The 115,343-nt window shown below is 42.3% G+C and carries 117 protein-coding genes and 1 riboswitch (2 of these 118 cut by a window edge); of the genes, 115 read left to right on the top strand and 2 right to left on the bottom strand.

Going from position 1 to position 115,343, the window contains the following annotated elements; all coding sequences use genetic code 11:
• The 13 genes from carB to BK049_RS00765 all read left to right on the top strand — a co-directional run.
• A protein-coding gene (carB, locus tag BK049_RS00820) for a carbamoyl-phosphate synthase (glutamine-hydrolyzing) large subunit (protein WP_071167650.1) crosses the window boundary here: on the top strand, positions 1-2,407 show its 3' portion. Its footprint begins 809 nt before the window's first position; 2,407 of the gene's 3,216 nt are visible here — the last part of the coding sequence; the start codon falls outside the window, past its left edge; the stop codon is at positions 2,405-2,407.
• Positions 2,404-3,180 carry a dihydroorotate dehydrogenase electron transfer subunit gene (locus BK049_RS00815; protein WP_071167649.1) on the top strand — a complete coding sequence of 259 codons (777 nt, stop codon included), beginning with the start codon at positions 2,404-2,406 and terminating at the stop codon, positions 3,178-3,180. The genes carB and BK049_RS00815 overlap by 4 nt, the downstream gene beginning before the upstream one ends.
• Positions 3,174-4,106: a dihydroorotate dehydrogenase gene (locus BK049_RS00810; RefSeq protein ID WP_071167648.1), complete on the top strand. Its 933-nt coding sequence runs from the start codon at positions 3,174-3,176 to the stop codon at positions 4,104-4,106. Before BK049_RS00815 ends, BK049_RS00810 begins: the two co-directional genes overlap by 7 nt.
• Positions 4,078-4,782, top strand: a complete 705-nt coding sequence (gene pyrF / locus BK049_RS00805; protein WP_008354605.1) for an orotidine-5'-phosphate decarboxylase — start codon at positions 4,078-4,080, stop codon at positions 4,780-4,782. Before BK049_RS00810 ends, pyrF begins: the two co-directional genes overlap by 29 nt.
• Positions 4,783-4,789: 7 nt before the next feature.
• Positions 4,790-5,428, top strand: coding sequence for an orotate phosphoribosyltransferase (pyrE, locus tag BK049_RS00800; RefSeq protein WP_008354603.1), 639 nt, complete (start codon positions 4,790-4,792; stop codon positions 5,426-5,428).
• A gap of 137 nt (positions 5,429-5,565) precedes the next feature.
• Positions 5,566-5,668, top strand: a riboswitch (SAM riboswitch).
• Between the two features lie 74 nt (positions 5,669-5,742).
• A complete protein-coding gene (locus BK049_RS18640) occupies positions 5,743-5,889 on the top strand; it encodes a YezD family protein (RefSeq protein WP_008354601.1) in 147 nt (48 codons plus the stop codon).
• Positions 5,890-5,934: 45 nt separating this feature from the next.
• Complete coding sequence (locus tag BK049_RS00795) at positions 5,935-6,636, top strand: phosphoadenylyl-sulfate reductase (RefSeq protein ID WP_008354599.1); 702 nt, start codon at positions 5,935-5,937, stop codon at positions 6,634-6,636.
• 13 nt (positions 6,637-6,649) lie between these two features.
• Positions 6,650-7,714 (top strand): sulfate permease, encoded by a 1,065-nt coding sequence (locus tag BK049_RS00790; protein WP_008354597.1) that lies wholly within the window; start codon positions 6,650-6,652, stop codon positions 7,712-7,714.
• 57 nt (positions 7,715-7,771) lie between these two features.
• Complete coding sequence (gene sat, locus BK049_RS00785; RefSeq protein WP_071167647.1) at positions 7,772-8,908, top strand: sulfate adenylyltransferase; 1,137 nt, start codon at positions 7,772-7,774, stop codon at positions 8,906-8,908.
• Positions 8,909-8,921: 13 nt separating this feature from the next.
• Positions 8,922-9,515 (top strand): adenylyl-sulfate kinase, encoded by a 594-nt coding sequence (cysC, locus tag BK049_RS00780; RefSeq protein WP_071167646.1) that lies wholly within the window; start codon positions 8,922-8,924, stop codon positions 9,513-9,515.
• 29 nt (positions 9,516-9,544) lie between these two features.
• On the top strand, positions 9,545-10,300 hold the full coding sequence (cobA, locus tag BK049_RS00775; protein WP_008354590.1) for a uroporphyrinogen-III C-methyltransferase: 756 nt from the start codon (positions 9,545-9,547) through the stop codon (positions 10,298-10,300).
• 75 nt (positions 10,301-10,375) lie between these two features.
• A complete protein-coding gene (locus tag BK049_RS00770) occupies positions 10,376-11,161 on the top strand; it encodes a sirohydrochlorin chelatase (protein WP_071167645.1) in 786 nt (261 codons plus the stop codon).
• Positions 11,142-11,645, top strand: coding sequence for a precorrin-2 dehydrogenase/sirohydrochlorin ferrochelatase family protein (locus tag BK049_RS00765; RefSeq protein ID WP_071167644.1), 504 nt, complete (start codon positions 11,142-11,144; stop codon positions 11,643-11,645). Before BK049_RS00770 ends, BK049_RS00765 begins: the two co-directional genes overlap by 20 nt.
• Positions 11,646-11,675: 30 nt before the next feature.
• Here the strand turns inward: BK049_RS00765 and BK049_RS00760 are convergent, their stop codons facing one another.
• Positions 11,676-13,385: an Rqc2 family fibronectin-binding protein gene (locus tag BK049_RS00760; RefSeq protein ID WP_071167643.1), complete on the bottom strand. Its 1,710-nt coding sequence runs from the start codon at positions 13,383-13,385 to the stop codon at positions 11,676-11,678.
• A gap of 165 nt (positions 13,386-13,550) precedes the next feature.
• Between BK049_RS00760 and BK049_RS00755 the strand changes: the two genes are divergently transcribed.
• From BK049_RS00755 to spoVM, 17 genes are all read left to right on the top strand, one after another.
• On the top strand, positions 13,551-16,226 hold the full coding sequence (locus tag BK049_RS00755; RefSeq protein WP_071167642.1) for a calcium-translocating P-type ATPase, SERCA-type: 2,676 nt from the start codon (positions 13,551-13,553) through the stop codon (positions 16,224-16,226).
• A gap of 83 nt (positions 16,227-16,309) precedes the next feature.
• A complete protein-coding gene (locus BK049_RS00750) occupies positions 16,310-17,185 on the top strand; it encodes a YicC/YloC family endoribonuclease (RefSeq protein WP_008354579.1) in 876 nt (291 codons plus the stop codon).
• Positions 17,186-17,261: 76 nt separating this feature from the next.
• The gene (gene remA / locus BK049_RS00745; RefSeq protein ID WP_008344898.1) at positions 17,262-17,531 is read left to right on the top strand and encodes an extracellular matrix/biofilm regulator RemA; all 270 of its coding nucleotides are present in this window, start codon (positions 17,262-17,264) and stop codon (positions 17,529-17,531) included.
• Positions 17,532-17,540: 9 nt separating this feature from the next.
• The gene (gene gmk, locus BK049_RS00740; protein WP_071167641.1) at positions 17,541-18,155 is read left to right on the top strand and encodes a guanylate kinase; all 615 of its coding nucleotides are present in this window, start codon (positions 17,541-17,543) and stop codon (positions 18,153-18,155) included.
• A 3-nt stretch (positions 18,156-18,158) separates the two neighbouring features.
• Entirely contained in the window at positions 18,159-18,362 is a 204-nt protein-coding gene (rpoZ, locus tag BK049_RS00735) for a DNA-directed RNA polymerase subunit omega (RefSeq protein WP_008354574.1), read from the top strand.
• A gap of 117 nt (positions 18,363-18,479) precedes the next feature.
• On the top strand, positions 18,480-19,697 hold the full coding sequence (coaBC, locus tag BK049_RS00730) for a bifunctional phosphopantothenoylcysteine decarboxylase/phosphopantothenate--cysteine ligase CoaBC (RefSeq protein WP_071167640.1): 1,218 nt from the start codon (positions 18,480-18,482) through the stop codon (positions 19,695-19,697).
• Positions 19,694-22,102 (top strand): primosomal protein N', encoded by a 2,409-nt coding sequence (gene priA / locus BK049_RS00725; RefSeq protein ID WP_008354568.1) that lies wholly within the window; start codon positions 19,694-19,696, stop codon positions 22,100-22,102. The genes coaBC and priA overlap by 4 nt, the downstream gene beginning before the upstream one ends.
• A gap of 15 nt (positions 22,103-22,117) precedes the next feature.
• The gene (def, locus tag BK049_RS00720; RefSeq protein WP_008354566.1) at positions 22,118-22,600 is read left to right on the top strand and encodes a peptide deformylase; all 483 of its coding nucleotides are present in this window, start codon (positions 22,118-22,120) and stop codon (positions 22,598-22,600) included.
• A 5-nt stretch (positions 22,601-22,605) separates the two neighbouring features.
• A complete protein-coding gene (gene fmt / locus BK049_RS00715; protein WP_071167639.1) occupies positions 22,606-23,559 on the top strand; it encodes a methionyl-tRNA formyltransferase in 954 nt (317 codons plus the stop codon).
• The gene (gene rsmB / locus BK049_RS00710) at positions 23,546-24,889 is read left to right on the top strand and encodes a 16S rRNA (cytosine(967)-C(5))-methyltransferase RsmB (protein WP_071167638.1); all 1,344 of its coding nucleotides are present in this window, start codon (positions 23,546-23,548) and stop codon (positions 24,887-24,889) included. The genes fmt and rsmB overlap by 14 nt, the downstream gene beginning before the upstream one ends.
• A 3-nt stretch (positions 24,890-24,892) precedes the next feature.
• Positions 24,893-25,981 (top strand): dual-specificity RNA methyltransferase RlmN, encoded by a 1,089-nt coding sequence (gene rlmN, locus BK049_RS00705; protein ID WP_008354560.1) that lies wholly within the window; start codon positions 24,893-24,895, stop codon positions 25,979-25,981.
• Between the two features lie 3 nt (positions 25,982-25,984).
• Positions 25,985-26,755, top strand: a complete 771-nt coding sequence (locus BK049_RS00700; protein ID WP_071167637.1) for a Stp1/IreP family PP2C-type Ser/Thr phosphatase — start codon at positions 25,985-25,987, stop codon at positions 26,753-26,755.
• Positions 26,749-28,704 carry a Stk1 family PASTA domain-containing Ser/Thr kinase gene (gene pknB, locus BK049_RS00695; protein ID WP_071167636.1) on the top strand — a complete coding sequence of 652 codons (1,956 nt, stop codon included), beginning with the start codon at positions 26,749-26,751 and terminating at the stop codon, positions 28,702-28,704. The genes BK049_RS00700 and pknB overlap by 7 nt, the downstream gene beginning before the upstream one ends.
• A 12-nt stretch (positions 28,705-28,716) precedes the next feature.
• Positions 28,717-29,613, top strand: a complete 897-nt coding sequence (gene rsgA, locus BK049_RS00690; protein ID WP_008354556.1) for a ribosome small subunit-dependent GTPase A — start codon at positions 28,717-28,719, stop codon at positions 29,611-29,613.
• Positions 29,614-29,616: 3 nt separating this feature from the next.
• On the top strand, positions 29,617-30,267 hold the full coding sequence (rpe, locus tag BK049_RS00685; protein WP_008354554.1) for a ribulose-phosphate 3-epimerase: 651 nt from the start codon (positions 29,617-29,619) through the stop codon (positions 30,265-30,267).
• A 60-nt stretch (positions 30,268-30,327) separates the two neighbouring features.
• Entirely contained in the window at positions 30,328-30,972 is a 645-nt protein-coding gene (locus tag BK049_RS00680) for a thiamine diphosphokinase (RefSeq protein ID WP_008354552.1), read from the top strand.
• A gap of 71 nt (positions 30,973-31,043) precedes the next feature.
• Positions 31,044-31,124, top strand: a complete 81-nt coding sequence (gene spoVM, locus BK049_RS00675; RefSeq protein ID WP_008354550.1) for a stage V sporulation protein SpoVM — start codon at positions 31,044-31,046, stop codon at positions 31,122-31,124.
• 69 nt (positions 31,125-31,193) lie between these two features.
• Here spoVM and rpmB read toward each other — a convergent pair whose 3' ends face one another.
• Positions 31,194-31,382, bottom strand: coding sequence for a 50S ribosomal protein L28 (gene rpmB, locus BK049_RS00670; RefSeq protein WP_003212514.1), 189 nt, complete (start codon positions 31,380-31,382; stop codon positions 31,194-31,196).
• Positions 31,383-31,653: 271 nt separating this feature from the next.
• Here rpmB and BK049_RS00665 point away from each other — a divergent pair, with 271 nt between their 5' ends.
• The 85 genes from BK049_RS00665 to infB form a co-directional block, all read left to right on the top strand.
• Positions 31,654-32,016: an Asp23/Gls24 family envelope stress response protein gene (locus BK049_RS00665; RefSeq protein ID WP_008344871.1), complete on the top strand. Its 363-nt coding sequence runs from the start codon at positions 31,654-31,656 to the stop codon at positions 32,014-32,016.
• 15 nt (positions 32,017-32,031) lie between these two features.
• Positions 32,032-33,705, top strand: coding sequence for a DAK2 domain-containing protein (locus BK049_RS00660; RefSeq protein ID WP_071167635.1), 1,674 nt, complete (start codon positions 32,032-32,034; stop codon positions 33,703-33,705).
• A gap of 149 nt (positions 33,706-33,854) precedes the next feature.
• A complete protein-coding gene (sdaAB, locus tag BK049_RS00655) occupies positions 33,855-34,517 on the top strand; it encodes an L-serine ammonia-lyase, iron-sulfur-dependent subunit beta (RefSeq protein WP_008354546.1) in 663 nt (220 codons plus the stop codon).
• Positions 34,518-34,537: 20 nt separating this feature from the next.
• The gene (gene sdaAA / locus BK049_RS00650) at positions 34,538-35,440 is read left to right on the top strand and encodes an L-serine ammonia-lyase, iron-sulfur-dependent, subunit alpha (RefSeq protein WP_008354543.1); all 903 of its coding nucleotides are present in this window, start codon (positions 34,538-34,540) and stop codon (positions 35,438-35,440) included.
• On the top strand, positions 35,418-37,466 hold the full coding sequence (gene recG, locus BK049_RS00645) for an ATP-dependent DNA helicase RecG (protein ID WP_071167634.1): 2,049 nt from the start codon (positions 35,418-35,420) through the stop codon (positions 37,464-37,466). The genes sdaAA and recG overlap by 23 nt, the downstream gene beginning before the upstream one ends.
• Positions 37,467-37,578: 112 nt before the next feature.
• Positions 37,579-38,145: a transcription factor FapR gene (gene fapR, locus BK049_RS00640; RefSeq protein WP_071167633.1), complete on the top strand. Its 567-nt coding sequence runs from the start codon at positions 37,579-37,581 to the stop codon at positions 38,143-38,145.
• 15 nt (positions 38,146-38,160) lie between these two features.
• The gene (plsX, locus tag BK049_RS00635) at positions 38,161-39,159 is read left to right on the top strand and encodes a phosphate acyltransferase PlsX (protein ID WP_071167632.1); all 999 of its coding nucleotides are present in this window, start codon (positions 38,161-38,163) and stop codon (positions 39,157-39,159) included.
• Positions 39,160-39,173: 14 nt separating this feature from the next.
• Positions 39,174-40,118 carry an ACP S-malonyltransferase gene (gene fabD / locus BK049_RS00630; RefSeq protein ID WP_071167631.1) on the top strand — a complete coding sequence of 315 codons (945 nt, stop codon included), beginning with the start codon at positions 39,174-39,176 and terminating at the stop codon, positions 40,116-40,118.
• Entirely contained in the window at positions 40,118-40,861 is a 744-nt protein-coding gene (gene fabG / locus BK049_RS00625) for a 3-oxoacyl-[acyl-carrier-protein] reductase (RefSeq protein ID WP_071167630.1), read from the top strand. The genes fabD and fabG overlap by 1 nt, the downstream gene beginning before the upstream one ends.
• A gap of 81 nt (positions 40,862-40,942) precedes the next feature.
• Positions 40,943-41,176 carry an acyl carrier protein gene (gene acpP / locus BK049_RS00620; RefSeq protein WP_003212028.1) on the top strand — a complete coding sequence of 78 codons (234 nt, stop codon included), beginning with the start codon at positions 40,943-40,945 and terminating at the stop codon, positions 41,174-41,176.
• 186 nt (positions 41,177-41,362) lie between these two features.
• Positions 41,363-42,106, top strand: coding sequence for a ribonuclease III (gene rnc, locus BK049_RS00615; protein WP_008354529.1), 744 nt, complete (start codon positions 41,363-41,365; stop codon positions 42,104-42,106).
• A gap of 105 nt (positions 42,107-42,211) precedes the next feature.
• Complete coding sequence (smc, locus tag BK049_RS00610; protein WP_071167629.1) at positions 42,212-45,772, top strand: chromosome segregation protein SMC; 3,561 nt, start codon at positions 42,212-42,214, stop codon at positions 45,770-45,772.
• A 21-nt stretch (positions 45,773-45,793) separates the two neighbouring features.
• The gene (ftsY, locus tag BK049_RS00605) at positions 45,794-46,780 is read left to right on the top strand and encodes a signal recognition particle-docking protein FtsY (protein WP_008354525.1); all 987 of its coding nucleotides are present in this window, start codon (positions 45,794-45,796) and stop codon (positions 46,778-46,780) included.
• Between the two features lie 142 nt (positions 46,781-46,922).
• Positions 46,923-47,255, top strand: a complete 333-nt coding sequence (locus BK049_RS00600) for a putative DNA-binding protein (protein WP_008354523.1) — start codon at positions 46,923-46,925, stop codon at positions 47,253-47,255.
• 13 nt (positions 47,256-47,268) lie between these two features.
• On the top strand, positions 47,269-48,609 hold the full coding sequence (gene ffh / locus BK049_RS00595) for a signal recognition particle protein (RefSeq protein WP_008354521.1): 1,341 nt from the start codon (positions 47,269-47,271) through the stop codon (positions 48,607-48,609).
• Between the two features lie 105 nt (positions 48,610-48,714).
• A complete protein-coding gene (gene rpsP / locus BK049_RS00590; protein ID WP_008354520.1) occupies positions 48,715-48,987 on the top strand; it encodes a 30S ribosomal protein S16 in 273 nt (90 codons plus the stop codon).
• On the top strand, positions 48,987-49,232 hold the full coding sequence (locus tag BK049_RS00585; RefSeq protein ID WP_071167628.1) for a KH domain-containing protein: 246 nt from the start codon (positions 48,987-48,989) through the stop codon (positions 49,230-49,232). Before rpsP ends, BK049_RS00585 begins: the two co-directional genes overlap by 1 nt.
• Before the next feature lie 103 nt (positions 49,233-49,335).
• Entirely contained in the window at positions 49,336-49,722 is a 387-nt protein-coding gene (locus tag BK049_RS00580; protein WP_008354515.1) for a YlqD family protein, read from the top strand.
• 8 nt (positions 49,723-49,730) lie between these two features.
• A complete protein-coding gene (rimM, locus tag BK049_RS00575; RefSeq protein WP_071167627.1) occupies positions 49,731-50,255 on the top strand; it encodes a ribosome maturation factor RimM in 525 nt (174 codons plus the stop codon).
• Positions 50,252-50,986 carry a tRNA (guanosine(37)-N1)-methyltransferase TrmD gene (gene trmD / locus BK049_RS00570; RefSeq protein WP_008354511.1) on the top strand — a complete coding sequence of 245 codons (735 nt, stop codon included), beginning with the start codon at positions 50,252-50,254 and terminating at the stop codon, positions 50,984-50,986. Before rimM ends, trmD begins: the two co-directional genes overlap by 4 nt.
• Before the next feature lie 137 nt (positions 50,987-51,123).
• Positions 51,124-51,471, top strand: a complete 348-nt coding sequence (gene rplS / locus BK049_RS00565; RefSeq protein WP_008354510.1) for a 50S ribosomal protein L19 — start codon at positions 51,124-51,126, stop codon at positions 51,469-51,471.
• Between the two features lie 90 nt (positions 51,472-51,561).
• Positions 51,562-52,410 (top strand): ribosome biogenesis GTPase YlqF, encoded by an 849-nt coding sequence (gene ylqF, locus BK049_RS00560; protein ID WP_071167626.1) that lies wholly within the window; start codon positions 51,562-51,564, stop codon positions 52,408-52,410.
• A 76-nt stretch (positions 52,411-52,486) separates the two neighbouring features.
• A complete protein-coding gene (locus BK049_RS00555; RefSeq protein ID WP_071167625.1) occupies positions 52,487-53,251 on the top strand; it encodes a ribonuclease HII in 765 nt (254 codons plus the stop codon).
• Positions 53,252-53,278: 27 nt separating this feature from the next.
• Positions 53,279-55,009 (top strand): hypothetical protein, encoded by a 1,731-nt coding sequence (locus BK049_RS00550; RefSeq protein ID WP_008354507.1) that lies wholly within the window; start codon positions 53,279-53,281, stop codon positions 55,007-55,009.
• The gene (locus tag BK049_RS00545) at positions 55,006-55,281 is read left to right on the top strand and encodes a FlhB-like flagellar biosynthesis protein (RefSeq protein WP_008354506.1); all 276 of its coding nucleotides are present in this window, start codon (positions 55,006-55,008) and stop codon (positions 55,279-55,281) included. Before BK049_RS00550 ends, BK049_RS00545 begins: the two co-directional genes overlap by 4 nt.
• Before the next feature lie 176 nt (positions 55,282-55,457).
• Positions 55,458-56,618 (top strand): ADP-forming succinate--CoA ligase subunit beta, encoded by a 1,161-nt coding sequence (sucC, locus tag BK049_RS00540; RefSeq protein ID WP_008354505.1) that lies wholly within the window; start codon positions 55,458-55,460, stop codon positions 56,616-56,618.
• 22 nt (positions 56,619-56,640) lie between these two features.
• Positions 56,641-57,543: a succinate--CoA ligase subunit alpha gene (gene sucD / locus BK049_RS00535; RefSeq protein ID WP_071167624.1), complete on the top strand. Its 903-nt coding sequence runs from the start codon at positions 56,641-56,643 to the stop codon at positions 57,541-57,543.
• Positions 57,544-57,610: 67 nt separating this feature from the next.
• Positions 57,611-58,513: a DNA-processing protein DprA gene (gene dprA, locus BK049_RS00530; RefSeq protein WP_008354503.1), complete on the top strand. Its 903-nt coding sequence runs from the start codon at positions 57,611-57,613 to the stop codon at positions 58,511-58,513.
• Positions 58,514-58,707: 194 nt separating this feature from the next.
• Positions 58,708-60,783, top strand: a complete 2,076-nt coding sequence (gene topA / locus BK049_RS00525; protein WP_008354502.1) for a type I DNA topoisomerase — start codon at positions 58,708-58,710, stop codon at positions 60,781-60,783.
• Positions 60,784-60,853: 70 nt separating this feature from the next.
• Complete coding sequence (gene trmFO / locus BK049_RS00520) at positions 60,854-62,158, top strand: FADH(2)-oxidizing methylenetetrahydrofolate--tRNA-(uracil(54)-C(5))-methyltransferase TrmFO (protein WP_008354501.1); 1,305 nt, start codon at positions 60,854-60,856, stop codon at positions 62,156-62,158.
• Positions 62,159-62,220: 62 nt separating this feature from the next.
• Positions 62,221-63,138, top strand: coding sequence for a tyrosine recombinase XerC (gene xerC / locus BK049_RS00515; RefSeq protein ID WP_071167623.1), 918 nt, complete (start codon positions 62,221-62,223; stop codon positions 63,136-63,138).
• Positions 63,139-63,152: 14 nt separating this feature from the next.
• The gene (gene hslV / locus BK049_RS00510; RefSeq protein WP_008354499.1) at positions 63,153-63,698 is read left to right on the top strand and encodes an ATP-dependent protease subunit HslV; all 546 of its coding nucleotides are present in this window, start codon (positions 63,153-63,155) and stop codon (positions 63,696-63,698) included.
• Positions 63,699-63,714: 16 nt separating this feature from the next.
• Entirely contained in the window at positions 63,715-65,115 is a 1,401-nt protein-coding gene (gene hslU, locus BK049_RS00505; RefSeq protein ID WP_008354498.1) for an ATP-dependent protease ATPase subunit HslU, read from the top strand.
• A 34-nt stretch (positions 65,116-65,149) separates the two neighbouring features.
• Positions 65,150-65,929: a GTP-sensing pleiotropic transcriptional regulator CodY gene (gene codY / locus BK049_RS00500; protein WP_008354497.1), complete on the top strand. Its 780-nt coding sequence runs from the start codon at positions 65,150-65,152 to the stop codon at positions 65,927-65,929.
• Between the two features lie 287 nt (positions 65,930-66,216).
• The gene (flgB, locus tag BK049_RS00495) at positions 66,217-66,606 is read left to right on the top strand and encodes a flagellar basal body rod protein FlgB (RefSeq protein WP_008354496.1); all 390 of its coding nucleotides are present in this window, start codon (positions 66,217-66,219) and stop codon (positions 66,604-66,606) included.
• On the top strand, positions 66,606-67,058 hold the full coding sequence (gene flgC, locus BK049_RS00490) for a flagellar basal body rod protein FlgC (protein WP_008354495.1): 453 nt from the start codon (positions 66,606-66,608) through the stop codon (positions 67,056-67,058). Before flgB ends, flgC begins: the two co-directional genes overlap by 1 nt.
• 11 nt (positions 67,059-67,069) lie before the next feature.
• Complete coding sequence (fliE, locus tag BK049_RS00485; protein WP_008354494.1) at positions 67,070-67,387, top strand: flagellar hook-basal body complex protein FliE; 318 nt, start codon at positions 67,070-67,072, stop codon at positions 67,385-67,387.
• Positions 67,388-67,437: 50 nt separating this feature from the next.
• Positions 67,438-69,030: a flagellar basal-body MS-ring/collar protein FliF gene (fliF, locus tag BK049_RS00480; RefSeq protein ID WP_008354493.1), complete on the top strand. Its 1,593-nt coding sequence runs from the start codon at positions 67,438-67,440 to the stop codon at positions 69,028-69,030.
• A gap of 11 nt (positions 69,031-69,041) precedes the next feature.
• A complete protein-coding gene (gene fliG, locus BK049_RS00475; RefSeq protein WP_008354492.1) occupies positions 69,042-70,058 on the top strand; it encodes a flagellar motor switch protein FliG in 1,017 nt (338 codons plus the stop codon).
• Complete coding sequence (gene fliH, locus BK049_RS00470; RefSeq protein WP_071167622.1) at positions 70,051-70,815, top strand: flagellar assembly protein FliH; 765 nt, start codon at positions 70,051-70,053, stop codon at positions 70,813-70,815. The genes fliG and fliH overlap by 8 nt, the downstream gene beginning before the upstream one ends.
• A complete protein-coding gene (gene fliI, locus BK049_RS00465; RefSeq protein ID WP_008354490.1) occupies positions 70,812-72,128 on the top strand; it encodes a flagellar protein export ATPase FliI in 1,317 nt (438 codons plus the stop codon). The genes fliH and fliI overlap by 4 nt, the downstream gene beginning before the upstream one ends.
• A gap of 8 nt (positions 72,129-72,136) precedes the next feature.
• A complete protein-coding gene (fliJ, locus tag BK049_RS00460; protein ID WP_034738132.1) occupies positions 72,137-72,580 on the top strand; it encodes a flagellar export protein FliJ in 444 nt (147 codons plus the stop codon).
• Between the two features lie 12 nt (positions 72,581-72,592).
• Positions 72,593-73,282: a MotE family protein gene (locus BK049_RS00455; RefSeq protein WP_008354488.1), complete on the top strand. Its 690-nt coding sequence runs from the start codon at positions 72,593-72,595 to the stop codon at positions 73,280-73,282.
• On the top strand, positions 73,283-74,605 hold the full coding sequence (locus BK049_RS00450; RefSeq protein ID WP_071167621.1) for a flagellar hook-length control protein FliK: 1,323 nt from the start codon (positions 73,283-73,285) through the stop codon (positions 74,603-74,605).
• Positions 74,605-75,048: a flagellar hook assembly protein FlgD gene (flgD, locus tag BK049_RS00445; protein WP_008354486.1), complete on the top strand. Its 444-nt coding sequence runs from the start codon at positions 74,605-74,607 to the stop codon at positions 75,046-75,048. Before BK049_RS00450 ends, flgD begins: the two co-directional genes overlap by 1 nt.
• Before the next feature lie 21 nt (positions 75,049-75,069).
• On the top strand, positions 75,070-75,861 hold the full coding sequence (flgG, locus tag BK049_RS00440; RefSeq protein WP_008354485.1) for a flagellar basal body rod protein FlgG: 792 nt from the start codon (positions 75,070-75,072) through the stop codon (positions 75,859-75,861).
• Between the two features lie 37 nt (positions 75,862-75,898).
• Complete coding sequence (gene swrD / locus BK049_RS00435) at positions 75,899-76,114, top strand: swarming motility protein SwrD (protein ID WP_008344794.1); 216 nt, start codon at positions 75,899-75,901, stop codon at positions 76,112-76,114.
• A complete protein-coding gene (gene fliL, locus BK049_RS00430; RefSeq protein ID WP_071167620.1) occupies positions 76,111-76,539 on the top strand; it encodes a flagellar basal body-associated protein FliL in 429 nt (142 codons plus the stop codon). The genes swrD and fliL overlap by 4 nt, the downstream gene beginning before the upstream one ends.
• 32 nt (positions 76,540-76,571) lie before the next feature.
• Positions 76,572-77,570 carry a flagellar motor switch protein FliM gene (fliM, locus tag BK049_RS00425; RefSeq protein ID WP_008354483.1) on the top strand — a complete coding sequence of 333 codons (999 nt, stop codon included), beginning with the start codon at positions 76,572-76,574 and terminating at the stop codon, positions 77,568-77,570.
• Complete coding sequence (gene fliY / locus BK049_RS00420) at positions 77,560-78,681, top strand: flagellar motor switch phosphatase FliY (RefSeq protein ID WP_008354482.1); 1,122 nt, start codon at positions 77,560-77,562, stop codon at positions 78,679-78,681. Before fliM ends, fliY begins: the two co-directional genes overlap by 11 nt.
• Before the next feature lie 27 nt (positions 78,682-78,708).
• Positions 78,709-79,071, top strand: coding sequence for a chemotaxis protein CheY (locus tag BK049_RS00415; protein ID WP_008354481.1), 363 nt, complete (start codon positions 78,709-78,711; stop codon positions 79,069-79,071).
• A gap of 18 nt (positions 79,072-79,089) precedes the next feature.
• Positions 79,090-79,749, top strand: coding sequence for a flagella biosynthesis regulatory protein FliZ (gene fliZ / locus BK049_RS00410; protein WP_071167619.1), 660 nt, complete (start codon positions 79,090-79,092; stop codon positions 79,747-79,749).
• Positions 79,742-80,407: a flagellar type III secretion system pore protein FliP gene (gene fliP, locus BK049_RS00405; RefSeq protein ID WP_008354479.1), complete on the top strand. Its 666-nt coding sequence runs from the start codon at positions 79,742-79,744 to the stop codon at positions 80,405-80,407. Before fliZ ends, fliP begins: the two co-directional genes overlap by 8 nt.
• 16 nt (positions 80,408-80,423) lie before the next feature.
• Complete coding sequence (gene fliQ / locus BK049_RS00400; RefSeq protein ID WP_003211206.1) at positions 80,424-80,693, top strand: flagellar biosynthesis protein FliQ; 270 nt, start codon at positions 80,424-80,426, stop codon at positions 80,691-80,693.
• A gap of 6 nt (positions 80,694-80,699) precedes the next feature.
• Positions 80,700-81,479, top strand: a complete 780-nt coding sequence (gene fliR / locus BK049_RS00395; protein WP_008354478.1) for a flagellar biosynthetic protein FliR — start codon at positions 80,700-80,702, stop codon at positions 81,477-81,479.
• Positions 81,476-82,564 (top strand): flagellar biosynthesis protein FlhB, encoded by a 1,089-nt coding sequence (flhB, locus tag BK049_RS00390; RefSeq protein ID WP_071167618.1) that lies wholly within the window; start codon positions 81,476-81,478, stop codon positions 82,562-82,564. The genes fliR and flhB overlap by 4 nt, the downstream gene beginning before the upstream one ends.
• A gap of 29 nt (positions 82,565-82,593) precedes the next feature.
• Positions 82,594-84,627 carry a flagellar biosynthesis protein FlhA gene (flhA, locus tag BK049_RS00385; RefSeq protein ID WP_008354476.1) on the top strand — a complete coding sequence of 678 codons (2,034 nt, stop codon included), beginning with the start codon at positions 82,594-82,596 and terminating at the stop codon, positions 84,625-84,627.
• Positions 84,627-85,733 carry a flagellar biosynthesis GTPase FlhF gene (gene flhF / locus BK049_RS00380; protein ID WP_071167617.1) on the top strand — a complete coding sequence of 369 codons (1,107 nt, stop codon included), beginning with the start codon at positions 84,627-84,629 and terminating at the stop codon, positions 85,731-85,733. Before flhA ends, flhF begins: the two co-directional genes overlap by 1 nt.
• A complete protein-coding gene (locus BK049_RS00375) occupies positions 85,730-86,635 on the top strand; it encodes a MinD/ParA family protein (RefSeq protein WP_071167616.1) in 906 nt (301 codons plus the stop codon). Before flhF ends, BK049_RS00375 begins: the two co-directional genes overlap by 4 nt.
• Complete coding sequence (locus BK049_RS00370; protein WP_008354473.1) at positions 86,632-87,705, top strand: protein-glutamate methylesterase/protein-glutamine glutaminase; 1,074 nt, start codon at positions 86,632-86,634, stop codon at positions 87,703-87,705. Before BK049_RS00375 ends, BK049_RS00370 begins: the two co-directional genes overlap by 4 nt.
• Positions 87,706-87,710: 5 nt before the next feature.
• The gene (locus BK049_RS00365; RefSeq protein WP_071167615.1) at positions 87,711-89,738 is read left to right on the top strand and encodes a chemotaxis protein CheA; all 2,028 of its coding nucleotides are present in this window, start codon (positions 87,711-87,713) and stop codon (positions 89,736-89,738) included.
• Between the two features lie 24 nt (positions 89,739-89,762).
• Positions 89,763-90,224 carry a chemotaxis protein CheW gene (locus BK049_RS00360; RefSeq protein ID WP_008354471.1) on the top strand — a complete coding sequence of 154 codons (462 nt, stop codon included), beginning with the start codon at positions 89,763-89,765 and terminating at the stop codon, positions 90,222-90,224.
• Positions 90,225-90,236: 12 nt separating this feature from the next.
• Positions 90,237-90,863, top strand: a complete 627-nt coding sequence (locus BK049_RS00355; protein ID WP_008354470.1) for a chemotaxis protein CheC — start codon at positions 90,237-90,239, stop codon at positions 90,861-90,863.
• Complete coding sequence (locus BK049_RS00350) at positions 90,863-91,363, top strand: chemotaxis protein CheD (RefSeq protein ID WP_008354469.1); 501 nt, start codon at positions 90,863-90,865, stop codon at positions 91,361-91,363. Before BK049_RS00355 ends, BK049_RS00350 begins: the two co-directional genes overlap by 1 nt.
• 24 nt (positions 91,364-91,387) lie before the next feature.
• Positions 91,388-92,155, top strand: a complete 768-nt coding sequence (locus tag BK049_RS00345) for a FliA/WhiG family RNA polymerase sigma factor (protein WP_008354468.1) — start codon at positions 91,388-91,390, stop codon at positions 92,153-92,155.
• Positions 92,156-92,176: 21 nt separating this feature from the next.
• Entirely contained in the window at positions 92,177-92,716 is a 540-nt protein-coding gene (locus tag BK049_RS00340; RefSeq protein ID WP_008354467.1) for a hypothetical protein, read from the top strand.
• Positions 92,717-92,871: 155 nt separating this feature from the next.
• Positions 92,872-93,606, top strand: coding sequence for a 30S ribosomal protein S2 (rpsB, locus tag BK049_RS00335; protein WP_008354466.1), 735 nt, complete (start codon positions 92,872-92,874; stop codon positions 93,604-93,606).
• Between the two features lie 91 nt (positions 93,607-93,697).
• The gene (gene tsf, locus BK049_RS00330) at positions 93,698-94,579 is read left to right on the top strand and encodes a translation elongation factor Ts (RefSeq protein WP_008354465.1); all 882 of its coding nucleotides are present in this window, start codon (positions 93,698-93,700) and stop codon (positions 94,577-94,579) included.
• Positions 94,580-94,713: 134 nt separating this feature from the next.
• Positions 94,714-95,436, top strand: coding sequence for a UMP kinase (gene pyrH / locus BK049_RS00325; protein ID WP_008354464.1), 723 nt, complete (start codon positions 94,714-94,716; stop codon positions 95,434-95,436).
• Between the two features lies 1 nt (position 95,437).
• Positions 95,438-95,995, top strand: a complete 558-nt coding sequence (gene frr / locus BK049_RS00320) for a ribosome recycling factor (protein ID WP_008354463.1) — start codon at positions 95,438-95,440, stop codon at positions 95,993-95,995.
• Positions 95,996-96,124: 129 nt separating this feature from the next.
• A complete protein-coding gene (locus BK049_RS00315; RefSeq protein WP_008354462.1) occupies positions 96,125-96,907 on the top strand; it encodes an undecaprenyl pyrophosphate synthase in 783 nt (260 codons plus the stop codon).
• 12 nt (positions 96,908-96,919) lie between these two features.
• A complete protein-coding gene (locus BK049_RS00310) occupies positions 96,920-97,714 on the top strand; it encodes a phosphatidate cytidylyltransferase (RefSeq protein ID WP_071167614.1) in 795 nt (264 codons plus the stop codon).
• A 39-nt stretch (positions 97,715-97,753) separates the two neighbouring features.
• The gene (gene dxr, locus BK049_RS00305) at positions 97,754-98,905 is read left to right on the top strand and encodes a 1-deoxy-D-xylulose-5-phosphate reductoisomerase (RefSeq protein WP_071167613.1); all 1,152 of its coding nucleotides are present in this window, start codon (positions 97,754-97,756) and stop codon (positions 98,903-98,905) included.
• A 6-nt stretch (positions 98,906-98,911) separates the two neighbouring features.
• Positions 98,912-100,177: an RIP metalloprotease RseP gene (rseP, locus tag BK049_RS00300; RefSeq protein WP_145939381.1), complete on the top strand. Its 1,266-nt coding sequence runs from the start codon at positions 98,912-98,914 to the stop codon at positions 100,175-100,177.
• 80 nt (positions 100,178-100,257) lie between these two features.
• Complete coding sequence (locus BK049_RS00295; RefSeq protein ID WP_008354458.1) at positions 100,258-101,955, top strand: proline--tRNA ligase; 1,698 nt, start codon at positions 100,258-100,260, stop codon at positions 101,953-101,955.
• A gap of 74 nt (positions 101,956-102,029) precedes the next feature.
• Positions 102,030-106,343, top strand: a complete 4,314-nt coding sequence (locus tag BK049_RS00290; RefSeq protein WP_008354457.1) for a PolC-type DNA polymerase III — start codon at positions 102,030-102,032, stop codon at positions 106,341-106,343.
• Positions 106,344-106,768: 425 nt separating this feature from the next.
• On the top strand, positions 106,769-108,619 hold the full coding sequence (locus tag BK049_RS00285; RefSeq protein ID WP_008354456.1) for a glycoside hydrolase family 9 protein: 1,851 nt from the start codon (positions 106,769-106,771) through the stop codon (positions 108,617-108,619).
• Positions 108,620-108,654: 35 nt separating this feature from the next.
• On the top strand, positions 108,655-110,760 hold the full coding sequence (locus BK049_RS00280; protein ID WP_071167612.1) for a glycoside hydrolase family 48 protein: 2,106 nt from the start codon (positions 108,655-108,657) through the stop codon (positions 110,758-110,760).
• A gap of 29 nt (positions 110,761-110,789) precedes the next feature.
• Positions 110,790-111,041: a hypothetical protein gene (locus BK049_RS00275; RefSeq protein ID WP_071167611.1), complete on the top strand. Its 252-nt coding sequence runs from the start codon at positions 110,790-110,792 to the stop codon at positions 111,039-111,041.
• A gap of 20 nt (positions 111,042-111,061) precedes the next feature.
• Positions 111,062-112,192, top strand: a complete 1,131-nt coding sequence (locus tag BK049_RS00270; RefSeq protein ID WP_071167610.1) for a glycoside hydrolase 5 family protein — start codon at positions 111,062-111,064, stop codon at positions 112,190-112,192.
• Between the two features lie 240 nt (positions 112,193-112,432).
• Entirely contained in the window at positions 112,433-112,906 is a 474-nt protein-coding gene (rimP, locus tag BK049_RS00265; RefSeq protein WP_008354452.1) for a ribosome maturation factor RimP, read from the top strand.
• 32 nt (positions 112,907-112,938) lie between these two features.
• On the top strand, positions 112,939-114,054 hold the full coding sequence (gene nusA, locus BK049_RS00260) for a transcription termination factor NusA (protein ID WP_008354451.1): 1,116 nt from the start codon (positions 112,939-112,941) through the stop codon (positions 114,052-114,054).
• Between the two features lie 15 nt (positions 114,055-114,069).
• Positions 114,070-114,354, top strand: coding sequence for an RNase P modulator RnpM (gene rnpM, locus BK049_RS00255; RefSeq protein WP_008354450.1), 285 nt, complete (start codon positions 114,070-114,072; stop codon positions 114,352-114,354).
• The gene (locus BK049_RS00250) at positions 114,347-114,649 is read left to right on the top strand and encodes a YlxQ family RNA-binding protein (RefSeq protein ID WP_007499528.1); all 303 of its coding nucleotides are present in this window, start codon (positions 114,347-114,349) and stop codon (positions 114,647-114,649) included. The genes rnpM and BK049_RS00250 overlap by 8 nt, the downstream gene beginning before the upstream one ends.
• Before the next feature lie 19 nt (positions 114,650-114,668).
• Positions 114,669-115,343: the start of a translation initiation factor IF-2 gene (infB, locus tag BK049_RS00245; RefSeq protein ID WP_008354447.1), read on the top strand. 1,446 nt of this gene lie beyond the right edge of the window; only the first 675 of its 2,121 coding nucleotides appear in the window; it begins with the start codon at positions 114,669-114,671; its stop codon lies off the right edge, out of view.

The raw sequence follows: 115,343 nt of genomic DNA, 5'->3' as shown, positions 1-115,343 counted from the left end.
GCTGATCCGCGCACTTGGCATTGAAGGCGGCTGTAACGTTCAGCTGGCCATTGACCCAGACAGCTTTCAATACTATATCATCGAAGTAAACCCGCGTGTGAGCCGTTCTTCTGCGCTTGCATCTAAAGCGACAGGATATCCAATTGCCAAACTTGCAGCGAAAATTGCTGTCGGCCTAACGCTTGATGAAATGATGAACCCTGTCACAGGTAAAACATATGCAGCCTTTGAACCAGCACTAGACTATATCGTTTCAAAGATCCCGCGCTGGCCGTTCGATAAATTTGAATCTGCCAACAGACGTCTTGGGACGCAAATGAAAGCAACGGGTGAAGTGATGGCAATCGGCCGTACATTAGAAGAGTCTCTTTTAAAGGCTGTTCGTTCACTTGAAGCAGATGTGCATCACATTGAATTAAAAGATGAAGCGGACATAACAAATGAAGTGCTTGAAAAACGGATTATCAAAGCGGGAGATGAGCGTCTGTTTTATATCGCTGAGGCGCTTAGAAGAGGCTATACTGTTGAGCAAATTCATGCATTCTCAAAAATTGATTACTTCTTCCTTCATAAGCTGGAGGGCATCATCGCATTTGAAAAGACGCTAAAAGAAAACAAAGGTAATGTAGACGTGTTAAAAGAAGCAAAACACAAAGGTTTCTCAGATATCTATATTAGCCGAGAGTGGGACATGAACGAAGCGGATGTCTACAACCTAAGACAAGAAGCAGGCATCGTTCCTGTTTATAAAATGGTGGACACATGTGCGGCGGAGTTTGAATCAGAAACACCGTATTTCTACAGCACGTATGAAGATGAAAATGAATCAGAACGAATAGACAAAAAAAGCGTAATCGTCCTAGGCTCAGGTCCCATTCGAATTGGACAAGGGGTTGAATTTGATTATGCGACCGTTCATTCAGTGTGGGCGATCAAACAAGCAGGATATGAAGCCATTATTATTAACAACAACCCTGAAACGGTCTCAACGGACTTTAGTATTTCAGATAAGCTTTACTTTGAACCACTTACTGTAGAAGATGTGATGCATATCATCGACCTTGAACAACCAGAAGGTGTCGTCGTTCAGTTCGGCGGACAAACAGCGATTAACTTAGCAGATGAACTATCAAATAGAGGGGTTAAAATTCTTGGCACTTCTCTTGAAGACCTTGACCGCGCGGAAAACCGTGACAAATTTGAACAAACATTAGAAACGCTCGGCGTACCTCAGCCAAAAGGAAAAACGGCTACGTCTGTGCCGGAAGCAGTAGCCATTGCGAATCTAATCGGCTACCCAGTCCTTGTCCGTCCTTCCTATGTATTAGGCGGTCGTGCGATGGAAATTGTGTATCAAGAAGCCGAGCTTCTTCACTATATGGAGAATGCGGTGAAAGTCAATCCGCAGCATCCAGTGCTCATTGACAAGTATTTGACAGGAAAAGAAATTGAAGTAGATGCAGTATCTGACGGAGAAACGGTTGTGATCCCGGGCATCATGGAACACATTGAAAGAGCCGGTGTTCACTCTGGTGACTCAATTGCGGTCTATCCGCCGCAAACATTGTCTGAGGACATTAAAGCGAAAATCGCAGAATACACGATTAAACTCGCAAAAGGACTCAACATTATTGGGCTGCTTAACATTCAGTTTGTCCTATCAAAAGGAGAAGTGTATGTACTTGAAGTGAACCCGCGTTCAAGCCGGACTGTCCCATTTTTAAGTAAAATTACGGGCATTCCAATGGCAAACTTAGCAACAAAGGTCATTTTAGGGGAGAAGCTCAAAAACTATGGCTACCAAGAAGGCCTTCATGTGGAGCAAGAAGGCGTATACGTCAAAGTTCCCGTCTTCTCTTTTGCAAAACTAAGAAGAGTAGACATTACACTTGGACCTGAAATGAAATCAACAGGTGAAGTCATGGGGAAAGATGTCACAATCGAAAAAGCCCTCTACAAAGGATTGATTGCATCAGGCATTCAAATCCCAAAAGACGGAACAGTTCTCCTCACAGTGGCTGATAAAGATAAAGAAGAAGGGCTTGAGATTGCAAGAAGATTCCATTCCATCGGCTATCATATTTTAGCTACAGAAGGAACGGCGAATTACTTAAAACAAGCCTCCATTCCATCAAGTGTTGTCGGCAAAATAGGAGAAGAAGGAAAGAACCTGCTCGATGTCATTCGAAATGGTGAAGCCCAATTTGTCATCAACACCTTAACAAAAGGAAAACAGCCGGCAAGAGACGGCTTTAGAATCAGACGTGAATCTGTTGAAAATGGTGTCGCTTGCTTAACGTCATTAGATACAGCGGAAGCGATTTTAAGAGTGCTAGAGAGCATGACATTTAGAGCAGACGAAATGCCAGAAGTGAAAACGAATGCTGAGGTGACAGTAACGATATGAAAAAAGCATACTTGATGGTCGTCTCGAATCGAGAGATCGCTGATCATATTTACGAAATGACATTAAAGGGTGACCTTGTCGAATCCTTTCAAACAGCTGGACAATTTCTTCATATAAAGGTCAGCGAATCCATGACACCGCTTTTGAGAAGACCGATCAGTATTGCCAACATTCATGCCGGCAAGCAAGAAGCAACCATCATTTACCGCGCAGAGGGCGAGGGCACAAAGCTCCTTTCCCAAAAGCGGACGGGAGAATCAGTCGATGTGTTAGGACCGCTTGGGAACGGGTATGACCCCTCAGTCGTAAAGCCTGGGCAGACGGCATTACTAGTGGGCGGAGGAATAGGTGTGCCGCCGCTGTATGAACTGTCTAAGCGGTTAACGAAAAAAGGCGTCATCGTAAAACATGTTCTCGGTTTTCAATCGAAAAAGGATGTATTTTATGAGGAGAAATTTCAAGCACTTGGAGATACGTTTATCGCAACCGTTGATGGAACATATGGCTCGAAAGGGTTTGTGACAAATGTCATTGAAGAGAATGAGTTGAACTTTGATGTCTTGCTTTCCTGCGGCCCGACACCTATGTTAAAAGCATTAAAAGACTCTTATCCCGATAAGCCTGTCTATATTTCAATGGAAGAACGAATGGGCTGCGGAATCGGTGCATGCTTTGCTTGTGTCTGTCATACCGATCAGCACGAGAAACCGTACGTTAAAGTTTGTCTGGATGGACCTGTTTTTAAAGCGGAGGAGGTGGCGCTATCATGCTAAACATCGAATTACCCGGCTTATCTTTAAAAAATCCAATCATTCCTGCATCAGGCTGTTTTGGATTTGGAAAAGAATTCGCATCATTATATGACCTTTCCTTGCTGGGCGGCATCATGATTAAAGCCACGACCCTTGAACCGAGATTTGGCAACCCAACACCGAGGGTGGCCGAAACTGGAGCCGGTATGCTGAATGCGATTGGCTTACAAAATCCAGGTCTAAAAGGCGTGCTTGAACATGAATTACCTTGGCTTGAGCAGTTTGATACACCCATTATTGCGAATGTTGCAGGTTCACAGGTTGATGATTATGTCGAAGTGGCCAAACACATCAGTCAAGCAAGGAATGTCCATGCCCTCGAACTGAATATCTCCTGTCCAAATGTCAAAACAGGAGGGATCGCTTTTGGTACGGACCCAAAGATGGCCGCGTCATTGACAAAGGCAGTCAAGGAAGTCTCTTCTGTTCCTGTCTATGTGAAACTGTCACCTAATGTGGCCAATATCACTGAGATTGCTAAAGCGATTGAATCGGCTGGAGCAGATGGGCTCACCATGATTAATACCTTGATTGGTATGCGTCTAGATTTAAAAACAGGCAAACCCATTCTTGCCAATCAAACAGGTGGATTGTCAGGCCCTGCAATAAAGCCTGTCGCCGTTCGAATGGTGCATGAGGTCAGTCAGGCAGTCTCTATTCCCATTATTGGGATGGGCGGGGTGCAAAGCGCTGAAGATGTACTTGAGTTTCTATTAGCAGGAGCAAGTGCAGTCGCTGTTGGGACAGCCAATTTTGTGAACCCATTTATTTGCCCGGAAATCATTGAGGAGCTGCCGAATGTGCTGACGGCATATGGGTATTCATCTGTAGAGGAATGTATCGGAAGGAGCTGGAAACATGAAGCACTTGCCCATCATCGCACTTGATTTTCCATCAGGGCAGGAGGCGCACGCCTTTTTAGATCTGTTTGAAGGGACACCTTTATTCGTCAAGGTCGGTATGGAGCTATTTTACCAAGAAGGTCCTGCCATCCTTGACGCACTGAAAGAAAAAAATTGCCGTATTTTCCTTGATCTGAAGCTTCATGACATTCCAACAACCGTACAAAAAGCAATGAACCGGCTTGCTGCACTTGGTGTAGATTTGGTCAATGTGCATGCAGCTGGCGGGAAAAGAATGATGCAGGCTGCGATAGAGGGGCTTGAAAGCGGAACCCCTGCCGGGCAAAATCGTCCAAGCATTATTGCTGTGACTCAGCTTACAAGTACGTCAGAAGAAATGATGAAAAAAGAATTACTGATTGATCGTCCATTACAAGAAGCTGTGCTTCATTACGGACAATTGGCATATGAAAGTGGACTTGACGGTGTTGTATGTTCTGTTCATGAATCAAAAGTAATTCATGAGCAAATCTCACCTTCCTTTCTCACTGTGACACCAGGAATTCGTTTACCAAATGATCAAACCGATGACCAAAAGCGTGTGGCGACACCTGCCTTTGCAAAAGAGCAAGGTGTTTCACAAATCGTTGTTGGGAGATCCATCACGAAAGCCGTAAACCCAGTGGACGCCTATCAACAAATTTTGAAAGAGTGGGAGTGACTGCCGTATGAAAATGAAAATCGCTAAACATCTATTACAAATCAAAGCTGTCTCTTTAAAACCAGACGAACCATTTACATGGGCGAGCGGCATCAAATCGCCAATTTACTGCGACAACCGTCTGACCTTGTCGTATCCAGAAGTCAGAAATGACATTGCGGAAGGTTTAAAAGATTTGATTCTCTCTCATTTCGAGGGTGCTGAAGTCATCGCAGGTACTGCAACAGCAGGTATTCCGCATGCGGCATTAGCGGCAGACCGTTTGAATGTGCCGATGTGTTATGTGAGAAGTAAGCCAAAAGCGCACGGAAAAGGAAATCAAATTGAAGGAGCCGTATCGCCTGGTCAAAAGGTGGTCGTTGTAGAAGACCTCATCTCAACCGGGGGCAGCGTTCTTGACGTGGTTGCCGCTCTAGAAGAAGAAGGCTGTGACGTACTTGGGGTTGTGGCTATCTTCACATACGGCCTGCCAAAAGCAGCAGCAGCTTTTCAAGAGAAAAACATTCCATATGTCACACTCACAGACTATGACACACTGACTGAAGCGGCACTTGAGCTAAAAGCGATTGATCCTTCTTCTATGAATAAACTAAAACGATGGAGAGAAGATCCTTCGTCTGAATCTTGGATGGAAGAAACGGTCTAAAAGCTGTGCAGCAAAGCACAGCTTTTCTTTTGGTTAAAAATAGTAAAATAGACTCAAATTTAAATAAAAACTAATCCTATCAATAAAGTCGGGTTGACTTTTGTTTGAATTGTGTTAATATTTAATACAAATTAAAATTCTTATCCAGAGAGGTGGAGGGACTGGCCCGATGAAGCCCAGCAACCTGCGATTCGCAAGGTGCTACTTCCTGCAAAATGATTCTATTTTGAAAGATAAGGAAATCGCGAACTTCCTCATCTTTCTTTCGGACTGAAAGAAAGTTTTTTTATTTTAACGGTGAGGAGGAAGAGGAGATGGAATTGAAACAAAATCAGGATGAGGACTTAGTGAAGCACATGAAAGAACTGATTGGGGATATGAAATTTGGTTCGATTACGTTGATTGTTCAGGACGGTCAAGTGATTCAAGTGGAAAAAAATGAAAAAATCAGATTGAAGTAATGCGGAGAACAGTAATAGGAGCAGTACTCCGAAAGGGGAGAAATAATGTTAACTTATGAAAATTGGCAAGAGCCGTCCATTACATTTCAAGAGGACGATTTGTATAAAGGAGCCCTATCTGTGCTGAAATGGGCGTACGGCCACTATGGTGATCAGCTCGTTTATGCATGTAGTTTTGGCATTGAGGGTATTGTCCTAATTGATCTGATTGCAAAAGTAAAAAAGGATGCGAGAATTGTCTTTTTAGATACAGGTCTGCATTTCAAAGAAACATACGACACCATTGATGCAGTCAAGGAAAGATATCCTGGTTTAGACATCGTGCTGAAAACCCCTGAGCTGACAGTGGAACAGCAAAACGAGCAGCATGGTGATAAATTATGGGAAACGAATCCTCAAAGCTGCTGCCATATGCGGAAGGTCATTCCTTTGCAAGAGGCACTATCTGGCTATCCGGCATGGCTTTCTGGCTTAAGAAGAGAGCAATCACCAAAACGAGCAGGGACGAACTTCTTAAATAAAGATGAGAAATTTAAATCAGTAAAAGTATGTCCGCTCATCCACTGGACGTGGAAGGACATTTGGAGATATACGTCTAGAGAAGAACTTACTTATAATCCGCTGCACGACCAGGGATATCCGAGCATCGGATGTGCTCCGTGTACACAGCCAGCATTTACAGCAGATGACCTGCGTTCTGGTAGATGGTCAGGGACAGCAAAGACCGAGTGCGGATTACATGAGTAAGGGAGCATAATGTATGGAAATCGCCGCAATTTTATTTAGTTTATTCTTTGCTTTAAACATTGGCGCAAGCGGAGCAGCCGCTTCGATGGGTATCGCATATGGATCAGGTGCCATTAAAAAGCCAATTTATGCACTCAGCGTTTGTGCAGTAGGGATATTAGCAGGCTCAGTGATTGGCGGCGGAGAGGTCGTCAAAACGATCAGCTCTGGGATTATGCCGGAATCTGTCATCACACTTGAAATTGTGTGTATCATTATTGGCTCTGCCGCATTATCACTTTTCATCGCGAATCTCATGGCCATTCCATTATCAACAAGTGAAGTCACAGTAGGTGCTGTGGTCGGTGTGGCCGTCGCGTATAAAGTGCTGTATGTGAAATCTATTTTAGTGATTGTCGCCTTTTGGATTATCATCCCGCTTGTCGCCTTTGTTTTTACCTTTGTCGTTGTCAAAATCATCAGATTGTTCCCTAAACGGACATTATCAAAAAAGGGAACATTGATTTTATCTGTGCTTCTCATTATCAGCGGATTTCTAGAGGCGTTTTCAGCAGGGATGAACAATGTCGCTAATGCCGTCGGTCCCCTTGTCGCCTCAGGTGTTTTGACAGTTGGGCAAGGAACCCTTTACGGAGGAATCTTTGTTGCATTTGGTGCGCTTTTGCTAGGCAGAAGGGTCCTTGAAACAAACGGCAAGAAAATTACCCGCTATCAAACGGGAGAAGGAATTCTATTATCGAGTACCGGCGCAGGACTTGTGATCGTCAGCTCTATTTTTGGGCTACCCGTTCCACTTACCCAAATCACCTCCTCGTCTATTATCGGGCTTGGTATGGCAAAGGGCGGACCGAACATTTTTCATAAACATGTCGTGAAAAAAATGCTGAAAGTCTGGGTTGTGTCACCTTTCTTATCACTCAGTCTCTCGTATTTGCTCGTGAGCCTTTTCTTAAAAGGAGACTATTACTCTATCTTTATCATGATGAGTGTACTGCTTGCCTCACTTGGTGCACTGAGTCTAATGAAAGCAGTCAAAAATGAGAGCAGCTCGATTCATGAACAGGGCGGCGGGATTTAAACACAAATCCGACTATTATGATCTACTAAATATGAACATTGAGAGGAAGATGAACAAATGAGTTTAACACCACATGGTGGCGTATTAATTAATCGAGTAAATGAAGAATTTGATCTAAGCACAGCTGCGAAGGAAATTGAACTGGATGCTATCTCTTTTGCAGACCTTGAACTCATTGCAATTGGCGGGTATAGTCCAATTGAAGGGTTTTTAACAAGAACTGATTATGAAGCGGTTGTCAGCAGTATGCGGCTAGCAAGTGGTGTCGTTTGGTCTCTTCCGATTACGCTGCCAGTCACTAAGGAAAAGGCAGCGGAGATTCGTCAAGGTGATATTGTACGTCTATCGTACAATGGAACGGTATACGGGGTCATTGAAGTGGAAGACAAATACACACCGGATAAGGAAAAAGAAGCAGTGAATGTGTATAAAACAGATGACCTTCATCACCCGGGTGTGAAAAAATTATTTGAACGCGGTGACACGTATATTGGTGGTAAAATTACACTGACGAAACGCAGTGAAAAACCATTCCCGCAATTTACGTATGAGCCAGAAGAAACAAGAAGACATTTTAAAGAAAACGGCTGGAAAACCATTGTTGGCTTCCAAACGAGAAACCCGGTCCATCGCGCCCATGAATATATTCAAAAGACAGCACTGGAAACAGTGGATGGTTTATTTTTAAATCCGCTTGTTGGTGAAACAAAATCGGATGATATCCCAGCAGATGTAAGAATGAAAAGCTATCAAGTGTTACTCAACGGTTATTATCCAAAAGACCGCGTCTTTTTAGGTGTTTTCCCTGCTGCAATGCGTTATGCTGGACCAAAGGAAGCGATTTTTCATGCGCTTGTGCGTAAAAATTATGGCTGCACACATTTTATTGTCGGCAGAGATCATGCGGGTGTTGGTGATTATTACGGCACATATGAGGCGCAGGAACTATTTGAGCAATTCACAAGCGAAGAGATTGGTATTACACCATTAAAATTTGAACACAGCTTCTACTGCAATACATGTGAAGCAATGGCCACACCAAAAACGTGCCCGCACGATAAAAGCGAGCATGTCATCCTTTCAGGTACAAAGGTTCGAACAATGCTGAGAAACGGTGAATTACCACCGAGCACGTTCAGCCGAAAAGAAGTCATTGAAACATTAATCGAAGGATTAAAAACGACGGTATCTTAAAGGAGGGTATGACATGAGTAACGAACATATTGTATGGCATGATTCATCTATTACAAAAAAAGAATATCAACAGAAAAACAATCATAAAAGCGGCATTATCTGGCTCACCGGCCTAAGTGGTTCAGGCAAATCGACGATCGCTAATGCAGCGGCTAGAGAGTTGTTTGAACAAGGCTACCAAGTCACCGTTCTTGATGGTGATAATGTACGACATGGACTCAATAAAGATTTAGGCTTTTCCGATGACGACAGAAAAGAGAACATTCGGCGCATCGGTGAAGTGGCGAAATTATTTGTTGAGCAAGGGACGATTGTGATCACTGCTTTTATTTCACCCTTTCAAGAAGATCGCCAAATTGTTAGACAGTTAGTCGAAGATGGAGAATTCCACGAAGTGTTTGTGAAATGTGATCTAAACGTGTGTGAAGAGCGTGATCCAAAGGGGTTATATAAAAAAGCAAGAAACGGTGAAATTCCATTTTTCACTGGAATTGATTCACCGTACGAAGAGCCGGCTGCACCTGAGCTTGTCCTAGATACAGGTGAATTGTCACGCGAGGAGTCCAAACAGCGACTGGTTGATTATGTAAAGAGAACGACGAAATAATCGCCTGATGGCAGGGGGAGAAAAGCACGATGGGGAAAGTATACATTGTAGGTGCCGGACCGGGTGACCCAGATTTAATTACATTAAAGGCCCATAAGGCAATACAGCAGGCAGATGTCATTTTATATGATCGTCTTGTCAATCAAGAGATTCTTGCCCATGCCAAACCGGAGGCGGAATTGATCTATTGCGGCAAGCTGCCAAATCATCATACGATGAGGCAGGAAGCCATCAATGAAGCGCTTGTTGCTCATGCAAAGGAAGGGAACGTTGTCGTTCGTCTGAAAGGCGGCGATCCCTTTGTATTTGGCCGCGGCGGTGAAGAAATCGAGTGTTTAGCTGAGCATGGTATTCTGTATGAAGTCGTCCCAGGGATTACCTCTGGTATTGCAGCAGCAGCTTATGCAGGCATTCCTGTGACGCACCGAGAATTCAGCTCAAATGTAGCCTTTGTGACAGGTCATTATCAAAAGGATGAACACTTTGAAGAAAAGTGGGAAGCACTGGCAACGGGGATTGATACCCTTGTGATATACATGGGCGTCAAAAACGTGGCAAAAGTGCAGCGGCTTCTACTAAAAAATGGACGAGATCCTGAAACACCAGCTGCGTTCATTCACTGGGGAACAACGACAAGGCAAAAGACGACTTGCTGCACAGTGGCGACCCTGTCTGAAACGGTTGAAAAAGAAGGAATCGAGCATCCAAGTTTAATCGTGGTAGGAGATGTCGTTCATTTTCATCAAAAGCTAAACTGGTTTGAACCCGCACTGATCGAGAAATAAATGAAACAGGGAAAAGACACGCTGATGCATCGTGTCTTTTCGTCTGATGAAAGCAGGATGAGAAGGAGGAGCTAAATGAAACAAGCTGTACTTTATGTGGGACATGGAAGCAGAGTCAAAGAAGCACAAGATAAAGCCATCTCTTTTATGAAAAGCTGCATGCCATTAGTGAAAGCAGATATTCAAGAAATATGTTTTTTAGAGTTAACAGACCCGTCTATAGAAGAAGGATTTGAGAGCTGTGTGCAAAAAGGAGCAACTCACATTGCAATTGTCCCGCTTCTCCTTTTAACCGCCATGCATGCCAAATCAGATATCCCAGAAGAGATTGAGAAAGTGCAAAAACGTTTCCCGCAAGTGAAGGTGACATACGGAAGACCTATTGGGGTAAACAAAGAAGTAACAAAAGCCGTTGTTGCAAGGATTGAAGAAGCAGGGTATGAAGGCGAGAAAGCTCGAATCGTTTTGATTGGCCGCGGAAGCTCGGACCCAGATGTAAAACGAGATGTATTTGGCATTGCGGACGATGTCCGGACGCTGCTGCCCCGTGCAGAGGTTCTCCCATGTTTTATTACGGCATGTGGACCAAATTATCGTGACGTCTTAGCGCAGTTATCAGAAGATGACAATACGCCAGTTTATATCGTTCCTTATCTATTATTCACTGGAATTTTAATGAAAGAGATTGAAAGTGAAGCAGATCAGGCGAGAGAGCGGCTTCGTGATGTTCGTGTCTGCCGGTATATTGGATTTCATCCGCATGTGAAATCAGCTTATATTGAACGTGTGCAAGAAACCATCTTAAACAAAGAGGGTGCGTTTCGTTTTCAAGGAGAAAGCCATGCTTCCCATTCATCTTGATCTAACCAATAAACAAGTGGTTATCGCCGGCGGCGGGCTGGTAGCGGCAAGAAGGGCGAGTGCGTTATGCATGGAGCCTTGCCGCATAACCATTGTGAGTCCTGACATTTGTGATGAAATGGCCAAACTCATTGAAACAAATGGGCTGAATTGGGAGAAAAAGAAAGTGGGCGCGGAAGATCTAAAGGATGCATTTCTCATTGTCGCTGCCACAAACGATCCTTTAGTGAACGAATGGATAACGCAAACAGCAACGCCTCATCAGCTTGTCAACTGCGTGAGCCAGTCAGAGTTTGGCAATGTGATCGTGCCGAAGGTTGTGAGGGCGGGAAAAGTGACGATTTCAGTATCTACGAGCGGTGCAAGCCCGTCTCGAACAAAGGAGCTGGCTGCGGCGATTGAGACTTTGCTCGAACAAGAAGACATAGACGCACTTGATGCCCTCTATATAGAAAGAAAAAAACAACAAAGAAATAGCCGATAAAATCTCATCCAAAGATTTTATCGGCTATTTTTATTTTCGCAGCTTTAAGACAACATCTTCATCAGGTGTGACAAATAAGGTTTGCTGATGATCATACGTGACAAAGCCTGGTTTTGCTCCGTTTGGTTTTTTCACATGCCGAATTTTCGTATAGTCGACAGGGACGGAGCTTGATTCTTTTGCTTTAGAGAAGTAGGCAGCAATTTGTGCCGCTTCTAGCAAGGTTTGTTCATCAGGCGCTTGGTGGCGGATGACGACATGTGATCCAGGGATATCCTTTGTGTGCAGCCAAATGTCATCACGAGCTGCCGCCTTTGTGGTCAAATACTCGTTTTGTTTGTTGTTTTTTCCAACTAAAATTGAAATGCCTTGAGAAGATTCATACGTTTCCAGCTGAATGGCTGACGGTTTTTTCTTTTTGGCATGACGCTTTTGTTTGGCACGCAAATATTTTCCTTCAACAAGCTCTTCTCTTATTTCCTCTAAATCTTTTGGTGAGGCAGAGGTCAGCTGCTGGATCAGCTCTTCAAAATAAGCAATTTCTTCATATGTCCGCTCAATTTGTTCTTTTACAGCCTCTACGGCATTTTTTGCCTTTTGATATTTTGTAAAATACGCCTGTGCATTTTCAGAAGGGGTCTTATTTGTTTTGAGCGGAATCGTCATCTCTGCGCCTTCTTCATCGTAATAATTGATGACTGTCGCTTCTTTATCCCCTTTTTTTATCGCATATAAATTGGCCGTAAGCAATTCGCCATAGAGCTGGTACTTATGCGCGTTTTGAGATTCTTCTAGGGTTCTTTTTAGTTTTTTTAGCTTGTTTTCATTTTTCTTCTTTTCATTCACAACAAACCGTTCAAGGTCAGATGCCTGCTGTTTGACTCTGTCTCTTTCAGCTTTTCCGAAATAAAAACGGTCAAGCAGCTGGCTGAGAGAATCAAACGTCTTCATGTCACCATTGACATGCTGAAGTTCTAATAAATAAAAATACTCTTTCCCATCTTTTCTTGTCAGCTGCGGGGTAAAGGAATGCGACTGAATGAGCTGAAACATCTCGAGCAATGTACTTGGAATCGTTTCCTGATTGGCAAGACCGGCTCTATGGACAGCTTCCTTTGCAAACAGGGGAGAAACCCCAGAGAACGTATCGACAATTTGATTGGCGATTTTCCCTTCTTGAAAACGTAAATGCTTTAAAATATCTTCCTTTGTCACGTCAAAAGGATTCAGCTTTTGCTGAGCAGGGGGCAGAAGATATTCATGTCCTGGCAGTACCGTTCGATAGCTGTTCACAGATGGAGAAAGGTGTTTCAGTCCGTCAATGATCTGCTCCGTTCCGTCTTCCACGAGAATCAAGTTGCTGTGCCGGCCCATAATTTCAATATAAAGCTTACGGGTCTGTTCATCGCCAATTTCATTTCGGCTTCGCACGTGCAGCACGATGACGCGATCTAATCCAATTTGTTCAAACCGTTCAATGAATCCTCCTTCAAGATGCTTCCTGAGGAGCATACAAAACATTGGAGGTTCGCTTGGATTATCATCATGATGCTCTGTGAGCTGCACTCTTGCATAGCTCGGATGAGCGGATAAAAGAAGCTTATGATTCTTCCCGTTTGCCCGGATATGAAAAATCAGCTCGTGTTTATATGGCTGATGTATTTTCGAAATTCTTCCGCCAGTTAATGTTTCTTGCAATTCATTTGTCATACCGTATGTAAAAATGCCGTCAAATGACATGTTGGATACACCCTCTTCTTTCACACAAATCTACTGAAAGAACCTTACGTATTCTCGTTCTTTAGGCAGTCTTATTATTATAGCATGATTTAGGACGAGTCTGAATAAACTGGCTTATAGAACACGGCATATGAGAGAGAACAAAAGAGGAGTGGACGAGGTCAAATGAATTGGCATGAACTGAACCAAACCGATTTATTAAAAACAATGAATACATCGATAGGTGACGGACTGTCAGAAAAAGATGTGCAAAAGCGGCTTGAAAAGCACGGACCAAATGAATTGCAGGAAGGGAAAAAGGCGTCGGCTTTCGTCCTCTTTTTAGCGCAATTTAAAGACTTTATGGTGTTAATCTTACTTGCGGCAACGATCATTTCTGCCTTTTTAGGTGAATACGTTGATGCATGCGCGATTGTGGCGATTGTCTTTATTAACGGTGTGCTCGGCTTTTATCAGGAACGGCGGGCGGAAAAATCCCTTCAAGCGCTAAAGGAATTATCAACTCCGCATGTGTATGCAAGGAGAAACAATGAGTGGGTCAAGATTCCGTCAAAACACCTCGTACCAGGAGATATTTTGAAGTTTTCAAGCGGGGACCGAATTGGGGCAGATATCAGATTGCTCGAAACAAAGAGTTTAGAGATCGAAGAATCTGCCCTCACAGGAGAGTCCATCCCAGCGGTCAAACATGCGAGTCCACTTTCACGAGATCATGTCTCGCTTGGAGATTTGACGAACATGGCCTTTATGGGGACGCTTGTCACGAGAGGAAGCGGTGTAGGTGTTGTCATCGGTACAGGAATGAATACGGCTATGGGACAAATTGCTGGTATGCTGGATTCAGCAGGCAATATGGAAACACCGCTGCAAAGACGTCTTGAACAGCTTGGGAAAATTCTGATTGTTGCTGCTTTATTTTTAACTGTGCTTGTTGTTGTGCTTGGTGTGGTGCAAGGTCATGATTTGTATCATATGTTCCTAGCGGGTGTATCTCTCGCTGTTGCTGCGATTCCAGAAGGACTGCCGGCGATTGTAACCGTCGCACTTTCCCTCGGCGTGCAGCGGATGATGAAACAGAAATCAATTGTCAGAAAGCTCCCGGCTGTGGAAACACTCGGCTGCGCCTCCATTATTTGCTCTGACAAGACAGGAACAATGACACAAAATAAAATGACCGTGACACATGTGTGGACAGAGGGGAAAACATGGCATATTTCTGGCACAGGGTACGAGCCGTCAGGTGATTTCACCTTAAACGGAGAGCTTGTCCATGTGGATAAACATCCGGCCCTGCAAAAGGTGTTATTATACGGAGCACTTTGTAATACATCGACTATCGTTGAAAAAGATGGAGAGATGAGGCTTGACGGCGATCCAACAGAAGGAGCTCTTCTCACCGCAGCGCGTAAAGCGGGTTTTACGGAGCAATTCATAGAAGCGGGATTTCATGTAGTGGAGGAGTTTCCTTTTGACTCTGAAAGAAAAATGATGTCAGTCGTTGTAGAAACGAATCAGAAAGAGCGGTATGTGATTGCCAAGGGTGCACCAGATGTGCTGATGAACCGTTCAAGTCATATGATGCACGGCGGACGCACCGCCTCATTTTCAAAGGCCCATCGACAAGAAACGGAAGCTGCGATTAAAGGGTTAGCAAGACAAGCGCTTAGAACCATTGCGATTGCATATAAAAAAGTAAGTCTCACAGAAAAAATCACATCTGTTCAGCAGGCAGAAACCGGTCTGACATTTATCGGCCTAGAGGGCATGATTGATCCACCTCGTCCTGAAGTCAGACGAGCAATTAAAGAGTGCCGAGATGCTGGCATTAAAACGGTGATGATTACAGGCGATCACGTAGAAACAGCTAAAGCGATCGCTAAGGATTTAAGCCTTTTACCAAAGCAAGGAAAGGTACTTGATGGGAAAGCATTGGACCAGCTTAGCGACAAAGAGCTTGAGCAAACGGCTGAAAATGTGTATGTGTTTGCACGGGTATCTCCAGAGCATAAGCTAAGAATTGTAAAGGCTTATCAAAAAAATGGTCATATTGTGGCGATGACAGGTGATGGGGTCAATGATGCGCCAGCAATTAAACAAGCAGATATCGGCATATCAATGGGGATTACCGGGACAGATGTAGCCAAAGAAGCTTCTTCTCTTATTTTACTTGATGACAACTTTGCGACCATCAAATCCGCCATTAAAGAGGGCCGGAATATTTATGAAAACATTCGCAAATTTGTCCGCTATTTGCTGGCATCAAATGTTGGAGAAATTTTGGTCATGCTGTTTGCAATGCTCTTAGCGCTTCCACTGCCTCTTGTTCCCATTCAAATATTATGGGTAAACCTTGTAACAGACGGTCTCCCGGCTATGGCTCTTGGAATGGATAAGCCTGAAGGCGATGTGATGAAGAGAAAGCCGCGGAACATGAAAGAGGGCATTTTTGCAAGAGGGCTTGGCTGGAAGGTCATATCAAGAGGATTTCTTATCGGGCTTGCCACCTTGTTAGCCTTTATGTTTGTGTATCACCGCGATCTGAACAATCTTCAATATGCGCAAACGGTTGCTTTCAGCACACTCGTTTTGGCGCAACTTATTCATGTGTTTGACTGCCGCAGTGAACGATCAATTTTCGAACGTAACCCATTTGGGAATGTATACTTGATCGGTGCTGTTTTGTCCTCACTGCTGCTGATGCTTGTCGTCATTTATTACCCGCCGCTTCAGCCAATTTTCAAAACGGTGGCGATTGCACCAATTGATTGGCTGCTGATCATCGGCATGTCCGCACTGCCAACTTTTTTACTGGCAGGATCACTTTTGACAAGAAAAAAATAATTCGTTATGGTATAATTTTGAGGTAATAGTGTCTGCTATTACCTTTTTCATTTTATTAATATGAAAGAATTGGGTGTTTTAACATGATACGCAGTATGACGGGATTCGGCCAAGCGAGTAAAACGGATGGAGAACTGACAGTGTCAGTCGAGCTAAAATCGGTCAATCACCGTTTTAAAGAGGTTCATGCCCGTTTGCCGAGGCCGCTATTATATTTCGAAGATACATTGAAAAAAATCATTCTTCGTCACGTGCAGCGCGGTAGAATTGAGCTGTTTGTCACGATTGAAGGCGGTAAACTAGCAAGCCGGTCTTTGCAGATCGACTGGCCGCTCGTGGATGAATATATGAAAGCCGCAAAAGACCTTGAGGACCGCTATCACATTTCAGGCATTGAGCATGCACATGACTTACTTAAGCTGGAGCATGCTGTTCAAGTAGAAGAGTCGGTCAGCCGAAATGAGCAGCTCGAGCAATTGCTGATAGACACTTGTGAAGAAGCTGTCAAGGAGCTTTGCTTTATGAGAGAGCAAGAGGGGACATCACTTCAAAAAGACTGTGAACTCAGGCTGTCTGAGCTAGAGGCTTTTACAGAAGAAATAAACGTCTTCGCGCCAGAGGTTGTGAGTCAGTACAAAGAACGATTGAATCAAAGATTGAAGGAATGGATCGGCGAGGCTCTTGAAGAAAGCAGACTGACCACAGAGGCGGCCATCTTTGCAGATCGCTGTGACATTACAGAAGAGATCACACGGTTAAAAAGTCATTTTCAGCAATTCCAGCAAATTTTGACGCAAGGCGGAGCTGCCGGCCGAAAGCTTGACTTTCTAGTACAGGAGCTCAACCGTGAAGTGAACACGATTGGATCTAAAGCAAACCATCATCATTTAACAAAGCTGGTGGTTGAAATGAAAAGTACTATTGAAAAAATAAAAGAACAAGTGCAAAATATAGAATAGTCATTGTGTATGCTGTTTACAGTGCGTCTCTTTCGGCGAGACTAGAGACGTTTATATTACAGGGGGACGAAAGAAGATGACCATAAAGTTGATCAATATCGGATTTGGAAACATCATTTCAGCGAATCGGATGATTTCAATTGTCAGTCCGGAATCAGCACCGATTAAACGAATGATACAAGACGCAAGAGATCGAGGCATGCTCATAGATGCTACATACGGAAGAAGAACCCGTGCTGTTGTCATTATGGACAGTGACCATGTCATCTTATCTGCCGTTCAGCCTGAGACTGTCGCGCAAAGACTTTCTGTAAAAGAAGAAATCATAGATGAAGGGCAGGGGTAATACGCCATTATGAAAGAAAGAGGACTTTTAATCGTTCTCTCTGGACCTTCGGGAGTTGGAAAAGGAACGGTCAGACAAGCCATTTTCTCCCAGGAAGATACGAAATTTGAATACTCTATTTCTGTGACAACGCGCAAACCACGTGAAGGTGAAAGAAATGGTGTTGATTATTTCTTTAAAACCAGGGAAGAATTTGAAGATATGATTGAAAACAAAAAGCTGCTAGAATGGGCAGAATATGTCGGGAATTACTACGGCACGCCTGTTGACTATGTTGAACAAACATTGAGCGAAGGAAAAGATGTTTTCCTTGAAATCGAAGTGCAAGGTGCACTTCAAGTAAGAGAAGCATTCCCGGAAGGTCTCTTTATTTTCCTTGCACCGCCTAGTCTTTCAGAGCTTCAAAACCGCATTGTGACGCGCGGTACAGAATCTGAGGATCTTATTCGAAACCGAATGGCTGCTGCAAAAGAAGAGATTGAAATGATGGATGCTTACGACTATGTTGTTGAAAACGATGATGTCGAACTTGCTTGTGAAAGAATTAAAGCGATCGTCCTTGCAGAGCATCTGCGCAGAGACAGAGTCGCACCAAGATATAAAAAAATGCTGGGGGTAGAATAAACCATGTTAGATCCTTCAATTGACTCATTGATGAACAAACTTGACTCAAAATATACGCTTGTCACAGTGGCTGCACGCCGTGCACGTGAAATGCAGATCCATCAAGATCAACAAATCGAAAATACAAAGTCCTACAAATTTGTAGGGAAAGCACTTGAAGAAATCGATGCTGGTCTTTTGACATTCGAAAAAGAAGAGCAAGAATAACACATCGCTTCTGCAATGCAGATACGATACGTTCAAAAAAGTCAAAACTATGATTGGTTTTGACTTTTTTGAATTGTAGACGAATTTGTGAAAAAGGCCGTTAAGGGGGACAAACAAATGTTACAGTCAAAAAATATTTTACTCGGCGTCAGCGGAGGAATCGCCGTATACAAAGCAGCTGCACTCACTAGTAAACTCGTACAGGCAGGCGCAAACGTAAGAGTGATTATGACGGAATCTGCCCGTGAGTTTGTGTCTCCGCTCACCTTTCAAGCCCTATCTCGACATGAGGTGTATGTGGATACATTTAAAGAAAACAATCCAAAAGTCATTGCGCATATTGATGTAGCTGACTGGGCCGATCTCATTCTTGTTGCCCCTGCAACAGCGCATACAATTGGTAAAATGGCCGCAGGACTTGCTGATGATATGCTCACAACGACCTTGCTTGCTTCAACAGCTCCTGTATGGATCGCACCGGCCATGAACGTGCACATGTATGACCACCCAGCTGTCAAGCGGAACATTCGCACATTATATGAAGACGGCTACCGGTTTATTGAGCCAAGTGAAGGCTATTTAGCGTGCGGGTACATTGGGAAAGGGCGTCTAGAAGAGCCAGAGAAAATTGTTGAACACATTCGTGCGTTTTTTGAAGAGCCAAAAAGGCTGCCGCTTTCAGGTAAAAAAGTCGTGGTGACAGCAGGTCCTACACGAGAAGTAATCGATCCTGTTCGTTTCTTTACAAATCGATCGACCGGGAAAATGGGCTATGCCATTGCAGAAGCTGCCCAGCAAATGGGGGCTGATGTCACGCTCATTTCAGGGCCTGTTTCTTTATCTGCGCCTGATGGTGTGAACGTGGTGCACGTTGAATCAGCTGCGGATATGTATCAGGCAGCTTTAGATGTGTACGAGGATGCAGACCTTGTGATTAAATCAGCAGCAGTTGCCGATTATACGCCTGTTACGACCTATTCTCATAAAATGAAAAAACAGGATGGCGCAATGGAGATTGAATTCACGCGGACAAAAGATATTTTAAAAGAGCTGGGGAAAAGAAAAGAGCACCAAGTGCTTGTCGGGTTTGCAGCTGAAACGCAAGATGTAGAATATTATGCGAAAAAGAAAATCGAATCCAAGCATTTAGATATGATTGTCGCTAACAATGTCACAGCAGAGGGCGCAGGCTTTGGCACAGATACAAATGTCGCAGCGATTATCAAAGCAGACGGAACAAAAAAAGAGCTGCCAATGATGAGTAAAAAAGACCTTGCTTTTGAAATTTTAAAAGAGGCAAAACAACTGTTGCCAAAAGAGCGTGATCAAGCATGATTGCTGAAGTCATTGTGGATGTCACAACAAAAGCCATCGATCGGCCATTTGACTATCGTGTGCCAGACCGTTTCAAAGACCTTGTCAAGGCTGGTATGCGGGTGGTTGTTCCCTTTGGTCCGAGGAAGATTCAAGGGTTTGTGACAAAAATCAAAGACGAAACAGACGTAAAAACAGGCAGCATAAAGGACATTGTGGATTTATTTGATGTATCTCCTGTTCTGACAGATGAGCTATTGGAGCTTTCCCACTGGCTGACGGAAAAAACATTATCCTATCATATCACCGCTCTTCAATCCATGCTGCCGGCAGCGATGAAGGCCAAGTATGAAAAAGAAATTCAGGTGCTGTCAGATGAGGAACTTCCGCAGTCATTGAAAGAGCTTTTCGGTCAGCAAGAGAGCATCCTTTACGCTGACATCCCGCCTGAACAGCTGAAGCACATTCAAAAGCATGTCCAAAAAGGTCATCTAGAGGTCAGATACCATGTCTCTCAAAAATCTGGAAAGAAAAAGGTACGTATGCTTCAGGTTGCCGTTTCGAAAGAAAAACTCGAAGAAAAGCAGGAGCGGCTAAAGAAAAATGCGGTGAAACAGAAGGCATTGCTATCCTTTTTGGTTCGAGCAAATAAGGCGACGTTTTTAGCAAAAGACCTGCAGCAGCAAACAGGCGCTAGTTCTCAAACGTTAAAAGCTTTGATTCAGGAAGGTTTGTTAACAGAAAGCTACGAAGAAATCTATCGAGATCCTTATCGTGACCGGGAATTTACACCCTCTACTCCTCTTGATCTCACGACAGAACAAGCTGAAGCGGCCAAACCCATTCACCAAGCAGTGAGTGATGATCAACATGAAACGTTTTTGCTGCACGGGGTGACAGGAAGCGGGAAAACGGAGATTTATTTGCAGACAATTGATCATGTCCTCCAAAAAGGAAAAGAAGCGATCGTACTAGTTCCTGAAATCTCCTTAACCCCTCAAATGGTCCAGCGGTTTAAAGAACGCTTTGGCTCCAATGTGGCTGTTCTTCATAGCGGATTGTCGACTGGGGAAAAATATGATGAGTGGCGGAAAATCCACCGCAAGGAAGTCAAGCTTGTCGTCGGTGCAAGATCTGCTGTTTTTGCTCCATTTGAGAATTTAGGAATGATTATTATAGATGAAGAGCATGAATCGTCCTATAAACAAGAAGAAATGCCTCGGTATCATGCAAAGGATGTTGCCATTGAACGGGCTAGACGGCACCAATGTCCTGTTGTATTAGGCAGTGCAACGCCTTCGCTTGAGTCATATGCACGTGCGAAAAAAGGTGTCTATACATTGCTGACGCTAAAACGACGAGTGAACCAGCAGCAGCTCCCGCACGTCTCGTTAATTGATATGAGAGAAGAATTAAGGAACGGCAACCGGTCCATGTTCTCAGAAGAATTAATGCTCAGGTTAAAAGAAGTGCTGGAAAGGAAAGAACAAGCCGTTTTATTTCTCAATAAAAGAGGCTATTCATCCTTTGTGATGTGCCGTGATTGCGGATATGTGGAGCAATGTCCTCATTGCGAGATTTCTCTTACGTATCATCGCGATCAAAAACGGCTGAAGTGTCATTATTGCGGTCATGAAGCTCCGGTACCTGCTGAATGTCCGGAATGTAGCAGTGAGCATATTCGCTATTTTGGTACAGGTACGCAGCGTGTCGAAGAAGAGCTTACGAAGGTATTGCCTGAAGCGAGGGTGATCCGAATGGATGTGGATACAACCTCTCGAAAAGGGGCACATGAAAAGCTTCTCACGTCATTTGGCAACAAAGAAGCCGATATTCTGCTTGGTACGCAGATGATTGCAAAAGGCTTAGATTTTCCAGATGTTACACTTGTCGGTGTACTGAGTGCTGATACGTCCCTTCATATCCCTGATTTTCGTTCAAGTGAAAAAACATTTCAGCTTCTCACCCAAGTAAGCGGCCGGGCGGGCCGTCATGAAAAAGCGGGCTCAGTCATTATTCAATCGTATACACCTTCGCACTATAGTATTGAATTAACCAAGCAGCATGATTATGAAGCCTTCTATGAGCAGGAGATGCTGCATCGCCGTCATCAGTCCTATCCGCCGTTTTACTTTTTGGCCATGGTGACTGTGTCACATGAAGAAGTGACAAAGGCAGCACATGTAACGGACAAAATTGTTCAGTTCCTGAAAATGAACTGTGCACCGAATACAAGAATTCTCGGTCCGGCTGCTTCTCCAATCGCTAAGATCAAAGATAGATATCGCTATCAATGCGTGATAAAATACAAAAGGGAAAATGAACTGGCAAGTTTATTACGGAAAATACAAGATCATTATCAAAAAGAAATGGAACAAAAACAGTTGATGATTTCAATCGATATGAATCCATATATGATGATGTAAAACGGAGGGCTTTTAGTGGCAATCAAACCGATCGTCTTACATCCGGCAGACGTTCTTGAACAACAAACAGAGCTTGTTGATACATTCGATAAAAAACTCAAAAAAATGCTGGATGATATGTATGATACAATGCTTGAGCTAGATGGAGTCGGCCTAGCCGCACCGCAAATCGGCATCTCAAAAAGAATCGCTGTGGTTGACATAGGAGAAGATTCTGGAAGGATTGACTTAGTCAATCCAGAGATTCTTGAAGTGGAAGGGAGTCAGACAGACATTGAAGGCTGCCTGAGCTTTCCATCTTTGTACGGAACGGTCGAAAGACCAAATTATGTGAAGGTGAAAGCCTTTGATAAGAAAGGCAAACCATTTACAATAGAAGCAGAAGGATTTTTAGCAAGAGCTTTATTGCATGAAATTGATCATTTAGACGGCGTATTATTCACGTCGAAGATCATTCAAACCTATACAGAAAAAGAACTTGCGGAAATGGAAGGGTGAAGAAAATGGCACGTATTGTATTTATGGGAACCCCTGATTTCTCAGTACCTGTGCTGCAAACGCTCATAACAGAAGGATATGAAGTCGTAGGGGTCGTCACACAGCCAGATCGCCCGAAAGGCAGAAAACGAGTGCTCACGCCGCCTCCTGTGAAAGTAGAAGCCCTAAAACATGGCATTCCAGTTTTACAGCCTGAAAAGGTGCGTCTTGATGAAGAAATCGATAAAGTGCTTGCGCTAAAGCCTGATTTAATCGTAACGGCAGCATTCGGACAAATTTTGCCAAAAAGATTACTGGATGAGCCTGAATTTGGCTGTATCAACGTTCATGCCTCTCTTTTGCCAGAGCTAAGAGGCGGTGCACCGATCCATTATGCGATCCTGCAAGGCAAAAAGAAAACAGGCGTCACGATCATGTATATGGTTGAAAAGCTTGATGCAGGTGACATGATTAGCAAAGTAGAAGTAGAAATTGATGAATTAGACAATGTGGGAACACTGCATGATAAATTAAGTGTCGCTGGTGCGGCCTTATTAAAAGACACGATTCCAAATATATTAAGCCGGTCCATCTCGCCAATCCCGCAAAATGAAGAGGCAGCAACCTATGCACCAAATATTAAGCGGGAGCAGGAAAGACTAGACTGGACAAAACCAGGAGAAGTGCTTTACAACCAAGTTCGCGGCTTAAATCCATGGCCAGTTGCCTATACTGAATGGAACGGCGCCAATTTAAAGGTGTGGGAAGCGAAAAAAGTTCCGCTCCAAACTAAGGAAGAACCTGGAAAGGTGATTGAGCTGCAAAAAGAAGGGCCAGTCATTGGAACGGGGAATGAGCAAGGCCTTTTATTAACGAGTGTACAGCCCGCTGGAAAGAAAAAAATGAGCGGTGAAGACTTCTTAAGAGGCGCAAATATCGAAATTGGACAGAAATTAGGGTTATTAAATGAAGAAAAGTAATGTGAGAGAAGTAGCGCTGGACGCTTTAATTAAACTTGAACAAAATCAAGCCTACAGTAACTTGCTTTTGCAGTCAGTGATGAAAGAGCAAGAACTTTCGGATCAGGACAAACCGCTGTTAACAGAGCTTGTATACGGTACACTGCAAAATAAGCTGGCACTTGATTACATGCTCACGCCTTTTGTGAAAAAACCGCAAAAAGTGGCTCCGTGGGTGATGCAGCTTTTGCGTATGTCTCTGTATCAAATGGTTTACCTTGAAAAAATTCCAGATCGTGCGGCCATCCATGAAGCAGTCGAGCTCACGAAAAAGCGCGGACATAAAGGCATTTCGTCACTTGTCAACGGTGTTCTTCGTTCTGTACAAAGAGAGGGAGTCCCATCATTTGATGCCATCAAAGATCCGGTCAAGCGGCTATCGGTGGAGACAAGCCACCCATTATGGCTCATTCAGGAATGGGTTGAAGCGTACGGATTTGAAGCAGCAGAAAGCATGTGCCGCATTCATTTAGTACCGCCAAAGCAAACCCTTCGTGTCAATCGAATGAAGACGGACCGCGCGGCATTACAGCAAGAACTAATGGATGCAGGAATTGAAACAGAGCTTGGCGACTTATCTGAGGATGCACTTAAGCTCATGAAAGGCTCTATCGTAGCCACTCCTTTCTTTCAAGAGGGCTTTGTGACGATTCAAGATGAAAGCTCCATGCTTGTTGCAAGAGCGCTTGACCCGCAGCCGGGAGAAATGGTGCTCGATGCCTGTGCGGCTCCTGGCGGAAAATCAACACATATCGCAGAGCGAATGAACGATGAGGGGAAAATTGTGTCGCTTGATTTACATGAACACAAAGTAAAACTAATCAAACAAGCAGCAAAGCGCCTGAACTTAACTAAAATTGAGGCAAAAGCGCTCGATGCAAGAAAAGCATCAGATGCTTATAGTGAAGCTTCGTTTGACCGCATTCTCATTGATGCACCGTGTTCAGGATTTGGCGTCATCAGACGAAAACCAGATATGAAATATACAAAGTCTCCAGAAGACGCAGCAAGACTTGCAGCGATTCAGCAAGCCATCCTGCATGAAACAGCTCCGCTTTTAAAGCCGGGCGGAACCCTTGTATACAGTACATGTACAATGGATCCAATAGAAAATCAACAAGTGATTCATGCGTTTTTACAAGAACACCAAGACTTCGAACCCGATCTATCTCTTAATGAACGGCTGCCTGAGCAGGTTGCTCCGTTTGTTCAAAATGGAAGTGTGCAAATCCTTCCTCATTATTTCGGAACAGATGGTTTCTTTATTTGCAGCATGAGAAAGAAGGGATAAAAAATGACAGAACAAAAACGAAAAGTAAGAAAAGAACTGAAAACAGACATGCCGTCGATCTATTCATTTGAGCTTCACGAAATCAAAGAATGGTTAAAAGAACAAGGCGAAAAGCCTTTCCGTGCAACGCAAATTTTTGAGTGGCTTTATGAAAAACGTGTCACATCCTTTGACGAAATGTCTAACCTCTCAAAGGAGTTAAGAGAAAAACTAAAGGAACAATTTGCGATCACAACATTAAAAACAGTGATTAAACAAACATCTCAAGATGGAACGATCAAGTTTTTATTTGAATTACATGATGGCTATACAATCGAAACAGTGCTGATGCGTCACGAGTACGGCAACTCTGTCTGCGTGACAACACAGGTTGGCTGTAGAATTGGCTGTACATTCTGTGCATCTACACTTGGCGGTTTGAAACGAAACCTTGAGGCAGGAGAAATCGTTGCCCAAGTACTGAAAGTGCAGCAGGCGCTTGATGAAACAGATGAACGCGTCAGCTCTGTTGTGATCATGGGAATTGGTGAACCATTTGATAACTTTGAAGAAATGCTTGCCTTCCTTAAAATCATTAACCATGACAATGGCTTAAATATTGGCGCACGTCATATTACGGTTTCAACGAGCGGGATCATTCCAAAGATTTATCAATTTGCTGATGAGCAAATGCAGATTAACTTTGCTGTCTCTCTGCACGCACCAAATACAGAGATTAGAAGTCGCCTCATGCCAATCAATAAGGCATATAAGCTACCAAAATTAATGGAAGCCATTGAATACTACATTCAAAAAACAGGCAGACGTGTGAGTTTTGAATACGGCCTGTTTGGCGGAGTCAATGATCAAGTTCATCACGCAGAAGAACTGGCTGATTTATTAAAAGGAATCAAATGCCACGTAAACCTCATCCCGGTGAACTATGTACCGGAGAGAGATTATGTAAGAACACCGAGAGAACAAATCTTCCTATTTGAAAAAACGCTGAAAGAACGAGGCGTAAACGTAACGATTAGACGAGAGCAAGGCCATGACATTGATGCTGCTTGCGGTCAGCTAAGAGCGAAGGAGCGTCAGGAAGAGACGAGGTGACGAATGTTGATAAGGGCAGCCTTTCAAACCGATACAGGAAAAGTCCGTCAGCATAATGAAGATGATGCAGGTATTTTTGAAGCAAAAGAAGACGCAATTCTAGCTGTTGTAGCAGATGGAATGGGAGGTCATCTTGCTGGTGATGTAGCCAGCAAGATGGCAGTTTCTTCTTTAAAAGAATACTGGGAGGAAACATCTTCAATTCCAAGTAATCCAGCCGATCAAGAAAGCTGGTTAATCTCAAAAGTGAGCGACATTAATGACCAAATATATGAACATGCAAGAAACAATAAGGAATGCCAAGGAATGGGGACGACCATTGTTTGTGCGCTCGTTCATTTGCAAACGGTCACAATCGTCCATATTGGTGACAGCCGCTGTTACTTACTAAGAGATGGAGCACTGACCCAATTAACGGATGATCACTCACTTGTCAATGAGCTTGTGAAAACAGGCGAGATCTCAAAAGCGGATGCAGAATATCACCCAAGAAAAAATGTGCTCACCAAAGCTTTAGGAACGGATAAACACGTTCAAATCGATGCACGAACTTTTGAAATTGATCCAGGAGATCAAATTTTGCTTTGCTCAGATGGGTTATCCAATAAAGTAGAAGAAGAGAACCTAATTCAGATTTTAACGCAAACAACCGCACCAGACGAAAAAGTAACAGAGTTAGTTCAAACAGCGAATGACAACGGCGGTGAAGATAACATTACAGCAGTACTGTTAGAAATCTCCTCCCAAACAGAGGAGGGTGACAGCACGTGTTGATCGGAAAAAGGATCAGCGGCCGTTATCAGATTCTTCGCGTCATAGGCGGAGGCGGAATGGCAAACGTTTATTTGGCGGAGGATATGATTTTAGATCGCGAAGTGGCGATTAAAATTTTGCGGTTTGACTTTGCAAGCGATGATGATTTTATTAGACGTTTCAGGAGAGAAGCGCAATCAGCCGCAAGCTTAGACCACCCAAATATTGTCAGCATCTACGATGTCGGAGAAGAAGATGACATTTATTATATTGTCATGGAGTATGTCGAGGGGATGACGCTGAAAGAATACATACACACCAATGGCCCGCTTCATCCAAAAGAAGCCGTTCGCATCATGGAGCAAGTCGTGGCTGCGATGGAAGAAGCCCATGCGAAACAGCTCGTCCACCGGGACATTAAGCCTCACAATATATTAATAGACAACATGGGGAATATCAAAGTCACTGATTTTGGCATTGCCATGGCACTCAGCTCAGCGACCATTACCCATACCAATTCTGTTCTTGGCTCTGTTCATTATTTATCTCCAGAGCAAGCACGCGGAGGTCTTGCAACGAAAAAATCAGACATCTATTCACTTGGTATTGTGCTCTATGAGCTCATCTCAGGACGCATGCCATTTGAAGGAGAATCTGCTGTCAGTGTCGCACTGAAGCATTTGCAGTCAGAACCGCCTTCTGTGAGAAGATGGAACCCTTCTGTTCCACAAAGCGTGGAGAACATCATTTTAAAGGCGATGGCAAAAGATCCATTTTATCGATATGAAGATGCATCTGAAATGCAAAAGGATTTAAAAACGGCTTTTGACCCTGCAAGACTAAAAGAAAAACGCTTTGTGATTGAAGAAGATCATGAAGCAACAAAAGCCATTCCCATTATGAAAGATCATCAAGTTGATCAAGATCATGAAAAAACAGCCGTTCATCCAGTTCAAAAGCCGAAGAAAAAAGAAAAACAAAAACCGAAGAAAAAACGAAAAAAATGGCCGTGGATCGTGGCGTCGATCTTTTTTATTTTGACGACCGCGACGATTTTAGCGATCACTGTATTTCCGGGATTCCTTTTTCCAAAAGATATAGAGGTCACCGATGTGTCTGGCATGACAGTTGAAAAAGCAGAAGATACCTTAAAAAAAGCCGGATTTACTGTCGCAGCTGATCCTATTGAGATCGCTGACAATGAAATTGAAAAAGGACTTGTCGTCAAAACGGATCCGAACATCGGAACAAAAGTAAAAGAAGGAACAGAAATTCAGCTTTACGAAAGTACAGGTAAAGAAAAAACCGAATTACCTGATGTCACAGGTGAAAAGGTCGAGAAAGCAAAAGAAATATTAGAGAAAAAAGGGTTTAAACAGGTCGTCGTGGAGGAAGTGAATGATAATGACACCGAATCAGGGATCGTCATGGAACAGCAGCCTTCCGCCAGCACAGAGCTTGTCGCCGCAGATGAGGAAGTCACTTTAACCGTGAGTTTAGGTCCTGCCGATATTACCTTACGTGATTTAACAACGTATAGTAAGCAGGCAGCATCGAATTATTTAGAGGACAATGGACTCAAGCTTGATGAAAAAGAAGCGTATTCTGATGATGTGCCAAAAGGCGAGGTCGTGAAGCAGGAACCAGAAGCGGGGACAGCTGTCAAACCAGGCGATACGGTCAAAATTACGTTCTCTCTTGGACCAAAAGCAAAACCGGCTAAAACGGTGACTGAAAAGATTTCGATCCCGTATGAACCAGAAACGGAAGGACAGGAGATGAATGTCCAAATTTCCATTGATGATGCAGAACATAGCATTTCTGATTTATATGAAACCTTTAAAATCACTGCGCCAACTGAGCGAACGATTAAATTTAAGATTGAACCAGGTCAAAAAGGATATTATCAGGTGACGGTGGATGATAAAGTGGTGAGCTCCAAAACGATCGAATACCCTGATGATGAATAAAGGAGGGACTTTATGCCTGAGGGCAAAATTATTAAAGCATTAAGCGGATTTTATTATGTGCTGGATGAGTCTGAAGAAAGTGGAAAAGTGATTCAGTGCAGAGCAAGAGGCATTTTTCGTAAAAACAAAATAACACCTCTTGTTGGAGATTATGTCGTCTATCAAGCAGACAACGATAAGGAAGGCTACTTATTAGAAGTAAAAGAGCGGACAAATGAACTTGTTCGGCCGCCCATCAGTAACGTTGATCAAGCGGTGCTTGTTTTCTCAGCGGCAGAGCCTACCTTTAGCACATCGCTTTTAGACAGATTCCTCGTGCTTGTTGAAGCCAATCATATCAAGCCGTTGATCTGTATCACAAAAATCGATCTGCTGAAAACAGAGCAAGAGCGTGAGGCCATTCAAGCATATGCAGAAGACTATCGACAAATTGGATATGATGTTCATTTAACATCCACGATTGAGAAGGATGGAATTGAACAGCTGACCCCGCACTTTTACAATAAAATCACCGTATTTGCAGGTCAGTCTGGTGTAGGTAAATCCTCTCTTTTAAATGCGATGAGCCCTGATTTGGCGCTGAAAACAAATGATATTTCCTCCCATCTTGGCAGGGGAAAACATACAACAAGACATGTGGAACTCATACGAACGGCTGAAGGGCTCATTGCAGATACACCTGGCTTCAGCTCACTTGAATTTACAGGCATCGAAGCGGAGGATTTAGGGCTCTATTTCTTAGAAATCAGAGAGAGAAGCGCAGATTGTAAGTTTAGAGGCTGTTTGCACGTGAAAGAGCCTGGCTGTGCGGTAAAAGATGCTGTAGAGCATGAGCAGATCAGAGAGTATCGCTATCAGCATTATTTAGAATTTTTAGCTGAAATCAAAGACAGAAAGCCGAGGTACTAAATCATGGTTTATATTGCCCCTTCCATTTTATCAGCAGATTTTGCTCATTTGGAGAAAGATATCCGTGATGTGGAACAAGGCGGAGCGGATTATATTCATATTGATGTGATGGATGGTCATTTCGTACCGAATATCACATTTGGACCAAATGTAGTGGAAGCGATCAGACCGCATACAAAGCTGCCACTCGATGTCCATTTAATGATTGAACAGCCAGATGAGTATATCCCTGCATTTGCAAAAGCAGGCGCTGACATCATCTCTGTTCATGTCGAGGCGTGTCCGCACTTGCACCGCACGATACAGCACATCAAAGAGCAAGGTGTAAAAGCAGGGGTCGTCTTAAACCCGCATACACCTGTTTCTCAAATTGAGCATGTATTAGAGGATGTGGATCTAGTATTATTCATGACGGTGAACCCTGGTTTTGGCGGACAGGCGTTTATTCCATCCGTCCTCGAGAAGGTAAAAGAAGTAAAGGCACTTAGTGAACAAAAGGGCTTAACCGATTTACTCATTGAAATAGACGGCGGTGTCAACGTGGAAACAGCAAGAAGCTGCAAGGATGCAGGTGCTAATTTACTCGTCGCCGGCTCAGCGGTATACGGAAAAGACAACCGCGCAGCAGCCATTCAGGCGATTCGAGAAGCGTAAGGAAAGGAACCAAAGTTATTGTGAGCTTTGGTTCTTTTTTCAATGGAGAGGAGCGTAATCATGCACATACATATCGTCGCCGGCGGTCCTTTTGAATACATCCCGCCGCTTACTCATGAAGCATCTCGTGAAGACATTCTCTGGGTCGGTGTAGACCGTGGGACTCTTTTCTTACTAGCAGAGGGCATTGTTCCTGAAAGAGCATTTGGTGATTTTGATAGTGTGACAGAAGAAGAGCTTCATGAGCTAAAAAAGACATTGCCTGCGCTGAATGTTTTTCAGGCAGAGAAAGATGAAACTGATTTAGAGCTTGCGCTTAACTGGGCACTTCGTCAGAACCCATCGCATATTCAAATCTACGGAATCACAGGCGGCAGAGCGGATCATTTTCTGGGAAATATCCATCTCCTTTACAAAGGCATTCAGCACAAACAGAGCATCACACTCGTAGACAAACAAAATATCATTCAAATGTTTGGCCCTGGTACATACGCAATCAAACAAGACTTAGGTAAAAAATATGTGTCGTTTCTGCCCTTCGGTACATCGGTTGAAAAGCTGACATTAAAAGGTTTCAAATATCCTCTGAAAAATTGTCATATTGAGCCAGGTTCCACACTATGTATTAGTAACGAACTCATCCACTCAAATGGTACTTTTTCTTTTCATGAAGGCATATTAATAATGGTAAGAAGCAAAGATTGACCAACCTATCAACGTGGATGGCTGATTAAGCTCAATTGTGCTGCAAGCGGTACTTTTAGGAGGGGGACAAAATGAAATTTTATACAATCAAACTGCCTAGATTTCTTGGCGGCATTGTCCGTGCGATGCTTGGTTCATTTAAGAAAGATTAATGAGTAATCTCCTTTATTTCCACATAAAAACGCCTGCTACATTTAACTGTAGCAGGCGTTTACTCTTGCTTATACACGCTCAACTTTACCAGATTTCAAAGCTCGAGCTGATACATATACTCTTTTAGGCTTACCGTCCACTAGAATACGAACTTTTTGAAGGTTCGCGCCCCATGTACGTTTTGTAGAGTTCATTGCGTGAGAACGGTTGTTCCCAGCTTTTGTTTTTCTGCCTGTAATAACGCATTTACGTGCCATTTGTTTCCCTCCTAACTGCGAAAACATCATCATATTCTTCATATACGTACTTAGAGATGCCTCAAGATACTTTAATAATTTACCACAGCTTCAAGGGGTTTGCAAGGATTGTTTCCACCTCTTTCAAGAAAAATACCTTGACATCTTGATAAAAAATCAAGGCTATAGTATAAGTAGGATTGGGTCGGATTGAATGATTTCTTTTAAAAAGAAGGGTCTTATAGTAAAATAGTGATAACTCAGGGCAATTTCTCAAAAAGGGGGAACCAATGTGTCCATTGAACTTAGAACGAAATACGGACAAATTGATATATCAAATGAAGTCATTGCAATGGTGGCAGGAGGCGCTGCGATCGATTGCTATGGTATTGTTGGCATGGCGTCCAAAAATCAAATAAAGGACGGCTTGACGGATATTCTCCGCAAAGAGAACTTCAGCCGGGGTGTTCTTGTGCGTCAAAAAGAAGACCGCATTCATATTGATATGTACATCATCGTCAGCTACGGTACAAAAATATCAGAAGTCGCACATAATGTTCAAACGAAAGTCAAATATACGATTCATCACACAATTGGACTTTCAGTTGACTCAGTCAACATTTACGTACAAGGAGTAAAAGTTACGAATCCGTAGTAAGGAGGAAATATATTGTCTATTAGAAATCTTGATGGCCGCTCATTTGCAAAAATGATTCTTGCAGGTGCACACCATCTTTCTCAAAACGCACAAATTGTTGATGCGTTAAATGTTTTTCCAGTGCCAGACGGAGACACGGGGACAAATATGAATTTGTCGATGACTTCAGGGGCAAAAGCAGTTGAAGAAACTAATACGAATCATATTGGCAAGGTTGGGGTGGCTCTCTCAAAAGGGCTATTGATGGGCGCAAGAGGAAACTCAGGTGTCATCCTGTCTCAGCTCTTCAGAGGGTTCAGTAAAAATATAGAGCACAAAGAAACGATTGACGCCAAAGAATTTGCCCTTGCCTTGCAGGCGGGTGTTGATACAGCATATAAAGCCGTCATGAAACCGATTGAAGGCACCATCTTAACGGTTGCAAAAGACGCAGCAAAGAAAGCGGTTGCTGTTTCAGCGGCAGAAGATCAAATTGATCGTGTTCTTGAATTAACGATTGAGGAAGCAAGAGCATCACTTGACCGCACACCAGATCTCCTTCCAGTATTAAAAGAAGTCGGTGTTGTAGATAGCGGCGGTAAAGGGCTTCTTTGTGTATATGAAGGTTTTCTTGCTTCTTTAAGAGGAGAGGATCTTCCTCCTAAAACAGCCTCTTTGCCAACATTAAAAGAACTTGTGAGTGCAGAGCATCATAAAAGTGCACAAAGCCATATGAACACAGAAGATATAGAATTTGGCTATTGTACAGAATTTATGGTGAAATTTGAAGAAGATAAACAGTCCTTTGAAGAAAATGCCTTTAGAGAAGAATTAAGCGAATTCGGAGATTCACTTCTTGTGGTATCTGATGATACGCTAGCGAAGGTTCATATTCATGCAGAGCACCCAGGAGAAGTCTTATCATATGCACAGCGCTACGGCAGCTTGATCAATATGAAAATAGAAAACATGAGAGAGCAGCATAGCTCGATCGTCAATGAAGAAAAAGATCACTCGACTGCTGCACCAAAAGCACCTGCTGCTAAAAAACAGCGTTTTGGGGTAGTGAGTGTTGCAATGGGAGAAGGAATTGCGGACTTGTTTAAAAGTATCGGGGCTTCCGTCGTGATTGAAGGCGGGCAGACGATGAATCCGAGCACAGAAGACATTGTCAAAGCAATTGATAGCATTCATGCCGAAACCGTCTTTATCTTACCTAATAATTCTAATATTGTCATGGCAGCTAAACAGGCGGCAACTGTCTCAAGTCGTGAGGTCGTTGTTATTCCGACGAAGACTGTTCCTCAAGGGATGTCGGCACTTCTTTCTCTAAATGAAACAGCTTCAAATGAAGACAATGAAGCAGCGATGCTAGAAGCGATTGATCATGTGAAAAGCGGCCAAATTACCTTTGCAGTGAGAGATACCCAAATTGATGGAATCGACATTGCTAAAGGCGATTATATGGGTCTATACAATGGAAAAATCACCTTAACAGCTAAAAATCAATTAGATGCTGCAAAAGAGCTTTTGAACCAAATGGTGACAGAAGATGATGAGATTGTCACCATCATTAAAGGCGAAGATGCAACATCTGATGAGATGGAAGCGTTAGAAGCATATATTGAAGAAACATTTGAAGATGTAGAAGTTGAAGTCCACGATGGGAAACAGCCGCTTTATTCATATATTTTGGCTGTTGAATAAAGAAAGAAGGGCACATAAAGCCCTTCTTCTTCTTTTGCAATTTTTTACTAGGCGTTCATTGCTGAAATGAGTTGCGGGAATCGAATGAATCCATTAGTCTAAAGGAAGAAACAAACCACTACGCAAGCGGTTATGAGAGGGGAAGACCTATGAAATTTAGAAGTGTGTTTGATATTATTGGACCCGTCATGATTGGTCCATCAAGTTCGCACACAGCGGGTGCGGCTCGTATAGGAAGAGTGGCACGCAGTTTATTCGGAAGAGAACCGAAACGAATTGTCGTTTCATTTTATGGCTCTTTTAAAGATACGTATAAAGGACACGGTACAGATGTAGCCATTATTGGCGGTGTTCTTGACTTTGATACATTTGATGAACGAATCAAAACAGCGATCGATATTGCCAAAAGCAAAGGCATCGAGATTGAATTTATAGAAGAAGATGCCGTACCAGCGCATCCGAATACAGCAAAAGTAGACATCTCAGATGCGAATGGAAAGCTTGAATTAATTGGGATTTCCATTGGCGGAGGTAAAATCGAAATCACAGAATTAAATGGCTTCGAGCTTAGACTTTCAGGTAATCACCCAGCCATTCTTGTCGTTCATAACGATCGCTACGGGACGATTGCGGCAGTTGCCAATGTGTTAGCGAAATTTGCGATCAACATCGGTCATATGGAAGTGGCGCGCAAAGAGGTTGGGCAAGAGGCACTGATGACCATTGAAGTGGATCAAAATATTGATCCGGCGGTTTTATCAGAGCTGGAGACGCTACCTAACATTATTCAAGTGACACAAATTGCAGAGTAACAACAAGGAGGTTATGTAGGATGTTTAAAAACGTCAAAGAACTCGTGCAGCTTACAGAAGAACGGAATACCTCCATTTCAGAAATCATGATTACACAAGAAATGGAAGTGACAGGGAAGTCACGCGAAGACATTTTCTCGCAAATGTACCGCAACCTAGAAGTGATGGAGCAGGCTGTTGAAAACGGACTAAAAGGTGTGAAATCATTATCAGGTTTAACTGGCGGAGATGCGGTGAAACTTCAAGCATATATCGCATCAGGCAAAACATTGTCTGGTCATACGATTTTAGATGCTGTCAGTAAGGCAGTTGCAACAAACGAAGTCAATGCAGCAATGGGAACCATCTGTGCAACGCCTACAGCAGGCTCAGCAGGTGTTGTGCCAGGTACGCTCTTTGCGGTGAAAGAAACATTAAAGCCAACGAAAGAACAAATGGTCAGATTCCTGTTTACATCCGGCGCATTTGGTTTTGTTGTGGCCAATAACGCAAGTATCTCTGGTGCAGCAGGCGGCTGTCAGGCAGAGGTAGGCTCAGCATCAGGTATGGCAGCAGCCGCCATTGTAGAAATGGCAGGCGGCACGCCGCAGCAATCGGCTGAAGCAATGGCCATTACACTGAAGAACATGCTTGGACTTGTTTGTGATCCAGTAGCAGGACTTGTCGAAGTGCCATGTGTGAAACGAAACGCAATGGGTGCTTCAAATGCAATGATTGCAGCAGATATGGCACTTGCCGGCATTACAAGCCGTATCCCATGTGATGAGGTCATTGATGCCATGTATAAAATTGGTCAGACGATGCCAACAGCTCTTCGTGAGACAGCGCAAGGCGGACTCGCTGCAACACCGACAGCAAGAGAGCTTGAAAAGAAGATTTTCGGAGGTGTGACCTCATCTCGTGATACAGAAACTGCAAGATAGTGTCTCAGTCCTAAAGGGAATTGGAACCGAAACAGAAAAAACACTAAATGAACTTGGAATCCATACAGTAGCCGATTTGCTCGGCTACTTTCCTTATCGATATGATGATTATGAGCTTCGCAACTTAGAAGAAGTAAGGCATGACGAACGTGTCACAGTGGAAGGAAAAGTGCACAGTGAGCCCGTTCTCACCTATTATGGAAAAAAAAGAAGCAGGCTGACGTTCAGGCTGCTTGTCGGGCGTTTTCTCATTACAGCTATTTGCTTCAATCGCCCGTATTTAAAACGAAGTCTTGTTTTAGGTGATACGGTATCTGTCACAGGGAAATGGGATAAAAACCGTCAATCTATCATGGTGCAGGAATTTAAAAAAGGAACGCACGAACAAGATGGCAGTATTGAGCCTGTCTATTCGGTCAAAGAAAATGTGACAGTGAAGATGATGAGACGTTTTGTGAAGCAAGCCTTATCGCTTTATGCAGATCAAGCGGAAGATCCATTGCCAAAGCAGCTCGTCGCTGCTTATAAACTCATGTCGTATCAAGAAGCGCTAAAGGCCATTCATCTCCCAGAAACAAGAGATTCGCTCAAGCAAGCAAGGCGCCGTTTCGTGTACGAGGAGTTTCTGATGTTTCAGCTGAAGATGCAGGCGATCAGAAAAAAAGAACGAGAAAAAACATCAGGCATCCAGCATCCATTTTCAAAAGAAGCTGTCTTTGAGTTTGTTCACAGTCTGCCGTTCCCGCTGACAAAAGCGCAATCAAGAGTGCTTGATGAAATCATGTCTGATATGGCGTCCCCGTACCGGATGAACCGGCTGCTTCAAGGAGATGTTGGATCAGGGAAAACAGCCGTTGCGGCCATTGCGCTTTATGCCGCTCATTTATCCGGCTTTCAAGGTGCACTGATGGTGCCAACCGAGATTTTGGCAGAACAGCACGCAGATTCACTTTACCAGCTGTTTGAAAAATGGGGATTGAATATTGCGCTGCTCACTAGCTCTGTGAAAGGTAAGCGCCGCAGAGAACTGCTGGAACGTTTGAAAGAGGGCGAAATTGATCTATTGGTCGGTACGCATGCCCTCATCCAAGACGAAGTGGAATTTAAGCAGCTTGGTCTTGTCATTACAGATGAACAGCACAGATTCGGCGTGGAACAACGGAAAAAATTGAGAAGTAAAGGACAGGACCCAGACGTTTTATTTATGACCGCAACACCTATCCCAAGAACCCTTGCGATTACGGTCTTTGGAGAAATGGATGTATCCGTCATTGATGAATTGCCAGCCGGCCGAAAGCAAATTGAAACGTATTGGGTGAAGCATGACATGCTTGAAAGGATTCTTGCTTTTGTGGATAAAGAGCTGAGAAAAGGCAGACAAGCATACATTATTTGTCCGCTCATAGAAGAATCAGACAAACTGGATGTGCAAAATGCAATTGATGTTCATAGCATGCTGACGGAGGCGTATCGCGGTAAGTGGTCGATTGGTTTAATGCACGGGAAACTGGCGAGCGATGAAAAAGATCAGGTGATGAGAGCGTTCACCGCAAATGAAGTCCAAATCCTCGTTTCAACCACGGTTGTTGAAGTCGGGGTCAACGTGCCGAACGCCACCATCATGGTCATATATGATGCGGACCGCTTTGGACTGTCACAGCTTCATCAGCTAAGAGGACGGGTCGGACGCGGAGAGCATCAATCATTTTGTATCTTAATGGCAGATCCGAAATCAGAGACGGGTAAAGAGCGGATGCGGATCATGTCTGAAACGACCGATGGCTTTGAACTGTCAGAAAAAGACTTGGAACTAAGAGGACCAGGCGACTTCTTTGGCAAGAAACAAAGCGGGATGCCTGAATTTAAAGTGGCAGATATGGTTCATGACTATAGAGCGCTTGAAACCGCTAGAAAAGATGCGGCAGAGCTCGTGCAGTCTGACGCCTTTTGGACAGAGCCTGAATACAAAGAACTTCGGCAAACACTCGTAGACAGCGGTGTGCTTGGCGGAGATAAATTGAGCTGATCAAGTGCTGGAGGAATTTTCTTGTCTTTTTGAAACAAGGATTGATTTATCATCTATGAGATTATATACTACTATTAGTACCTAGTCATAAATGTACGGATGGTGTCTGCATATGAAACTAAATAAAAAAGAACGACAAAAGCTTCTCCAGCAAACGATCAGCTCGACTCCATTCATTACTGATGAAGAATTGGCAAGTAAATTCGGTGTCAGCATTCAAACGGTTCGTCTTGATCGTTTAGAGCTGTCTATCCCTGAATTACGCGAAAGAATCAAGCATGTGGCCGAAAAGACATTAGAGGATGAAGTAAAGTCGCTTCCGCTGGATGAAGTGATTGGAGAAATGATTGATGTAAAGCTTGATGATCAAGCGATTTCCATTTTCGAAGTGAGAAAAGAGCATGTATTCAGCCGTAACCAAATTGCCAGGGGACATCATCTCTTTGCCCAGGCAAATTCGCTGGCAGTTGCCGTCATCGACGATGAACTGGCTTTGACAGCAAAAGCAAATATCAAGTTTACAAGGCAGGTCAAACAAGGCGAAAGAGTTGTCTCAAAAGCCAAAGTTGCCTCACATGATAAAGAAAAAGGCAGAACCGTAGTTGAAGTAAATAGCTATGTGGGTGAGGAAGTTGTCTTCTCAGGCGATTTCGTCATGTATCGCTCAAAACAAAAGTAAAAGGTGGCACATAACATGAGAATTGCAGTCGATGCAATGGGGGGAGATCATGCCCCTAAAGCCATTATAGACGGTGTGCAAAAAAGCTTAGTAGCATTTTCAGATATTGAGATTACACTTGTCGGCGATGAAAGCAAAATCAAACCTTACATAACAAATGAAGAACGCATCACCATTTTAGATGCAAAAGAAGTCATTGAACCAACAGATGAACCAGTGCGTGCAGTTAGACGTAAAAAGGATTCTTCTATGGTGAAAATGGCGCAGGAAGTATCAGAAGGAAGAGCAGATGCGTGTATTTCAGCTGGAAATACTGGCGCACTCATGACCGCAGGACTGTTTATCGTAGGAAGGATCGATGGCATTGACAGACCGGCACTTGCACCAACTTTGCCAACACTGGATGGCAGCGGGTTCTTATTATTAGATGTCGGCGCAAACGTTGATGCAAAGCCAGAGCATCTTTTGCAATATGCCATGATGGGGTCCATTTACGCAGAGCGTGTCTTCCCAAAGAGCAATCTGCGTGTTGGACTTTTAAATGTCGGTACAGAAGATAAAAAGGGCAACGATTTAACGAAAAAAACCTTTGAATTACTAAAAGCATCAGACTTGAATTTTGTAGGAAATGTCGAGTCTCGTGATTTATTAGAAGGTGTAGCTGATGTCGTTGTCACTGATGGCTTTACAGGAAATATCGCTCTGAAAACGATTGAAGGGACAGCCCTTTCTGTCTTTAAAATGCTGAAAGAAACATTAACATCCAGCCTGACAGCCAAAATCGCAGCAGGCATGATGAAGCCAAAACTAATGCAGATGAAATCTAAAATGGATTACTCCGAATATGGCGGTGCCGCTTTATTTGGTTTAAAAGCACCTGTTATTAAAGCGCACGGCTCATCTGATGAAAATGCGATTTTTCATGCCATTCGTCAGGCGCGCGATATCGTTGAAAAAGACGTTTCAGCCATCATTCATCAAGAAGTTCAAAAAGAAAACACGAATGAGTCTTAATGGAGGTAAGCAGCATGAGTAAAATTGCTTTTTTATTCCCAGGCCAAGGCTCTCAAAAAATTGGCATGGGAAAAGATTTATTTGATCAAGAAGCAGCATCTAAAGCTGTGTTTGAAGAAGCAGATAAGACCCTAGGGTTTGATTTATCTTCAATGATTTTTGAAGGAGATGCAGGAGAACTGACGCTGACCTATAATGCACAGCCAGCTCTTTTAACAACAAGCATCGCCATCTTAAAGAAATTTGAAGAGAGCGGAATGAAAGCCGATTATGCGGCAGGTCACAGTCTTGGTGAATATACAGCTCTTGTTGCAGCGGGTGCTCTTTCGTTTAAAGATGCCGTTTATGCAGTAAGAAAACGCGGCGAATTAATGAATGAAGCCGTTCCTGCAGGAGAAGGCGCTATGGCAGCGATTCTTGGCTTAGACCAAGCGGCCCTTTTAGAAGTGACAAAAGAAGTGACAGAAAGCGGCCATCTTGTAGAGCTCGCTAACTTAAACTGTCCTGGTCAAATCGTCATCTCTGGTACTGCAAAAGGAGTCGAACTGGCATCAGAGAAAGCGAAAGAAAAGGGCGCAAAACGTGCGATCCCACTGGAAGTAAGTGGACCTTTCCATTCCGCTTTAATGAAGCCGGCAGCTGAAAAATTCACAGATGTTCTGTCAAAGCTAGACATTTCGGATGTCAAAACACCGGTTATCTCCAATGTAACAGCAGATATCGTAACGTCTCGTGAGGAGATTGAGACAAAACTCATTGAACAATTGTATTCTCCTGTTCGTTTTGAAGAAAGTGTGGAACGCCTGATTGATTTAGGTGTGACAACATTTATTGAAATTGGTCCTGGTAAAGTGCTTTCAGGTCTTGTGAAAAAGGTCAATCGCCGCCTGACGACTATTTCCGTTTCAGATCAAGCAAGCATTGAAGCAGCAATTCAAACATTAAAGGGGGACTCTTGATGCTTACAAATCAAACAGCCGTTGTAACAGGTGCATCACGCGGTATTGGCCGTTCGATCGCAATTGATTTAGCGAAGAATGGTGCAAATGTTGTGGTCAACTATTCAGGAAACGAAGCAAAAGCAAATGAAGTAGTCGATGAAATCAAAGCACTTGGCCAGCAGGCGTTTGCTGTCAAAGCGGATGTCTCGAATGCGGAAGAAGTACAGGCATTAATGAAACAAGCCATTGATACATTTGGTTCCATCGATATTCTTGTGAACAATGCAGGGATTACAAAGGACAACCTGCTCATGAGAATGAAAGAAAATGAATGGGATGATGTCATTAACATAAACTTAAAAGGCGTCTTCAACTGTACGAAAGCTGTGACACGTCAAATGATGAAACAGCGAAGCGGAAGAATCATCAATGTGGCATCAGTCGTTGGCGTTTGCGGAAACCCTGGACAAGCGAACTATGTGGCAGCAAAAGCTGGTGTGATCGGTTTAACGAAAACAACAGCGAAAGAGCTGGCAAGCCGTCATATTACAGTCAATGCAGTAGCACCAGGCTTTATTTCTACTGATATGACAGACAAGCTTGATGACAATGTGCAAGCAGACATGCTGAAACAAATCCCGCTCGCACGCTTTGGTGCGCCTGAAGATATAAGCAACGTTGTTGTCTTTTTAGCTTCAGAAGGAGCAGGTTATATTACAGGCCAAACCATCCAAGTAGATGGCGGAATGGTCATGTCCTAAGAAATATCAAAATTTCATTAGGTTTTCTCTAGTTTTTTAAAAACGAATCAACTATAATACTTTGAGGGGAGGTGAAAGGCAATGGCAGACGTATTAGAGCGTGTATCAAAAATTATTGTAGACCGCCTTGGCGTTGATGAGGCTGACGTGAAAATGGAAGCTTCATTTAAAGAAGATTTAGGCGCTGATTCCCTTGATGTAGTTGAGCTAGTTATGGAACTTGAAGATGAGTTCGATATGGAAATTTCTGACGAAGATGCTGAAAAAATTGCAACAGTCGGTGACGCTGTGAACTACATAAATAGCCAGCAATAAGCGTAACAAAGTCCCGTCTATTTTCAAGACGGGACTTTGAAAATTTATGTTAGTTTCAACACATTCAGCTGATCAATTGTCAGCCTTTTTCAGATGCTAAGGAGCAGCGTTTCCTTGCATGTAGAAAGAGAGACTCCATATAATCAGTATCCTTAAAGGCGATGACACGCCTACCTGGAGGTTGCTATGCCAAAACACTATAAAGACAAACAGAAACAGAGTAAAAAACTAGAGCAATTTAGAGAATTCCAGCAGCGCATTTCCGTACACTTTAAAAATGAAAAGCTTCTCTATCAAGCCTTTACACATTCTTCTTATGTAAATGAACACAGGAAAAAACCTTATGAGGATAATGAGAGACTTGAATTTTTAGGAGACGCTGTTTTAGAATTGACAATCTCACAGTTCTTATTTGCGAAATATCCAGCAATGAGCGAGGGAGATTTAACAAAACTAAGAGCGGCGATCGTATGTGAACCATCTCTTGTGTCACTGGCACATGAGCTGTCCTTTGGAGACCTTGTTCTTTTAGGAAAAGGGGAAGAAATGACAGGCGGCAGAAAGCGCCCAGCACTCTTAGCAGACGTATTCGAAGCGTTTATCGGAGCACTTTACTTAGACCAAGGGCTTGAGCCTGTTGAACAATTCTTGGAAGCCTATGTGTATCCGAAAATTAACGACGGTGCTTTCTCGCATGTCATGGACTTTAAAAGCCAGCTTCAAGAGTTTGTTCAGCGTGATGGGAAAGGTGTTCTTGAATACCGAATCCTTCATGAAAAAGGTCCAGCACATAACAGAGAATTTGAAGCGAATGTATCGCTTAGAGGAGAAGTGCTTGGGATTGGAAACGGCCGCTCGAAAAAAGAAGCAGAACAGCACGCTGCACAGGAAGCACTTGCTAAATTACAGAAGCATCATATGAACCAATAAAATCCCCCTCGTCATTCAGGGGGATTTCACTCTGTTTTCCATCATCTTTTTTCACTTCATATGGTAAGATGATAGTACTTTAAATACATAAGGAGGATCACTCTCATGTTCCTCAAACGTTTAGACGTGATAGGATTCAAATCTTTCGCACAGCGAGTGACCGTGGACTTTGTCAAAGGGGTCACAGCTGTTGTTGGACCAAACGGAAGCGGCAAAAGTAATATTACAGATGCCATCCGCTGGGTACTTGGCGAACAATCAGCGAAAAGCCTCCGCGGAGGAAAAATGGAAGACATCATTTTTGCAGGAAGTGACTCAAGGAAAAGAGTCAACCTAGCAGAGGTGACATTAACGCTGGATAACGAAGATCACTTTTTGCCGATCGATTTTCACGAAGTCAGTGTGACAAGAAGGGTGTATCGTTCTGGAGAAAGTGAATTTCTCATAAACAATCAGTCAGTCCGCTTAAAGGATATTATTGATCTTTTCATGGACTCAGGTCTTGGGAAGGAAGCGTTTTCGATCATCAGTCAAGGGAAGGTAGAAGAGATTCTATCGAGTAAGGCTGAAGAGAGACGAAGCATCTTCGAAGAAGCGGCTGGTGTCTTGAAATATAAAACCAGAAAGAAAAAAGCCGAGAACAAACTGTTTGAAACGCAGGACAACTTAAACCGGGTTGAAGATATTCTGCATGAACTAGAAGATCAAGTAGAACCATTAAGAATGCAAGCATCCATTGCAAAGGACTATTTGCAAAAGAAAGAAGAGCTTGAAAATGTAGAAATTGCTCTCACCGTCCATGATATCGAAGCACTTCACGAAAAATGGACAGCACTTGGTGAAGCGGTCGAGCGTTTCAAACAAGATGAAATGAAGCAATCCACAGACATTCAGGCAAAAGAAGCCAAAATTGAAGAGTCGAGGGACCGAATTCAGGCGCTTGACGAATCGATTCATGACCTCCAAGAAGTTCTCCTTTTCACAAGTGAGGAATTAGAAAAGCTTGAAGGAAAAAAAGAGGTTCTAAAAGAACGCAAAAAAAATGCAGCCGCTAACCAAGGGCAGCTGGAAGAAGCGCTCATCCGTTTAACCGAAAAACAGGCGCTGTTAACCGAGAAGATTCAGCAGCAGGAAATCACGCGTGACAGTCTGCAAAAAGAAGTGCAGCAGCTAAAAGATGAAGTGAAAACAAAACAGCACCAGCTGTCGCTCCATAGTGAAGATGTCGAAGGTCAAATTGAACAGCTGAAAAGCGATTATTTTGATCTATTAAACGAACAGGCTTCTATTCGAAATGAGCGCAAATTACTTGAAGAGCAGCAGCGCCAGACGGCCTTGCAGCTAGAGCGTCTCACGCAAAATAACCAGAAACATATTGAAGAACGGGTGTCTGTTAAAGAAAAGAAAACGGAAGCGGAGCAGCAGCTTTCAGAACGAGAAGAAGACATCTTGGCTCAGGTGAAACGCTTTAGAGAGGCAGAACAAAAGCTTGAGCAAATGAAACGTCAATACGAGAAAAAAGAAACGGCTCTTTACCAGGCCTATCAATATGTACAACAGGCAAAATCAAAAAAAGAGATGCTTGAATCGATGCAGGAAGACTTCTCCGGCTTTTTCCAAGGAGTAAAAGAGGTCTTAAAGGCAAAGGACCGATTAGGCGGTATTCATGGTGCGATTGCAGAGCTAATTCAAACAGAGCAGCAGCATGAAACAGCGATTGAAATCGCGCTTGGCGCAGCCACACAGCATGTGGTCACGGAAAATGAAGCGGCTGCGAGACAGGCCATTGGCTACTTAAAGCAGCATTCCTTTGGACGAGCGACTTTCTTGCCAATGAACGTCATCAAAGAACGAACCATTCAGTTCAGAGATATCCAAACAGCTGAACAGCATGCCGCATTTATCGGTGTAGCGAGTCAGCTCGTTTCCTTTGACGAAAAGTATCAGAAGGTCATACAGAATTTGCTTGGAACAGTCCTTATCGTTAGAGACTTAAAAGGCGCCAATGAACTGGCGAAAATGCTCGGACATCGTTACCGCATCGTGACCCTTGAAGGGGACGTCGTGAACCCGGGCGGTTCAATGACTGGGGGCGGCATGAAGAAACAGAGCAACTCCCTCCTCTCAAGGAACCGAGAGATCGAAACATTAACAAAGCAGCTCGTTGAAATGGAAGAAAAAACAACGATCCTTGAAAAAGAAACAAAAGAAACGAAGCAGGCCATTGCAGCAAGCGAATCCCAATTAAATGAACTGCGTCAGCGCGGCGAAACACTTCGAGAAAAGCAGCAAGAGCTGAAAGGAAAACTATACGAACTGCAAGTAGCAGAAAAAAATATTAACGCTCATCTTGAGCTCTACGATCAAGAAAAAGAAGAATTACAGCAGCGCGCTAATGAACTTGCGAGCAAGGACAAAGAACAGGCAGCTCTTGAAGTCTCTATTGGTGAGAAATTGACGTCTCTTGATGAAGAGATCAACACGTTAACCAAACGAAAGCAGACCCAAAGCTCAACGAAAGAAACCATTTCTGCCGAGTTAACAGAGCTGAAAATCTCACTTGCCAAAAAAGAGCAGTCTTTGGCTAATGAACAAGAAAAACTTTCAAGCTTAACGGCTGAATTAGAAGAAGCTGAAAAAGCGCTGATGGAAACAAAAGAAGATTTATCCCTCTTAACAAGTGAAATGTCATCCAGCTCAAGCGGAGCAGAACAGCTGGAAGAAGCGGCAAAAGAGAAGCTGGAAAATAAAAACAAAACGACAGCACTCATTTCAGAGCGCCGTAAACAGCGTATGGCTCTTTCTGAAACATTAGAATTTGCTGAACGTGAACTCAAAGAGCAAAAACGTCTTTACAAGCAGCTCACGACAAGCTTAAAGGATGAAGAGATCAAGCTTGGCCGCATGGAAGTAGAGCTTGATAACCTCATCGCTTATTTAAACGAAGAATATGCTCTTTCATTTGAAGGAGCAAAAGAAATGTACCAACTGTCGCTATCGCCGGATGAAGCAAGAAAACGAGTGAAACTGATCAAACTAGCCATTGAAGAGCTCGGAACAGTGAACTTAGGCAGTATTGATGAATATGAACGAGTAAATGAACGCTATCTTTTCTTAACAGAACAGCGAAATGATCTGACAGAAGCGAAAAATACGTTATTCCAAGTCATCGAAGAAATGGACCAAGAAATGACAAAGCGCTTCTCTGAGACATTTTCTCAAATCCGCGGGCATTTTGAGTCTGTTTTCCAAGCATTATTTGGTGGTGGACGGGCAGATCTCAAGCTGACAGATCCAAACGATTTACTAAACGCTGGCGTCGATATTGTTGCCCAGCCGCCAGGGAAAAAGCTGCAAAACCTAAGCCTGCTATCAGGCGGAGAAAGAGCATTAACAGCGATCGCTTTATTATTCTCCATCTTAAAAGTGCGGCCAGTGCCATTCTGCGTGCTAGATGAGGTAGAAGCGGCGCTTGATGAAGCAAATGTGTTCCGCTTTGCCCAGTATTTAAAGAAATACAGCAAAGAAACACAGTTCATTGTCATCACACACCGAAAAGGAACGATGGAAGAAGCAGATGTTCTGTACGGTGTCACCATGCAGGAGTCTGGCGTTTCAAAACTAGTATCCGTCAAACTAGAAGAAACGAAAGAGCTTGTCCAGTAATTAAAGGAGGTTTTTGAACCAATGAGCTTTTTTAAGAAACTAAAAGAAAAATTTGCGCAGCAAAGCGATTCAGTATCAGAAAAGTTTAAAGATGGCCTTGAAAAAACGAGAAATTCGTTTCAAGGAAAAGTAAATGAACTGATTTCTCGCTATCGCAAGGTTGATGAAGACTTTTTCGAAGAACTCGAAGAAGTTTTAATCGGTGCTGATGTTGGTTTTACGACTGTGATGGAACTGATTGATGAGCTGAAAAAAGAAGTGAAATTAAGAAACATTCAAGACCCAAGTGAAGTGCAGGCCGTCATCTCTGAAAAACTCGTTGACATTTACAATAGCGGAGAGGAACAAATCTCTGAGCTGAACATTGAAGACGGGCGTTTAAATATCATTTTATTTGTGGGCGTTAACGGTGTTGGAAAAACAACGACAATCGGTAAGCTTGCAAACAAGCTGAAAAATGAAGGGAAATCCGTCATTTTAGCAGCAGGTGATACATTCCGTGCCGGTGCGATTGAGCAGCTTGAAGTATGGGGAGAGCGTTCAGGTGTCCCGGTTGTCAAACAAACAGCAGGCTCTGATCCAGCAGCCGTCATCTATGATGCCGTTCAATCTGCAAAAGCCAAAAAAGCAGATGTCCTGATCTGTGATACAGCAGGCAGACTGCAAAACAAAGTCAACTTAATGAAAGAGCTGGAGAAGGTCAAGAGAGTGATTGAGCGCGAAGTGCCAGATGCACCGCACGAAGTACTGCTTGCTCTTGATGCGACAACCGGTCAAAATGCTATGGCGCAAGCGAAGGAATTTTCGAAAGCGACAAATGTGACAGGAATTGCGTTAACCAAGCTTGATGGTACTGCAAAAGGCGGGATTGTTCTTGCGATTCGTAATGAACTGAACATCCCCGTGAAGCTTGTCGGTCTAGGTGAAAAAGTGGACGATCTGCAAGAATTCGATGCTGAATCGTATGTGTATGGATTATTCTCAGACGTCATTGATCAAGAAGACTAATGAAAATGCCGGTAAAGCTGCCGGCATTTTTTATTTATATAGCACCGCAGGAAGTGACAAGATAAAAACTTGACACACAGATGAGAACCGTGTAAACTTAGTTGATGTAAAGGGAATGAACTTAACAAAGGGGAGAGAGCCCATGACGCTTGAAAAAACAACGAGAATGAACTACTTGTTTGATTTCTATCAATCGTTGTTAACCGCAAAGCAAAAGAGCTACATGTCGCTTTACTACCTAGACGATTTTTCCCTCGGTGAAATTGCGGATGAATATGAAGTATCAAGGCAGGCTGTTTATGATAATATTAAACGGACTGAAGCGATGCTTGAACAATATGAAGAAAAGCTGCTCTTGTTTAAGAAATTTAAAGAGCGTAAAGAACTTCTCAAAAAAATGAGAGAGCTTGTAGCAGACTCCGCGCAAAAGGAAGAAGCAGAAGCTTTAATTGAATCGCTTGAGAAATTAGATTAGGAGGCGGCACAGTATGGCATTTGAAGGATTAGCCGACCGACTGCAGCAGACGATTTCAAAAATCCGCGGCAAAGGAAAAGTGTCAGAGCAAGATGTAAAAGAAATGATGCGCGAGGTACGCCTTGCCCTTCTTGAAGCTGACGTCAATTTTAAAGTAGTGAAAGACTTTGTGAAAAAAGTAAGCGAGCGGGCAGTTGGGCAAGAGGTCATGAAAAGCCTTACCCCTGGACAACAGGTCATTAAAGTTGTAAAAGAAGAACTCACTGAATTAATGGGCGGGGAAGAGAGTAAAATCGCCGTGGCGAAAAAACCTCCAACAGTCATTATGATGGTTGGTCTTCAAGGGGCAGGTAAAACGACTACAACTGGGAAGCTTGCCAACTTACTTCGCAAAAAACATAATCGCAAGCCGATGATGGTGGCTGCTGACATTTACAGACCAGCCGCGATCCAGCAGCTTCAAACGCTAGGGAAACAACTTGATATGCCCGTATTCTCATTAGGTGATCAAGTCAGTCCTGTTGAAATTGCCAAACAGGCAATTGAAAAAGCGAAAGAAGAACACCACGATTATGTCATTTTAGATACAGCAGGGCGTCTTCATATCGATGAAGAATTAATGGGTGAACTTCAGAAAGTAAAAGAAGTAGCAAATCCAGAAGAAATCTTCCTTGTTGTAGACTCTATGACAGGTCAAGATGCTGTCAATGTCGCAAAAAGCTTTAATGAACAGCTTGGTTTAACAGGTGTCGTTCTAACGAAACTAGACGGTGATACAAGAGGCGGAGCAGCACTTTCGATTCGCGCTGTCACAAATACGCCGATTAAATTCGCTGCTCTAGGAGAAAAGCTAGATGCGCTAGAACCATTCCACCCAGAACGAATGGCATCTAGAATTCTTGGTATGGGCGATGTGCTCACACTGATTGAAAAAGCACAGGCAAACGTTGACCAAGATAAGGCAAAAGAGCTTGAACAAAAAATGCGGACAATGAGCTTCACGCTCGATGATTTTCTCGAGCAGCTTGGCCAAGTTCGTAATATGGGGCCGCTTGATGAATTGATCCAAATGATGCCGGGAGCCGGTAAAATGAAAGGGCTCAAAAACGTCCAAGTAGACGAAAAGCAGCTCAATCACATCGAAGCGATCATTAAATCCATGACGACCGAGGAAAAAGAACAGCCAGAGGTCATCAATGCAAGCCGAAGAAAACGGATTGCAAAGGGAAGCGGAACATCTGTACAGGAAGTCAATCGCCTTTTAAAGCAATTTGACGAAATGAAAAAGATGATGAAGCAGATGACCAACATGTCCAAAGGAAAGAAAAAGGGCTTTAAATTACCATTTATGTAATTGGTTATACATGATAAAACCGTTGTTAAGAAAAAACACTTTACAAACCCTTTTATCATTGTTAATATACTATTTTGTTGAAATATTTTCGGAGGTGCTAGTAAAATGGCAGTAAAAATTCGTTTAAAACGTATGGGAGCAAAAAAATCTCCTTTCTATCGTATTGTTGTAGCAGATTCTCGTTCACCACGTGATGGTCGTTTCATTGAAACAGTTGGAACTTACAACCCAGTGGTATCACCAGCTGAAGTGAAAATCAACGAAGAATTAGCGCTTAAATGGCTTCAAAATGGTGCGAAACCATCTGATACAGTTCGTAACCTTTTCTCAAGCCAGGGAATTCTTGAAAAATTTCATCATGCGAAAAACAGCAAATAATGAAAGAGCTGTCCTTGGAAGAATTGATTGTGTCCATCGTCAAGCCACTTGTTGATTTTCCTGAAGATATTCACGTATCTTCATTAGAAAAAGATGAGCAGGTGATTTACACACTGTCTGTCAATGCCGAAGATACCGGAAAAGTGATCGGAAAGCAGGGACGTACAGCAAAAGCGATACGAACAGTCATGTTTGCAGCAGGTGCAGAGTCTTCTAAGAAAGTTCAACTTGAGATTGCTGAATAAAAAGGGAGAGGGCTTAGGACCTCCCCTTTTTTTACACGTTTAAATCTATTTTTCGTTATACTGTAGAGGACAAATGCCTTCGGATAGGGGGACAAAAAGGAAGATGCAGATCATTCAACATGTCACCGTGATGCAAGTATTAACTGAAAGCAGTAAGGACAAACTGTTAACGACTTTTTTGGAGAAAAAAGAAAGACTAGAACGTGAATGCAATCAATTATATTTTCAACTAAAGAAGCATGAAAAAGAACCACATCAACAAGAAGCCATCCCTCAATTTCAAAAAGCCATTGAAAAAAGGCAAGAGAAGATCAGACAAATTGATTTTCAGGTCGAGCAGCTGCATATTTTGCCGCTAGGAAGTGAAATGAAAGAAACAGAAGTGGATGCGCTTGTTGAAGTGAAAATAGGTGATAAGTGGGATGACAAAATGCAAGATAATGTCATCGTCGTAAAAGACGGCACCATTGTGGAAATACGTCAGGGGTGATTGAGAACATGGAGCTAGATTGGTTGAATGTTGGGAAGATCGTCAATACACACGGAGTGCGCGGAGAAGTGCGCGTCGTGTCAAAGACAGATTTCCCAGAAGAGCGCTACAAAAAAGGAAGTGTCCTTTATATTTTTAAGCAAGGTCAAAAAGAGCCGCTGAAAGTCACTGTCGCATCACACCGGCAGCACAAACAGTTTGATTTGCTTACATTTGAAGAAGTCGGCTCATTAAATGAAGCAGAGCAATTAAAGGAATCAATTTTAAAAGTAGAAAAAGAACATCTCGGGTCATTAGATGAAGGGGAATTTTATTTCCACGAAATCATCGGCTGCGAAGTTTACGATGAAGAGGACAAACTCATCGGTCAAATCAAAGAGATTTTAACGCCAGGGGCAAATGATGTATGGGTTGTTGGAAGAAAAGGCAAAAAAGATGCCCTCATCCCTTATATTCCATCTGTCGTCAAAACAGTTGATATCTCATCCAAGAAAGTACACATTGAAGTGATGGAAGGACTCATTGACGAATGAAAATTGATTTTTTAACGCTTTTTCCTGAAATGTTCGAAGGCGTGCTTCACTCATCGATCTTAAAAAAAGCTCAGGAGAAAGACGCCGTCTCATTTCAAGTCGTCAATTTTAGAGAGTATTCGGATCATAAGCATAAAACAGTGGATGACTACCCGTATGGCGGCGGTGCTGGCATGGTACTGAAAGCACAGCCTGTATTTGATGCGGTAGAAGATTTGACGAAAAAAGCAAACAAGAAGCCCCGCATTATTCTTGTCTGTCCTCAAGGAGAAAGATATACACAAAAGAAAGCAGAAGAGCTTGCAAAAGAAGAGCATCTTATGTTCATTTGCGGCCACTATGAAGGCTACGATGAGCGCATCAGGGAGCATCTTGTCACAGATGAAATCTCAATCGGAGATTTTGTTCTCACAGGCGGAGAGCTGCCGGCGATGATGATTGCAGACAGTGTGGTCAGGCTTTTGCCTCATGTGCTTGGAAAAGAAGCGTCCCATATCGAAGATTCATTTAGTACAGGTCTGCTTGAGCATCCGCACTATACAAGACCAGCTGATTATAAAGGGTTGAAAGTACCGGATGTCCTGCTCTCTGGTAATCATGCCAAGATTGAAGAGTGGCGGCGTAAAGAATCCTTGAAGCGAACCTATACAAGACGGCCGGATTTGATCGATTCTTGCAAAACATTAACCGATGAAGAAAAAAGATGGCTTTGGCAGCTTCATAATGACTAGATTGTATTGCACACGTCATAGAGGTGTGGTATGATACTACTTGTGACTTGGACGGCTTGCCGATTCAAGTTTGAAAACGATGTTCCGCTGCAATGAAGAAAGAGGACATGAGCATCTGTTGGAAGGAGTTGAAAACGATGCAACATTTGATTGAAGAAATCACAAAAGAACAATTACGCACTGATCTTCCTGCGTTCCGTCCTGGTGACACTTTACGTGTACACGTTAAAGTTGTTGAGGGTACTCGTGAGCGTATCCAGATCTTTGAAGGTGTAGTAATTAAGCGTCGTGGTGGTGGAATCAGCGAAACTTTCACAGTTCGTAAGATCTCTTACGGTGTAGGCGTTGAGCGTACATTCCCTGTACACACACCAAAAATCGCTAAGATCGAAGTTGTACGTCACGGTAAGGTACGTCGTGCGAAACTTTACTACCTACGTGAACTTCGCGGTAAAGCGGCTCGTATCAAAGAAATCAGACGATAATGATATCAAAGGAAAGAGCTTGTTACCTGTAACAGGCTCTTTTTTTGTACAATGTATAGAGACAACCGTTAGAAGAGAGAAGGTGCACATATGACGATTCAATGGTTTCCAGGCCATATGGCAAAAGCAAGACGGGAAGTCACAGAAAAATTAAAGCTCATCGACATCGTATTTGAATTAACAGATGCAAGAATTCCGATGTCCTCTAGAAACCCAATGATCGAAGAAATCCTTCAAAATAAACCGAAAATCATGCTCTTAAATAAAGCCGATAAAGCAGATCCTCGTATGACAAAAGAGTGGCAAGCGCATTTTGAAAAGCAAGGTGTTCGGTCACTTGCTATTAACTCTGTCGATGGCCAAGGGCTAAATCAGATCATCACGACATCAAAAGAAATCTTAAAAGAAAAATTCGACCGCATGAAAGCAAAAGGTGTCAAGCCGCGTGCGATTCGAGCACTGATTATCGGGATTCCTAATGTTGGGAAATCAACCTTGATCAATCGTTTAGCAAAGAGAAACATCGCCAAAACAGGAGATCGACCTGGTATTACGACATCACAGCAATGGGTGAAGGTCGGGAAAGAACTTGAACTGCTCGATACCCCTGGAATACTATGGCCGAAATTTGAAGATGAACAAGTAGGACTTAGGCTGGCTGTCACTGGAGCGATCAAAGACTCCATCATCAACTTACAGGATGTCGCCGTGTATGCACTCCGCTTTCTAGAAGAGCACTATCCAGAGCGATTAAAAAAACGCTATGATTTGGCAGACATACCTGAAGATACAGTTGAGCTGTTTGATGCCATTGGCACAAAGCGCGGCTGTCTGATGAGTGGTGGATTCATTAATTACGACAAAACGACCGAAATCATTATTCGGGATATTCGAACGGAAAAATTTGGTCCCCTCACTTTTGAGAAGCCTGAAAGTTAAAAGACACGCAGCTCATGCGGGTCTTTATTTTTTATGAAAAACTGCCGATATAAAGAAGGAGGCTGCGGAAAAGCCGATGTATACTGTGAAACAAATAAAAGAATTGATAGAAAAGCATGCGGATGATGAGTCATACATTCATGAACTTGTGAAAGATGATACGAGAAAAAGTGTCCAAAAGCTGCTAGAAAAGTGGCACAAAGAGAGAGAAAAGCAGCAAGAGCTTCGGTCAGCATGGAACCGAATGCTGCAATTTGAAACGAGCGCAAAGGCGCAAGGCTACACTTGTATTGCAGGTATAGATGAAGCAGGAAGAGGACCGCTGGCAGGCCCAGTCGTCGCAGCAGCTGTGATATTAAAAGAAGATACCGTTCTGCTTGGATTAAACGACTCAAAGCAACTATCTGAGAAAAAAAGAATGATCTATTATCATCTGATTCAAGAGGAAGCACTTGATATCGGAATCGGCATTGTTGATGCGGCTACGATTGATGAAATCAATATATACGAAGCATCAAGACTGGCGATGGTGAGGGCTGTGGAGCAGCTAACTCATACACCTGATTATCTACTCATAGATGCGATGACGCTCCCGCTTCCTATCCATCAGGAGAACATCATCAAAGGAGATGCAAAAAGTGCATCCATTGCAGCTGGTGCATGTATTGCAAAAGTGACAAGGGACATGATAATGGAAGAGTACGGGCGACAATATCCTGAGTATCAATTTGAAAAACATAAAGGGTACGGAACGAAAGAGCACCTGACTGCCATTCAAACACATGGTGCTACCCCCATCCACCGGATATCGTTTGCGCCAGTGAAATCCGTTATTTCATAAATTTTTGACATAAGGAGGCTGCCTTAGATGACAAGAGTTGAAGATATACATACAGCACTGAATAGCCGGCTGAATACGGGTGAGGCTGTTCCGCTAAACACCGAAGGAAAGGAAAATGTTCACCGGCTGATTCTTGGCAAAGTACTGAAAATGCTTGGAGATGATACCGCACTTGTTCAAATAGGATCCACTAAAATAAAAGCACAGCTAGCGGCTCAGCTAAAGGCAGACTCGTTCTATTGGTTCCAATTTGAACAAGAGAATGGAGACAGCCTCAATAAACTAAGACCTGTTCAGCAATTTGACCAGGATCCAAAGACATTAAAGGATGCAGCGGCTAAACTATTAGAAGGCCTATCACTTAAAAATGGACTAGAAAACATGTTAACGGCTACAGCCTTTTTAAAAGAAAAACCGGTCATCAACGAGGCAGAGCTAAAAACGGCGGTGAAATGGATTGAACAGCTTCAAGGAGCGGATATCAAAAAAGGACTGCAAGCACTTCTTTTTGCTTTAAAGAAAGATTTACCGATTCAAGAAGGCGTGCTCCAATCAATATTAGCTGTGAAGTCATCCTCTGCACTTCATCAGGATGTGACAGCACTGCTGGATCGATTAACACAGCTTCCGAAGCAATCAGAAACCACACAGGCTCTTACACAGGCTGTACGTTCCGTCGTAGATGCTGAGACGACCGTCCATGCAGAAAAGCTCTTATCGGTGCTTCTAGGTGCAAAAGAAGGCCAAACGAAGCAAGGGGGCAGTTTGCAGGGGCAGCCTCATGTCAATCCTTCTCAGCAAGCAAAGCAGAGCCAGCCTTCCGTTATTCAAGGACGGCAGGCGGATACCGTCAATCAGAACAATATACCGCAGTTATTAAGTCCAAAACAGCTTCCGCTTCAGCAAATAGAACGCATACTGACAAGCATCACAAGGCAAGGGATAGACGGACAGCAGCAGCCGGATTTAAAACAGCTCACATCGCTCCTTCAAGGGATCCAGCAGGCAGGACCACAAGTGGACGCAAAGGCGGCTGTGCTTCAAAAGGCATTTCCGTTTCTTTCAAAAGCAGAGGCGAACACATTGGCACAGGTCATTCAGCAGACTGAACCAGCATTAAGCAATAAAACCGATGTGCTCGATTTACTGATGACGATGAAAAAGGCGATAGGTGTACGAGATGAAATTGGTATGCTGAAATTATTGGAAAAAGGCAGCCAAGATGTAAAAAGCCAGGAGCTCCATCAATTAAAGCTTGCCCTAAATGATGCGAGGCAGGCTGATTTACCAGAGCCCGTAAAAAAAGAAGTGGATCAATTGTTTCATCGATTAAATGGGCAGTTATTTGTGCAGCAGGAAAACCAAACGGTGAATCAAATGCTGGTTTCTTATCCTCTTTTCTCAAAACATAGTGTTCAAGATTTAACCTTTATTCTAAAAGGACATAAGCAAAAAGATGGCTCTATTGATATTTCTCAGTGCCGTTTAATGTTTTACTTAAACATGGAAAACTTAGAAGAAACTTTAATAGACTGTACGATTCAGCAAAAGGTCATGTCAATTACAGTCGAGACGGCACACGAACTTCAAGGGACCATTAATCCAATGATTCCAGCTGTTCGAGAGAATTTAAATGCCCTAGGATATAGTTTAACTGGGATTACAGCGAAAAAGAGGCAAGAGCCAATTGATCCGTCTCACTTTCTAGATGAACACTTTCATAAAATCAGCGAGAAAGGGCTGGACTTACGAGTATGAAGGATTCAAAACCGCTTAGAAGAGCGGTCGCTCTGCACTACGATGAAGAAAAACAAAAGGCGCCAAAAGTCGTCGCAACAGGCAGCGGCTATGTGGCAGATCATATAATTGAAGAAGCAAAAAAAGCAGGAGTTCCCGTCCAAGAAGACCCTAATTTAGTAGAACTGATGCGCCATTTAACGCTGGATGAGGAAATACCAGAAGCGTTATACGATACTGTAGCAGAAATATTTTCATTTATCTATAGGTTAGATCAAAAAATGAAAAAATAAGGTAAAATAAGTGTTTTGACTGAAAAATTTATATTTTTAATAAAATAAAAGTTTGAATGTTTAGAAGGATTTTACGATTTTACATAGAACCCTAGACATTCTCTTTTTTATTCTTTAAAATGAAAGCGCAGTCTATTTTATAATTTTTGTTTCTACATATGTTGGGAGGATGGGAAATGAATATCCATGAGTACCAAGGAAAAGAAATCCTAAGAAAATATGGGGTTTCAGTTCCAAATGGTAAAGTAGCATTTACACCTGATGAAGCAGTGAAAGCATCAGAAGAGCTAGGAAGCTCTGTATATGTCGTAAAAGCACAGATTCATGCAGGTGGCCGCGGTAAAGCAGGTGGGGTAAAAATTGCAAAAACAAAAGATGAAGTGAAAGGGTTTGCAGAGGAATTGCTCGGCAAAACACTTGTTACACATCAAACAGGGCCTGAAGGGCGTGAAATAAAACGCTTACTTATTGAAGAAGGCTGCGATATTCAAAAGGAGTACTATGTTGGACTTGTATTGGATAGAGCGACATCAAGAATCGTATTGATGGCTTCTGAAGAAGGCGGTACTGAAATTGAAGAAGTAGCAGAAAAAACGCCAGAAAAAATCGTGAAAGTGGTCATCGACCCAGCGATTGGTCTTCAAGCCTATCAGGCGAGAGAAGTCGCGTTTAAAATTAATATTCCAACAAAATTAGTTGGCCAAGCTGTTAAGTTTATGACAAGCCTTTACAACGCATTTATTGAAAAGGACTGTTCAATTGCTGAGATTAATCCACTTGTTGTAACAGGCGATGGAAAAGTGATGGCACTTGATGCAAAATTAAACTTTGATAGCAATGCCTTATATAGACAAAAAGATATACTAGAATACCGTGATCTTGATGAAGAGGATCCAAAAGAAATTGAAGCATCTAAATATGATCTTAGCTATATTTCTCTTGATGGGAACATTGGCTGTATGGTCAATGGTGCAGGTCTTGCGATGTCTACAATGGATATCATCAAGCATTACGGCGGGGACCCTGCAAACTTCCTAGATGTTGGCGGCGGTGCAACTGCTGAAAAGGTAACGGAAGCATTTAAAATCATCTTATCTGATCAAAATGTCAAAGGGATTTTCGTGAACATTTTTGGCGGCATCATGAAATGTGATGTGATTGCAGAAGGTGTAGTTGAAGCGACGAAACAAGTCGGCTTAACATTACCGCTCGTTGTACGTCTTGAAGGAACAAACGTTGAATTAGGGAAGAAAATCCTGAGTGAATCAGGCTTAAATATCACTTCTGCTGAGTCTATGGCTGACGGGGCAGAAAAGATTGTATCTTTAGTCAAGTAGAGCAGAAAGGCAGGGAACCTAAATGAGTGTATTTATTAATAAAAATACGAGAGTAATTGTTCAGGGGATTACCGGTTCAACCGCATTATTCCATACAAAACAAATGATTGAGTATGGAACAAATATCGTTGGCGGTGTCACACCTGGAAAAGGTGGAACTGAAGTAGAAGGAGTTCCTGTATTTAATACTGTATCTGAAGCAGTGCAGACAACTGGAGCAGATGCTTCTGTTATCTATGTACCAGCACCATTTGCAGCAGATGCCATTTTAGAGGCAGTCGATGCAGAAGTTGATCTTGTCATCTGTATTACTGAGCATATTCCAGTTCTGGACATGGTCAAAGTGAAACGTTATATGGAAGGTAAGAAGACAAGACTTGTTGGACCAAACTGCCCTGGTGTGATTACACCTGAAGAATGTAAGATCGGCATTATGCCAGGCTACATTCATAAAAAAGGTCATGTTGGTGTTGTTTCTCGTTCTGGAACGCTTACATATGAAGCGGTACATCAGCTTTCAGAGGCTGGTGTTGGTCAATCGACAGCTGTAGGGATCGGCGGCGACCCTGTAAACGGGACGAACTTTATTGATGTATTAAAAGCTTTCAATGAAGATCCTGACACGCATGCTGTCATTATGATCGGTGAAATTGGCGGTACGGCTGAAGAAGAAGCAGCTGAATGGGTAAAAGCAAATATGACCAAACCAGTTGTTGGCTTTATTGGCGGTAAAACAGCGCCTCCAGGAAAACGTATGGGACATGCTGGTGCCATTATTTCTGGTGGTAAGGGAACGGCTGATGAAAAAGTAAAAACAATGCGTGAATGTGGAATTGAAGTGGCAGAAACGCCATCTGTCATGGGAGAAACGTTAATTAAAGTGTTAAAAGAGAAAAATATCTTCGAAGCTTGTAAAACGCATTAATAAAAGAAGAAGACTTGTTCTTTGACAAGTCTTCTTCTTTCTATCTATCTTAAACTGGAGGAATGGTATGTACAACGTGTCCGAAAGAATGATTTTTCACCGCTTAAAAGGCCTCATCTCACCCTCTTTGTTAACAAAATGGTGGAAAGTCGATCCTGAGTTATATATAAATGAAGAAACACATCATTTCAAACAGGATCGATCATTACAAAAGATTGACTTTACCCGCTTAAAACAAGCAGAAGAAAATGAATTCCCCATTTTTGAACATATGATTCAAGCCTATTTAAAGCAAAACATTCACATGATTCCCATCACATCATCCTTATATCCCAGCACACTAAAACACATTTATGATCCTCCCCCTGTGTTATTCCTAAAAGGAAACATAACCTATTTAAATGAAGAAAAAAGTTTAGGTGTAGTAGGTACTCGTGTACCGTCCTCTTATGGAGAAGCATGTGTGAAAAAAATCGTTGGTGAACTTGTAGAGGAAAATTGGACGATTGTCAGTGGTTTAGCAAAAGGAATTGATGGACTTGCACATAAGGAGTGTATCAGGAAAAAGGGGAAAACCATTGGAGTTGTAGCTGGTGGATTTCAACATCTATATCCAAAAGAACATGTGCAAATGGCTCAATACATGGGAGAACATCATTTGCTTTTGTCAGAGCATCCGCCTTATATTAAACCAGAAAAGTGGCATTTTCCGATGAGAAATCGATTAATTAGTGCTTTGACAAAAGGAACCATCGTGATCCAGTGCAAAGAAAAGAGCGGTTCGCTTATTACAGCCTATCAGGCACTGGAGCAAGGAAAAGAAGTGTTTGCTGTTGCAGGATCGATCTTTGATTCTAATTCCACAGGTCCAGCTAGACTTATTCAACAAGGAGCCAAGCTTGTTCATTCTACGAAAGATATTTTAGAGGAATTCTTCTTCCAGGGCGTTCAATATACTGAACCCTCATAAAAATATCGTTTGACAAAAGACATAGGAATATTTAATAATAGTGAGGATTTAAGTTTACACTTTGTTTTTCGTGTTTATAATGATGTTCATCATAAAGAATTTTTAACAATTGCCTGTTAGATAGGTGCAATTAACATAAATATCAATTTGTGAAATGGATAAAGAGAGAACACCTCTTAAGGGGGATTTTGAGTATGGCTGATTATTTAGTCATCGTTGAGTCGCCAGCAAAGGCGAAAACGATTGAGCGTTATTTAGGAAAAAAGTATAAAGTAAAGGCTTCAATGGGGCACGTAAGGGATTTACCGAAAAGTCAGCTCGGTGTTGACACTGAGCATGACTTCGAACCGAGATATATTACGATTCGCGGGAAAGGCCCGGTTTTAAAGGAATTAAAAACAGCGGCGAAAAAAGCAAAGAAAGTCTATCTCGCAGCTGACCCCGATAGAGAGGGAGAAGCGATTGCTTGGCATTTAGCACACAGCCTTGACCTTGACCTCTCTTCTGACTGCCGCGTTGTCTTTAACGAAATTACAAAAGATGCAATTAAAGATTCCTTTAAGCATCCACGTATGATCAATATGGACTTAGTTGACGCGCAGCAGGCAAGACGGATTTTAGACCGTCTTGTTGGATATAAAATTAGCCCGATTTTATGGAAAAAAGTCAAAAAGGGCTTAAGTGCCGGTCGTGTTCAATCGGTTGCACTCCGCCTGATTATTGACCGAGAAAATGAAATTAATGAATTTAAACCAGAAGAATACTGGACAATTGATGGTACATTCCTAAAAGGAAAAGAAAGCTTTGAGGCTAGTTTCTTTGGCGTGGGCGGCAAAAAACATCCTCTGAAAACAAAAGAAGATGTAAAAGAAATCCTTTCGAAATTAAAAGGAAGCAAATTTTCTGTTGAAAAAGTGACAAAAAAAGAACGTAAACGCAACCCAGCTCTTCCGTTTACGACATCTACCTTGCAGCAAGAGGCAGCAAGAAAACTCAACTTCCGTGCGAAGAAGACGATGATGATTGCACAGCAATTATATGAAGGGATTGATCTTGGGAAAGAAGGTACAGTAGGTCTCATTACATATATGAGAACGGACTCAACACGTATTTCCAATACGGCAATTGAAGAAGTATCTGCTTTCATTGATCAAACGTACGGCAAGAATTTCTTAAATACAACAAAACGTACTGCCAAAAAGAACGACAATGCACAGGATGCTCACGAAGCCATCCGGCCGACTTCTACGCTAAGAAAACCAGCAGATGTCAAACATGTGCTAAGCAGAGATCAGCTTCGACTTTATAAATTGATTTGGGAACGATTTGTGGCAAGCCAAATGGCGTCGGCTGTTCTTGATACAATGAGTGTGGATCTTGAAAATAACGGCCTTACTTTCCGTGCTAATGGAAGCAAGGTGAAATTCCCTGGGTTTATGAAGGTATATGTTGAAGGGAAGGACGACCAGTTAGAAGAAAAGGACAAAATGCTCCCTGATCTGAAAGAGGGAGATACGGTTCTTTCAAAAGATATCGAACCAGAACAGCACTTCACGCAGCCGCCTCCCCGCTATACAGAGGCAAGACTTGTCAAAACGCTTGAAGAGCTTGGTATCGGTCGCCCATCTACGTATGCCCCAACATTAGATACGATTCAAAAGCGCGGCTATGTCGCACTTGATAACAAACGGTTTATTCCAACAGAGCTTGGAGAAATTGTACTCAACTTAATTATTGAATTCTTCCCTGAAATCATTAACGTAGAATTCACTGCGAAAATGGAAAAAGAACTTGATAGCGTTGAAGAAGGTACGATCGAATGGGTTCGCATTATCGACAGCTTCTATCAAGACTTTGCAAAACGGGTAGAAAAAGCAGAAGCAGAAATGCAAGAAGTTGAGATTGAACCTGAATACGCCGGAGTGGATTGTGAAGAATGCGGGCACCCGATGGTATACAAAATGGGGAGATACGGTAAGTTCATGGCATGCTCTAATTTCCCTGACTGCCGAAACACAAAACCAATTGTGAAAGATATCGGTGTCAAATGCCCGACCTGTCACGAAGGAAACATCGTTGAACGGAAATCTAAGAAGCGCCGCATTTTTTATGGCTGTGATCGTTTTCCAGCGTGTGAATTCGTCTCTTGGGACAAACCAATTGAAAGAAAGTGTCCAAAGTGCGAAAATATGCTTGTAGAGAAAAAGCTGAAAAAAGGCGTTCAAGTTCAATGTGTGAATTGTGATTATAAAGAGGAACAACAAAAATAGCGGTGAGCAGCCTTGTTCACCTGCTTTTTTATGTCATCAAACAGAACTTACGAAATAGGAGAGTTGTACAATGAGTCAATTTGTAAATGTGATCGGAGCAGGTTTAGCAGGAAGTGAAGCGGCATGGCAAATTGCTAAACGCGGAATTAAAGTCAATCTGTATGAAATGAGACCTGTTAAACAAACACCAGCTCATCACACTGATAAATTTGCAGAGCTAGTCTGCAGCAACTCATTGCGTGCGAACGCTTTGACGAATGCGGTAGGTGTATTAAAGGAAGAAATGCGTCATTTAGATTCTGCCATTATTGCAGCAGCAGATGAAAGTTCAGTTCCTGCTGGCGGAGCGCTTGCAGTAGATCGCCATGAATTTGCAGCCAATGTCACAGACCGCGTGAAAAATCATCCGAATGTGACAGTCTTTCAAGAAGAAGTGCAAAGCATTCCAGAAGGTCCGACAATTATTGCGACTGGTCCGCTTACATCAGAAGCACTTTCAAAAGAATTGAAATTATTAACAGGTGAGGAGTATCTATATTTCTACGATGCAGCAGCACCGATCTTAGAGAAAGACAGCATCAATATGGATAAAGTATACTTGAAATCACGCTATGATAAAGGAGAAGCTGCTTATTTAAACTGCCCAATGACTGAAGAGGAATTCGATCGTTTTTATGAGGCATTAATTTCTGCTGAAACTGTGCCATTAAAAGAGTTTGAAAAAGAAATATTCTTTGAAGGCTGTATGCCCATTGAAGTCATGGCGAAAAGAGGAAAGAAAACAATGCTGTTTGGCCCGATGAAACCAGTAGGGCTTGAAGATCCGAAAACAGGAAAAAGACCTTACGCTGTTGTTCAATTAAGACAGGATGATGCAGCAGGTACTTTGTATAATATCGTTGGTTTCCAAACGCATCTGAAGTGGGGCGATCAAAAGGAAGTGTTCCGTTTGATCCCAGGTCTTGAAGAGGCAGAGATTGTTCGGTATGGTGTGATGCACCGTAATACATTTATTAACTCTCCAAGCCTTCTAAGACCGACGTATCAGTTTAAAAACAGAGACGATCTATTCTTTGCCGGACAAATGACTGGTGTTGAAGGCTATGTCGAGTCTGCGGCTTCAGGATTGGTCGCTGGAATTAATGCGGCTCGTTTTGTCAAAGGTGAAGAGCTTGTTACACTCCCTGAGGAAACGGCGATTGGCAGCATGGCTCACTACATTACGTCGACAAACAAGAAAAGCTTTCAGCCGATGAATGCAAACTTTGGCTTGCTGAAAGATCTTGGCGTTCGAATTAAAAACAAACAGGAGCGCTATGCAGAGTACGCTAAGCGCGCAATCGAAACTATTCAAACTATTTCGAAATCTCTGTAGTAAAACATTGCACCGGAAGCAAGATATGTGATACCATTTAAAAGCCTTAAAGAGGTGTAAAAATGACGAATAAACAGCGTCTTGTCCACTTATTCATTGAATATTTGCAGATTGAAAAAAACTATTCGGCTTTAACGATCTCAGGATATACGGAGGCCATTGAAGAGTTTGTCAGATTTATGAACATTCAAGGAATAAACGGTTTTGAAGAGGTATCCTATCAAGATACGAGAATTTATTTAACAGAAGCTTATGAAAAAGGCCTTACAAGAAGAACGATTAGTAAGAAAGTCTCTGCACTTCGCAGCTTTTATAAATTTTTATTAAGAGAACAGCTTGTGAAAGAAAATCCTTTTTTACTCGTTAGCTTACCAAAGCAGGATAAGCGCATTCCTTCATTTTTGTACGAAGAGGAACTAAAAGAGCTGTTTACAGTATCTGATCTGAGCACACCGCTTGGTCAAAGAAATCAAGCCATTTTAGAACTTCTTTATGCAACAGGTATGAGGGTCAGTGAGTTATGTTCATTAAAAGAATCTGATCTTGATTTATCGATGGATACAGTGCTTGTTCATGGGAAAGGCAGCAAACAGCGGTATGTTCCTTTCGGCTCTTACGCACATGAAGCGCTCTCCACTTATTTAGAGGGTGGAAGGCAGAAGCTGATCGGTAAGGGAAAAGATCGTGCTGGTTCACATGTGTTTTTGAATCAGCGCGGAGCTCCTCTTACAGACCGTGGCGTTCGATTCATTCTAAGTGAATTAATGAAAAAAGCGTCAGGCACATTACATATCCATCCTCACATGTTAAGGCACACCTTTGCTACACACCTTTTAAACGAGGGAGCTGATTTGAGAAGTGTTCAAGAACTTCTCGGTCACTCAAATTTATCATCAACTCAGGTGTACACACATGTATCAAAAGATTCTTTAAGAAAAACGTACATGTCTCATCACCCAAGGGCTTTTAAACGATTCTAAAAGGAGGTTTTTTCATGTCATCATTTCATGCAACCACCATTTTTGCCGTTCAACATAAAGGAAAAAGTGCGATGGCTGGAGACGGTCAAGTCACTTTTGGGCAGGCTGTCGTCATGAAACATACAGCAAAGAAAGTGCGCCGTCTTTTCGGAGGCAAGGTGCTCGCAGGTTTTGCTGGTTCAGTAGCAGATGCATTTACACTCTTTGAGAAGTTTGAAACAAAGCTGGAAGAATACGGTGGTAACTTAAAACGAGCAGCAGTAGAGCTGGCGAAAGAATGGCGCAGTGACAAGATGCTCAGACAGCTTGAAGCAATGCTTATCGTGATGAACAAAGAAAGCATTCTGCTCGTATCTGGAACAGGAGAGGTCATCGAGCCAGACGATGGCATCTTGGCTATCGGCTCAGGCGGCAACTATGCGCTTAGCGCCGGGAGAGCACTCAAAAAACATGCAGGTGATCATCTCTCAGCTCGAGAGATTGCAAGGGCTGCTCTTGAAACGGCCGGAGAAATCTGTGTCTACACGAACGATCAAATCACTTTAGAAGAGCTTGAATAGAAAGGACATGAGACGTATGGAGAAAAAGCCGTTCACCCCAAGAGAAATAGTTGAAAAGCTGGATCAGTACATTATTGGTCAGCTTGATGCGAAAAAAGCAGTGGCGGTGGCTTTAAGAAACCGTTACAGAAGAAGTCTTTTACATGATAAGCTAAAGGATGAAGTCGTTCCTAAAAACATTTTAATGATCGGTCCGACAGGTGTAGGGAAAACAGAGATTGCCCGCAGAATTGCCCGGATTTCTGGTGCACCTTTCATTAAAGTGGAAGCGACGAAGTTTACTGAAGTTGGATATGTCGGCCGTGACGTAGAATCAATGGTCAGAGATTTAGTGGAGACAGCCATCAGACTTGTCAAAGAAGAAAAGATGAAAGATGTCCAAGAAGAAGCGGAAAAACAAGCAAACAAACGTCTTGTTCACCTGCTTGTTCCTGGGAAGAAAAAAAGCCAGTCTGTGAAAAATCCTTTTGAAATGCTGTTTGGCGGCTCTGATACAGATGACAGCGATCGAGATCACTCAAATGAAGAGGTAGAACTTGAATCGACAAGAAAACGTATGGCTCACCAGCTGGCTATGGGTGAACTTGAAGATCATTACGTTACGATTGAAGTCGAAGAGCAGCAGCCCTCCATGTTTGACATGCTTCAAGGCTCAGGTATGGAGCAAATGGGTATGAACATGCAGGATGCGCTCAGCAATCTCATGCCTAAAAAGAAAAAACGCAGAAAGCTGACTGTTAGAGAAGCGAGAAAGGCGTTAACTGCTGAGGAAGCGTCAAAACTGATTGATATGGATGAAGTCGGTCAGGAAGCTGTCCAAAAAGCAGAACAGCAAGGGATCATTTTTATTGATGAGATCGACAAAATTGCCAAAAGCGGCGGTGCATCATCTGCAGATGTTTCTCGTGAAGGGGTTCAACGTGATATTTTACCGATTGTAGAAGGTTCCACTGTGATGACAAAATATGGGGCTGTAAAAACAGATCATGTGCTATTTGTAGCAGCAGGCGCGTTCCATATGGCGAAACCATCAGATTTGATTCCAGAGCTGCAAGGGCGCTTCCCAATCCGTGTAGAATTAGATAAATTAAGTATAGAAGACTTTGTGAAAATCTTAACGGAACCAGATAATGCGTTATTAAAGCAATATAAAGCTTTACTTGAAACAGAAGGTATATCTCTTGAATTTTCTGACGATGCTATTCTTAAGATTGCTGAAGTGGCTTATCACGTCAATCAGGAGACGGATAACATCGGTGCAAGAAGGCTTCATACCATACTTGAGAAGCTGCTTGAAGAGCTTTCGTTTGAGGCGCCTGATATTACAATGGAAACGGTGACCATCACCCCTCAGTATGTAGAAGAGAAGCTAGGAAAGATTGCAAATAACAAAGACTTAAGTCAATTTATACTTTAACAAATGAATAAAGTAATCTAGGAGGATCATTATTATGGCGTTATTACAAAAAACAAGGATTATTAACTCGATGCTGCAAGATGCAGCGGGGAAACCAGTTAATTTTAAAGAAATGGCAGAAACACTTAGAGATGTCATTGATTCAAACATTTTCGTATTAAGCAGAAGAGGGAAGCTTCTTGGCTATTCCATCAACCAGCAGATCGAAAATGCACGTATGAAAAAAATGCTTGAAGACCGTCAGTTCCCTGAAGAATATACAAAAAGTCTATTCAATGTCCCTGAAACGTCTTCAAACCTTGACATCAACAGTGAGTATACAGCTTTCCCGATTGAGAACCGTGATTTATTCCAATCAGGTTTGACAACAATTGTTCCAATCATCGGAGGCGGAGATCGCTTAGGGACGTTAATCTTGTCTCGTTTGCAAGATAGATTTACAGATGATGATTTAATTCTTGCTGAATACGGCGCAACAGTTGTTGGAATGGAGATTCTTCGCGAGAAAGCAGAAGAAATTGAAGAAGAAGCAAGAAGTAAAGCGGTTGTCCAAATGGCGATCAGTTCTCTTTCCTATAGTGAGCTTGAAGCAATTGAGCACATCTTCGAAGAACTTGATGGAAACGAAGGACTGCTTGTGGCAAGTAAAATTGCTGACCGTGTAGGCATCACTCGTTCAGTCATCGTAAACGCCTTGCGTAAGTTAGAAAGTGCAGGCGTAATTGAATCTCGTTCTCTTGGAATGAAGGGCACGTACATCAAAGTGTTAAACAATAAATTTTTAATCGAACTTGAAAATTTAAAATCTCATTAATCAAAAACCCTTTTTAGCCGAAATAAATGCTGAAAAGGGTTTTTTTGAATGAAAAAAGAGGATTTTTTCAAAAAAAGACACTCTATTTCCCAAGAAAACCCTTACAATTATGTAGTGCTTTGAATCTAGGTCTTTTTACCTATTCATAAAATAGATATATATTACGAGTTTTTTTTACATCTACATCATAGACTTTAATCCTATTATTTCTTACAATGAACATATGGTTTTACAAATCTCGACATGATTAAATGGAATGAAATACATATGATTGGAGGTATATGGTTTTGGATATATTTTCTGGAACGATAAGCAACCTTGAGAATGCCTTGGGCAGAGCGAATGTTAAGCAAAAAGTCATAAGCAATAATATCGCGAATATAGACACACCGAACTACAAGTCGAAAAAAGTCGCATTCCATGACATGCTAAATGATGCGTCAAGCAGATTAGATGCTAATAAAACATACCAAGGTCACATTGATTTTTCTGAAACAGGGTCTAATTATTCAGTTGTCTCGAGTAACCGTACTTCTTATCAAGAAAACGGAAATAATGTCGATATTGATCAAGAGATGAGTGAACTCGCTAAAAACCAAATTCAGTATAATGCGCTAGTTGAAAGAATGAGCGGAAAATTCAATTCTCTTAAAACAGTTTTGACAGGAGGTAAATAATGTCGATTTTTTCAGGCGTTAACGCTTCGGCCTCAGCATTAACTGCACAGAGGCTCAGAATGGACGTTGTATCCTCAAACCTTGCAAATATGGATACAACAAGAGCGAAACAGGTTGATGGCAACTGGGAGCCTTATAGACGTAAGCTCGTCACATTACAGCCGTCAGGTGAATCATTTTCATCTATATTGAACTCAAGCATGAATTCGAGCGGCAAATTAGGAAACGGCGTCAAAGTAACAAAGGTTACAGAAGACGAAACTCCATTCAACCTTCAATATGATCCTACAAATCCCGATGCCAATGAAAATGGATATGTTCAAACACCAAATGTCGATCCATTAAAGGAAATGGTTGACCTCATCAGCAGCTCAAGGTCATACGAAGCAAACGTGACTGCGCTGAATGCGAATAAAAGCATGCTGATGAAAGCTTTAGAAATAGGAAAGTAAGGTGAAAAGAATTGGTTAACGCAATATCTCCTTTCCAGCTTCAAACCGCTCAGCAAGCAAGTGAATTGACGAATGCATCGCCATTGCAGGCGGCTGCACCAAAAAGTCAAACGAATTTCTCTGATGTGCTGAAGAATTCCATTGAGGCATTGAATCAATCACAGCTGAAATCAGACCAGTATACAAATGCTCTTGCACAAGGCAAAGATGTCAACCTCGATGAAGTCATGATTGCTGCACAGAAAGCAAATGTGACACTCACAGCTGCAACGGAGTTTCGAAATAAAGCAGTCGAAGCGTACCAAGAGATTATGAGAATGCAGATGTAGGAGGTGCTGGCGGACAAAAAATAGACTGAATGGAATGACCGGGGGTTAAGATGAATCGTACTTTAATGCAATTAAGAACAAAAACAGTTGAGTTTTGGCGAAATCGATCAAAATTACAAAAAATACTCATGATTGGCGGCGTAGCTGCCCTAGCAATCATTATTACGGTTGTTAGCATCTTTGCTTCTTCTGAAAAAATGGTTCCGCTCTTTAGAGATTTGTCTGAGGCAGAAGCAGGACAAATCAAACAGGAACTGGATGGCAAAAACGTTAAATCGGAACTTGCAAATAACGGAACGACGATTCTAGTTCCGGAAAAGCAAGCAGACTCTTTAAAAGTAACACTCGCATCAGAGGGACTTCCTAAGACAGGGAATATTGATTACTCCTTCTTTGCGAACAATTCCGGTTTCGGTTTAACAGATAATGAATTTGATGTTCTGAAAGTAGACGCAACTCAGACAGAACTATCCAATCTAATCAACACGATTGATGGGATTAAAGATTCAAAGGTTATGATTAACCTGCCGAAAGATTCCGTTTTTGTTGGAGAAGAGCAAAGTAATGCATCAGCATCAATTGTGTTGCAAATTCAGCCTGGCTACACGCTTACGCAACAACAAGTAAAAGGCCTTTATCATCTTATTTCAAAAAGTGTGCCAAATTTAAAAACAGAAAACATTGTCATTATGGACCAAGATTCCAACTACTACGACTTAAACAGTAGCTCGGATTCCTATGCAAGTGGAATGGATGCACAGCAGCAGAAAAAAGAGGAAATTGAAAAGAACCTTCAAAGAAAAATTCAACAGCTGCTAGGAACCATGATGGGTCAAGATAAAGTTGCCGTATCGGTCACAACAGACATTGATTTCACTGAAGAAAAAAGAAAAGAAGACCTTGTCGAACCAGTTGATCAAGAAAACATGCAAGGGATCGCTGTCAGCGCTGAAAAGATTGCTGAAACCTATTCAGGAAGCGGCGCAGCAGCTGGAGGCACAGCTGGAACAGGTGACGATGATGTCACGAATTATCAAGGTACCGATGGAGAGAATGGCAGCGGAGATTACGAAAAGAGCGAAGATCGTATCAATTATGAAGTCAACCGCATCCATAAAGATATCAAAGAAAGTCCTTACAAAATTAGAGACGTTGGCATACAAGCATTGGTTGAACCACCAACTGCAAACGATCCGAACTCTTTAACTACTGAAAGGCAAGATGATATCAAAAAGATTCTTTCAACAATCATCAGCACATCAATTGATAAAGAATACACAAATGGTCAAGCGCTCACTCAAGCTGACTTAGATAACAAAATCGTGTTATCGGTATCAAAATTAGACGGTAAACAGCAAACGACGACAGAAGACCCTTCAAACAATATGCCGATTTGGGTTTATATTGTAGGCGGTGTGCTACTACTTGCAATTATCGCTCTCATTATTCTTCTCGTGCGTAAGCGCAGAAAAGAAGAGGAAGAAGAGTTTGAGCTTGATGAACGTACACCAATCCATGTTCCTGATATCGATACTGAGCCAGAAACAGAAGAAATGGTGAGAAAAAATCAGCTTGAAAAAATGGCAAAAGATAAACCAGAAGACTTTGCTAAATTGCTACGCAGCTGGCTGTCCGAGGATTAGGAGGAATACACATGTCGAGAAAAGATTCAAATCGACTAACAGGCAGACAAAAAGCAGCAATCCTAATGATTTCCTTAGGGCTAGACGTGTCAGCATCTGTATACAAACATCTGTCTGAAGACGAAATAGAAAAATTAACATTAGAAATTTCCAATGTACGCAGTGTAGATTCTGCTAAGAAAGATGAAATCATCGAAGAATTTCACAGCATTGCCATCGCCCAGGACTACATATCACAAGGTGGTCTTATGTATGCAAGACAAGTGCTTGAAAAAGCGCTTGGTGAGGACAAAGCGGACAGCATCTTAAATCGCTTAACATCCTCTCTTCAAGTGAAACCATTTGATTTTGCTAGAAAGGCTGACCCAGAGCAAATTTTAAACTTTATCCAACACGAGCATCCACAAACCATTGCGCTCATTCTTTCCTACTTAGACCCAGTGCAGGCTGGACAAATATTATCTGAGTTAGGCGAGGAAGTACAAACAGAGGTTGCACGTAGAATTGCTTTAATGGACCGCACATCTCCAGAGATCATCAATGAGGTGGAACGTATTCTTGAACAAAAGCTTTCTTCAACCTTTACGCAAGATTATACCCAAACGGGCGGAGTGGAAGCGGTTGTCGAAGTACTTAATGGTGTAGACCGCGCGACGGAGAAGACCATTTTAGACACACTTGAAATTCAAGATCCAGAGCTTGCCGATGAAATTAAGAAACGTATGTTTGTCTTTGAAGACATTGTCACCCTTGATAGCAGAGCCATCCAGCGCGTCATCAGAGATGTTGAAAATGATGACTTACTACTCGCGCTCAAAGTGGCAAGCGAAGAGGTCAAAGAAATTGTCTTCCGCAACATGTCTCAGCGGATGGTCGAAACGTTCAAAGAAGAAATGGAGTTTATGGGACCTGTCCGGCTTAGAGATGTCGAAGAAGCACAAACCCGTATTGTCAGCATCGTAAGACGTCTTGAAGAAGCTGGAGAAATTGTCATAGCTCGAGGCGGAGGAGACGATATCATTGTCTAGGATTATCAAACATGAAACATCTGTTATTCCTGAGCAAGGCCGTCAAACAATTCCTTTGCAGCAAGTGGAGTTTAAAAAAGAGCGCCACGAAGAAGAGCTTGTCAACGAAACAGAAGCATCCAAGCTTGTGCTAAGTGATGCACAAGATGAAGCAAGCCGTATTTTAGAACAAGCAAATAGTGAGCTAGAACAAACAATCGCCGAAATCAATCAGCGCCGAGCTGATTTTGAAGCAGAAAGAATGCAGCTCATTGAAGAAGCCAAACAAACAGGTTATCAAGATGGCTTCCAAAAGGGCGAAGCAGATGCGCATATGCAGTATCAATCAATTCTTCTTCAAGCAAATGACATTGTCAGCCTTGCAAAGCAGGACTATGAAGCAAAAATTGAAAGCTCTGCTGAAAAGATTGTCGAACTGGCCTTTGAACTTGCTAAACGAGTCTGGAATGCAGCTGAGGACACACAAGAACAATTTTTGACTCTTGTAAAACAGGTCATTTCAGAAGTAAAGGAATATGACGATATTTCCATCTATGTCGATCCTGAACATTACGAGCATGTGATGGAATATAAAGACGAATTGAATAGAATCCTTCAAAAGGATACACACCTTGCCATTTACTCGGATGAGAAAGCGCCAAAAGGTACTTGTTACGTAGAAACAAGTTTTGGAAAAGTGGAAGCGAGTGTTGATACACAAATGAATCAGTTGAAAGCAAAACTATTAGAAGTCATTGATTCAGGTGATCACAAATGAACATGGATGTGTTAAAAGAAACGATTGAAACCACCGATCCTTATAAACGTTTTGGTAAAGTCAATCGAGTTGTTGGACTGATGATCGAGTCCAAGGGACCAGAAAGCTCTATCGGAGATGTCTGTCTCATTCACAAAAAAGGGAGTAATCACCATCCGATAAAAGCAGAGGTCGTTGGTTTTAGAGATGAAAACATTCTGCTCATGCCTTATGTTGAGGCATCTAATATCTCACCAGGCAGTCTTGTTGAAGCAACGGGTAAGTCGTTAAAGGTTAAAGTAGGCACTGGGTTAATTGGTGAAGTCGTTGACGCCTTCGGTGATCCACTGGACGGCAGCATGCTTCCAAAAGGACTTGCACCTGTTTCAACAGATCAGTCTCCCCCAAACCCAATGGACAGGCCGCCTATTCGAGAAAAAATGGGTGTTGGTGTCAGAGTGATCGACAGTCTTCTCACAGTTGGCACTGGTCAAAGAATCGGGATATTTGCGGGAAGCGGTGTTGGAAAAAGTACCTTAATGGGTATGATCGCAAAGCAAACAGAAGCGGACCTCAATGTCATTGCACTTGTTGGTGAGCGTGGTCGTGAAGTTCGTGAGTTTATCGAAAAAGATTTAGGTGCTGAAGGACTGAAGCGCTCGATTGTTGTCGTTGCAACTTCTGATCAGCCCGCCCTTACGAGATTAAAGGCAGCCTATACTGCGACAGCCATTGCCGAATATTTCAGAGACAGAGGCAAAAATGTCATGTTTATGATGGATTCTGTCACGAGGGTCGCCATGGCACAACGCGAAATAGGACTTGCAACTGGCGAACCGCCAACGACAAAAGGATATACGCCTTCAGTGTTCGCTATACTGCCGAAATTGCTTGAACGAACTGGAACAAATCAACTTGGTTCCATCACAGCGTTTTACACAGTGCTTGTTGATGGTGATGACATGAATGAGCCGATCGCTGATACAGTCAGGGGGATTTTAGACGGTCACATTGTACTTGATCGTGCACTGGCCAACAAAGGACAATTTCCCGCTGTCAATATTCTGAAAAGTATCAGCCGTGTCATGAGTAATATCGCAAGTCATGATCACAAGGAAGCGGCCAATCGGTTCCGTCAGCTTTTATCCACTTATCAAAACGCTGAAGACCTCATTAACATTGGAGCATATAAAAAAGGCTCCTCTAAAGATATTGATGAGGCCATGCAGGCTTATCCGCAGCTCATTTCATTTTTGAAGCAGGATGTCGATGAGGCTGTATCTATCGAAGACAGTGTGAGAATATTGCTCAGTTTGATGAATAGAGAGGATTGACAAAAACAGTGAGATATCAATACAAATTTCAAAAACTTTTAGAATTGAAAGAAAGCGAAAAAGACAAATCCCTCGCAGCGTATCAACAATCTGTTTCGGCATTTGAGCAAGTCGCTGAAAAACTCTATGAAAATATGAGTAAAAAAGAGCTAATGGAAAAAAGCAAAGAAGAAAAGCTGAGAAGCGGGATGAGTGTCCAAGAAATGCGTCATTACCAGCAATTTGTGACAAACTTAGATAACACCATTCATCATTATCAGCAGCTTGTGATCATGAAACGTCATCAAATGAATGAAAAACAATCAGATTTAACTGAAAAGAATATTGAGTTTAAAAAGTTTGAAATAATGAAAGAAAAGCAATTTGAAAAGTTCTCCCTTGAACATAAGGCAATTGAAATGAAAGAAATGGATGATATCTCTATCAGCCAATTCATGTTTCAAGGACATTAGGAGTCGAGATGAATGCCTAAGAAGGAAAAAGCGAAGGAATCAAGCGGCGGTAAATTTCAATGGATCTTGTTTATTGTCATTATCCCATTGATTGTGCTTGTGATTGTAACAGGCACAATCCTTTATATGGCGGGTTATGATCTAAAGAAGCCGTTCCAAAACATTCCGGTGATTAGCAGCTTAGTTGGTTCAGATGACAGCTCAAAAACGTCATCTTCAAATAATGATCAACATGATGCAGAGTTGAAAGAGCTGAAAAAGACGATTAAAGAGCAAAAGAATGAACTCGAAATTGCACAAAAAGACTTGAAAACAAGTGATGAAGAGATTAAAAGATTGAATCAAAAAATCAACTCACTTGAAAAAACATCTGAGAATGATACAGATAGTACGTCAGCAACTGATAGTTCATCAAATAGTACATCATCAAGCGATAATGCATCAGGGACATCCTCTGATACGTCGGGATCTTCTAATCAGCAGTCAAAAGGGAAGGTTGCCAGCATTTATGAAAGCATGGATGCAGGGAAATCCGCGAAAATTTTATCAGAGTTAAGTGATAAAGAGGCTTTGAACATTCTTGAAGAGCTTAGTAAAAATAAGCTGACGGACATATTAGCAAAACTGACACCTCAGAAGGCAGCGACATTCACGAAAGAGCTTGCCAAAAAAGAAGAAAGTGAAAATGGGGGTGGACAATAAGTGAAGCTACTGGATATTGGAGCCTTGCAGCAATCTTCTCAAGGTCTCTCGGGATTAAAGGGAGAGGGTGCAGCATCTGCCCGCGGTTTGTTTAAACAATTGCTAAGTGGTGCAGGCGCCCAAAGCAGCCCGGTCAATTCTCAGTCAGCGGGAGCCTCTTTATCTATCAATGATGCGATGCAGATCATTGAAAAATGGATGCAATCACCTGAAGATGGGGTGGATGAAGATCTTCTCGAGGCACTTCAAGCGCTTCAAGGTCAAAAGCTAGATGAATCTGACCAAAAATCACTTGAAGAATTATTTCAAAAAATGGAATCAGCTATTTACGGTGATCAAGGAGATAAGTCAGCGGCAGAACATAGTGAACAGCTCATACAAGTCCACTTTTTCTTATATCAATTGCTAAACCAGCAACCGCCTAGTTTTGATACAAAACTTGTGCAGGATATTCAAGGGAAAGGTGAAGACTTTATCGATTTTCTATCGAAAAACGGGGCAGATGAGAAGCTCGTTCAGCAAGTGAAAGAGCAGTTCTTCTCGCAGGCATCAGCACCAAAGCTGAATTCTATGTCACAAAGTGAGCTAAAACACTTTAATCAGTTAATCGACCATATGATGGCGAATGCAAAAGGGTCAGATAAAGAGTGGAAAATTTCCTTAGGAGAGTTAAAAGAAATGGTTTCTCCAAGGCAAGAGTCTTCTCTCGCATCTCCAGCAAAAGGTGCTACATCACTTGAATGGCTTATAAAAAAAGAAGTCGTCAAGGGCCAAAGTACAGCTGCACCTAGTTCTGAAAAAATAATGACCCATACGCTTCTCTCAGGTCATAAGCAGTTTTTCCAACTGCAATCGTCTGCTCCTGTGCAGCAGGTGCAAACGTCTGATGAAAAGCCAGGAACGGTTGATCAGCAAATTTTAAACACGTGGAAGCAAATGAAGTTTACGCCATTTGGCAATTCAAGCGGACGGTTTACTGTTCGGTTAAATCCAGAAAATCTTGGGTTTATCACCATTCAACTAACGAAACAAAACGGTGTGTATGCGAGTAAAATTACAGCCTCGACGCAAGCAGCAAAAGAGCTGTTAGAGCATCATTTGCCGCAGCTCAAGCAGGCACTTCCGAATATGTCGGTTCAAGTGGACCGTTTCCATATACCGCTTCAATCAAGTGAGCAGCCGTTATTTGGACAGTTTAGTGAAGAAAACAAGCAGCAACAGTCAAAGGGACAAAATTTCCAGCAGCCTGATGAACAGGAAACGGAGTTCCAAGATGTACTGGACGCTCTTGTTGGATCAGAAGAAGAAGAGGAGGAGATCTAATGGCAACTGTTGATTCTACTAACAGAACAACCACACTAGCGGACACTTCTTCAACTACAACAAAGAAAACAGACACGCTCGGCCGAGATCAGTTCTTGAAAATATTGCTAACGCAGCTTCAAAACCAAGATCCGACAAACCCAATTGATGATCGTGAGTTTGTCACACAGCTTGCAACATTTTCTTCTTTAGAACAGCAAATGAATATGAACGAATCAATCACTCAGCTGAATCAGGTCATGTCTACATTTGTTGCACACCAAGATCCATTTACTACGTATGTAGGCTGGATTGGTAAAGAAGTAGCGGGCAAACAAGATGATCAAGATATTACGGGTATTGTAAAATCTGTCAAAAATATCGACAATGAATATTTCCTATATCTAGAAGATGGAACGAAAATCAGCCCATGGGACGTTACAACTGTTGGAGAAAAATCGTAAGCAAATCGAGGAGGAAAATAAATGTTACGCTCACTTTACTCAGGAATTAGCGGAATGAAAAACTTCCAAACAAAATTAGATATTGTAGCCAATAACGTGGCAAACGTGAATACACACGGTTATAAAAAGAGCCGTATTACGTTTAAAGATATGGTCAGTCAGACAATTGCAAGCTCTGGTGGACCGACAAATAACTCGGGTTCAACTAACTCAAAACAAGTTGGTTTAGGATCTTCTTTATCATCTATTGACAAGGTTATGTCAGTGGGTGCTTCTCAAAATACGGATCAACCGTATGATTTCTATATCAACGGTGATGGCTTCTTCCGTATCGAAAAACAAGGTGAAATTCTTTATACAAGAACAGGGAACTTCGGTCGGGATTCAGAAGGAAGCTTAGTAACCCCTGATGGAAACTACCTGCTTGGTATGGATGGACAAAAAATAACGATTCCAGATGGCATTTCAAGTGTGAGCGTTGGTTCAGATGGAACAATCTCAGTTGTTGAAAACAACGTATCTAGAAATGTTGGACAAGTATCACTCGCATCTTTCAGTAACGCAAGCGGACTAGACAAAGTTGGAGACAACCTTTACCGCCAAACGCTAAGCTCAGGTGCACCAAGTAATGCCATTGTACCTGGTGAACAAGGAACAGGTGTCATCCAAACAGGTAGACTTGAAATGTCAAACGTTGATTTAACAGACGAGTTTACAGAAATGATTATCGCACAGCGTGGATTCCAATCGAATGCAAAGACAATCACAACATCTGATGAAATTCTGCAAGAGCTTGTGAATCTGAAACGATAGGAGGTAGGGGGAGCGGGTGATCGCTTCTCTGCTTAATATGATTGAAGTGACAAGATTAAATGGCAAAGGATTTATGCTTAACGCTCTCCATATTGAACAAATCGAAAGCTTTCCAGACACGACCATTACACTCGCCAATGGAAAGAAATTCGTTGTGAAAGAAGATGAAGAGCAGCTTCAGGAGAAAATCATTTCTTTCTATAGAAAAATCCAAGTCATTTCATTGAATCAAGGAATAGAGGAATTTGAATGAAGAAGAAATTAGTCGTAGTAATGCTAATCATGATTATTGCCATCGTCGGAATTGGAGCAGGCGTCTATTTTCTGCTGAATGGGTCAGAAGAAGCAAAAGCAGAAAAAGAGCCAACAGCAGATGAAGTCGTAAAAGCTTCTGTTGAAATTCCTGAGATTGTGACCAATTTAAAATCTGAAGGAAATGCGGTCAAACTTGTGCTGAATATTGAAACAGATTCTGAAAAAGCCAAAGAAGAGCTTGAAAAAAGAAGCTTCCAAGTGAAAGATGCCGTGATCGACATTTTATCAGAGACGAATGCAGATGAACTTGATGGCAAAAAAGGCAGAGAACATTTTAAAATACAGGTCAAAAACAAAGTGAATAACTATTTGCAAGATGGCAAGGTGAAAGAAGTTTATATAACCTCCTTTAATCTGCAATAGAGGCGATTAATTGACACGATGGAGGTGAAGAAATGTCAGGAGAAGTGCTTTCCCAGAATGAGATCGACGCATTATTATCCGCCATATCAACAGGCGAAATGGATGCAGAAGAGCTGAAAAAAGAAGAAACGACGAAAAAAGTGAAAGTGTATGACTTTAAACGTGCACTGCGCTTTTCAAAAGACCAGATTCGAAGTTTAACAAGAATTCATGATAACTTCGCTAGACTGCTCACCACACACTTTTCAGCGCAGCTAAGATCATATATTCAAATTTCTGTCAGCTCGGTTGACCAAGTACCGTACGAAGAATTTATTCGTTCGATTCCTAATATGACATTATTAAACTTATTTTACGTCAGCCCGCTTGAAGGAAGAATCATGCTTGAAGTCAATCCAACGATTGGCTATGCCATGATGGATAGGCTGATGGGCGGGATTGGCATTAGTCATAATAAGACAGAATCACTTACAGAAATTGAAACAAAGATTATCTCAAACATGTTTGAGGGAGCTTTGGAAAACTACAGAGAAGCGTGGCAGTCCATAACCGACATCGAGCCAGAAATGGCAGATTTCGAGGTAAATCCCCAGTTTGTTCAAATGGTGTCACCAAACGAAACAGTTGTCGTCATTTCTCTTAATACACAAATTGGTGAGGTGAGCGGGGTTATTAACCTGTGTATCCCTCACGTAGTATTAGAGCCTATTATTCCGAAGCTGTCTGTACACTACTGGATGCAGTCTGAACGAAATGAACCGAAACAAGAAGAAACAAAGGCCATTGAAAAACGGATTATGACGGCAAAAATACCGGTAGTCGCAGAGCTTGGACAATCGGAAATGACGGTGGAAGAGTTTTTGAATTTGGAAATTGGTGATTGTATTGCCTTGGACAAACCAGTAAATGCGCCTCTTACTGTTATGGTCGGAAATAAACCGAAATTCTTGGGACAGGCCGGCCGCGTGAATCGGAAACAGGCGATTCAAATTCTAGATCACGACATAAGAGGTGAAGAAGATGGAGAATAACGGAAGTAAATTATCACAAGATGAAATCGATGCGCTCCTAAAAGGAGGCAGTAATGACGATATAGAGCCTGATACAGTCCTTTCTGCAATGGAACAAGATGCCATTGGAGAAATCGGAAATATTTCATTTGGTAGCTCTGCAACAGCACTTTCAACCCTATTAAATCAAAAAGTGGAGATTACAACTCCAACTGTCACAGTGATTCAAAAAAGCAAGCTGAATGAAGAGTTCCCTCATCCGTATGTCGCTATTGAAGTGAATTATACGGAAGGCTTTAGCGCAAGTAACCTGCTTGTCATCCAACAAACAGATGCGGCGGTCATTGCGGACTTAATGATGGGCGGAGATGGAACAAACGCTGATCCGTCGTTAAGTGAAATTCACTTAAGTGCAGTGCAAGAAGCGATGAACCAAATGATGGGTTCTGCAGCGACATCTATGTCAACAGTCTTTAATAAGAAAATTGATATTTCTCCGCCGCGTGTTGAGCTACTCGATGTGAAAGAAGGAGAAGGGACAGACCGAATTCCAGCTGAAGAATTGCTTGTCAAAGTGTCCTTTAGATTAACGATAGGTGAACTCATAGATTCAAATATTATGCAGCTTTACCCTATTACGTTTGCGAAGGATTTGATCGCAGAATTAACAGACCCAGCAGGGGAAGAGGCTGTTCAAGAAACGCCGCAAAGTACACCTGAACCTCAGCAGGCAGCTCCGCAAATACAATCTGCTCCAATGCAGCAATCGGCACCTCCGAAAAGACAGGCGAAGCCAAAGTCAGCAGAGCCTGTAAATGTGGCGCCAGTTGAATTTGAAGCATTCAGTGAGCCTCAGCATACAACAAGCCAGCTCGGTAATCTTGATATGCTGATGGATATTCCACTTTCCATTACGGTGGAGCTTGGAAGAACGCAGCGCAGTGTGAAAGAAGTGCTTGAGCTTTCTGCTGGAAGTATCATTGAGCTTGACAAACTTGCAGGTGAGCCAGTAGACATTCTGGTCAACAAACGAATCGTCGCCAAAGGAGAAGTTGTTGTCATTGATGAGAACTTTGGTGTACGTGTGACCGACATTTTAAGTCAGTCTGAAAGACTTTCTAATTTAAAATAAACAAACATATAGGGAGAGAATAAGTAAATGGCTACTAAGGTATTAATCGTAGATGATGCAGCATTCATGAGAATGATGATTAAGGATATTCTTGTAAAAAACGGATTTGATGTAGTAGGAGAAGCGGAAAATGGCTTACAAGCTGTTGAAAAATATAAAGAAACATCTCCTGATCTAGTCACAATGGATATCACCATGCCAGAAATGGACGGGATCACAGCATTAAAAGAAATTAAACAAATCGATGCTTCTGCAAAAATCATTATGTGCTCAGCGATGGGACAACAATCAATGGTTATTGATGCCATTCAAGCAGGTGCAAAAGACTTTATCGTGAAGCCATTCCAGGCAGACCGTGTACTTGAAGCAATTAATAAAACGTTAGGCTAAAAAAGGGTGTAAGACTTGTTGAAAAAACGTTTGATATGTATAGCAATGATCAGTTTTATGCTTTTCTTGACAGTGCAGCCTGCCTCACTGTTCGCTGAAACGAAAGATCCAGAAAACGGCACAGTGAGTGAATGGATCAAAGATAAGAAAGAAAGCACCAAGGATACAGAAGAGAAAACCACTGATAATCAAACGAATCCGGCAGAAGAAGTTCCCTCTTCTTCTGTCTCCATTATGGATTTTGTCAAGATGATTGGTGCCTTACTTTTTGTCATCCTGCTCATTTATGGGTTGGTGAGATTTGTTGGTAAACAAAACCGCTTACTCAAACCATTTCGATATGTTGAAAATATTGGCGGAACCACGGTTGGTCAAAACCGTTCGGTCCAGCTGATCAAAGTGGGCAAACGAGTATTAGTTGTCGGCGTAGCGGACTCAATCCAGCTGCTAAAAGAAATTGATGACGAACAAGAATGTGAAGCGATTATGAAACAATACGAAGAAGCGATGGAAAGCAAGACAGATTTACCAAAGATGGTACAAAAATTGACATCGCAGGTGAAGAAACATGATCAGTCAGCCACTTCTTCTTTTTCAGCCAATTTAAAGGCGCAGTTAGCCGAATTGAAAAAGACCCAATCAGAAGTCAGAAAGAAAGGCCCGAAACAAAATGAATGAGTTTATCGATTTATTTAATTCCAGCGGTGCAGGGAATATCAGCACGTCTGTCCGTCTTCTTTTACTTTTAACCGTATTTTCGGTTGCACCAGGCATTCTCATTTTAATGACCTGTTTTACACGGATCGTGATTGTTCTTTCGTTCGTGAGAACATCACTTGCAACCAACTCAATGCCGCCAAACCAAGTGCTTGTTGGACTTGCTCTGTTTCTTACATTTTTTATCATGGCACCCACGTTCTCACAAATTAATAAAGAGGCACTCACGCCGCTTTTAAATGATGACATCACGTTAAACCAAGCGTATGAAAAGGCTGAAGTGCCAATTAAAGAGTTTATGAGTAAACATACGAGACAGAAAGATTTGGCTTTATTTCTTAGTTACGCAAAAATGGATACCCCTGAATCGATTAAAGATATTCCATTAACAGCGATGGTACCAGCTTTTGCTATTTCAGAATTAAAGACGGCATTTCAAATTGGTTTCATGATCTTTATTCCATTTTTAATTATTGACATGGTGGTCGCAAGTGTCCTGATGTCGATGGGGATGATGATGCTACCACCGGTTATGATATCGCTCCCTTTCAAAATATTGTTATTTGTTTTAGTCGATGGATGGTATTTGATTGTCAAATCTTTGCTGCAAAGCTTTTAGAGTAGGTGCTTAAAACATGAGTTCAGAATTTGTCATTACGATGGCTGAAAGATCAGTGTATGTTGTATTGCTTGTCAGCGGGCCGCTTCTAGCGCTCGCACTAATCGTGGGACTAATTGTCAGTGTGTTTCAGGCGACAACCCAAATCCAAGAACAGACGCTTGCGTTCATTCCTAAAATTGTTGCAGTGCTCATTGGCCTTGTTGTGTTTGGTCCGTGGATGCTTTCGACCATTGTGTCCTTTACGACAGAGCTATTCTCGAATTTAGATCGATTTGCAGGTTAAACAGCGATGTCAATCATAGAATTATTTCCTGCTTTTCTTCTCGTTTTCATTCGGATCACCGCTTTTTTTGTGACAGTACCGCTTTTAGCACATCGAACGATACCAGCAGTCCACAGAGTTGGTTTCTCTCTGTTTTTGGCTGTCATTAGTTTTAGCACGATTAAAGAGCCGCCAACACTCGACATCGACGGTCTTTATATGATGCTAGCGGTGAAAGAAGCCATGGTCGGACTTCTCCTTGGGCTGATTGCATATATCATGGTGTCCGCTGTTCAAATTGCCGGCTCATTCATTGATTTTCAAATGGGTTTTGCGATCGCCAATATTATTGATCCGCAAACAGGAGCGCAAACACCGCTGATGGGGCAGTTTTTTTATACAGTGACACTGCTGTTGATGCTGGCAACAAATGCACACCATTTGCTGCTTGATGGAATCTATTACAGCTTTCAATATATTCAAGTTGATCAGTATGCGCTGAACTTCGGCAGTGAATCCTTTGCTTACTTTATCGCAAAGAGCTTCAACCAAATGTTCATCATTGCCTTTCAAATCTCGGCACCTGTTGTCGCTAGTTTGTTTTTAGTCGATTTGGCATTAGGCATTGTGGCACGTACAGTTCCACAAATGAACGTATTTGTTGTTGGACTTCCTATTAAAATGGGTGTGAGTTTTATTATGATCATCATCTGTATGGGCGTCATCTTCGGGGTCGTCCAACATACATTTGAAACGATTGTGCTCACCATGAGGAATTTCTTAGCATTGGTCGGTGGTTCGTCATGATGACAAGACTTAGGCTAGACTTGCAGTTTTTCGCAGGTGAAAAAACAGAAAAAGCAACGCCGAAAAAAAGACGGGATTCACGTAAAAAAGGACAGGTTGCCAAAAGTACCGATGTCAATACAGCCATCTCATTTCTACTAATCTTTTTATCATTCTTTTTTATTGGGCCTTTTATGAAAGAGCGTATGATTGCGCTCATTGAACGTTTTTATTCAACAACAATGCTAATGAAAGTTAGCACATCTAATATTCACCAGCTATTCATGGAATTGCTTCAAGAGACAGCGCTCCTCCTCATGCCAATTCTTGGTGTCGGTATGCTGGCAGGGGTCATCAGTAACTATTTACAAGTCGGCTTTCTCTTTTCACCAGAAGTGATCAAACCGAAATTAGAAAAGCTTGATCCAATCAAAGGGTTTAAACGGATATACAGTATTCGAGCACTCGTAGAGCTATTAAAATCCATCTTGAAAATTGGATTTGTTGGCTTTGCGACATTCATCGCACTATGGATGCACTTTGACGAAATCCTTCGGCTCCCTCTATTAACGGCAGAGGAAACCCTCCATTTCGTTGCAAATATGACGCTGATTATGGGGTTATATGCTGCAGGTGCACTTCTCATCTTAGCAGGGCTCGATTACATGTATCAGAAATTTGATTATGAAAAAAACTTACGGATGTCCAAACAAGACATCAAAGATGAGTATAAAAAATCTGAGGGTGACCCGCTTATAAAATCAAAAATTAAACAGAGGCAGCGGGAAATGGCCATGAGACGGATGATGCAGGAAGTCCCAAAAGCGGACGTCATCATTACGAACCCGACCCACTACGCAATTGCCTTGAAATATGACGAAGAAAAGATGGACGCTCCTTTTGTTATCGCAAAGGGAACAGATATTTTGGCTTTGAAAATTAAAACCATTGCGAAAGAGCACGATGTCATGACAGTAGAAAACCGGCCCCTCGCCCGTGCACTCTATGATCAGGTGGAAATCGATCAAGCGGTGCCAGAAGAATACTTTAAGGCAATCGCAGAAATTTTGGCTTACGTATATAAAACGAAACAAAAGATTTTATGAATTTTTGGTTTTAAAAGGAGAGAACAGGCATGTCAGCAAGAGATTTATCTGTTTTATTCAGTGTTATTTTAATTGTGGCGATGCTGGTCATACCATTTCCGCCCATTCTATTAAGTATTTTAATCATTATTAATATTTCTCTTGCGCTTATCGTGCTTCTCACCACAATGAACATGCAAGAACCACTGCAATTTTCCATTTTTCCATCCTTGCTTTTGCTCTTAACGCTGTTTCGTTTAGGGCTTAACATCTCGACAACACGTTCAATCTTAGCAACTGGAGATGCTGGAAAGGTTGTAGAAACATTTGGTTCATTTGTTGTTGGAGGAAATATACTCGTTGGTCTCGTTGTTTTCCTTATCCTGATCATCATTCAGTTTATTGTTATCACAAAAGGGGCTGAGCGTGTATCAGAGGTTGCTGCAAGGTTCACACTTGATGCGATGCCAGGTAAACAAATGAGTATTGACGCAGATTTAAATGCAGGAATGCTGACAGAAAGTGAAGCAAGAAACCGCCGTGAAAAAGTAGCGAGAGAAGCAGACTTTTATGGTGCGATGGACGGGGCGAGTAAGTTCGTTAAAGGGGATGCCATCGCAGGTATCATCATCGTTATTATCAATATTATCTTTGGAATCATCATTGGGATGCTTCAGCAAGGCATGTCGATTCAAGAAGCAGCTTCCCACTTTACGTTGTTAACAGTAGGGGATGGAATTGTCTCTCAAATTCCTGCACTTCTCATTTCAACAGCGACAGGGATTGTCGTTACGAGAGCGGCTTCTAATGGAAACCTTGGTTCAGATATTACGAGTCAGCTCTTTGCCTTCCCGCCTATGCTTTACGTTACAGCAGGAACGATTTTCCTTCTTGGTTTGTTTACTCCGATCGGTGTACTTTTAACAGGACCAATCGCAGCTTTACTTGCACTCGGGGCTTACATGATGTCGAAAAATAAACAAGATCAAGAAGAAATTGAAGAAGTACTGGAGGAGCAGGCAGAGGTAGAAGAGATGAAAAGCCCAGAAAGCGTTATTCATCTCCTGCAAATGGATGCCATTGAGTTTGAATTTGGCTACGGTTTGATTCCGCTGGCTGATGCCAATCAGGGCGGCGATCTGTTAGATCGAATTGTCATGATCAGAAGGCAGCTTGCCCTTGAATTAGGGCTCGTCATTCCAGTTGTCCGAATTCGCGACAATATTGCGCTGAATCCAAATGAATACCGGCTGAAAATAAAAGGGAACGAAGTGGCAAAAGGTGAGCTGCTGCTTGATCATTACTTAGCAATGTCCCCAACGCCTGATGATGATCCGATTGAAGGAATTGAAACAATCGAACCATCCTTTGGCCTGCCGGCTAAATGGATATCAGAAGCAGAAAAAGATCAGGCTGAAATGCTTGGTTACACAGTTGTCGACCCAGCATCTGTTGTGTCTACTCATATCACAGAGAAGATTAGACAAAATACACATGAACTGCTTGGTCGCCAAGAAACGAAGCAATTAATCGATCATCTGAAAGAAAATTACCCTGTCTTAGTGGATGAGGTGACACCTAATCCGCTGGCAGTCGGCGATATCCAAAAGGTACTTGCAAAGCTTTTGAAAGAAAAGGTCTCTATTCGAAACCTTGTCACCATTTTTGAAACCCTTGCAGACTACGGAAAATTAACGACTGATACAGACTTGCTGACAGAGTATGTCAGACAGGCGCTGGCAAGACAGATTACCGCACAGTATGCAAGAGAAAATGAATCATTGAAAGTCGTGACATGCTCAGGCCGAGTTGAAAAGGTGATTGCTGACAGCGTTCAGCAAACGGAGCATGGGAACTACTTATCGTTAGATCCAGAATCCTCTGAAAGTGTGATTCAATCAGTGGCGAGAGAAATTGAACAGCTTTCGCTTCGTCAGGAAACGCCGGTTCTATTATGCTCACCTTCTATAAGAATGTACGTGAAGCAGTTGTTAGAAAGATATTTCCCAGATTTGCCGGTACTATCTTATAACGAACTAGAAGCAAATGTGGAAGTACAGAGCATCGGAGTGGTGGATATCTAATGAAAATGAAAAAAATCACAGCGAATTCTATGCAGGAGGCAACCCTTCAAATTAGGCAACAGCTTGGGAAAGATGCCGTCATTTTAAATTCGAAAACCGTTGTCAAACGAAAGCTGTTCGGTTTAAAGAAACAGCAAATGGTCGAAGTGATTGCGGTACTGGATCAAGATTTTGAAGAAAGAGCTGGTAAAGGATTACATCCAGCCGCTACTCCTATCCCGGTGTTACCGAAAAAGGAGCAGACTCAGCAGCTGGCACGAGAGCTGCCTGCTGCCGCTCAACCAATCAAAGCAGCTCAGCCTTTAGAATATGCAAGAAACGAGCGGCATGTTGGAATCTTACCTGATTCTCTGAAGAAGATGGATCAAAAGCTAAAGGATCAAGGTCTTGATGATGAGATCCGAGATGAATGTTTAAAGGGCCTTTTAACAAAAGGTGCTGTTCAGGAAGATCAGGTTGAAAAAGAGCTTGAAAAACTGCTCACAGAGATGCTGCCGGCTCACCCCTCAGATGAGCCGATGATTCGTTCGAAATACATTGTGCTGTTTGGCTCAACCGGCGCCGGTAAAACGACAACCATTGCAAAACTGGCGGCTAAAACGGCCATTCAGCAGCAAAAGAAAGTCGCTTTTATCACAACAGATACGTACCGGATTGCCGCAATCGAACAGCTGAAAACATATGCTGAACTGCTGAATGCCCCGCTTGAAGTTTGTTATTCAAGAGAGGATTTTGTAAAAGCGCAGCAGACTTTTAAAGACTATGATCATATTTTCATAGATACAGCAGGCCGTAACTTTAAAGAAGAGGCGTATATCAAAGAGCTGACAGATATCATACCGTTTGACGAAAGCATACAAAGTTTTCTTGTCATGAGTGCGACATCAAAGTATCAGGACATGAAAGCCATGGTCAAACGTTTTGAGCACGTTCCGATCCAGCAATTTATTTTTACCAAAGTAGATGAAACAGACACGATGGGAACCATCTTTCAAATCATTGCAGAATCTCAAATTAGGCTCGGCTTTTTAACAAATGGACAAAATGTGCCTGAGGATATTCTTGAGAGCTCTCCCCTTGATTTAACAAGGATGGTCTTACAATGATGAAGCCTGACCAAGCGGAAGGTTTAAGAAAACTTGTTCAGCAGAGTCAAATGATCATGCCGGCTCCTCTTGGTGCAAATGGACAAGCGAAAACCATTGCAGTCATGAGCGGTAAAGGCGGGGTAGGTAAATCGAATTTGACGCTGAATATGGCACTGTCTATTGCAGGTACAGGGAAGCGAGTGCTCGTCATTGATCTTGATTTCGGCATGGGGAATATTGATATTTTACTAGGCAAAACGTCAACTAGCTCTATATTAGACGTTCTCGTCGGGAAAAAATCCTTACAAGCGGCTATGACAAAAGGAGCTGACAACCTTTATTACATTTCTGGCGGTAGTGGACTTGAACAGCTGTTTTCTTTAGATAAAGATCAATGGTCGTTCTTTTTAGAAGAGATGGAGAACATGATGCATGACTTTGATTGTATATTTTTTGATATGGGTGCAGGCTTGTCAAAAGATCAACTGCCTTTCGTTTTATCGGCAGGAGAAGTGGTGGTCGTGACGACGCCAGAACCAACATCCATCATGGATGCTTACAGTGCAATTAAGCACTTGGTCATTCATCAGTTTGAACAGTCTGTGCAAATCATTGTCAACCGGTGTAAAACCTCTTCAGAAGGACCTGAAACCTACCGGAAATTGGCTGGAGTGGTCACATCATTTCTACACAGAAAGCTTGTGTTCGCTGGTGCAGTGCCTGATGATCCTGCGGTTCCTAAAGCAGTAGCTGAACAAATTCCATTTTATATAAAGCAGCCTCATTCAAGGCTGAGTAAAACCATTAAAATGCTGGCAGAAACACTTTATCATCAGCAGATAAGAGAGGCACGGAGAGAGCAGCATACGTTTATAGATAAGTTGTCCTCTTTTTTTAAAAGGAGGAAGGTGGACTCATGATTAGAGTGCTTGTAGTAGATGACTCGGCCTTTATGCGAAAGCTCATTAGTGATTTCCTAAGTGCCGAGCAAGAAATTGAAGTCGTCGGAACGGCGCGTAATGGGGAAGATGCCTTAAAACGGATCAAGGAATTGAATCCAGATGTTGTCACACTCGATGTGGAAATGCCTGTTCTAAATGGAACAGAAGCATTAAAACAAATTCTGGCTGAACACGACCTTGCCGTCATTATGGTGTCAAGCCAGACGAAGCAAGGGAAGGATTTAACCATCCACTGCTTAGAGCTCGGTGCCTTTGACTTTGTGACAAAGCCTTCAGGAAGTATTTCGCTCGATTTACACAAGGTAAGAAGCCAAATTGTTGAGCGGGTACTTGCGGCTGGCCTGGCAAGGAAACGTCCTGAGAAACCAGTCACTCCGAAGCCGGTCATGAAGCCGCCAAGCCCGGTGGCGGCCCCCCGTCCGCAAGAAGGAAGAAGCGGCTCATTCCGAAAGATTATTTCAATCGGAACATCTACGGGAGGGCCAAGGGCGCTTCAACGAGTTGTCACGAAGCTACCAAAGGACATAGAGGCGCCAATTTTAATTGTGCAGCATATGCCGGCAGGATTTACGGCATCTCTTGCTGCTAGGTTAGATCATTTATCCCAAATTACGATTAAAGAAGCACAAGATGGAGACATCGCTAAAAACGGAGTGGCATACATAGCTCCTGGTGGAATGAATATGTCACTTCATGAACAAGGGGCGGCTTTAGTGATCAGGCTGTCCCAAGAAGACACTGACAGCCGTCACAAACCGTCTGTTAACTATTTATTTGAATCCATCAGCAACATAAAAGGTTACGAGAAAATTGCTGTCATTATGACAGGAATGGGTAGTGACGGTACAGAGGGTGTCAAAAAAATGGTCGCAAGCGGTCATACAAAAGTCATTGCAGAGAAAGAAGAATCATGTGTTGTTTTCGGAATGCCTAAATCAGTCATTAAAGCAGGTCTTGCACATGAAACAAGGCATGTGGATGACATCGCACATGCAATTATAAGCTCCATGAAAAAAGAGAGGGCGTGAACACGTTGGATGTAAACCAATACTTAGATATCTTTTTAGATGAAAGCAGAGAACACTTACAAACTTGTAATGAAAAACTTCTTGAACTAGAAAAGAACCCAACTGACTTGCAGCTAGTGAATGATATATTCAGAGCCGCTCATACACTGAAAGGCATGAGTGCAACGATGGGCTTTGATGATATGGCTCAATTAACGCATCACTTAGAAAACATGTTTGATGCCATCAGAAATGAACAAATGATTGTCACACCTGAATCAATGGATACCATGTTTGAAGCACTCGATCACCTTGAAGCCATGGTTCAATCGATTGCAGAAGGCGGGGATGGAAAACGTGATGTCACAGAGATTAGTAAAAAACTAGATGTGACAGGAAGCCATGCCGAGGCTGCATCTGCCGTTGAGACAGCTGATGAACCAGCTGCTGCTAAAGATTTAGACTATAACGAATTTGAACGAACAGTTCTTGATGAAGCGAGAGAACAAGGCTTTAAATGCTATGAGCTAACCGTGACATTAAGCGACGCATGCTTATTAAAAGCAGTTCGTGTCTATATGATTTTTGAAAGATTAAACGAAGTAGGCGAAGTCGTCAAAACGATTCCGAATGCAGAACTTTTAGAATCAGAAGATTTTGAATCTGAATTCAGCATATCTTACCTATCTAAACAGCCGATGGACGAAGTGAAAAAAATCGTGACATCGATTTCAGAGGTTGAACATGTTGATATTTCTGAAGTCTCCGCATTTGAAGAAACGGGCCCGGCTGAAAAACAGGAAGCAAAACCTGAGCAGAAGAAAGAAAAAGCATCCGTTCCTGCTCCTAAAGCGCCAGCAAACGATGCGCCAAAAGCAAATGGCAATAACGGTGCAGCAGCCGGCGGGACGAAAACCATTCGTGTGAACATCGACCGTCTAGATTCTCTCATGAACTTATTTGAAGAACTTGTCATTGATAGAGGGCGTTTAGAACAGATTGCCAAAGAGCTTGAAAACAACGAACTGACCGATACAGTCGAAAGAATGACACGTATTTCCGGAGATCTTCAGTCGATCATTTTGAACATGAGAATGGTACCTGTAGAAACTGTGTTTAACAGGTTCCCTCGAATGATTCGTCAATTGACGAAAGAGCTCAATAAGAAAATTGAACTCATCATTGAAGGCGCTGAGACGGAGCTTGATCGAACAGTGATCGACGAGATTGGAGATCCACTCTTGCACTTACTCAGAAACAGTCTCGATCACGGGATTGAATCACCAGAAGAACGTGTGAAAAAAGGCAAGCCAGAAAAAGGAACCGTCCTATTAAAAGCCTACCATAGCGGAAACCACGTCTTCATTGAAGTAGAAGATGATGGAGGCGGGATTAACCGTAAAAAGGTGCTTGAAAAAGCATTAGAGCGCGGGGTGATTACAGAAAGGGAAGCGGAAACACTTGAAGATCACCAAATTGATTCACTGATCTTTGCAGCAGGGTTCTCTACAGCTGATACGATTTCTGACATCTCAGGACGTGGTGTAGGTCTTGACGTCGTGAAAAACAAGCTGGAATCATTAGGCGGTTCTGTGAGTATCAACTCAACAGAAGGACAAGGCTCACTGTTCTCAATTCAGCTTCCACTCACATTATCAATTATTTCCGTCCTTCTTGTGAAGCTGGAAGAGGAAACCTTTGCGATTCCGATTTCTTCTATTATTGAAACGGCTGTGATTAAGAAAAGTGATATCCTTCAAACGCATGATCGTGAAGTGATTGATTTCCGCGGATTTATCGTACCGGTTGTGTACCTAAAGAAACAGTTCAACGTACCAAATGCGAATGAATTAGAGGAAGAACTGCATATCATCGTTGTCCGTAAAGGAGACAAGCTGACAGCATTTGTGGTCGATTCGTTTATTGGTCAGCAAGAGGTTGTGCTGAAATCACTAGGAGATTATTTACCAAATGTATTTGCGATATCAGGCGCAACAATCTTAGGTGACGGTCAGGTTGCACTCATCGTTGACTGTAATGCACTGATCAAGTAAAAAACAATAGAGGAGCGGTCTGAAATGAGTACAGATATCAAAACTGGCGAAAAGATGATTGTGTTTATCGTAAACAAAAAAGAATACGCCATTTCAGTATCAGAAGTAAAGTCCATTGAAAAATGGCAGCAGCCGACGAGAGTTCCTGGCGTTGCCCCTTATATATGCGGTGTCATTAATCTTCGCGGTGTCGTGACACCTGTGATTGACCTTAGAGTGAGGCTTGGATCAACTGACAACGCCATCACAGATGAAACAAGAATGATTATCGTACAAGTTGGTGACATTGAAGTCGGCTGGATTGTTGATGAAGCAAATGATGTCATTACTGTCCATCAGGATGATGTAGAAACTTCTCCTGATTCAGCTGAAAAAGAAGGATTGTCATGGGTGACAGGTATTATTAAGCATGATCAGCGTCTATTTAATATCATTCATGCTGGTGCTGTCCTCGACAAGAGCGTGCAAGATGCACCTGTTCATTAAGGGGGATGTGAAATGAGCATTTTCAGTGAAATTCAAGATGAACAGCTAGATATATTAAGAGAGGTTGGGAATATTGGAGCAGGCCATGCCGCGTCTGCTCTTGCCAACCTATTAAATCGCAAAATCGATATGGCTGTTCCTTTTGTCAAAGTTCTCTCGTTTGAAGATTTAATGGATTTCTTTGGTGGTGCAGACCTTCCAGTTGCCAGCATCTTTCTGAGAATGGAAGGTGATTTATCCGGCTCGATCTTTTTCATTATGCCGTTTGAGCAAGCAGAGCAATTTGTCAGAGAGCTTGTTCAGGACCCGTCATTTGATATTGATACGATCCATGAACACGTGCTAGGGACGTCAGCGCTTCATGAGCTGGGGAATATTTTAGCAGGCTCTTATTTATCAGCTCTTGCAGATTTAACCAAATTGCAGCTTTACCCAAGTGTTCCGGATGTCACCCTCGATATGTTCGGGGCTGTCATAAGTGAAGGGTTAATGCAGTTTAGTCCTCTCGGCGATCAGGCGATTGTGATTGATACATCTATTTTCGATGATCAAAATAAGCAAGAGCTGAAAGGAAATATGTTTCTACTGCCAGACTTTGAATCGTTTGAAAAACTCTTCAAAGCATTAGGTAACCTATAATGAACGTGCAGACTCCGGCAGTTGTAAAAGTTGGTATTGCAGATGTTCAGCTTGTGAAATCACCGGACCGTATCCGGACATCCGGTCTTGGTTCTTGTGTAGGACTTGTCCTCTTTGATCAAGAGAAAAAATTGGCAGGTCTTGTCCATGTCATGCTTCCAGACTCATCCCTTGCAAAAGGGGCTGTAGAGAACTTGGCTAAATATGCAGATACAGGTGTCAAGCATACAATTGATCTGCTCTTAAAAGAAGGAGCGCGCAAACATGCGCTAAAGGCGAAGCTTGCTGGCGGCGCAGAAATGTTTAAGTTTAAGTCAACCAATGATCTCATGAGAATTGGACCTAGAAACGTATCAGCTGTTAAAGAACATCTGTCTCTTCATCATATCCCGATCATTAGTGAGGACACAGGCGGCAGTAATGGACGTACGATTGAATTCGATCCGCTGACGACAGAGCTTGAGATCCGCACTGTGAAGCAAGGCATTATGAAGATATAACTAAGGAAGTATAGGGGGAGAAAGATGCAATCCTTAAATTACGAAGATCAGGCGCTATGGGCTAGATGGAAAGAGTGGAAGGACCCAGCTGCTGGAGATGATCTTATGCGCCGCTATATGCCGCTCGTCACATATCATGTTGGAAGAATTTCCATCGGTCTCCCGAAGTCAGTGCATAAAGAAGACTTGATCAGTCTAGGGATGCTCGGTTTATATGATGCCCTTGAAAAATTTGACCCAGGAAGAGATCTGAAGTTTGATACTTATGCATCCTTCAGAATCCGCGGGGCCATCATTGACGGTCTTCGTAAAGAGGACTGGCTGCCTCGTACATCAAGAGAAAAAACAAAAAAAGTAGAAGCGGCTATTGAAAAGCTTGAACAGCGTTATTTGCGAAATGTGACGCCAACAGAAGTTGCTGAGGAGCTCGGCATGAGTGAACAAGATGTTGTCACAACGATGAATGAAGGGTTCTTTGCGAATTTGCTCTCAATTGACGAGAAGCTGCATGATCAAGAAGACGGAGAAAACGTCCAAGTCATGATTCGCGACGAAAAGTCAGTGACACCTGAAGAGAAAATGCTGAAAGATGAATTAATTGAACAGCTTGCTGAAAAAATGACAGAGCTTTCGGAAAAAGAAAAGCTTGTGATTAGTCTTTTCTATAAAGAGGAATTGACGTTAACGGAAATCGGTCAAGTGCTCAACTTATCTACCTCCCGCATTTCGCAAATCCATTCAAAGGCATTGTTCAAGCTTAAGCACCTGCTTGATAAAGCCATTCAATCTTAAAGAGTTAGTGAGTGAAAAAATATGCTATGGCTGATTAGCTTTATGCTACATGCTGCACTTATTTATTTTGTGATCATTTTATACACGAGAATGAATTCGCTGAAGGCAACAGAACAAAAACAGCGAGAGCTTTTAGAAGAAACGGAAAATACCCTGGCTGCATTTTTGATGGAAGTTAAAGAAGAGAATGAAAAACTATCAAAAGCGGCAGCCACTTCCCCTGATTTTTCTGCTGAAGAGCTGAAATCGGATCTTCAGACACCAAAGCAGCCACAACCACCAATTGAATCCCAGCAATCGGTAGAAAGTGAAGATCCAGTACCAGCGCACCTGTCAGCTCTCCTGAGCGAAGTTGAGGTGCAGGAAGAAAAGGTAAACGAGCCCGTTCCGCCTCTTGAAACAGAAGCTTCTGCGCCTTCTGAAAGTAAAATAGAAGAAACCTTCGGGGATCAAGTAAAGACCTTATATGATCAAGGGCTATCATTAGAAGAAATAGCGAAAAAATTGAAAACTGGCAAGACAGAAATCGAGCTTTTATTAAAATTTAGCGGAAAGCTGTAAAGGTTTCTTGATTGTCAGTCCATCATGTGTTATATTATTTCTTGGTGTTAAATACACACGCTTAATGATTCATATGAAGGTGCTGCCGTGGCGCAGTTTTATGTGAACATGACTTAAGCGGAGGAAAAAAAACCATTATATTAGGAGGCAACAACATGTCAGTTATTTCTATGAAACAATTGCTAGAAGCTGGTGTTCACTTCGGCCACCAAACACGCCGTTGGAACCCAAAAATGAAACGTTACATCTTTACAGAGCGTAACGGTATCTACATCATCGATCTTCAAAAAACGGTGAAAAAAGTAGAGGAAGCTTACAACTTCACGAAAAACCTTGCTGCTGACGGAGGAAAAATCCTTTTCGTTGGTACGAAAAAACAAGCACAAGATTCAGTGAAAGAAGAAGCAATCCGTTCTGGTATGTACTATGTAAACCAACGCTGGCTTGGTGGAACATTAACAAACTTTGAAACAATCCAAAAACGCATCAAGCGTTTGAAAGATATTGAAAAAATGCAAGAAAACGGTACATTCGAAGTTCTTCCTAAGAAAGAAGTCGTTCAACTGAAAAAAGAACTAGAGCGTCTTGAGAAATTCTTAGGCGGAATCAAAGACATGAAGACTCTTCCAGATGCACTTTTCATTATCGACCCTCGTAAAGAGCGTATTGCAGTTGCAGAAGCTCGTAAACTAAATATCCCAATCATCGGTATCGTTGACACTAACTGTGATCCAGACGAAATTGATGTTGTGATCCCTGCAAACGATGATGCAATCCGTGCTGTAAAACTTCTAACTGCTAAAATGGCAGATGCGATTCTTGAGTCTAAACAAGGCGAAGAAGAAGCTGTTGTAGAAGAAACGACAGAAACTGAAACAACAACTGCGTAACCTATTCAAAAGGTGATAAGAGGGAAATGCCTTTTATCACCTTTTTTTCACCTAGTAATCCGTGTTTTAACATAGAAGGAGGAAATGTAAAATGGCAATTACTGCTCAATTAGTAAAAGAACTGCGTCAAAAAACTGGTGCAGGTATGATGGATTGTAAAAAAGCGTTAACAGAAACTGATGGTGACATCGACAAAGCAATCGATCTTCTAAGAGAAAAAGGGATCGCAAAAGCTGCGAAAAAAGCAGACCGTATTGCGGCAGAAGGATTAACTCTTATTAAAACTGACGGCAACACAGGCGTGATCCTAGAAGTGAACTCTGAAACTGATTTCGTTGCGAAAAACGAAGGATTCCAAACACTTCTAAACGAGCTTGCTGATCATTTACTTGCTGCTAAACCTGCAACAATTGAAGAAGCTCATGCGTCTAAAATGGAAAACGGTTCAACAGTTGAAGAGCATATCACATCTGCTATTGCGAAAATCGGTGAGAAAATCACTCTACGCCGTTTCTCAGTGATCACAAAAGAAGATAACGCTGCATTCGGTTCTTACTTGCACATGGGCGGACGCATCGGTGTATTAGCAGTTCTTAACGGAACAACTGACGAAGAGCTTGCTAGAGACATTGCAATGCACGTTGCTGCTGTAAACCCTAAATACATTTCTCGTGACCAAGTGTCTGAAGAAGAAGCAAACCGTGAGCGTGAAGTATTAACACAGCAAGCGCTTCAAGAAGGTAAGCCTGAAAATATCGTTGCTAAAATGGTAGAAGGCCGTCTAAACAAATTCTTCGAAGAAATTTGCTTACTTGACCAAGCATTCGTTAAAAACCCAGATGAAAAAGTGAAACAAGTTGTCGGTGCGAAAAACGCAACTGTTCAAACTTATGTTCGCTATGAAGTGGGCGAAGGGATCGAAAAGCGTCAAGACAACTTTGCTGAAGAAGTAATGAGCCAAGTGAAAAAATAATGTTTGAAAAGCTCTCTGGGGCTTTTTTAGGGAGCACAAGCACTGTGTTCCCTATTTTTTAGAGGATATTGATTTACAAAAGGCGGTTTCTTACGCATAATAAGAGACGGTATAGTTTACACTTGGAGGTTATCATGAGCAAACCGAAATATAATCGCATTGTACTGAAGCTAAGTGGTGAAGCACTTGCAGGTGATGCTGGTAATGGAATTAACCCAACTGTCATTCAATCAATCGCAAAGCAAGTAAAAGAAATTGCAGAACTTGATGTTGAAGTTGCAGTCGTTGTAGGCGGTGGAAACCTTTGGCGCGGTAAGACAGGCAGTGACTTAGGAATGGACCGTGCAACAGCAGACTATATGGGCATGCTTGCAACAGTGATGAATTCGCTGGCATTACAGGACAGCCTAGAGACGCTTGGCATTCAGTCTAGAGTACAAACCTCTATCGAAATGAGACAGGTTGCAGAGCCATACATAAGAAGAAAAGCGATCCGTCACCTTGAGAAGAAACGTGTCGTCATTTTTGCTGCAGGTACTGGTAACCCTTATTTCTCTACAGATACAACAGCAGCACTTCGTGCAGCTGAAATTGAAGCAGATGTCATTTTAATGGCGAAAAATAATGTAGACGGTGTCTACAGTGCTGATCCTCGTACAGATGCGGATGCAGTAAAATATGATAAGCTTTCATATCTTGATGTTCTAAAAGAAGGGCTTGCTGTAATGGATTCTACTGCGTCCTCATTATGTATGGACAATGACATTCCATTAATCGTCTTCTCCATTATGGAAGAAGGAAATATTAAACGTGCCGTAAGCGGCGAATCAATTGGAACGATCGTGAGGGGGAAATAACGTGTCAAAAGAAGTGTTGAACCAAACAAAAGAAAAAATGGAAAAAGCCGTTCAAGCATACGGACGCGAACTAGCAACGGTTCGTGCTGGTAGAGCCAATGCTTCATTGCTAGATAAAGTGACAGTGGATTATTATGGTGCACAAACACCGTTAAACCAAATTGCGTCAATCACAGTGCCAGAAGCACGTATGCTGATTATCACACCTTACGATAAAACAGCAATCGGTGATATCGAAAAAGCGATTCAAAAATCTGACCTTGGTATCACACCAACAAGTGACGGAAACGTGATCCGTATTGCGATCCCAGCACTCACAGAAGAAAGACGTAAAGAGCTTGTAAAAGTTGTGAGAAAATACTCAGAAGAAGCAAAAGTAGCTGTTCGTAATGTTCGTCGTGATGCAAACGATGATTTGAAAAAGCTTGAGAAAAATGGGGAGATCACTGAAGATGAATTAAGATCATCTACAGAGGATGTCCAAAAATTGACAGATGAATATGTCGCTAAAATTGATGAAGTGACAAAAGATAAAGAAAAAGAAATCATGGAAGTTTAAGAAAAAACTATGTACAATAGATAATAGTGAAAAGACCCTCTTCATGTTTACAGGGGGTTTTTTTGTTAATACTGTTGATGACTATATTATTAGCGGGAACGCAACCTTTTTGGGTGATGGAGGAATCTCATGCTCAATATACTCAAAAATTGGAAGAATCAGCAAACAGCAGCTTCCAACTTAGAAAGCTTGACAAAAGAAGACATATTAAATGGAGAAATTCCTGAACATATCGCCATTATCATGGATGGGAACGGAAGATGGGCGAAAAAACGTGCTCTTCCACGGGTAGCCGGACATCATGAAGGAATGAAAGTCGTCAAGCGCATGACGAAGCTTGCAAATGAGCTGAATGTCAAAGTGCTGACTTTGTATGCTTTTTCTACAGAAAATTGGAAACGTCCAAAACTAGAAGTAGACTTTTTAATGAAGCTTCCTGAAGAATTTTTGAACATCTACCTGCCTGAACTCATTGAAGAAAATGTCCGTGTGCGCTTAACAGGTGATCCAGACGGCCTCCCGCCGCATACAAAAAAAGCGGTAGAGAACGCAGAAAAGAGTACGGCCAATAACGACGGACTCATTTTAAATTTTGCGCTCAACTATGGAGGGCGTACAGAAATTGTCTCCGCTTGCAGACAAATTTCTGAAAAAGTCAAAGAAGGTAAGCTTAGAGCAGAAGACATCACAGAAGAGATGTTTTCAGCTTATTTAATGACAGAATCTCTTCAAGATCCAGATTTGCTTATTCGCACGAGTGGAGAAATTAGATTAAGCAACTTTATGCTTTGGCAAATTGCGTACAGCGAGTTTGTCTTTACGGATGTGCTTTGGCCTGACTTTTCTGATAAGCATCTCATAGGCGCTATCGGAGAGTACCAGCGCCGCGGCCGGAGGTTCGGTGGAATTTAGAGGGTGGTGCAGATGAAACAAAGAATTTTGACGGGTGTTTTGGCAGCTGCAGTGTTTTTGCTTGCAGTCATTTATGGACAAATGCCATTTACCTTGCTGATTTATTTAATGGGAAGTGTTGCTCTTTTTGAGCTTCTTAGAATGAAAAAGATCTCGATTTTCAGCATTCCTGGAATTGTCAGCTTAATATTGCTTTGGCTTTTAATGGGAGGAGAAAACAGCTTCTTTCCGAACGTAGACGCATCCAAAATGCAGATTGCTTTATTTGCAGTCTTAATCCTTTTAACCTATACAGTTTTGAGCAAAAACTCTTTCACATTCGATGAGGTTGCTTTTGTTATATTAGCCACATTATATATTGGCGTGAGTTTCTATTATTTTATCCAAATTAGAGGCTTATATGGCATGAGTGCGATCTTCTTCGCAGCGGTGATTATTTGGTCCACTGACTCAGGTGCCTATTTTATAGGGAAGTCTATGGGGAAACGAAAGCTTTGGCCAGAAATCAGCCCAAACAAAACAGTAGAAGGATTTATCGGTGGAATCGTCACAGCGGTCGTGCTGTCACTTGTGTTTCAGGCGGTTACAGGATTTTTGCCATCATACCTGCTCGTTATGTTTATTACCCTTTTGCTAAGTATTTTTGGACAGCTTGGTGACCTTGTGGAATCTGCTTTAAAACGTCATTATCATGTGAAGGATTCGGGGACAATACTTCCTGGTCATGGCGGGATTTTGGACAGGTTTGACAGCTTTTTATTCGTTCTGCCGTTTTTATATTTACTGCTGGCCATGTTTGCCGGCTAACCTCATAGAAACTAATTGAACGAGAGAAGGAGTGGCAATTTGAAACATATTTCGCTATTAGGCGCAACAGGATCAATTGGAGAACAAACATTAGATGTGATCAGGCAGCACCCAGACAAATTCAAGCTGAAAGCGATGACGTTTGGCCGAAATGTAGATAAGGCCATTCCCATTATTGAACAATTTCAGCCTGAATTCGTCGGTTGTATAAACGAAGAGACCTATCGCATCTTAAAAGGTCATTCTTTTGAATACGATGTCAAGATGGCTGCCGGTGATGAAGCGAACATTGAGGCAGCGACCTATGATGCAGTGGACGTTGTGGTCAATGCACTTGTAGGAAGTGTTGGGCTTGTTCCAACATTAAAGGCTATTGAACAAAAAAAGACAATCGCACTTGCAAATAAGGAAACACTTGTGACAGCTGGTCATATAGTAAAAGAGTACGCCAAAAAATATGACGTGCCTTTACTTCCTGTCGATAGTGAACACTCCGCTATTTTTCAATCTTTGCAAGGTGAACAAGCTAAAAACATTGAACGATTAATTGTGACAGCTTCAGGTGGCAGCTTCCGAGATAAAAAACGAACGGAACTTGAAAGTGTAACGGTTGAAGAAGCACTAAATCATCCGAACTGGTCCATGGGAGCGAAAATAACCATTGATTCAGCGACTATGATGAATAAAGGGCTCGAGGTGATTGAGGCGCATTGGCTGTTTGATATCCCATATGATCAAATTGATGTGCTGTTACATAAAGAGAGCATCATCCATTCCATGGTCGAATTCCATGATAAAAGCGTCATGGCTCAGTTAGGTACACCTGACATGAGGGTTCCGATTCAATATGCACTCACTTATCCTGACAGAGCGCCATTAAAAGAAGCGAAATCATTGAACCTTTGGGAGATTGGACAATTGAATTTCCAAAAAGCGGATTTTGACAGGTATCGCTGCTTACATTTTGCTTATGAATCAGGTAAAATAGGAGGGACAATGCCTACTGTACTTAATGCAGCAAATGAAATAGCCGTTGATGCATTTCTAAAAGGCAAAGTAACGTTCCTGCAAATTGAAGAATTGATTGAAAAGGCACTGATCAGACATCATGTGATTTCAAAGCCTAGTTTGCAAGATATCCATGAAGTGGACAAAGATACACGAGACTTTGTTCAATCAATCCTCGCATAAGGTGGTATGTTCGTGAATACAGTGATTGCGTTTATTATTATTTTTGGGACGCTCGTTTTTTTCCACGAGCTTGGCCATTTAATTATGGCGCAGCGCGCAGGCATTTTATGCCGCGAGTTCGCCATTGGTTTTGGGCCGAAGATTTTCTCCTTTAAACGAAAAGAAACCGTTTATACCATCAGACTTCTGCCAATCGGCGGATTTGTCAAAATGGCGGGAGAGGACCCTGAAGTCATTGAAATTAAACCAGGTCATACAGTAGGGCTCTTATTCAATGAGCAAAATGAAGTAGAAAAAATCATTTTAAATGATAAAGAGAAATACCCGGATGCACTTGTGATCGAAGTCGAACAGATTGATTTAGATCATTCGATGAGAATCTCAGGATATGAAGCTGGAAATGAAGATATCCTAACCGGTTACAATGTCAGTCAAACAAGCTTCTATATTGCAGATGGTGAAGAAATTCAAATTGCGCCATACAATCGTCAATTTGGTTCAAAAACGGTATGGCAGCGTATTAAAGCCATTGCAGCTGGACCGATTATGAACTTTATTTTGGCCTATGTGATTTTAGTGGCTTTAGGTTTTATTCAAGGTGTAACTGTGGATGATCCTGTACTCGGTAAGCTCACAAAGGATGGCCGAGCGGCGCAAGCTGGACTCATGCAGGGAGATCACATCATTTCAATTAACGGGGATAAAATGAATTCTTGGACAGACGTTGTCCAAACGGTTCAAAAAAACCCTGATAAAAAAATGAATGTCGTCATTGACCGAGACGGCAAAAAAAGCACAGTTCAAGTTGTACCAGAAGCTGTGAAGGCAGATGGAAAAACCATTGGCCGCTTCGGCTCTTATCCGCCAACGGAAAATGGATTTCTAAAAGTCATTTCATCTTCAGGAACGACTGTCATATCAACAGCAGGGCTGATTTTAACGAACTTGCAAAAGATTGTCACAGGACAATTTTCACTAGATATGCTGGCAGGTCCTGTCGGAATATATGACATGACAGGAGAAGTAGCAAAACAAGGTGTATTAACATTAATGCAGTTTGCTGCGTTCCTTAGTATCAACTTAGGAATCGTGAATTTGTTGCCGATTCCTGCATTAGATGGAGGACGTTTACTCTTCTTATTTGTCGAAGCCATTCGCGGCAAACCAATTAATCGAGAGAAAGAGGCACTTGTTGTCTTCATTGGTGTTGCGTTCCTCATGCTATTAATGCTAGTAGTTACGTGGAATGACATCCAGCGATTATTTTTATAAAAATCAATGTCTCTTGTTTCTCATCATGGGAAACAAGAGTTTTTGTGAGAAGATCTATTTCATAAATGAGGTGTAACGACATGAGACAATCCCTGACTTTCATTCCAACTCTTCGAGAGGTGCCAGCAGATGCAGAGGCAAAAAGTCATCAGCTATTAGTAAGAGCTGGATTCATTAGACAAAATACAAGCGGTATCTATCATTATCTGCCACTAGCTCATAAAGTCATCCAGCACATTCAATCCATTGTTCGCAAGGAAATGGAAAAGGCGGGAGCAGCTGAGCTGTTAATGCCAGTCATGCAGCAAGCAGAAATGTGGCAAGAGTCAGGAAGGTGGTATACATACGGTCCAGAACTCATGCGTATGAAAGATCGTCATGGCCGCGAGTTCGCACTTGGCCCAACACACGAAGAAGTGATTACATCACTCGTACGCAGTGAAGTGAAATCGTATAAAAAGCTTCCTTTGACACTTTATCAAATTCAATCAAAATTCCGCGATGAACAAAGACCACGCTTTGGGTTATTGCGCGGACGTGAATTTATTATGAAGGACGCTTATTCATTCCATTCTTCGCCAGAGAGCCTAGATGACACATACAACAAAATGTTTACGGCTTACTCCAATATATTCTCAAAAGTAGGTCTTAATTTTAGACCGGTTATTGCTGATTCTGGCGCAATGGGAGGAAAAGATACACATGAGTTTATGGCACTGTCAGAAGTAGGAGAAGATACAATCGCTTATTCTGATACGTCTTCTTATGCTGCTAACATTGAAATGGCTGAGGCTGTGTATCAAGGAGAAGAAGCAAACCCTGCGGACTTCAAAGAACTTGAAAAAGTGCACACGCCGCAAGTGAAAACGATACAAGATGTTGCTGCATTTTTAGAAGTAGCTCCTTCTGAATGTCTCAAATCTGTTTTGTTTAAAGCAGACGATGCATATGTTTTGATCCTTACAAGAGGCGATCATGAAGTAAATGATGTCAAAGTGAAGAACTTACTAGGAGCACAGCTTGTAGAGCTTGCTTCACGAGAAGAAGTACTTGAAATCATTGGAACAGAGCCTGGATTTGTTGGGCCTGTTAAGCTAGAAGCAGAAGTAGCTATTTATGCAGACCTCGCTGTAAAAGGAATGACAAACGCAGTTGCAGGTGCAAACGAATCCGATTATCACTATATCAATGTAAACCCTGCACGTGATGTGTCAGTGAAAGAATTTACAGACCTTCGCTTGATTCAAGAAGGGGATGTTTCTCCAGATGGAGAAGGCACGATCCAGTTTGCAAAAGGAATTGAAGTAGGACAAGTCTTTAAACTGGGAACGCGTTATTCAGAAGCAATGGATGCAACGTATCTTGATGAAAATGGGCGCGCACAGCCAATGATTATGGGCTGCTATGGCATCGGTATCTCTAGAACCCTTTCTGCGATTGTTGAACAGCATCATGATGATAAAGGGATTATCTGGCCAGAAACAGTGGCGCCATATGATCTTCATCTACTTGCCTTAAATATGAAAAATGATGCACAAAAGGAACTGGCTGAAACATTATACGAGCGTCTACAAAAAGAGGGCTATGATGTCCTTTTCGATGACCGCCAAGAGCGTGCAGGAGTGAAATTTGCAGACAGTGATTTAATTGGACTGCCAATTCGTATTAGCTGCGGGAAACGTTCAGAAGAGGGCATTGTCGAAGTGAAGTTTAGAAAATCAGGTGAATCACACGAAGTATCTGTAGATGAACTGGTTTCATTTATCAGACAAGCATAAAAACGAACAAAAAAATGAAGGTACCTCCTGCAGAAAAGAGGTACCTTTCTGATTTGCAAAAGGAGGGTCCTGTCTTGGATGAACAATTACCGATTACCCGGCGGCAATTTCATATATTACTCAATCAGATTCAAATGACAGATGATGACCTCAGTCGTTATTTTGAAGAAGGCGAGATCGTCAAACTGACGGTGCATAAGGCAGCAAAAACGTGGCATTTCCTTTTTAAATTTAAGGCGCTTCTGCCTTACAAGGTATATGCCATGTTTCTCAGCAGGCTGACAAGCGCATTTTCTCATATTGCACAAGTCACTTGTACGATTGAAGTCAATGATCCGCACATATCTGAAGAGCTCGTTCAATCGTATTGGTCACATTGTGTGGAAGAGCTTCAAGGAATTTCTCCCCCAATCATCAGCTTGCTTCAGCAGCAAAAACCGGCGCTGTCTGGGCATAAAATCATCATTAAAACAAAAAGCGAAACAGAAGCTTTGGCCATCAAGAAGAAGTACAGCCCAATGCTACAGGCTGCATTTAAACAAGTTGGTTTTCCAGAGCTGCAATTTGATACAGAGATATTTGTATCAGATCAAGAGATTCAGAAATTCAGAGAACAAAAGCTCGCTGAAGACCAGGAAAGAGCCTTGCAAGCCCTCACTGAGATGGAGAAGAAAGAAAGTGAGGAACAAGAGGAAGCTCCGTCTGGCCCACTGATGATTGGATATCAAATCAAAGACAATGAAGAAATTCGTACGCTTGACAGTATTATGGACGAGGAAAGACGAATCACCGTCCAAGGCTACGTGTTCGATGCAGAAACGCGCGAGCTGAAAAGCGGCAGAACCCTTTGTATCTTTAAAATCACGGATTATACAAATAGTATTTTGATCAAAATGTTTGCAAGAGAAAAAGAAGATGCCCAGCTCATGAAATCATTGAAAAAAGGCATGTGGGTCAAAGCTAGAGGAAGCATTCAAAACGATACGTTTGTGAGAGATCTTGTGATGATCGCAAATGACGTCAATGAAATGAAGCCGCAGCTGAAAGAAGACACAGCACCTGAGGGCGAAAAGCGAGTTGAACTGCATTTGCACTCTCCAATGAGTCAGATGGATGCTGTCACTGGTATCGGAAGACTTGTTGAACAAGCAAAAAAATGGGGTCATGAAGCCATTGCCCTGACAGATCATGCCGTTGTACAATCCTTTCCAGATGCGTATGCAGCAAGTAAAAAGCATGGCATCAAAATGATGTACGGTGTGGAAATCAATTTAGTCAACGATGGGGTACCGATTGCGTACAATCCAGAGCACCTTTTATTAGAGGATGCGACGTTTGTTGTGTTTGACGTAGAGACAACTGGACTTTCTGCTGTTTATGATACGATTATTGAGCTTGCAGCAGTGAAAATCAAAGGCGGGGAAATCATTGACCGATTCGAGGCGTTTGCAAACCCTCATCACCCGCTGTCAGCGACAACGATTGAGCTAACCGGTATTACCGATGATATGGTGAGAGATGCACCAGATGTCGTCGATGTCGTTCGAGATTTCAAAGAGTGGATTGGACAAGATATCCTTGTCGCACACAATGCGAGCTTTGATATGGGCTTTTTAAATGCAGCGTATAAACGACTGCTTAAAACAGATAAAGCATCAAATCCAGTCATTGATACGCTCGAACTCGGGCGATTCCTTTACCCAGAATTTAAAAATCACCGGCTGAACACGCTGTGTAAAAAGTTTGATATTGAACTTACGCAGCATCACCGTGCGATTTATGATGCAGAAGCGACAGGGTACCTGATGCTGAAGATGCTAAAAGATGCGGCTGAAAGAGGCATTGTCTACCATGATCAATTGAATGAAAACATGGGTCAGTCCAATGCGTACCAGCGCTCGCGTCCTTATCATGCGACACTGATTGCTCAAAATGAGACTGGTCTAAAGAATTTATTCAAGCTTGTTTCACTTTCTCATATTGATTATTTCTACCGGGTACCGCGCATTCCGCGCTCACAGCTTGAGAAATATCGAGAAGGTTTAATAGTCGGGTCTGCTTGTGATAAGGGTGAGGTCTTTGAAGGAATGATGCAAAAGTCACCTGATGAGGTGGAAGACATTGCAGCATTTTATGATTATTTAGAGGTTCATCCGCCAGAAGTGTATCAGCATTTACTTCAGCTGGAGCTCATTCGAGATGAACGGGCATTGAAAGAAATCATCACAAACATTGTGAGGCTTGGTGAAAAGCTGAATAAACCAGTCGTGGCGACTGGAAATGTGCACTACCTGCATCCAGAAGACAAAATTTATCGTAAAATCTTAATTTCATCACAGGGTGGTGCGAATCCACTTAACCGTCATGAACTGCCAAAAGTTCATTTTAGAACAACTGATGAAATGCTAGAAGCATTCTCCTTCTTAGGAGCCGAAAAGGCGAAAGAGATCGTCGTGACGAATACGCAAAAAGTATCTGAGATGGTCGAAAGTATCAAACCAATCAAAGACGATCTTTACACACCAAAAATTGAAGGTGCAGATGAAGAAATACGGGAAATGAGCTATCAAATGGCTCGGAGCATCTACGGAGATGAATTACCGAAAATCGTAGAAGACCGTATTGAAAAAGAATTAAAAAGTATTATCGGTCATGGTTTCGCTGTTATTTATTTAATTTCTCATAAACTCGTAAAGAAATCACTTGATGATGGATACCTGGTTGGTTCAAGGGGATCAGTCGGTTCATCCCTCGTTGCGACTTTAACAGAGATTACGGAAGTGAACCCACTTGCGCCGCACTATGTATGTCCAAGCTGCAAGCACTCTGAATTCTTTAATGACGGATCGGTCGGTTCAGGATTTGACCTTCCTGATAAAAACTGTCCTGAATGCGGGACGCCGTATAAAAAAGACGGACACGACATTCCGTTTGAAACCTTCTTAGGTTTTAAAGGAGATAAAGTGCCTGATATCGACTTGAACTTCTCCGGTGAATATCAGCCGATTGCCCATAACTATACGAAAGAGCTGTTTGGTGAAGAGTATGTATACCGAGCAGGTACGATTGGTACTGTTGCAGAAAAAACAGCATATGGTTACGTGAAAGGCTACGCAGGAGACCATAATCTTCATATGAGAGGCGCAGAAATCGACCGGCTCGTACAAGGCTGTACAGGGGTCAAACGGACAACTGGTCAGCATCCAGGCGGTATTATCGTAGTGCCGGATTATATGGACATTTACGATTTTTCACCGATTCAATATCCAGCAGATGCGACAGGTTCTGATTGGAAAACGACGCATTTTGATTTCCATTCAATCCATGATAACTTGCTGAAACTAGATATTCTTGGGCACGATGATCCAACGGTCATTCGGATGCTTCAGGACTTAAGCGGAATCGATCCAAAAACAATTCCGACAGACGATCCTGAGGTCATGAAAATCTTCCAAGGGACGGAGCCTCTCGGCGTTACAGAAGAGCAAATCGGATGTAAGACGGGAACTCTCGGTATCCCTGAGTTTGGCACAAGATTTGTTCGGCAGATGCTTGAGGATACAAAACCGACCACCTTCTCAGAGCTCGTTCAGATCTCTGGTCTATCACACGGTACAGATGTATGGCTCGGAAACGCACAGGAGCTGATTCATAATAAAACGTGTGAATTAAGTGAAGTGATTGGCTGCCGTGACGATATTATGGTGTATCTGATCTATCAAGGATTAGAGCCGTCACTTGCCTTTAAAATCATGGAATCTGTTCGTAAAGGGAAGGGACTTCCTCCTGAATGGGAAGAAGAAATGAAGAAAAATAACGTTCCGAACTGGTACATTGATTCTTGTAAAAAGATCAAATACATGTTCCCTAAAGCCCACGCGGCTGCTTATGTATTAATGGCTGTTCGGATTGCTTATTTCAAGGTGCATCATGCACTTTTGTACTACGCGGCCTATTTTACCGTTCGTGCGGATGACTTTGATATCGAAACGATGACAAAAGGATCAAATGCGATTCGAGCGGTCATGGACGATATTAACTCAAAAGGTCTTGATGCATCACCGAAAGAGAAGAACCTATTAACCGTACTAGAGCTTGCACTTGAAATGTGCGAAAGAGGCTATCACTTTAAAAAAGTAGACCTATACCGCTCAAGTGCAACTGAGTTCATTATTGATGGAGACGGATTAATCCCGCCATTTAACTCCATCCCTGGGCTTGGAACAAACGTTGCGTTAAATATTGTGCGCGCACGTCAAGATGGTGAATTCCTCTCAAAAGAAGATTTGCAAAAACGAGGGAAAGTCTCTAAGACCATCCTTGAATATTTAGATCGTCAAGGCTGCTTAGAAGCACTTCCTGATCAAAACCAGCTTTCTTTATTCTAATGTGATCCAAAAAGAGCGCCCGCAAAAGGGCGTTCTTTTTTTATAAATAATAATTTTATTATGTTAACTAATAACATTTTAACTGGAATTTTTTTCTTGTTTAGTCATATATCTTGATGTATCGTCGTGTTTTTACGAGAAGAGGTTGTATGTCATTCTTTCTACCCAAATAGAGCAAAAAAGAGAATTTGGCCGTCTGAAATGTTCTCATGCGACATATGATCATTCTGGGTACAGTCACATGAAGAATCAAGAGAACCCCCCCGGTGAGCGTCTAGCTGATTGCTGTTCACTATGCGCATTTTTGAAACCTTGTTTGATTCTTTTCATAGCTGTACAAAACACAAACGAACTGAAAGAGAGGCGTTCTTCTATTGTTCAATGTTTCACGCTTTAGAAAAAAAGAAGGGGTGAGAAATAGGTAAATGGCATCTTACAACTATGTAGAGGTTCTTCAAAAATCAATTTTGTTTTACGAAGCCCAACGTTCTGGAAAGCTCCCTGAAAGCAATCGTCTTAACTGGCGAGGGGATTCTGGATTAGAGGATGGGAAGGATGTTGGTCATGATTTAACAGGCGGGTGGTATGATGCTGGTGATCATGTGAAGTTTGGGCTGCCGATGGCTTACTCTGCGGCTGTCCTTGCATGGACAGTTTATGAGTACCGAGAAGCTTATGAAGAGGCGGAGCTGCTTGATGATATGTTAGATCAAATCAAGTGGGCAACCGATTACTTTTTGAAAGCCCATACAGGGCCGAACGAATTTTGGGCGCAAGTAGGTGATGGGCACGCTGATCATGCCTGGTGGGGTCCAGCAGAAGTGATGCCAATGAACCGGCCGGCATTTAAAATTGATGAACATTGTCCAGGAACAGAAGTAGCCGCACAAACTGCAGCTGCTTTAGCAGCAGGTTCTATTATTTTTAAAGAAACAGATGCGTCGTATGCAGCAAAGCTTCTCACACACGCCAAACAGCTTTATGCATTTGCTGATCAATATCGCGGCAAATATACAGATTGTGTAACAAATGCTCAGTCATTTTACAACTCATGGAGCGGTTATATTGACGAGCTCATTTGGGGAGGAATATGGCTCTACTTGGCGACAAATGAGCAGACCTATTTAAATCAAGCACTAAAAGCAGTAGATGAATGGCCGAAGGAATGGGATTATACATTTACCATGTCGTGGGACAATACGTTTTTTGCTTCTCAAATTTTACTCGCCAGAATCACAAAGGAGAAAAGATTTATAGAATCGGCAGAGCGTAATCTAGATTACTGGTCCACGGGTCTTGTTCAAAATGGGAAAGTAGAAAGAATCACATATACGCCTGGCGGTTTGGCGTGGTTAGATCAATGGGGGGCACTTCGCTATTCAGCAAATGCAGCATTTTTAGCCTTTGTATACGCTGATTGGGTCTCTGACCAAGAAAAAAAGAATCAATACCAAACGTTTGCGATCAAGCAAACACACTACATGCTAGGTGATAATCCGCAAAATAGAAGCTATGTTGTTGGGTTTGGCCAAAATCCGCCGATGCATCCACATCATCGAACTGCGCATGGCTCATGGTCTAATCAGCTGACAAATCCTCCTCACCATCGGCACACTCTTTATGGAGCGCTTGTTGGTGGGCCTAATGCACAGGATCAATATGTCGATGACATCTCTGACTATGTAACAAACGAGGTGGCGACAGACTATAATGCTGCCTTTACTGGAAATCTAGCCAAAATGGTGCAACTGTTTGGTCAGGGGCAGTCAAAGCTGCCGAATTTCCCCCCTAAAGAAAAGGTGGAGGATGAGTTTTTTGTAGAGGCAGCTGTGATGAGTAACGATACAACATCTACTCAGGTCAAAGCCGTTCTATATAATCGATCAGGCTGGCCGGCAAGAAGCAGTCAAACACTTTCGTTTAGATATTACGTCAATCTTAGCGAGATATTTGCGCGTGGATTCACTGAAAAAGATATTCAAGTGACCGCAGCCTACAATGAAGGCGCCTCCTTATCCCCGTTAACGGTATATGACGCATCATCCCATGTCTATTTTACAGAAATCGATTTTACTGGTGTAGCTATTTTTCCTGGAGGCGAAGCTTTGCATAAAAAGGAAATACAGTTTCGATTATCTGCTCCAAATCGGTTGAATATATGGGATGCCTCAAATGATTATTCCTTTCAAGGGTTAACATCTAATATGCAAAAAACAGCGAGGATTCCTGTTTTTGATCAGGGTGCTTTAGTATTTGGCACACTTCCAGACAAATAAAAATCAATTCTAAATTCATTTAAAGGGTGAGGGACATGACAAACAAAGAACGGTTTTTAACGCTTTATCATCAAATTAAAAACGATGCACATGGATATTTTTCAAAAGAAGGCATTCCGTATCATTCAATTGAAACGCTTATTTGCGAGGCGCCGGATTATGGGCATATGACGACTTCAGAAGCTTATAGCTACTGGCTGTGGCTTGAAGTGTTGTATGGACATTATACAGGTGATTGGAGCAAGCTAGAAGCAGCTTGGGATAATATGGAGAAGTTTATCATTCCAGTAAATGAAGATGGACATGATGAGCAGCCGCATATGAATTCTTACAATCCATCTAGTCCAGCCACGTATGCTTCAGAAAAACCATACCCGGATCAATACCCTAGCCAGCTGACCGGAGCTTATCCTGCTGGTCAAGATCCGATTGATGCTGAACTGAAGTCAACCTATGGAACGAATGAAACGTATTTAATGCACTGGCTACTTGATGTAGACAATTGGTATGAATATGGGAATTTGCTAAACCCATCACATACGGCAGCATATGTAAACACATTTCAGCGGGGGCCGCAAGAATCTGTATGGGAGGCCATCCCTCATCCATCACAAGATGATCAAACATTTGGGAAGCCCAATGAAGGTTTCATGAGCTTGTTCACAAAAGAAAATCAAGCGCCAGCCGCCCAGTGGCGCTATACCAATGCGACAGACGCTGATGCGCGTGCGATACAGGCAATGTATTGGGCAAAAGAGCTTGGCTATCAGCGATCAACCTACCTTGAGAAAGCGAAAAAAATGGGTGATTTCCTTCGCTACGGTATGTACGATAAATATTTTCAAACGATTGGAAGTGGAAAGCAGGGCCGTCCGTCTCCTGGGAATGGAAAGAGTGCGTGTCATCACTTAATGGCATGGTATACCTCTTGGGGCGGTGGACTTGGAGAGTATGCAAATTGGGCATGGCGTATCGGGGCAAGTCATTGTCACCAAGGGTATCAAAACCCTGTCGCTGCTTATGCTTTATCCTCAGATAAAGGGGGGTTAAAGCCATCGTCTGCTACTGGTGCAAGTGATTGGGAGAAAACGTTAAAGAGACAGCTTGAATTTTACGTATGGCTTCAATCAAAAGAAGGAGCGATTGCAGGAGGTGCAACCAATAGCTGGAATGGAGACTATCGTGCATATCCCGCCGGAAGAAGCACATTTTATGACATGGCATATGAAGATGCGCCTGTTTACCTTGACCCTCCTTCTAATAATTGGTTTGGGATGCAGGCATGGCCAATGGAGCGTGTAGCTGAGCTGTACTACATTTTTGTAAAAGATGGAGACAAAACGTCTGAAAATGTCCAAATGACCAAATCTGTTATCACAAAATGGATCAACTACTCATTAGATTACATTTTTGTTGACACCCGTCCTGTGACGGATCAAGAGGGATACTTTTTAGATGGTCAGGGACAAAGAATTCTCGGAGGGACAAATGCTGCTGTTGCCACAACGAGTGCACCTGGCGAGTTTTGGATTCCTGGAAATATAGAATGGAGCGGCCAGCCTGACACTTGGAGCGGTTTCCAATCTGCAACAGGCAATCCCAATTTAACGGCTGTAACGAAAGATCCTTCTCAAGATACGGGCGTACTTGGCAGTCTGATCAAAGCTTTGACATTCTTTGCTGCTGCAACAAAGGAAGAGACAGGAAACTATACACCTCTTGGTATAAGAGCAAAAGAGACAGCCGCACAGCTCCTTGAGGTTGCGTGGAATTATAATGATGGTGTGGGGATTGTCACAGAGGAGGAAAGAGAAGACTACCACCGCTTCTTTAAAAAAGAAGTGTATTTCCCAAATGGCTGGAATGGAACATTTGGTCAAGGGAATCAGATCCCTGGTTCCAGCACCATTCCTTCAGACCCGCAGCGCGGAGGTAACGGAGTTTATACGAGTTTTGCAGATCTTCGTCCGAAAATTAAGCAAGATCCAGCATGGTCATCGCTTGAGAGTAAATATCAAGCATCATTTAATGAATCATCAGGTAAATGGGAGAGTGGTGCGCCAAGTTTCACTTATCATCGCTTCTGGTCACAAGTTGATATGGCCACAGCCTATGCGGAATATCATCGTCTCATCGACTAGCAGATTCACATCAAGCGGCCGGCTGCTTGATGGCCGGCAGGCTGAATAGAAAATATACATCCAATGAAGCAGGACGACGTGATGAAAAGCTGCTAAATGAGTGGACGACACAAAGAGCTGAAAAAACAGATGCTGATGGCAAAGTGACATGTCCAGCCTATCACGGGACATATGAGGTTCGAATCGGTAAAGACAGTAAACTGTTAAAACAGCAGACAATTGAACTTGATTCAAATACACAAACACCGCTTCATCTAAATGTGATCGCACCTGTAAAATGATAGATGTGAGGAGAATCTGAATGAAGAAATGGTTTCAAAGGGTGTCTTGTATCACCCTACTCATCGTTGTATGGGCAGGCTGGTTCTCTCTAACCGTCAAAGCCGCCTCCTATGTGCAAACATCTGGTACACATTTTTTGTTGAACAATCAACCATTTTACTTCGCTGGCACAAATAACTACTATTTTCATTACAAATCAAAAAAGATGGTAGATGCTGTGTTCGATGATATGAAAGCAATGAATTTAAAGGTCATACGTATTTGGGGATTTCACGATGGGGCTCCTCAAGAAAACTCAGTTTTACAATCTAGTCCAGGGGTTTATGAAGAATCAGGTTTTCGAAAACTAGATTATGCGATTTATAAAGCGGGGCAGGAAGGAATAAAGCTTGTCATCCCGCTAGTGAACAACTGGGATGATTTTGGCGGGATGAATCAATACGTAAAGTGGTTTCAGGCAGGATCACATGATGATTTTTATACCGATTCTCGTATAAAAAATGCTTACAAAAATTATGTGCGTTATGTATTAGAGAGAACCAATACGTACACAGGTGTTCAATATAAAGATGATCCTGCGATTATGACGTGGGAGCTTGCCAATGAACCGCGTGCTCAGTCAGATCCTACAGGGAATTTACTAGTAAACTGGGCAAATGAAATGAGTACTTGGATCAAATCAATTGACCGGAATCATCTTGTCGCAGTAGGAGATGAAGGGTTCTTTCACATAGCAGGTCATGACGATTGGCTATATGGGGGCGGAGAAGGCGTTGATTGGGATCGTTTGACCGCTCTTCCTCATATCGATTATGGAACCTATCATTTATATCCAGATCACTGGAACAAGTCAGCAACTTGGGGAGTGAAATGGATTGAAGACCATATCAATCATGGAAATGTGATTGGAAAACCTGTTGTGCTAGAAGAGTTTGGCTACCAAAATCAAGCAGCACGTCCTGATGTATATCAAAGCTGGCTGACAACAATTGAACGACTCGGAGGAGCAGGCAGCCAATTTTGGATTTTAACAAGCATTCAAGACGATAATTCGCTCTATCCAGATTATGACGGCTTTCGAGTCATAAAGGAGAGCAGGGAGGCAGAAGTCATCAGTGAACACGCAAAAAGAATGAATGAAAAGAAGTGATAAAAAGCGTCTGTTAATAAGGAACTTCATTTGCATAAAAAAATTGGATATGGTATAGTTTTTATGGAAATGCTAACGATTACCGAGACAAGAGTGGGGAAACCCGCTCTTTTGTATTGAACAGGCAATTTTTGTCTCGACATTATTCATCCGTTTTCTGCTCCCCCTGCTCACATAAAGCAGGGTTTTTATGCAGAATGATTGATAAGAGCGTTTATCGAAAGCACAAGGAGGAAGAGAATGAGCAAAAAAGTAGTGGATATCGTAAGCGAAATGGTGCAGCCAATATTAGATGGCTTACAGCTTGAACTCGTTGATGTTGAATTTGTCAAAGAGGGTCAAAACTGGTTCCTTCGCGTGTTTATTGACTCTGAAAAAGGCGTCGATATCGAGGAGTGTGCCAAAGTGAGCGAAGCCTTGAGCGAAAAGCTTGATGAGGCAGATCCGATTAGCCAAAACTACTTTCTTGAAGTGTCCTCTCCTGGAGCGGAGCGTCCATTAAAGAAAAAAGCTGATTTTGAAAAAGCACTTGGAAAAAATGTTTTCATGAAAACATACGAACCAATTGATGGTGAAAAGGCGTTTGAAGGTGAGCTTACAAGCTTTGATGGTGAGATTGCAACAGTGACAGTGAAGATTAAGACAAGAAAGAAAGAGATCAATATTCCATACGAAAAAATAGCGAACGCAAGATTAGCAGTTTCGTTCAATTAACCTTTTCATTGATATAAGGGGGAACCATAAAAATGAGTAGTGAGTTGTTAGATGCCCTGACTGTTCTTGAGAAAGAGAAGGGTATTAGTAAAGAAATTATTATTGAAGCGATTGAAGCTGCACTCATTTCTGCATACAAGCGTAATTTTAATCAAGCACAAAATGTTCGTGTTGATTTGAACCGTGAAACGGGAACGATTCGCGTATTTGCAAGAAAAGATGTTGTAGATGAAGTGTATGATTCTCGCCTTGAAATCTCTGTAGAAGATGCAGTTAACATCAACCCAAATTACATGGTAGGTGACGTCGTTGAGATTGAAGTCACACCAAAAGATTTCGGACGCATTGCGGCTCAGACAGCAAAACAAGTCGTAACGCAGCGAGTGAGAGAAGCAGAGCGAGGTGTGATCTACACTGAGTTTATCGACCGTGAGGAAGACATCATGACGGGAATCGTTCAGCGAATTGACAGCAAATTCATTTACGTGTCACTTGGCAAAATCGAAGCCCTTCTTCCGGTCAACGAACAAATGCCAAATGAGGACTACAAACCACATGATCGCATTAAAGTGTTCATTACAAAAGTAGAAAAAACAACAAAAGGACCACAAATTTATGTGTCAAGAACACACCCAGGTCTTTTAAAGCGTTTATTTGAAATTGAAGTGCCAGAAATTTATGATGGTACTGTAGAGCTTAAATCTGTTGCTAGAGAAGCTGGAGACCGCTCTAAAATATCTGTTCGCACAGATGATCCTGATGTTGATCCAGTTGGTTCTTGTGTTGGACCAAAAGGTCAGCGTGTACAAGCAATTGTCAATGAGCTGAAAGGCGAAAAAATTGACATTGTTCATTGGTCGAATGATCCTGTTGAATTTGTTGCCAATGCCCTTAGTCCATCCAAAGTACTTGATGTCATTGTAAATGAAGAAGAAAAGGCGACAACAGTGATTGTCCCTGATTATCAGCTATCTTTAGCCATTGGTAAAAGAGGTCAAAATGCGCGTCTCGCAGCGAAGCTGACTAGCTGGAAGATTGACATTAAAAGCGAAACAGATGCAAGGGAACTCGGTATTTTCCCAAGAACTGAAGACTCTGAATCTCTTTTCTTAGAGGCTGAACCAGTAGCTGAGGAATCTGACGAATAAGAGGTGATATAAAAGGTGAAAAGCCGAAAGAAAATCCCGCTTAGAAAATGCGTCGTAACGGGAGAAATGAAACCAAAGAAAGAACTGATCCGCATTGTTCGTTCTAAAGAAGGTGAAGTGTCAGTTGACACTACTGGAAAAATGAACGGGCGCGGGGCTTACCTTTCTCTCGATAAAGAAACCATTCTTGCGGCAAAGAACAAACGTAGTTTACAGCAGCAATTTCAGACACAGATTGACGAACACATATTTGAGGAATTACTAGAACTAGCTGAAAAGGTGAAAAAACCAAATGACTGAATCTGAGTGGTATCCTTTGCTGGGTCTAGCAAATCGAGCTCGTAAAGTCGTGTCAGGAGAAGATCTGGTGATCAAAGAAATTCGACATGCGCGTGCTAAGCTGGTTCTTCTTGCAGCAGATGCCTCATCGAACACAGAGAAAAAGGTATCTGACAAATGCAAATTTTATAATGTTCCGGTTAGAAAAGTTGAAGACCGTTCCGTTCTCGGACGTTCTATAGGGAAAGAAGCTCGCGTAGTTGTCGCTGTCACTGACCAAGGCTTCGCTAAGAAGCTCATAAGCTTGCTCGATTAATTTATTTGGGGGTGAACGAATGGCTAAAGTGAGAGTATATGAATACGCAAAAGCCATAGATGTTTCAAGTAAAGATATTATAGCAGCGCTTAAGGATATGAACGTGGAAGTGAACAACCACATGGCGACGCTTGAAGACGACACTGTGAAAAAGCTAGACGCTATCTATAAAAAAGCCAAAGCAAAAGAGACAGCTAACGAGAAACCCGCAGAACAAAAAAAACAATCATCTAACAAAAACAATGATAGAAAGAAGAATGACGTGCAGAATAATCAATTTAATAAAAACAAAAAAAACAACAACCAAAACAAAAACAAAAATAAACGCGGCGGTCAAAACAAGTCGCAGCATCAGCAAGCAAGACCTGTGAAGCCTAAAAAAGAGCTTCCTGAAAAAATTGAATTTACAAATTCGATGACAGTCGGCCAGCTTGCTGAAGAGCTTGGAAAAGAAACAGCTGAAATCATTAAAAAGCTCATGATGCTTGGTGTTATGGCAACGATCAACCAAGAGCTTGATAAAGATACAGTTGAATTAATCGCTTCTGAATATGGTGTTCCAGTAGAGGAAGTCATCATTTTAGAAGAAACTGAACTTGAAAAGTATGAAGTTGAAGATAAAGAAGAAGATATGCAAGTACGCCCCCCAGTTGTGACGATCATGGGACACGTTGACCACGGGAAAACAACGCTT

The sequence above is a fragment of the Bacillus xiamenensis genome, from assembly GCF_001857925.1.
Taxonomy (GTDB): Bacteria; Bacillota; Bacilli; order Bacillales; family Bacillaceae; genus Bacillus; species Bacillus xiamenensis.
The sequence above is the reverse complement of the archived record's forward strand: the minus strand, read 5'-3'. Positions and strand labels throughout refer to the sequence as shown.

Excerpts from the sequence above, each read along its gene's own strand:
- sdaAA (WP_008354543.1), top strand. The coding sequence starts at position 34,538 with ATGTTTAAAAACGTCAAAGAACTCGTGCAGCTTACAGAAGAACGGAAT.
- flhA (WP_008354476.1), top strand. The coding sequence starts at position 82,594 with ATGTCAGCAAGAGATTTATCTGTTTTATTCAGTGTTATTTTAATTGTG.
- fliI (WP_008354490.1), top strand. The coding sequence starts at position 70,812 with ATGAACATGGATGTGTTAAAAGAAACGATTGAAACCACCGATCCTTAT.
- flhF (WP_071167617.1), top strand. The coding sequence starts at position 84,627 with ATGAAAATGAAAAAAATCACAGCGAATTCTATGCAGGAGGCAACCCTT.
- BK049_RS00280 (WP_071167612.1), top strand. The coding sequence starts at position 108,655 with ATGACAAACAAAGAACGGTTTTTAACGCTTTATCATCAAATTAAAAAC.
- fliQ (WP_003211206.1), top strand. The coding sequence starts at position 80,424 with ATGAGTTCAGAATTTGTCATTACGATGGCTGAAAGATCAGTGTATGTT.
- fliL (WP_071167620.1), top strand. The coding sequence starts at position 76,111 with ATGAAGAAGAAATTAGTCGTAGTAATGCTAATCATGATTATTGCCATC.
- BK049_RS00295 (WP_008354458.1), top strand. The coding sequence starts at position 100,258 with ATGAGACAATCCCTGACTTTCATTCCAACTCTTCGAGAGGTGCCAGCA.
- BK049_RS00550 (WP_008354507.1), top strand. The coding sequence starts at position 53,279 with ATGACAAGAGTTGAAGATATACATACAGCACTGAATAGCCGGCTGAAT.
- acpP (WP_003212028.1), top strand. The coding sequence starts at position 40,943 with ATGGCAGACGTATTAGAGCGTGTATCAAAAATTATTGTAGACCGCCTT.
- fliF (WP_008354493.1), top strand. The coding sequence starts at position 67,438 with ATGAATCGTACTTTAATGCAATTAAGAACAAAAACAGTTGAGTTTTGG.
- sdaAB (WP_008354546.1), top strand. The coding sequence starts at position 33,855 with ATGAAATTTAGAAGTGTGTTTGATATTATTGGACCCGTCATGATTGGT.
- rlmN (WP_008354560.1), top strand. The coding sequence starts at position 24,893 with ATGACAGAACAAAAACGAAAAGTAAGAAAAGAACTGAAAACAGACATG.
- BK049_RS00680 (WP_008354552.1), top strand. The coding sequence starts at position 30,328 with ATGCACATACATATCGTCGCCGGCGGTCCTTTTGAATACATCCCGCCG.
- rseP (WP_145939381.1), top strand. The coding sequence starts at position 98,912 with ATGTTCGTGAATACAGTGATTGCGTTTATTATTATTTTTGGGACGCTC.
- fmt (WP_071167639.1), top strand. The coding sequence starts at position 22,606 with ATGGCACGTATTGTATTTATGGGAACCCCTGATTTCTCAGTACCTGTG.
- BK049_RS00350 (WP_008354469.1), top strand. The coding sequence starts at position 90,863 with ATGAACGTGCAGACTCCGGCAGTTGTAAAAGTTGGTATTGCAGATGTT.
- pyrF (WP_008354605.1), top strand. The coding sequence starts at position 4,078 with ATGAAGCACTTGCCCATCATCGCACTTGATTTTCCATCAGGGCAGGAG.
- BK049_RS00755 (WP_071167642.1), top strand. The coding sequence starts at position 13,551 with ATGAATTGGCATGAACTGAACCAAACCGATTTATTAAAAACAATGAAT.
- BK049_RS00270 (WP_071167610.1), top strand. The coding sequence starts at position 111,062 with ATGAAGAAATGGTTTCAAAGGGTGTCTTGTATCACCCTACTCATCGTT.
- swrD (WP_008344794.1), top strand. The coding sequence starts at position 75,899 with ATGATTGAAGTGACAAGATTAAATGGCAAAGGATTTATGCTTAACGCT.
- pyrH (WP_008354464.1), top strand. The coding sequence starts at position 94,714 with ATGAGCAAACCGAAATATAATCGCATTGTACTGAAGCTAAGTGGTGAA.
- cobA (WP_008354590.1), top strand. The coding sequence starts at position 9,545 with ATGGGGAAAGTATACATTGTAGGTGCCGGACCGGGTGACCCAGATTTA.
- BK049_RS00345 (WP_008354468.1), top strand. The coding sequence starts at position 91,388 with ATGCAATCCTTAAATTACGAAGATCAGGCGCTATGGGCTAGATGGAAA.
- BK049_RS00370 (WP_008354473.1), top strand. The coding sequence starts at position 86,632 with ATGATTAGAGTGCTTGTAGTAGATGACTCGGCCTTTATGCGAAAGCTC.
- fliR (WP_008354478.1), top strand. The coding sequence starts at position 80,700 with ATGTCAATCATAGAATTATTTCCTGCTTTTCTTCTCGTTTTCATTCGG.
- rimM (WP_071167627.1), top strand. The coding sequence starts at position 49,731 with ATGGAGCTAGATTGGTTGAATGTTGGGAAGATCGTCAATACACACGGA.
- rnc (WP_008354529.1), top strand. The coding sequence starts at position 41,363 with ATGCCAAAACACTATAAAGACAAACAGAAACAGAGTAAAAAACTAGAG.
- nusA (WP_008354451.1), top strand. The coding sequence starts at position 112,939 with ATGAGTAGTGAGTTGTTAGATGCCCTGACTGTTCTTGAGAAAGAGAAG.
- BK049_RS00340 (WP_008354467.1), top strand. The coding sequence starts at position 92,177 with ATGCTATGGCTGATTAGCTTTATGCTACATGCTGCACTTATTTATTTT.
- trmFO (WP_008354501.1), top strand. The coding sequence starts at position 60,854 with ATGAGTCAATTTGTAAATGTGATCGGAGCAGGTTTAGCAGGAAGTGAA.
- fabG (WP_071167630.1), top strand. The coding sequence starts at position 40,118 with ATGCTTACAAATCAAACAGCCGTTGTAACAGGTGCATCACGCGGTATT.
- BK049_RS00415 (WP_008354481.1), top strand. The coding sequence starts at position 78,709 with ATGGCTACTAAGGTATTAATCGTAGATGATGCAGCATTCATGAGAATG.
- flhB (WP_071167618.1), top strand. The coding sequence starts at position 81,476 with ATGATGACAAGACTTAGGCTAGACTTGCAGTTTTTCGCAGGTGAAAAA.
- hslU (WP_008354498.1), top strand. The coding sequence starts at position 63,715 with ATGGAGAAAAAGCCGTTCACCCCAAGAGAAATAGTTGAAAAGCTGGAT.
- BK049_RS00585 (WP_071167628.1), top strand. The coding sequence starts at position 48,987 with ATGAAAGAGCTGTCCTTGGAAGAATTGATTGTGTCCATCGTCAAGCCA.
- fliM (WP_008354483.1), top strand. The coding sequence starts at position 76,572 with ATGTCAGGAGAAGTGCTTTCCCAGAATGAGATCGACGCATTATTATCC.
- smc (WP_071167629.1), top strand. The coding sequence starts at position 42,212 with ATGTTCCTCAAACGTTTAGACGTGATAGGATTCAAATCTTTCGCACAG.
- BK049_RS00375 (WP_071167616.1), top strand. The coding sequence starts at position 85,730 with ATGATGAAGCCTGACCAAGCGGAAGGTTTAAGAAAACTTGTTCAGCAG.
- rplS (WP_008354510.1), top strand. The coding sequence starts at position 51,124 with ATGCAACATTTGATTGAAGAAATCACAAAAGAACAATTACGCACTGAT.
- fapR (WP_071167633.1), top strand. The coding sequence starts at position 37,579 with ATGAAACTAAATAAAAAAGAACGACAAAAGCTTCTCCAGCAAACGATC.
- BK049_RS00600 (WP_008354523.1), top strand. The coding sequence starts at position 46,923 with ATGACGCTTGAAAAAACAACGAGAATGAACTACTTGTTTGATTTCTAT.
- rpsB (WP_008354466.1), top strand. The coding sequence starts at position 92,872 with ATGTCAGTTATTTCTATGAAACAATTGCTAGAAGCTGGTGTTCACTTC.
- BK049_RS00810 (WP_071167648.1), top strand. The coding sequence starts at position 3,174 with ATGCTAAACATCGAATTACCCGGCTTATCTTTAAAAAATCCAATCATT.
- pyrE (WP_008354603.1), top strand. The coding sequence starts at position 4,790 with ATGAAAATGAAAATCGCTAAACATCTATTACAAATCAAAGCTGTCTCT.
- BK049_RS18640 (WP_008354601.1), top strand. The coding sequence starts at position 5,743 with ATGGAATTGAAACAAAATCAGGATGAGGACTTAGTGAAGCACATGAAA.
- hslV (WP_008354499.1), top strand. The coding sequence starts at position 63,153 with ATGTCATCATTTCATGCAACCACCATTTTTGCCGTTCAACATAAAGGA.
- BK049_RS00750 (WP_008354579.1), top strand. The coding sequence starts at position 16,310 with ATGATACGCAGTATGACGGGATTCGGCCAAGCGAGTAAAACGGATGGA.
- BK049_RS00360 (WP_008354471.1), top strand. The coding sequence starts at position 89,763 with ATGAGTACAGATATCAAAACTGGCGAAAAGATGATTGTGTTTATCGTA.
- BK049_RS00455 (WP_008354488.1), top strand. The coding sequence starts at position 72,593 with ATGCCTAAGAAGGAAAAAGCGAAGGAATCAAGCGGCGGTAAATTTCAA.
- sat (WP_071167647.1), top strand. The coding sequence starts at position 7,772 with ATGAGTTTAACACCACATGGTGGCGTATTAATTAATCGAGTAAATGAA.
- fliG (WP_008354492.1), top strand. The coding sequence starts at position 69,042 with ATGTCGAGAAAAGATTCAAATCGACTAACAGGCAGACAAAAAGCAGCA.
- rpsP (WP_008354520.1), top strand. The coding sequence starts at position 48,715 with ATGGCAGTAAAAATTCGTTTAAAACGTATGGGAGCAAAAAAATCTCCT.
- codY (WP_008354497.1), top strand. The coding sequence starts at position 65,150 with ATGGCGTTATTACAAAAAACAAGGATTATTAACTCGATGCTGCAAGAT.
- dprA (WP_008354503.1), top strand. The coding sequence starts at position 57,611 with ATGTACAACGTGTCCGAAAGAATGATTTTTCACCGCTTAAAAGGCCTC.
- coaBC (WP_071167640.1), top strand. The coding sequence starts at position 18,480 with ATGTTACAGTCAAAAAATATTTTACTCGGCGTCAGCGGAGGAATCGCC.
- BK049_RS00790 (WP_008354597.1), top strand. The coding sequence starts at position 6,650 with ATGGAAATCGCCGCAATTTTATTTAGTTTATTCTTTGCTTTAAACATT.
- trmD (WP_008354511.1), top strand. The coding sequence starts at position 50,252 with ATGAAAATTGATTTTTTAACGCTTTTTCCTGAAATGTTCGAAGGCGTG.
- rimP (WP_008354452.1), top strand. The coding sequence starts at position 112,433 with ATGAGCAAAAAAGTAGTGGATATCGTAAGCGAAATGGTGCAGCCAATA.
- ffh (WP_008354521.1), top strand. The coding sequence starts at position 47,269 with ATGGCATTTGAAGGATTAGCCGACCGACTGCAGCAGACGATTTCAAAA.
- fabD (WP_071167631.1), top strand. The coding sequence starts at position 39,174 with ATGAGTAAAATTGCTTTTTTATTCCCAGGCCAAGGCTCTCAAAAAATT.
- BK049_RS00545 (WP_008354506.1), top strand. The coding sequence starts at position 55,006 with ATGAAGGATTCAAAACCGCTTAGAAGAGCGGTCGCTCTGCACTACGAT.
- BK049_RS00250 (WP_007499528.1), top strand. The coding sequence starts at position 114,347 with ATGACTGAATCTGAGTGGTATCCTTTGCTGGGTCTAGCAAATCGAGCT.
- BK049_RS00315 (WP_008354462.1), top strand. The coding sequence starts at position 96,125 with ATGCTCAATATACTCAAAAATTGGAAGAATCAGCAAACAGCAGCTTCC.
- remA (WP_008344898.1), top strand. The coding sequence starts at position 17,262 with ATGACCATAAAGTTGATCAATATCGGATTTGGAAACATCATTTCAGCG.
- fliP (WP_008354479.1), top strand. The coding sequence starts at position 79,742 with ATGAATGAGTTTATCGATTTATTTAATTCCAGCGGTGCAGGGAATATC.
- rpoZ (WP_008354574.1), top strand. The coding sequence starts at position 18,159 with ATGTTAGATCCTTCAATTGACTCATTGATGAACAAACTTGACTCAAAA.
- BK049_RS00355 (WP_008354470.1), top strand. The coding sequence starts at position 90,237 with ATGAGCATTTTCAGTGAAATTCAAGATGAACAGCTAGATATATTAAGA.
- BK049_RS00815 (WP_071167649.1), top strand. The coding sequence starts at position 2,404 with ATGAAAAAAGCATACTTGATGGTCGTCTCGAATCGAGAGATCGCTGAT.
- flgC (WP_008354495.1), top strand. The coding sequence starts at position 66,606 with ATGTCGATTTTTTCAGGCGTTAACGCTTCGGCCTCAGCATTAACTGCA.
- flgG (WP_008354485.1), top strand. The coding sequence starts at position 75,070 with ATGTTACGCTCACTTTACTCAGGAATTAGCGGAATGAAAAACTTCCAA.
- BK049_RS00275 (WP_071167611.1), top strand. The coding sequence starts at position 110,790 with ATGGCCGGCAGGCTGAATAGAAAATATACATCCAATGAAGCAGGACGA.
- BK049_RS00770 (WP_071167645.1), top strand. The coding sequence starts at position 10,376 with ATGAAACAAGCTGTACTTTATGTGGGACATGGAAGCAGAGTCAAAGAA.
- flgD (WP_008354486.1), top strand. The coding sequence starts at position 74,605 with ATGGCAACTGTTGATTCTACTAACAGAACAACCACACTAGCGGACACT.
- rsgA (WP_008354556.1), top strand. The coding sequence starts at position 28,717 with ATGCCTGAGGGCAAAATTATTAAAGCATTAAGCGGATTTTATTATGTG.
- BK049_RS00580 (WP_008354515.1), top strand. The coding sequence starts at position 49,336 with ATGCAGATCATTCAACATGTCACCGTGATGCAAGTATTAACTGAAAGC.
- BK049_RS00700 (WP_071167637.1), top strand. The coding sequence starts at position 25,985 with ATGTTGATAAGGGCAGCCTTTCAAACCGATACAGGAAAAGTCCGTCAG.
- BK049_RS00285 (WP_008354456.1), top strand. The coding sequence starts at position 106,769 with ATGGCATCTTACAACTATGTAGAGGTTCTTCAAAAATCAATTTTGTTT.
- tsf (WP_008354465.1), top strand. The coding sequence starts at position 93,698 with ATGGCAATTACTGCTCAATTAGTAAAAGAACTGCGTCAAAAAACTGGT.
- BK049_RS00310 (WP_071167614.1), top strand. The coding sequence starts at position 96,920 with ATGAAACAAAGAATTTTGACGGGTGTTTTGGCAGCTGCAGTGTTTTTG.
- sucC (WP_008354505.1), top strand. The coding sequence starts at position 55,458 with ATGAATATCCATGAGTACCAAGGAAAAGAAATCCTAAGAAAATATGGG.
- priA (WP_008354568.1), top strand. The coding sequence starts at position 19,694 with ATGATTGCTGAAGTCATTGTGGATGTCACAACAAAAGCCATCGATCGG.
- sucD (WP_071167624.1), top strand. The coding sequence starts at position 56,641 with ATGAGTGTATTTATTAATAAAAATACGAGAGTAATTGTTCAGGGGATT.
- ftsY (WP_008354525.1), top strand. The coding sequence starts at position 45,794 with ATGAGCTTTTTTAAGAAACTAAAAGAAAAATTTGCGCAGCAAAGCGAT.
- topA (WP_008354502.1), top strand. The coding sequence starts at position 58,708 with ATGGCTGATTATTTAGTCATCGTTGAGTCGCCAGCAAAGGCGAAAACG.
- BK049_RS00765 (WP_071167644.1), top strand. The coding sequence starts at position 11,142 with ATGCTTCCCATTCATCTTGATCTAACCAATAAACAAGTGGTTATCGCC.
- plsX (WP_071167632.1), top strand. The coding sequence starts at position 38,161 with ATGAGAATTGCAGTCGATGCAATGGGGGGAGATCATGCCCCTAAAGCC.
- cysC (WP_071167646.1), top strand. The coding sequence starts at position 8,922 with ATGAGTAACGAACATATTGTATGGCATGATTCATCTATTACAAAAAAA.
- gmk (WP_071167641.1), top strand. The coding sequence starts at position 17,541 with ATGAAAGAAAGAGGACTTTTAATCGTTCTCTCTGGACCTTCGGGAGTT.
- BK049_RS00795 (WP_008354599.1), top strand. The coding sequence starts at position 5,935 with ATGTTAACTTATGAAAATTGGCAAGAGCCGTCCATTACATTTCAAGAG.
- fliY (WP_008354482.1), top strand. The coding sequence starts at position 77,560 with ATGGAGAATAACGGAAGTAAATTATCACAAGATGAAATCGATGCGCTC.
- rpmB (WP_003212514.1), bottom strand. The coding sequence starts at position 31,382 with ATGGCACGTAAATGCGTTATTACAGGCAGAAAAACAAAAGCTGGGAAC.
- BK049_RS00555 (WP_071167625.1), top strand. The coding sequence starts at position 52,487 with ATGTATACTGTGAAACAAATAAAAGAATTGATAGAAAAGCATGCGGAT.
- rsmB (WP_071167638.1), top strand. The coding sequence starts at position 23,546 with ATGAAGAAAAGTAATGTGAGAGAAGTAGCGCTGGACGCTTTAATTAAA.
- xerC (WP_071167623.1), top strand. The coding sequence starts at position 62,221 with ATGACGAATAAACAGCGTCTTGTCCACTTATTCATTGAATATTTGCAG.
- spoVM (WP_008354550.1), top strand. The coding sequence starts at position 31,044 with ATGAAATTTTATACAATCAAACTGCCTAGATTTCTTGGCGGCATTGTC.
- BK049_RS00760 (WP_071167643.1), bottom strand. The coding sequence starts at position 13,385 with ATGTCATTTGACGGCATTTTTACATACGGTATGACAAATGAATTGCAA.
- ylqF (WP_071167626.1), top strand. The coding sequence starts at position 51,562 with ATGACGATTCAATGGTTTCCAGGCCATATGGCAAAAGCAAGACGGGAA.
- rpe (WP_008354554.1), top strand. The coding sequence starts at position 29,617 with ATGGTTTATATTGCCCCTTCCATTTTATCAGCAGATTTTGCTCATTTG.